This is a genomic window from Microtetraspora niveoalba, assembly GCF_001570405.1.
GTDB lineage: Bacteria > Actinomycetota > Actinomycetes > Streptosporangiales > Streptosporangiaceae > Microtetraspora > Microtetraspora niveoalba.
This window is the reverse complement of sequence record NZ_BBYM01000015.1, coordinates 42,274-157,616: the sequence shown is the minus strand read 5'-3', so window position 1 is coordinate 157,616 and position 115,343 is coordinate 42,274. Positions and strand designations below refer to the sequence as shown.

The window sequence follows — 115,343 nt, the reverse complement described above, 5'->3', positions numbered from 1 at the left end:
TTCCCGACCGGGTCCTCCTCGCGCGGCGGCGCCACGATGGGCAACCACTCCTCCAGCGTGCGGGTGGCGACCTTGCGCAGCACGGCGTTGGCGTACCGGGCGGGGCCGCTCCCGACGCGGAGCCGCACCAGGTCGATGGTCGCGCTCACCGCGGCGTGCGGAGGGATGCGGGTCCGCAGGAGCTGGTGGACGCCGAGCCGGATCGCGTCCAGCAGCGGCGGGTCCACCTCCTCCGGCGGGCGGTCGCTGCACATCGCGATGACCTCGTCGTACGTGCCGAGGCCGCGCAGCGTGCCGTACGCCAGCTCGGTGGCGAGCGCGGCGTCCCTTCCGGTGAGCCTCCGCTGCCGCAGCAGCGTCGGCATCAGCAGGTTGGCGTACGCGTCGCGCTCGTCGACGGCGCGCATCAGGTCGTAGGCGGCGTTGCGCGCCTCGTCCCTGACCGGCCTGGCCGGGCCGCGCCGCCCGCCCCGGTCTCCACGGCCCCGGTCCGCGCCGCGCTGTCCCGGGCGCTGCGGTCCGCCGCGTCCCTGGTCGCCGCCGCCCTGTCCGGTACGGCGCTGCTCGGAGGGCCCCTGCCCGGCGCCGCCCTGCCCGCGGTTCTGCCCGGCCCGGTCGTGTCCCGTGGGCTTCTGTCCGGCGTGGTCGCGGCGGCCGCGGTTGTCCTTGTTCACGATCGCTCAGCCCAGCCGATCTTCGCCGGTCACGCGGACGCCGCGCGCCCACTCCGCCGCCGTCATCTGGCGCTTGCCCTGCGGCTGCACCTCGCCCAGCTCGACCGGGTGGCTCGCGGTGCCGACCAGGACGCTGCTCTTGGTCGCCCTGATCTCTCCGGGGCCGAGCCGGTCCGCGTCGGGCGCGGGCCGCACCGGGCCGACCTTGAGCCGCTGGCCGCGGAACTCGCTCCACGCGCCGGGGGCGGGCGTGCACGCGCGGATCAGGCGATCGACGCGCATGGCGGTGGCCGTCCAGTCCACCCGGGCGTCGCCCATGTCGATCTTGGGGGCGAGGCTGACGCCGTCGTGCGGTTGCTCGCGGGCCTCCAGCGTGCCGTCCTCGATGCCGTCCAGGGTGGCGAGGAGCAGCTCGGCGCCCGACTCGGCGAGGCGGCCGAGCAGGTCGCCGCTGGTGTCGTCCGGCCGCACCGGCTCGGTCACCACGCCGAAGACGGGGCCGGCGTCGAGCTCCTTGACGATGCGGAAGGTCGCGGCGCCGGTGATCTCGTCGCCGTGCAGCACCGCGTGCTGGACCGGGGCCGCGCCGCGCCAGGCGGGCAGCAGCGAGAAGTGCAGGTTGACCCACCCGTGCCGGGGGATGTCCAGCGCCGCCTGCGGCAGCAGCGCGCCGTACGCGACGACCGGGCAGCAGTCCGGGCCGATCTCGCGCAGCCGGTCGAGGAAGCCGGGGTCCCCGGCCTTCGCCGGTCTGAGCACCTCGATGCCCGCCTCGTCGGCGAGCTGGGCCACGGGGCTCGGGTGGACCTTGCGCCCCCGGCCGGACTGCGCGTCCGGGCGGGTGACGACGGCGACCACCTCGTGCCGGGGCGAGTCCAGCAGCGCGCGGAGCGAGGGCAGCGCGGTGTCCGGTGTGCCGGCGAAGACGAGGCGCACTACAGGGCCCTCCCCCGCGTCGCGTGGGGGGAGAACTTCACGGTCGGGGAGGACAGCCCGCTCCACTCGGCCTCGCGGATCGCCCGCATCGCCTGCTTGCGCTGCTTGGCGTCCATGCGGTCGATGAAGAGCACGCCGTCGAGATGGTCGGTCTCGTGCTGGAAGCAGCGCGCCATCAGGTCGGTGCCCTCCAGCACGACGGGCTCGCCGTGCATGTTGAAACCCTTGGCCACGGCCCTGATGGAGCGGGGCGTCGGGAAGGACAGGCCGGGGAAGGACAGGCAGCCCTCCTCGCCCTCCTCGTCGAGCTCGGAGGACAGGTCGAGGTCGGGATTGATCAGGTGGCCGAGCTGGTCGTCCACGTAGTAGGTGAACACGCGCAGCCCGACACCGATCTGCGGCGCGGCGAGCCCGGCGCCCGGCGCGTCCATCATCGTGTCGGTGAGGTCCTTGACGAGCCGGCGCAGCTCCTTGTCGAAATCCACCACCGGCTCCGCCGGGGTGCGCAGCACCGGGTCGCCGAACAGGCGGATCGGCTGAATGGCCAACAGACGGCTCCGTTCACATCGGGGTACGTCAAGTTCCAGGGATCAGCCCAGTTTACGGTCCTCCGGCACCGATCCCGAATGACGAGCGCGGCCGCGCGAGGCCGGCGGAGGTCCCGATATCGGGCGAACTGATCGCCGTCAAGGTCGACAGCAACCGCAGCCGCGCCACGACCGCGCTGCTGGGCTCGCCGCGGTCTCGCGTCAGGTCACGGCCGCGCCCCCTTAGCGGCGCCAGCGGCCCGGCTGGACGAGGCCGGACTCGTAGGCGCAGATGACCGCCTGAATACGATCGCGCAAGCCGAGCTTGGACAGCACGTTACTGACGTGGGTCTTCACGGTGTGCTCGCTCACCACCAGGGCCACCGCCATCTCGGGATTGGACAACCCCTGGCCGAGCAGGGCGAGAATCTCGCGCTCCCTGGTGGTCAGGGTGTCCATCCCCGGTATCACGATCGGCGGGCGGGCCTCGCGGCGGACCAGGTCGTCGATGAGCTTCCTGGTCACGACGGGCGCCAGCAGCGATTGCCCGGCCATCACGACCCGGACGGCGTGTACGAGGTCGTCGCGCCGCACGTCCTTGAGCAGGAAGCCACTGGCACCGGCGTGCAGTGCCTCGTATACGTACTCGTCCTGGTCGAAGACGGTCAGGATGACGACCTTGGTGCCGGTCTCGGCGCAGATCGTCCGGGCGGCCTGGATGCCGTCCATGACGGGCATGTGGATGTCGAGCAGGGCGATGTCGGGTGCGTGCGCGCGGACCGCCGCGACGGCCTGCTCGCCGTCGCCGACCTCGGCCACGACCGTGATGTCCGGCTGGGTGTCCAAGATCAGGGCGAAGCCGCTGCGCACGAGCTCATGGTCGTCGGCGACCACGACGCGGATCGTCACAAGGCGGCTCCCGTCAGGTGCACCGTGACGGTGAAGCCGCGCCCGTCCGGCCCGGGGCCGAAGGACGCCGACCCGCCACAGGCCGCCGCCCGCTCGCGGATGCCGATCAGCCCGTGGCCCGAGCCGCCCGTGTGCCCGCGGCCGTCGTCGGTGACGGCGATCACGAGCGGGTCGTGCCTCCAGTCCAGTTCGACGGCGACCGCAGTCGCCCGGGCGTGCTTGACCGCGTTGGTGAGCGCCTCCTGCACGATCCGGTAGGCGGCGGCATCCGCGTCGGCGGGCAGCGGGCGCGGTGTGCCGTGGACGGTCAGCGTGGTGCGTTGCCCGGCCCGGTCCACGCTGTGCACCAGCGCCTCGATCCGGGCCGCGGTCGGCGGAGCGCCGGGAGCGGACGTGCCGAGCATGCCGAGCAGGCGGCGCAGCTGCTCCATCGCCTCGCGCCCGCTCGCGGCGATGGCGTCGAAGGCGGCCTCGGCCCGCCCCGGGTCCGGGCGTACGGTCAGCGGTCCGGCCTCCGCCTGCACCACCATGAGGCTGATGGCGTGCCCGAGGACGTCGTGCATGTCCCGGGCGATCGCCGCGCGCTCCCGCTCGACGGCCCGCTCCGCCTCCCGTCGCTTGTCGCGTTCGAGCTGGCGGGCGTAGGTGTGCCGGTTGGCCGTGGCCCGGCCCATGGCCCAGGCCGCGACGTACATCACCAGCGCCCGCACCGTGGTGTCCGCGCTGGGCGTGTTCAGGACGAGCCCGGCGAGCTGGGTTCCTGCACTCGCGACGAGCAGGGCCAGCGCCCAGGCCCGGGTCCGGCGTGAGCCGTACGCGGCCACGGTGTAGATCGCGATCAGCAGCGCGTAGGGGATCGGCTGCGGGGCGGTGTCGGGGTCGTTGAGCAGGTACGCGCCCGCTGCGGCCGTCACCGCCGCCAGAACCGCCAGCGGTGCGCGCCGCCGCCAGATCAGCGGCAGCGCCAGGCCGAGCACGGGCAGGTACTGCCCGAGCGTGTAGCCCGTCACAGGGTCGGCCTCCCGGACGGTCAGGATGAAGGGCGCCGACTGCGCGGCGAGCACCACCACGGCGATCGCAAGGTCCACGGCCAGATGGGGAATCCAGCGGATTGATCGGACGATAGCTGACATATCGGGAACGAAATCCTACTCAGGTGTACGGCGGGCCGACGAAGTTGTACAAGATCGCCACTACGGCGAACGCGACGACGCCCGTCGTGACCATCGTGTAGCCGACCCTGGCCCACGTCCGCCACCAGCGCCGCCACCAGGCGAGCACCGCACCGGCGAGCAGGGCGACGGCCAGTGCCACGGTCAGCGTCGCCAGCACCAGCAGCCCGATCAGCACCGGCGCCCCCTGCAGCACCAGCGGCAACGCCCGGCCTTCGTCAGCGAGCAACGAGCCGAACCCGGTCACGAACACCACCACCGCGACGCCGCCGAGCCAGGCCGCCAGCCGCCAGGCCCACGGCCCGCGCACCACCCGCCCGCGCACCCTGCGTACGGCCAGCGCCACGGGATACCCCACCACGGCGATCGCCGACACCGCCACCGCCCACGCCAGCAGGCCGAGGTGCAGCCACGGATGCTCCAGCGAGCCGATCCGGTCGAACACGACCGTCTGGCCGCCGAGCACGAGCTGACCAGGCTCGGGGAAGGCGACACGGCTCCATCCGCCCTGCTGCTGGAAGACGCCGGGTTCGAACTGGATCCAGCGCTGCTCCCGGCCGCCGAGCCCGGTGGTGACGACGCTGCCGTCGGCGGCGGCACTGACGTGCACGGGTGTGTCCGTCAACGCCTGCACCTTGAGCAGGCTGCCGCGGCTGACGCCGCTGCTTCGGTACCAGCCTTCGTAGGCGCGGGAGGACGCGCCCGCCAGCGCCGTGACCTTCGGCGGCGCCGCTTCCGGCAGGTACCGGTCGATGATCTTCTGCACCAGCGCGAACCCGTCCAGCCCGTGCCGGCTGGTGCCGTCGCCGTTGGACATCAGGTGGACGCCGATGCCCTGCTCGGGCAGCAGGAACATGTAGGTGTGCATGCCGGGCATGTCGCCGCCCTTGAACAGCAGCCGATGCCCCTTGTACGGCCGCTCCTCCCACATGAACCCCATCCCCGCCAGACCGGGATGCTCGCTGTACTGCCGGCGCTGCATCTCGGCCGCGATCCCGGCCCCGAGCCGCGCGTCCCGCGACAACTGCGCCTGCAGGTAGACGGCCATGTCGGCGGCGGTCGAGGCCGGCCCGGCGCCGGAGGCGGCGAAGTCCGCGCAGTCGACCGGCGTCGGCGTCCCGTCCACCAGGTAGGCCTTGGTGCCGCGCAGCCCGCCGCAGGCGATGACCGAGTCGTTCATGCCGAGCGGCTCGAACACCCGCCGCTTCACGTACTCCTCGAACGGCGTCCCCGACACGGTCTGCACCAGATATCCGGCCAGCGCCACCCCGTAGTTGCTGTAGGACACCCCGGTGCCGGGTGGGCGCACCCGCGCCGGCTGGTGCGCGGCGAGCGCCTCGCCCAGCGGCAGAATGTCCGAGGCGCTGCCCACGACGTAGCCCTCGTCGAACCCGGCCGTGTGGGTGAGAAGGTGCCGCAACGTGACCGGGCGGCCCGGGTAGGCGTCGTCGACCTGGAAGGACTTCAGGTAGGTGTTCACGTCCGCGTCCAGGTCCAGCTTGCCCGCGCGGACGAGCTGCAGGGCGGCCTGGGCGGTGAACAACTTGGTCTCCGAGCCGATGAGGAACCGGGTGCGCTCGGGATCCACCGGCACCCGCCGCTCCGCGTCGGCCCAGCCGTACCCCTTGTGCACCACCCGCTCGCCGCCCGCCACCACGGTCACCGCCACGCCCGGGATCTTCTCCTCGGCCATCGTCGTGGTGACGTGCTCGTCGACCAACGCGCCGAGCTCCTGCGGTGCGGGTGGCCCGACCGCCCGCGCCGGGGCGGTCATCAGCACCAAAGCGGTCATGAATTTCAGCAACATGACGTCAAGGGTCCTGCGCACACCCCTGCGGGCACATCGCCGACGCCACCCATCCGTCCCTCCGCCGCCCGGGGGAGACAGATCAGCTCCTTCTCCACTCGCCACTCGGCACGGGCGTTGATCCGGTGGATCGACCCGATCAGCGACTCCACCGGCCCGTCGACAAGCTCGGCCTGCCGCGTCCGGCCGCGAACGCCTCCTCGAAACGACGGCACACCGAATCGACCATCTGTTCTCCCCGGCCACTGGTCGGCGGTTCGATGCTCGTGCTCCGGTACCGCGGCCGCGCGCCCCGAACGCCCTGATCGTACGAGTGCCCCGGGCGACGGCGGGCACGACCTGGGCGGTGTTCACAAACGGGAACGCGGATCAGGCGTGCCGGGAGCGGACCTTCATGGCGGTCTTGCGCGCCGACTTGGCGATGACCACGTCGGGGTGGTGCCGGCCCAGCATCTCCAGGACGGCCAGGGCGTCGGGATGGTCGGTGCGGCCCATCTCGGGGACCAGCGTGCGCAGGTCCTCGCCCAGCATGTCGATCTGGCCGACCGACTCGCCCCCGGAGCCGATGTAGAGCAGGGCGGCGAGCGTGTCCACGGCCACCCAGGCGCCGTCGCCCTCGCCCAGCGCGGGCGCCTCCAGGTCGCGGACGCCCAGCCACGCCGCGGCGTACCGCCACATCATCGGCTCGGCCAGCGCCTCGCGGACGGCCGGCTCGGCCTCGGGGCCCAGCTCCTCCAGGATGGTGCCCGCGGTGCCCCGCTGCGCGGCGTTGCCGGACGCGGCGATCTTGACCAGCTCGCGGGCCGCGTCCTCGGGGATCCGCCGCTCCAGCCACAGCGTGGCGACGCTCGACGACGCCCTGCCCGCGAGCATCGCCTCGATCAGCTCGGCCGCGCCCAGCTCGGCGAACCCCGCCACCTCGTGCAGCGAGGGCGCGTCGTGGCCCTCCCTCAGCAGGTCGCGCCGCACCGCCCACACGCCGAGCGGCGTCAGCCGTACGAGCTCGGCGGCGGGCTCGATCAGGCCGCAGTACTCCAGCAGGGCCAGCGCGTCGGCGAGCTCGGCCGGCAGCGTCATCCGCAGGCGCCGCAGCTCCCCCGGACGGGCCTGGCAGCCGACCTCGTGCGCCTGCACGATGCCCGAGGCCAGGGCGGCGACCGGCATCCCCGACCGGACCGAGTAGATGGTCGCGAGGATCTCGGTCAGGTGCTCGTCGATCACGCCGGAGCCGGTGAGCCCCTCGTCGGTGCGGTCCAGCACGTCCATGACCACGCCGTCCCAGAACTCCAGCAGGTCGTGGGCGGCGGCCGGGCCCGGCCGGGCGCCGGCTTTCGTGATCTCGATGAGGCGGCCGTTCACCGCGACGATCCACAGCAGGCGGAGCCAGCGCGCCTCGAGACCGAGCTCGCGGACCGCCGTCGCCGCGTCGTCGTCGGTCAGCAGCCCGCCCTCGGTGACCTCGCGCACCCCGGTCCACCGCGCGAGCCGTACGGCGTCGCGCACGAGCGGCACCATGGGCACGGCCCGCACCAGCTCCTCGTCGGGGGCGAGGTCGACCGGCGGGAAAGTGAGCGCGTCGGTGTCGGCCATTACAGCAACTTACTCCACACCGGGCGAAACCCGTGCCGTCCGCCGCTTCCTCCTCAGCCGCCCCGGAGATCCACCTGGACCCCGCCCGCCGGTCAGCGGATGCCGCGCGAGCGGGCCTTGAAGGCGGCCTTTCTGGCCGCCTTGGCGGTGGCCTTGTCAGGAAGCGTGTTGCCGAGCAGTTCGAGCACCTCGACCACGTCGGGGTGCTCGACCCGCCACATGTCCTCGATCAGATGCGGCGGCGGGCCGGACGCCGCCATGTTCTCGGCGAAGCCCTCGGGGTCGATCTGGGCGGCGGGCAGCGCGAGGGCCAGCATGTCCACGCTGACCCAGAGCAGCTCGTCCTGCGTCAGCGCGGGCGCGGGCAGGCCCCGGGACGCCAGCCAGTGGATGGCGTGCGGCCGCAGCTCGGGATCGTCGAGGCAGCGGGTCAACGCGGCCGCGGCCTCGGCGGGGAGCCGGTCCACGATCGTGACGGCGATGCCGCGCATCTCGGCGGGAGCGCCCGCGACCGCGCCGAGCAGCTCCTCCGCCGCCTGCTCGGGGGTGCGTACGGCCAGCCATCGCTCGATGTCGCCCTCGGCCACCTCGGCGGGCAGTCCGCTGGTGATGAGCCCGGAGATGAGCCCGCTCGCGTCGCCCTCGGCGAGGTCCGCCGCGATGGGCGGCTCCAGCCCGATCTCCAGGTACAGCTCCCGCAGCCCCCACAACCCGTGCGGCGTGAGCGCGACGCCGCCGCCGAGGGTGTGGACCGTCCCGGTGTAGACGAGGCGGTCCAGCGCCTCGTCGATCCCGTCCACCCGCTCGCCCGCGGCCAGCTCGCGGAGGTATTCGGCGACGCCGTCCGGCGGCACCGGCACCTGGAGCCGGTAGAGCAGGTCGTGGACCGCGTAGATCGACTCGTCGACCGCCTCGTTGCCGGTGATCTCGACGGGCGCCTCGATGAGGAACTCCACCGTCGCCGCCCACAGGTCGAGCAGGTCCTCCTCGTCGCGGGACTCCAGGGGGACGAACCCCTCCTCCAGGAGCACCGCCGTGCCCTCCAGACGGGCCAGGCCGAGGTCGAGCGCCAGCCGCCAGGCCAGCGCGGGCCGTCCCACGCCGCACTCCTCCGCGACCCGGCGCGCGTCCTTGACCCGGAGCGCCTTCCTGACCGTGGTGGTCCTGCCGCCCTCGGCCATCCACACCACCAGCCGGTGCGCGTCCCGCAGCAGCGGCACCTCGCGTACGGCGCCGGCGATCTCGGACGGCGAGGCGAGCCGCACCGCCGGGAGCGGCGCGCAGCCCGGGCAGTCGCAGGCGTCCTCGTCGAGGCCGTCGAGCTCCTCCACCGCCCGCTGCACGGCGAAGGGGTCGGACAGGTCGAGCGAGTCGGCGTCGATGGCGCTGAAGATGCTCTTGGCCATGCCGAACTTGCTCGTGTCGGCGAGCGCGGCGGGCATCTCGGGCTCGATCTCGTCGAGCACCGCCCGCATCCGCTCCGCCGCCCGCGCGCCGATCTCGCCCATGTCGACGAGGAAGTCGACGAGGGTGCGCGCGGCCGCGACGGTCTCGTCCGCGCTCTCGGGCGGCGCGATGACCTTGCGCGGGTAGATCTCCAGCAGCAGCTCTTCGAACGTTCCCGGCCGGAAGTCGCCGAGCTCGTTCACCTCCAGGTAGTCACTGGCGTAGTCGCACAGCAGCCGCACCTCGTCGACGTCGACCTCGACGCCCTTTTCACGCCCCCACGCGCGCAGGCCGTCGACAGCGCGGTTCACCCATTCGATCGACACAGGGAGACGCTAACGGGTTACTGACAGCATCGCGAATCGGCGACGAAAGCGCAGGAAACCGCAGGTCCCGGGGCACTCCACCCCTCCCGCCGGCCGCTGCCGCCACCTCAGCACCGGCCGTCACACCGGGTCGAGCGGGTCGACGCGGACCCGCACCAGATCGGCCGCCTTGCGCGCCGAGCGCACCCCGCTCGCTCCCTTGAGCGCCCGCGCCAGTGCCGCGCCCTGGTCACGGGGCACCCGGATCATGGCGCGCTCCACCTCCCCCTCGCGGCCGCCGCCCGCGCGCGGGCCCTCGACGGGTACGGGACCGAGGACCTGGGCCGCGGCGGGGAGCTCGGCCGAGGCGAGCATCTCCCTGACCGCCGAGGGCGGCCCGGTCAGCGTCGCGACGCGGGTGACCGGGGGGAACGCGAGCTGCGCGCGCTCCCCGAGCTCGCGTTCGGCGTGGGTGACCGGGTCCCAGCGCACCAGCGCCTGGACCGCGGGGACCGACGAGTCGGCGAGCACGACCACCTCGGCCCCCGGCCGCAGCAGCGCCGCCGCGTTCATCCAGCGGCGCAGGGCCTCCTCGGCGGCCCGCAGCTCGGGACGGCCCAGCAGGGCCCAGCCGTCCAGCAGCACGGCGGCGGCGTACCCGCCGTCCGGGACGGGCTCGGCCCCGGGCGTGGCGACGACCAGGGCGGGCGCCGCGCCGACCGTGGCGAGGACCTCGTCCCGTCCGGACGTCCGCACCGTGACCGAGGGGAACGCCCGGCCGAGCTCCTCGGCGGTGCGCCGCGAACCGGTGACGACGGCCCGCACCCGGCGGCCGCCGCAGGAGCCGCAGCGCCAGTCGCCCGCGATGCGCCCGCACCAGCGGCAGTACGGCGCGGCGTGGCCGGAGCGCAGGGCCAGCGGCCCGGAGCAGCCGGAGTGCCCGCAGCGGGCGAGCGCGCGGCAGTGCCCGCAGGCGAGGACGGGGAGGTACCCCCTGCGCGGCACCTGGACCAGCACGGGGCCGTGGTCCAGCCCCCGCCTCAGCGCCCGCCAGGCGAGGCTCGGCAGCCGGGCCGCGCGCGCCGCCTCGTCCCTGCCCATCTCGGCGTCGTCGCCCGCCGGGCGCACCCGGGGGGCCCGCCGCCTGACCTCCTCGCGCCGGGCCACCAGCGGCCCGGCCCATCCCGACGCGACCAGCCGGGTGGCCTCCACCGTGCGCGCGTACCCGCCGATCAGCATGGCCGCGCCGGCGCGGTGGGCGCGCAGCGCGAGCACCTCCCGGGCGTGCGGATAGGGCGCGAGCTGCTCGTCGTGCAGATCGTCCCCGTCGTCCCAGATGACGGCGAGGCCGAGGTCCGCCACGGGGGCGAAGGCCGCGGCCTTGGTGCCGACGGCGACCGGCACCTCCCCGCGCAGCACCTTGAGCCAGCGACGGTAGCGTTCCGCGGGACCGAGATCGGCGGTGATCGCGACGTGCGGCGTGGCGCCGAGCGCGAGATCGGCCCGCGCCACGTCCTTGCCGTCCGGCAGCACGACGACCGCCCCGCGCCCGCTCGCCAGGGTCGCCCGTACGGCGGCGGCGACGGCGTCCGGCCAGGAGGGCCCGCCGGGGCCGGTGCCGGGCAGGGCGGACCAGACGGCCCGGGGCGAGCGCCCGTCGGCGAGGGCGGCGAGGAAGGACTCCCCGGTGGGATAGGCCTGCCAGCACCGGGCGTCCGGGCTCGCCGCGTCCCACGCCGCCTCACGGACACCGGGCCCGCCCCTGCCGGGGCCCTGGACGCCGGGCTCACCCTCTCCGGCGAGGTCGGGGGTCGATCCCCCGGCGCTCGTGCTCCCGGCCTCCGATCCCCCGGTGCCCGCCTCCGGCTTCCGGGGCTCGGCCTCGACCTTCGCGTGGCGGGGCGGCACGGCCAGGCGGAGGACGTCGGACATCGTGCCCGCGTAACGGTCCGCGACGGCGCGGGCGAGACCGGCGATCTCCGCCGTCAGCACGGGCTCGGGCGAGACCACCCGCTCCAGGTACGCCAGCCTGCCCTCGTGGTCGGTGTGCTCGGCCCGCTCGAGCAGGAAGCCGTCCGTGAGCTTCCCGGCGAAGCGCACCCGCACCCGGCAGCCGGGTACGGCGTCGGCGTCCATGGACGCCGGGACCAGGTAGTCGAACGGCCGGTCCAGGTGGGGCAGCGGCGTGTCGACCAGGACCCGCGCGACCGGAGCCGCCCCGGCGGGCTCGGCGGCTCCCTTGGCCGGGGCCGCCTTCCTCCCCGCCGTCCCGCGCGGCCTCCCGCGCTCCGGCATCGCGAGCAGCGCCTCCTGGCCCTCGGGCGATGTCGGAACGGTCACTTTCTTGTCCTACCAGATGCCGCCGGCCCCGCCGCCCGGGGCCGTACGTGGGGTGGAGCCGCCTGTGCGGGGCGGGACGCGGCGCGGGCGGAACAACGAAGCGGCACCCGCCGGAGACGACGGGTGCCGCTTGCTGGACGTGTCAGAGGCCGACGGCCTCGCGCAGCGCGTCGGCGCGGTCGGTGGACTCCCAGGAGAAGCCCTCGCGGCCGAAGTGCCCGTACGCGGCGGTCTCGGAATAGATCGGGCGCAGCAGGTCGAGGTCGCGGATGATGGCGGCCGGGCGCAGGTCGAACACCTTGAGCACGGCCTCCTGGATCTGGGCGACCGGGACCTTCTCGGTGCCGAAGGTCTCGACGAACACACCCACCGGCTGGGCCTTGCCGATCGCGTACGCCACCTGGACCTCGGCGCGGTCGGCGAGGCCGGCCGCGACGATGTTCTTGGCGACCCAGCGCATGGCGTAGGCGGCCGAACGGTCCACCTTCGACGGGTCCTTGCCGGAGAAGGCGCCGCCGCCGTGGCGGGCCATGCCGCCGTAGGTGTCCACGATGATCTTGCGGCCGGTCAGGCCGGCGTCGCCCATCGGGCCGCCGATCTCGAAGCGGCCGGTCGGGTTGACCAGCAGCCGGTAGCCCTCGACCTCGATGTCGAGGTCCGCCAGCAGCGGCTCGACGACGTGCTCGCGGATGTCCGGGGTGAGCATCTCGCGGAGGTCGATCTCCGGAGCGTGCTGGGTCGACACGACGACGGTGTCGAGCCGGACCGGGCGGTCGCCGTCGTACTCGATGGTGACCTGGGTCTTGCCGTCCGGACGCAGGTAGGGGATGGTGCCGTTCTTGCGGACCTCGGCCAGGCGGCGCGACATCCGGTGCGCGAGCGTGATCGGCAGCGGCATCAGCTCGGGGGTCTCCCGGCAGGCGTAGCCGAACATGAGGCCCTGGTCGCCGGCGCCCTGGCGGTCGAGGTCGTCCGCGCCCTCGCCCTCGCGGTGCTCGTAGGCGTCGTCGACGCCCTGCGCGATGTCGGGCGACTGCGCCCCGATCGACACCGAGACGCCGCAGGAGGCGCCGTCGAAGCCCTTGTGGGAGGCGTCGTAGCCGATCTCCAGGATCTTCTCCCGGATCAGGGCGGGGATGTCGACGTAGGTCTCCGTCGTCACCTCGCCGGCGACGTGGACCTGGCCCGTGGTGATCAGCGTCTCGACGGCGACCCGGCTCCTGGGGTCGTCCTTGAGCATGGCGTCGAGAATCGCGTCACTGATCTGGTCGGCGATCTTGTCCGGGTGGCCTTCGGTAACCGACTCGGAGGTGAACAGGCGACGGGACAACTCAGTGGCTCCTCATGCAGCGGCTGCTGACGTCTACAATGCTCCGCTGAGTGTAGCCGCACCGCGTGCGGCACCGCGAAGCCCCGCCGTCCGGAAGATCCGGCGGCCCCGCCGCACGGCCCCCGTCGCGGGAAACGCGCCGGTCAGGCGAGTCGCGGGGCGACCAGGTCCCACACCACGTCGGCGAGGTCCTCCTTGGGACCCCTCGGGATCTCGACGGGGTCGCCGCCCGCGACGAGGACGACGGCGGCGTTGTCGAGGGTGCCGAACGCGAGGTTCTCCCCCACCTGGTTGACCACGAGCAGGTCGCAGCCCTTGCGTTCGAGCTTGGCCCGGCCGTTGGCGAGCACGTCGTCGGTCTCGGCCGCGAAGCCCACGATGACCCGGGGGGACGGCGCGCGCCCCTCGCGGCGGATCTCGCCCAGCTCGGCCAGCACGTCCGGATTCTTCACCAGGTGGATGGGGTCCGGCTCGGCGGCGGACTTCTTGATCTTGGTGTCGCTCTGCCGCGTCGGGCGGAAGTCGGCGACGGCGGCGGCCATGACCACGGCGTCGGCGCTCGCGGCCGCCGAGACGACCGCCTCGCGCAGTTCGGTGGCCGACTCGACCCGCACCACCTTGGCCCCGGCCGGGTCGGGCAGCGCGACGTTGGCCGAGACCAGCGTCACCTCCGCCCCGCGGGCCACGGCCGTACGGGCGAGGGCGTAGCCCTGCAGGCCCGAGGAGCGGTTGCCGATGAAGCGGACCGGGTCGATCGCCTCGCGGGTGCCTCCGGCGGAGATCACGACGTGGCGGCCGGCGAGGTCGGCGGCGCGCCCGGCGAGGACGCGGCGGCAGACTTCGAAGATCTCGGCGGGGTCGGGCAGCCGCCCGGGGCCGCTGTCCGCTCCGGTGAGCCGGCCCACGGCCGGGTCGACGACGATCGCGCCGCGCTCGCGCAGCGTCGCCACGTTGGCGCGGGTGGCGGGGTGCTCCCACATCTCGGTGTGCATCGCGGGCGCGAACACCACCGGGCAGCGGGCGGTCAGCAGCGTGTTGGTGAGCAGGTCGTTCGCCAGGCCGTGCGCCGCCCTGGCGAGCACGTCGGCGGTGGCGGGCGCGACGACGACGAGGTCGGCGTGCTGCCCGATGCGGACGTGCGGCACCTCGTGGACGGAGTCCCAGACCTCGGTGGTCACCGGATTGCCCGACAGCGCGGCCCAGGTGGGCTCGCCGACGAAACGCAGCGCGTCACGGGTCGGGACGACCCGCACGTCGTGGCCGGACTCGGTGAACAGACGGAGCAGCTCGCACGCCTTGTAGACGGCGATGCCGGCGCTGACCCCAAGGACCACCGATCTCACGAGTGAAACCTCCCGCGCGCCTCCCGCGCGAGCGGGGCGGGCGCCTCGAGCGCCGTCAGCCCTCGATGGGCTCGGAGGTGAGCAGGCCGTCGCTGACCTCGCGGAGCGCGATGGACAGCGGCTTCTCCTGGGCGTGGGTCTCCACGAGGGGCCCGACGTACTCCAGCAGGCCCTCGCCGAGCTGGGAGTAGTAGGCGTTGATCTGGCGCGCCCGCTTCGCGCCCATGATGACCAGGCTGTACTTGCTGTCGACGATGTCGAGCAGCGAGTCGATCGACGGGTTGGTGATGCCTTCCGCGTAGGCGGAGCTGGTTGCCACGTTGATGCTTCCCCTAGCTAGGTGGACGTCCGGTCGTCTCGGAAGCGCTAAACCTCCGGGGTACCGGCCAACAAGGCTATCAGGCGACGGCATACGTCCTGGACGGACGTGTTGACAAGGGTGAGGTCGAATTCCTTCTCGGCGGCCATCTCCACGCGCCCGGCGTCCAGGCGGCGTTCGATGACGTCCGGCGGCTCGGTGCCGCGGCCGCGCAGCCGCCGCTCCAGTTCCTCCCAGCTCGGCGGGGCCAGGAAGACGAGCAGCGCCTCGGGCATGCTCTCACGCACCTGCCGCGCGCCCTGGAGGTCGATCTCCAGCAGCGTCGGCACCCCGGCGGCCAGCCGCTCGAGGACCGGTGTGCGGGGCGTCCCGTACCGGTTGCCGGCGAACTCGGCCCACTCGAGGAGCTCTCCCGAGGCGACCATGCGGTCGAACTCGGCGTCGTCGGCGAAGTAGTACTCCACGCCGTGGGTCTCGCCCGGGCGGGGTTTCCTGGTTGTCACCGAGACCGACAGCCACACCTCTGGGTGCGACCGCCGGAGCTCGGCGACGACCGTGGACTTCCCGACGCCCGACGGACCGGAGAGGACCGTCAGGCGGCGGTTCGGAGGCATGGAGTCACCGGCACATGTCCCGGACCCGCTGGAAGCGGCTGCCTGGCGGGCCCGATCCTCGCCGGGCCAGGACGTATCGGTCACTCGATATCCCCCGTAAATCTTGCAGCGAAGCCGAGATCAGCTCTCGGCACCGCCGAACTCCCGCTCCAGGGAGGCGCGCTGGTTGGCACCGAGACCCCGCACGCGGCGGGACTCGGCGATACCAAGGCGCTCCATGAGCTGCTTGGCGCGGACCTTGCCCACGCCAGGGAGCGACTCCAGCAGAGCCGAGACCTTCATCTTGCCGATGACGTCATCGGTCTGCCCATCCTTCAGCACCTCAGCCAGAGAAACCGCGCCGTGCTTGAGCCGGTTCTTGACCTCGGCACGCTCCTTGCGAGCCTTGGCAGCCTTCTCAAGTGCCGCCGCGCGCTGCTCGGGAGTCAGGGGAGGAAGAGCCACGCCGGGTCACCTCGAATTTCTGTCGATGTACTCGGACGGGAGGGGAAACTAGCTGGTCTATGCCCCCTCCGGCAACGTCAAGCCAGGTTTCTCTCACCACAAAATTGAATCTATTACTTTGCGCACCCGGAAAATCACGCTCTGTCGATGAAAACCGCCTCATCAGCCACGGAAGAGAGCCCTCCCCCGGACCGCCTCCGAGGGGCCCGCGAGAGGCCCTCGGAGGCGCCCGCCGGCCGTACGGCGGGGCGCTCCGGGACCGGCCCGAGGTGGCCGGGAAACGGCGCCGGACCGGGCCCCGAGCGACCCGGAGCCGGGGTCCGCGGGCGGCTCGGCGGCGTCCGGACGGGGCCCCGGAAACGTCCGAGCGCGTGATCCGCGAGCGCCTCCGAGGCGGCCGCGACGGGGCCCTGGCGCGAGTGGGGGAAGAATCTGGGATGATCTTTGCCACACGACCGCGGCGCCGGCCCTCCGGACGCCGCCGGGCGCCGTTCAGCGTGCGTGCGAGATCTCGCCCGCCGAACGGGACACGTCCACCTTGCGGAGCGCCGCGGCGATCGTCGCGGCGGCGGCCCCCGGGTCGGACGAGCCCGTGATGGGCCGGCCGATCACCAGAAGATCGGCCCCGTCGATGAGCGCGGCCTCCGGGGTCGCTACTCTGGCCTGATCCTGGGTGTCGGCGCCGGCGGGCCGCACGCCCGGGGTGATCAGCGTGATGCCGGGCCCGACCTCGGCGCGCACCGCGGCGACCTCGCGGGGCGAGCAGACGAGGGCCTGGGCTCCCGCGCCGACGGCGAGAGCCGCCAGACGGCGCACGGAGTCGTCGGGGCGTCCCTCGAAGCCGATCGCGGCGAGATCGGCTTCCGAGAGCGACGTGAGAACCGTCACGGCCGCGATCTGGGTCTGCGGGCCCGCCGCGTCCACGGCGGCCCGGATCATCGCGGGCCCTCCCGACGCGTGGACGGTGAGGATGGACGGCTTGAGCCGCGCCACGGCGCGGGCCGCCCCGGCCACCGTGTTGGGGATGTCGTGCAGCTTGAGGTCGAGGAAGACCCGCACGCCGCTCGCCCCGCGCACGGACGCGATCACGTCGGGGCCGTAGCGGAGGTAGAGTTCCAGCCCGACCTTCACCGTCGAGACGTGGGGCGTCACCAGACTCGCCCATCGGGCCGCGGTCTCCAGGTCGGGCGCGTCGAGGGCGACGGCGATGGGAGCGGGGGTCACAGGGAACTCTCCTCCAGTTCGATGCGGTTCCGGGGACCTGCCCCGGCGGGTCGGTGCGCCAGCCCGACGGCGTCGGCCAGGCGGTCGAAGCCACGCGCCTGCAGGAGCTCCTCCAGCTCCCTCAGGATGCGCTGGCAGGCGAACGGATCGTGGAACAGCGCCGTGCCCACGGCGACGGCGCAGGCGCCGGCCAGGACCAGCTCCAGGGCGTCCCTGCCGGTCATCACGCCGCCCATGCCGACGATCGGCACTCCCGGCAGGGCCGCGTGGACCTGCCAGACGCAGCGCACGGCGAGCGGCCTGATCGCCGGGCCGGACAGGCCGCCGGTCCCGGCGGCGAGCGACGGGCGCATGGTGTCGACGTCCACGCTCATGCCGAGCGGCATGTTGATCATGGACAGGGCGTCCGCTCCCCCGTCCACGCACAGGCGCGCGAGCGAGACGACGTCGGCCACGTCGGGCGCGAGCTTCGCGATCACCGGGACGTCGTAGCGCGTCGCCGCCCGCACGGACGCGACGACCTCCGCCGCGGCCGAGCCGTCCCGGGCGAAGACCCGGCCGCGGTCCTCGACGTTCGGGCAGGACAGGTTCACCTCGACGGCGGTGACCCCGGGAGCGTCGGCCAGCCTCCGGGCCAGGGCGGTGTACTCCGCCACGCTGCCGCCGCCGATGGAGACGATCGTGCGCGCGCCCCGCTCGGCCAGCCACGGCAGCTCACGCTGCGCGAACACCTCCACGCCGGGCCCCTGGAGGCCCACGGCGCTCAACATGCCCGAGGGCGTCTCCGCCATCCTCGGCGTCGGACGGCCGGCCCTCGGGGCCATCGTGATCGACCGGGTCGTGAACGCGCCGATCCGCGTCACGTCGAAGAACTGCGCCAGCTCCCGGCCGGTGCCGCCGCAGCCGGAGGCCGTGAAGACCGGATTCGGCAGCTCCACGTGGCCCAGGTAGCTCCTGAGATCAACGGCCATGCCGCCCCCTGCCCCGGCCCGGGGTCGCGGCGCGTGAACCCGTCACGCCCGCGCCCGGCGCCGCCTCCGGGAGAGACACCGCCGCGTCCACGCCCCGCGCCGCCTCGGGCCCGCGGGCGCCGCACGCCACGAGGCCGGGGACACCCTCACGCCTATCCATGCCGCCCTCCAGGGGCTCCCAGAGCGTCGAACGGGATCGTCCCGACATCGTCGAAGCGGACCCGCTCGCCCAGGAACACCGGCCCCTCCGTGCAGGCCCGGACCATCCGCGTCACGCCGTCCTCGTCGATCACCGGGACGACGCACGTCATGCAGATGCCGACGCCGCACGCCATGGACTGCTCCACCGACACCTGCGCCGGGATCCCGAACTCGACGCACACCGCCGTGACGCCGCGCAACATCGCCATCGGCCCGCACGCGTACACCACGTCCGCCCGGGCGTCCGCGATCACGCCCGCCAGCACGTCGGTCACCTCCCCGCGCATGCCCAGCGAACCGTCCTCCGTCGTCAGCGTCGTCGTCTCGCCCATACGGCGCGCCCGCAACGCCCCGAACACGCGGTCCGCGCTGGAGGCCCCCAGCACGAAATCGACCCGGCACCCCCGCCGCTGCAGGACATCCGCCAGCACGAAGAGCGACGCCGAGCCGTACTCGCCGCCGACCAGCACGCACGTGCACGGATCGCGCGGCAGCGGGAACGGGCGCCCGAGCGGGCCCACCAGATCCAGCGTGTCCCGCGCCCTGCGGTCCGCGAGCCACGCCGTCCCCGGGCCACGCACCCGGAACACGAACTCCACCGTGCCGCCGTAGTCCGGCTTCACGTCGTGGATCGCGAACGCCCGCCGCGTCAGCATCGACGTGTACGGCCCGCCGACGCCGACGGTGACGAAGTGGCCGGGCCGGAACCGGTCGGCGACGGCGGGCGCCACGACGGTCAGCGCGTGGTAGGCCTCCACCCGCCGCGTCGTCAGCACCGTTCCCGTCACCTGCACCGGGGAACCGGCCACTCCCTCACCTCCGCCGTGGCACGGGCCCGCCGTCCCGCGACACTCAGTCCCTCAGCCACATGCCGGCGGCCGGCCACACTCCACGGACCACGCGGCGTGCCGCAGGCGCGCCGTCGGCACAACCCGCGCGGGCCGCTCCGTTCGCTCAGTCCCTCAGCCTCGCACTCATGGTCGGCCTCGCTCCCTCGCTCACTCCACGGACCACGCGGCGTGCCGCAGGCGCGCCGTCGGCTCAACCCGCGCGGGCCGCTCCGTTCGCTCAGTCCCTCAGCCTCCGGGCATGCTCCTGGAGCGACCGTACGCCCACATCACCGCGGACGATGTGCTGGATGCCCTGAACGGCCGCCGCGAGTCCCTGCACCGTGGTGATGCAGGCGATGCCGCGCAGGACGGCGGCGGTCCGGATCTCGTACCCGTCCAGGCGCGGCCCGGACTGCCCGGGGCTCCCGTACGGAGTGTTCACGATGAGATCCACCTCCCCGTCCAGAATGCGCCGCACGATCGTCGGCTCGCCGTCGGGACCGGTCCCGTCGCTCTGCTTGCGCACGATCTTGGCACGGACGCCGTTGCGGCGCAGCACCTCGGCGGTCCCCTCGGTCGCCAGGATCTCGAACCCGAGATCCGCCAGCGCCTTCACCGGGAAGATCACCGAGCGCTTGTCCTTGTTCGCGACCGACACGAACGCCCGTCCCTTGGCCGGCAGGTCCCCGTACGCCGCCGCCTGGGACTTGGCGTAGGCGGTGCCGAAGAACTCGTCGATGCCCATGACCTCGCCGGTCGAGCGCATCTCCGGGCCGAGGACCGTGTCCACCCCGCGGAAGCGGTTGAACGGCAGCACCGCCTCCTTGACCGCGATCGGCGCGTCCAGCGGCAGCGTCCCGCCGTCCCCGGACGGCGGCAGCATCCCCTCGGCGCGCAGCTCGGCGACGGTCGCGCCGAGCATGACCCGTGCGGCGGCCTTGGCCAGCGGCACCGCGGTCGCCTTGGACACGAACGGCACGGTACGGCTGGCGCGCGGGTTGGCCTCCAGCACGTACAGCACCCCGGCCGCCATCGCGTACTGCACGTTGAGCAGCCCGCGCACGCCGACGCCGCGCGCGATCGCCTCGGTGGCGGCGCGGATGCGCTTGATGTCGAAGCCGCCGAGCGTGATGGGCGGCAGCGCGCAGGCGGAGTCGCCCGAGTGGATGCCGGCCTCCTCGATGTGCTCCATCACGCCGCCGAGGTACAGCTCCTCGCCGTCGAACAGGGCGTCGACGTCGATCTCGATCGCGTCGTCGAGGAACTTGTCGATCAGGACCGGGTTGTCGGACGCCCGCACCGCGCTGGCCATGTAGGAGGCCAGCGTTTCGTCGTCGTACACGATCGCCATGCCGGCCCCGCCGAGCACGTACGACGGCCGGACCAGGACGGGGTAGCCGATCTCCTCGGCGATCGTCTTGGCCTGCTCGACGCTGCGGGCGGTGCCGTGCTTGGGCGCGGGCAGGCCGGCGTCGGCGAGCACCTGCCCGAACGCGCCGCGCTCCTCGGCCAGGTGGATGGACTCCGGCGACGTGCCGACGACCGGCACCCCGGCGTCCTTGAGCGCCTGGGCCAGGCCGAGCGGCGTCTGCCCGCCGAGCTGCACGATCACGCCGGCGACCGGGCCGGTGGCCTGCTCGGCGTGCACGACCTCCAGCACGTCCTCCAGGGTGAGCGGCTCGAAGTAGAGCCGGTCGGAGGTGTCGTAGTCGGTCGAGACGGTCTCGGGGTTGCAGTTGACCATCACGGTCTCGAACCCGGCCTTGGCCAGCTCGAACGAGGCGTGCACGCAGGCGTAGTCGAACTCGATGCCCTGGCCGATCCGGTTGGGCCCGCTGCCCAGGATGATCACCTTGGGCCGGTCGCCGCCGGGGACCTCGTTCTCCTCGTCGTACGTGGAGTACAGGTACGGCGTGGCCGCGGCGAACTCGGCGGCGCAGGTGTCCACCGTGTTGTAGACCGGCCGCACGCCCAGCTCGTGCCGGGTCCGGCGCACCTCCGCCTCGGGCAGTCCGAGGATCTCGCCGATCTGCGCGTCGCTGAACCCGTACCGCTTGGCCCGGGCCAGCGTCCGCGCGTCCGCGCTCGCGATGGAGCGGGCGGCCTCGTCGATCGCGTAGAGCTGGTCGAGGAACCACGGGTCCACCCGCGTGGCCTCGTACAGCTCCTCGGGGGTGGCACCGGCGCGGATGGCCTGCTGCATGGTGCGCAGCCGCCCGTCGTGCGGGGTGCGGCAGGCCGCGAGCAGCGCCTCCCGCTCACCCGGCTCGCCCGCCCAGGAGAAGGAGGAGCCCTTCTTCTCCAGCGAGCGCAGCGCCTTCTGCAGCGCCTCCGGGAAGGACCGGCCGATCGCCATCGCCTCGCCCACGGACTTCATGTGGGTGGTGAGGGTCTGGTCGGCGCCGGCGAACTTCTCGAACGCGAACCTCGGCACCTTGACCACGACGTAGTCCAGGGACGGCTCGAACGACGCCGGCGTCTCCTTGGTGATGTCGTTGGGGATCTCGTCCAGCGTGTAGCCGATCGCCAGCTTGGCCGCGATCTTGGCGATCGGGAAGCCGGTGGCCTTGGACGCCAGCGCCGACGACCGCGACACGCGCGGGTTCATCTCGATGACGATCATCCGGCCGGTGTCGGGGTCGACGGCGAACTGGATGTTGCAGCCGCCGGTGTCCACGCCGACCTCGCGGATCACCGCGATCGCGACGTCGCGCATGTTCTGGTACTCGCGGTCGGTCAGCGTCATCGCCGGGGCGACGGTGACGCTGTCACCGGTGTGCACGCCCATCGGGTCGATGTTCTCGATCGAGCAGACGATCACCACGTTGTCCGCGCGGTCGCGCATGACCTCCAGCTCGTACTCCTTCCAGCCGAGGATCGACTCCTCCAGGAGCACCTCGGTGGTCGGGGACGCGTCCAGACCGGCGCCGGCGATGCGGCGCAGGTCCTCCTCGTCGTACGCGAAGCCGGAGCCGGCGCCGCCCATCGTGAACGAGGGCCGCACCACCAGCGGGTAGCCCAGCTCGCCCGCGGCGGCCAGGCAGTCGTCCATCGAGTGGCAGATCACGCTGCGGGCGGACTCGGCGTTCAGGCCGCGCTCGGCCGCGACCTTGGCGACGATCTCCTTGAACTTCTCCCGGTTCTCGCCGGCCTGGATGGCGTCGAAGTTCGCGCCGATCAGCTCCACGCCGTAGCGCTCGAGCACCCCGGCCTCGTGCAGGGCGACCGCGGTGTTGAGCGCGGTCTGCCCGCCCAGGGTCGGCAGCAGCGCGTCGGGCCGCTCCTTGGCGATGATCTTCTCGACGATGCCGGGAGTGATCGGCTCGACGTAGGTCGCGTCGGCGAACTCGGGGTCCGTCATGATCGTGGCCGGGTTGCTGTTGACCAGGATGACCCGGAACCCCTCCGCGCGCAGGACGCGGCATGCCTGGGTGCCGGAGTAGTCGAACTCGCACGCCTGCCCGATCACGATCGGCCCGGAGCCGATCACCATGATCGATGTGATGTCCGTGCGCTTAGGCACCCTTCTCCCCCGTTTCGCTCGTCGTCTCCGGCCGGTCGCCGCCCGCCCGCTCCATCAGCTCGCAGAACTCGTCGAAGAGGTACGCGGCGTCGTGCGGTCCGGCGGCGGCCTCCGGGTGGTACTGCACGCTGAAGCCCGGGTAGTCGAGCAGCCGCAGCCCCTCCACGCAGCCGTCGTTCAGGTTCACGTGGCTCACCTCGGCCCGGCCGTACGGCGTGTCGAACGGCCCGTCGAGCGGGGCCCGTACGGCGAAGCCGTGGTTGTGCGCCGAGATCTCCACCTTGCCGGTCCTGCGGTCCTGGACCGGCTGGTTGACACCCCGGTGGCCGTACCGGAGCTTGTAGGTGCCGAGGCCCAGCGCGCGGCCGAGGATCTGGTTGCCGAAGCAGATGCCGAAGAACGGCGTCCCCGACGCGAGCACGCCGCGCAGCGCCTCGACCGCGAAGTCGGCGGTGGCGGGGTCGCCGGGGCCGTTGGAGAAGAACACGCCGTCCGGCTCGATCGCGAGGATGTCCTCGGCGGTCGCGGTCGCGGGCAGCACGTGCACGTCGCAGCCGCGCTCGGCCATCCGCTCCGGCGTCATCGCCTTGATGCCCAGGTCGACCGCGGCCACGGTGAACCGCCTGTCGCCGACGGCCTTGACCACGTACGGCTCGGCCGTGGAGACCTCGCGGGCCAGGTCCGCACCCTCCATCGCGGGCGAGCGCCGCACCCGCTCCACCAGCTCCTCGATGTCGACTCGCGCCGGGTCGGCGCCCGTGCCGGCCAGCGCCGCGCCGGAGAACACCCCGGCCCGCATCGCGCCGCGCTCGCGCAGATGGCGGGTCAGCGCCCGCGTGCCCGGCATCGCGATGCCCACCACGCCCTGCTCGCGCAGGTAGTCGTCCAGGCTCTTGGTGGACCGCCAGTTCGACCGGACCCGCGACGGCTCGCGCACCACGTAGCCCGCCACCCACACGCGGCCGGACTCCGGGTCCTCCTCGTTCACGCCGGTGTTGCCGATGTGCGGCGCGGTCATCGCGACGATCTGCCGGTGGTACGACGGGTCGGTCAGCGTCTCCTGGTAGCCGGTCATCCCGGTGTTGAAGACCATCTCGCCGAAGGTCTCGCCGACGGCCCCGAAGGCCGTCCCCTCGAAGACCCTTCCGTCCTCCAGCACGAGCAACGCCGTGTCCACGGTCCCGCTCTCCTCGCTCAGTTCCTTGCTCAACGTCACACCAGCTTCCCTTCGAGAACGGTCGGGCGGCCGCGCAGCAACGTGGCCACGACCCGGCCAGGAAGCGTCATGCCCTCGTACGGCGTGTTGCGGCTCTTGGAGACCATCGCCGCCGGGTTCACCTCGGTGCGGACCGAGGGGTCGTAAAGCGTGATGTTCGCGGCGGCGCCCGCCTCCAGGGGGCTGCCGTGGCCGCTCAGCCTGCCGATCCTGGCCGGCCGGTACGACATGCGGTCGGCGACACCGGCCCAGTCGAGCAGGCCGGTGTCGACCATGGCCTCCTGCACCACGGAGAGGGCCGTCTCCAGCCCGATCATCCCCATGGCGGCCGCGGCCCACTCGGTCTCCTTGTCCTCGACCGGGTGCGGGGCGTGGTCGGTGGCGACGCAGTCGATCGTCCCGTCCGCGAGCGCCTCGCGCAGCGCGAGGACGTCCTCGTTCGTGCGCAGCGGCGGGTTCACCTTGTAGATCGGGTTGTACGGCCCGGCCGGCGAGCGCTCCACGCACGCGTCGGTGAGCAGCAGGTGGTGCGGGGTCACCTCGGCGGTGACGTCCCAGCCCTTCGACTTGGCCCAGCGGATGATCTCGACGGACCCGGCGGTGGAGACGTGGCACACGTGCAGCCGGGAGCCGACGTGCGCGGCCAGCAGGCAGTCGCGCGCGATGATCGCCTCCTCGGCGACCGCCGGCCATCCGGTGAGGCCGAGCCTGCCGGAGACCTCGCCCTCGTTGACCTGGGCGCCCTCGGTCAGGCGCGGCTCCTGGGCGTGCTGCGCGACGACGCCGTCGAACGCCTTGACGTACTCCAGGGCGCGGCGCATCAGGACGGCGTCCGAGACGCACTTGCCGTCGTCGGAGAAGACCCGGACCCTTGCCGCGGAGTCGGCCATGGCGCCGAGCTCGGCGAGCTGCCTGCCCTCCAGGCCCGAGGTCACGGCGCCGACCGGCTGGACGTCGCAGTGGCCGTACTCCTGGCCGAGCCGCCAGACCTGCTCGACGACGCCGGCGGTGTCGGCGACCGGCGAGGTGTTGGCCATGGCGTGGACGGCGGTGTACCCGCCGCGCGCGGCGGCCTGGGTGCCCGTCTCGACCGTCTCGGCGTCCTCGCGGCCGGGCTCGCGCAGGTGGGTGTGCAGGTCGACCAGGCCGGGCAGCGCGATCAGGCCGGTCGCGTCGATCGTCTCGGCCGCGCCCGCCTTGCCGGCCGCCGGGCCGACCTCGGCGATGACGCCGTCCCTGACGAGGATGTCGGCCGGCTCCCCGCCGAGAACGCGGGCGCTCTTGATCAGAATGGTGCTCACAGGTCTCCCCCGATCGCGGGCTCCGACCCGCTCAGCAGCAGATAGAGAACGGCCATGCGGACGGTCACGCCGTTGGCCACCTGCTCGACGATCGTCGAGCGGGGCGAGTCGGCGACCTCGGCGGAGATCTCCATGCCGCGGTTCATCGGGCCCGGGTGCATGACGATCGCGTCGTCGTGCAGGCGGCCGAAGCGCTCGCGGTCCAGGCCGTAGCGGCGGCTGTACTCGCGCGCGGACGGGAAGTAGGCGTCGTTCATCCGCTCGAGCTGCACGCGGAGCATCATCACGACGTCCGACTTGGGCAGCACCGCGTCCAGGTCGTACGACACCTGGCAGGGCCAGGAGTCGACGGCCACCGGCAGCAGGGTCGGCGGGGCGACCAGGGTCACCTCGGCGCCGAGCGCGTGCAGCAGCAGCACGTTCGACCGGGCGACCCGGCTGTGCAGGACGTCGCCCACGATGGCGACCTTGAGCCCCTCGATCCTGCCCATCCTGCGCCGCATGCTGAACGCGTCGAGCAGCGCCTGGGTGGGGTGCTCGTGGGTGCCGTCACCGGCGTTCACCACGCTGCCGCGCACCCAGGTGGCGAGGCGGTGCGGGGCACCGGAGGCGGCGTGCCTGATGACGACCGCGTCGGCGCCCATGGCCTCCAGCGTCAGCGCGGTGTCCTTGAGCGACTCGCCCTTGGACACGCTCGACCCTTTGGCCGAGAAGTTGATGACGTCGGCGGACAGCCGCTTGGCCGCGGCCTCGAACGAGATGCGGGTGCGGGTGGAGTCCTCGTAGAAGAGGTTGACCACGGTGCGGCCGCGCAGCGTCGGCAGCTTCTTGATGGAACGCTCCGACACCCGGGCCAGCTCCTCGGCGGTGTCGAGGACGAGCAGGGCGTCGTCGCGGGTCAGGTCGCCCGCGGAGATCAGGTGCCGCTTCATCGTGCTCACCGCTCCCCGTTCGTCTCGCCGGCGGCGGGCCGGTCGTCTCCCTTGATGAGCAGTACGGCGTCGCGCCCGTCGATCTCCTGGAGGTAGACCTTCACCTTCTCGCTCTTGGAGGTCGGCAGGTTCTTGCCCACGTAGTCGGCCCGGATGGGCAGCTCCCGGTGGCCGCGGTCGACCAGGGTGGCGAGCTGGACGGCGCGCGGGCGTCCCACGTCGTTGAGCGCGTCGAGCGCCGCGCGGACGGTCCTGCCGGAGAAGAGCACGTCGTCGACGAGAACCACGGTCCTGCCGTCCACACCCTCGGCGGGAAGGTCCGTACGGCCGAGGGGACGGGCCGGGCGCAGCCGGAGGTCGTCGCGGTACATCGTGATGTCGATGGTGCCGACGGGCACCTTCACGCCCTCGAACTGGGAGATGCGCTCCGCGATCCGGGACGCCAGCGTGGCGCCGCGGGTGGGGATGCCGAGCAGCACGACCTTCTCGGCGCCTTTGGTCCGTTCGAGGATCTCGTGCGCGATCCGGGTCAGCGCCCGGTGGATGTCGGGGCCCTCAAGAACCGCTCGGGCCTGATTTCGGGCATCGGACATGGAGATATCACCACCTTTCCCGCCTCACGGGACGGGTCTTAAAAGGGTGTCTGGCCGCCCCACACTACCAGGGCGCCTTCGGCGCGCCCGACGGGGTCACCCCCTTCTGCCAGCGGCGATGCGCTGCGGAGGGGGCTCGTTCGCTGTGGGCGTCACGACCGGAAAACCCGAGGCAGGCTCGGATGGGGGGATTGAGGGGAGAACACTGTTTGGCGCTCTTTTTTCCAATCAGCTTGACCTTTGCCAGTGGCGGCTTTACCGTCACTGTGCGTAACCACAACACGCGACCTTCCTGGGTAAAACCCGACGCAGCGGTCACCGAAGGTGCCTGGCCCAGGCGCCAGCCCCCGGTGTTCCGTGCATACGGGACAAGGAAGCAGAATCAAGTGAGAACAGACATAGAGAGCCGGGGGCCAAACGATGCCGTCTGACTACGCCAAGTCGCTCGGCGCGCGACTGCGCGCGATCCGCACCCAGCAGGGGCTCTCCCTGCACGGGGTAGAAGAGAAGTCCCGTGGCCGGTGGAAGGCCGTCGTGGTCGGTTCTTATGAGCGCGGCGACCGCGCGGTGACCGTGCAGAAGCTGGCCGAGCTTGCCGAGTTCTACGGTGTTCCGGTGTCTGAGCTGCTTCCCGGTGGTGCCGCTCCGAGCCCGCTGGCGCCCGCGCCGAAGCTTGTCATCGACCTGGAGCGGTTGTCGCAGCTTCCCAAGGACAAGGCGGGCCCGCTCGCCCGGTACGCCGCGACGATCCAGAGCCAGCGTGGTGACTACAACGGCAAGGTGCTGTCGATCCGCCAGGAGGACCTGCGTTCGCTTGCCGTCATCTATGACAAGTCGCCTGTCGAGCTGACCGAGGAGTTCATCAGTTGGGGCGTGCTCGACGCGGAGGCCCGCCGGGCCGTGGAGTCCTTCTGACCCGCCGAGCCGCCCGGGTCCTCCGGACCCGCCACGCCGTCGTTCCGTTCTGAACACGCGATCGTTTCGGGGCTCCGAGCCGCCCGGCCCGGCCGCCCGGGGCCTCGAAACGCCGACCTCACACCCGCTCGGCCCCGCCGCCCGAGGGGCACGGCTCATCCCGCCATGGGGAGGGCCGACTGGCCCGGCACGCCGAGAAGGGCCTCGACCTCGCCGACGAACCTGTCCGCCTCGGCGATGAGCTCATCGGCGTCCCGCTGACCGACCGCGCGGGTCATCCCGGCCTCCGCCGCCGCGCGCTTGGTGGCGCTCACCGCGAAGAAGGCCGCCCAGTCCGCCAGCCCCGGCGCGGCCTCGGGCAGCAACTCCCACGCGCTGCGCAGCCGTCGCCGCCGGCCGTCCATCGGACGCGGGCGGGCGGCGAGCACGGCCGCCGCCGCCTTGAGCGCCGCGAGATGGGCCGACACGTACCTGTCCGCCGGGGTGGAGGCGCCCAGGGCGTCCGCCAGGCACGCACGGGCGTCCGCGAGATGCGCCAGAGCCGCCTGCGGGACCTTGGGCCCGTTCCCGCGGCCATCGACCTGTCCAGTCATGCCCGCCTCCTCGAGTCGTGGCTTCCGGCGGTGCTCGCCGGTGAGATCACCTTTGCAGACCGCACCGACAATTCGTCACGGCGGCCGGACGAGGAGCTTCCCCTCTCCCCGTCCGGCCCACGCCGTGGACCGCACCGCGCTCGTCTCCGCCGACGACGAAGGCACGGCATCCAACGGGGTGGGCGTGAGCCGCGAGTCTCACACCCACCGCCTCGAACATAAATTCGACCAGGGGCGCTGTCAAGCATCATGGCGAACACGGGTTCGATCGATCATGCGGCGGCGACACGGCCGATGACCTCTGGAAACGCGGAAAGCCCTACGGGACAGGGGTTCCCGGCACGCGCGGGGCCCGGCTTCACCGGACGGTCCCGGGGACGGCGAAGGCCCGGGGCAGGACGCCCCGGGCCCGGATGAGCCGCGCCGAGCGAGCGGCGCTCGGCGTGCGGTCAGCGGGCGAACCTGCCGCGCACGTGGACGGGGACGCCGGTCCCGAGCATGCCGGGCAGCATCTCGGCCACGTTCATCGGCAGGCGCACGCAGCCGTGAGACGCGGGATAGAGCGGCACCGACAGCGCGCCGTGCAGGGCGATGCCGCCGTTGAAGAAGATCGGGTTGTAAAGCTGCCCCAGGTAGGACCGGTGCCAACCGCTCCGCCGCCAGGTCGTCTTGTAGTCGCCCGTCGGCGTCCTGGCGCTGCCCGTGAACTTCGTCCGCTTGCCGTTCCACGTCGCGTACTCGGTGTACGGGATCCCGCTTCCGGAGGAGATGTGCGAGATGAGCTTCACCTCGCCCCCGGAGTACAGCACCATGACCTGCTGGGTGAGGTTGACCTCGACCCGGTCCGGCCTGCCGCGCGGCACCAGGACCTTGGGCGCCCTGGGGTTCTCCAGCGCACGCCAGGTGCGGCTCGCCACCGTGCTCGTCGGCTTGATGCCCTGGACCTTCTGGAACGCCCAGAGCGCGGCCTGGGTGGTGCCGCCGTACTTCCCGTCGAGCGGGCCGGGCACGTAGCCGAGCTCCTTCAGCCGCGACTGCAGCGCCTTGACCTCGGCCCCCTTCGAGCCGGGCTTGAGCGTCCGGCCCGGGGCGGTGAACGGCGTGGACCCGGCGGAGGCCGCACGCGCACCCGAGGCGCCCGCGGCCGCCGGCGTCACGAGCGTGGGCGCCATGGCGATCGGCGCCGAGACCGGCGCGGTGGCGGCGACCGGCCGGAGCGCCGCGATGTCCGAACCCGCCTGTCCTGTCCCAGCCGCGCCGCAGCCCGCGAGCGTCACGGCCCCCACCGTGACCAGCGCCGCGGCGGCAGCCCACCGTCGAGCCCCCATTCGGATCAACCCTTTCAGTTATCCCAGTTTTGGATCAAAGGACATTAACGCACGGAACGATGATCCCCGGTACTTCCCATGGGGCTCTAATGCGTGGCTCATGTCCTGTCAACCTGATTAGAGTTGCCTGATGCTGGAAAAGTTGCATCCGAACGTCGCCCGTGTGACAGAGGTCCTCCGTTCTCATGACGTCGAGGGCGATGTGGTGGTTCTTCCCGAATCCGTGCCGACGGCCGCGGCCGCCGCCGAACGGCTCGGCTGCGAGGTGGGGGCGATCGCCAACAGCCTGATCTTCGACGCGGACGGCGAGCCGCTCCTCGTGCTCACCAGCGGCGCCCACCGGGTCGACACGGAGCTGATCGCGAGACTCGTCGGCGCCGCGAAGGTACGGCGGGCCACGCCGGAGTTCGTACGGCGGCACACCGGACAGGCGATCGGCGGCGTGGCGCCGGTGGGACATCCGGCGCCGGTGCGCACCCTGGTGGACACGTGGCTGGCCAAGCACGACGTCGTCTGGGCCGCGGCGGGTCATCCGCACACGGTCTTCCCGACCTCGTTCGACGAGCTGATCGGGATGACCGGCGGCACCGCGGTCGACGTCGAGTGACCACCGGTCCCGCCCCTGTCCACGTGACGTCACAGCCCGCCCCGCCCGGTTTTCGAGCAGAAAGCAGACCCGCATTGGCCATCGCGGAACCCCCGGCGCCCATCGGGCCGGGCCGGCACGACGGCCCGGGCGTCCACTCCGTACGGAGGGACGGGGCCTTCGCCCCGGATGCCCGATGACCGAGACGACAGAGCTGCGGCGGATCGGTCCCGACGAGTTCGTCGAGGTGCTCGACACGGTCCTCGCCATCTATACGGCCGCCATGCGCCCGCCTCCCGACCAGCTCTCCGGCCGTCTCGGCATCATGCGCAATCACGCCACATATCCGCATTTCGTCTGCGTTCTCGCCGAAAGTCCGGAAATCATCGGCTTCGCGTACGGGTTCCACGGGATGCCGGGGCAGTGGTGGCACGACATCGTGGCGAGATCCCTGACGGACCGGTCGGGACCGGCCGTCACCGAGGAGTGGTTCGGCGACGCGCTGGAGATCGCCGAGATCCACGTCCTGCCCGGCCACCAGGGCAGGGGCATCGGCCGCCGGTTGATCCACACGATCTGCGAGGGCCGCCCCGAGCACACGGCGGTGCTCTCGACGCACGACGCTCCGACCGTGGCGCGGCGGCTCTACCGCGACGTCGGTTTCACCGATCTCATGACGGAGTTCGAGTTCCCCGGCGGCCGCGAGATCTACGCGATCGCCGGGACGAAGCTCCCCCTCGCCTCAGGAGACCGCACCGGGCGGACCTACGCCTGACCCCGTTCAGGGACGAACCCCGCCCCCTTGTCCGTAGATCTGCCGGCCGTACGGCGGCGGATCTCACCTCGCCCGGCCGCCGCATGCGCCCGGGCCGGGGAGAGGGTCAGGCGGTGAGCGCGGTGGCGGGGCGCGGGGCCAGCGCCTGGAACACCTCGCGGGTCGCGCTCGACCTGTTGAAGGTGATGAAGTGGATGCCCGGCGCGCCCTCGTCGAGCAGCGTCTGGCACATCTCGGCCGCGTGCTCGACGCCCAGCCGGCGCACCGCGGCCGGATCGTGCGCGACCGCTTCGAAGCGGGCCGCCACCTCCGGCGGGAACGGAGCGCCCGAGAGCTGCTCGGACCGGGCGATCGTGCTCATCTGGGTCACCGGCATGACACCCGGGATGATCGGCGTGTCGCAGCCCATGGCGGCCACCCGGTCCCGCAGGCGGAGGTAGTCCTCGGCGCGGAAGAACATCTGGGTGATCGCGTAATCGGCTCCAGCCCGGCACTTGCGTACGAAGTACTCGGTGTCCGACTCGATCGTCGCGGACCTCGGGTGCTTGTACGGGAAGGCGGCCACGCCCACGCAGAAGTCGCCCGACTGGCGGATCAGCCGCACCAGGTCCTCGGCGTACTGGACGCCCTCGGGGTGCTTGACCCACTCGTCGAGCGGGTTGCCGCCGCGCGGGTCTCCGCGCACGGCCAGGATGTTGCGCACGCCCGCGTCGGCGAACCGGCCGATCAGGTGGCGCAGCTCCTTGATGGAGTGGTCGACGGCGGTGAAGTGCGCGACCGGGGTGAGCGTCGTCTCGTGCGCGAGCCGCTCGACGATGTCGACGGTGCGGTCACGCGTGCTGCCGCCCGCGCCGTACGTCACCGAGACGAAGGTGGGCCGCAGCGCCTCCAGCTCGCGGATCGCCCGCCACAGCTGGCGCTCCCCTTCGTCGGTCTTCGGAGGGAAGAACTCGAACGAGAACGACCGCTCGCCCGCCGCGAGCATCTCGCGGACCGTGGGAACGCGGTCGGGAAGTCGTGACGGGAGACCCAAAGCCATGGTGACAAGGCTACCGTCCCACCCTCCGGCGGTGGCCGGGGCTCTCAGTATGCGGACGGAGGCCGAAATAGTATGCGGACGAAACCCGGTCGCTTCATCACCTCCTGCCACTTATGTCTCCCCAGGTCTCCTCTGCTCGATCTATGCCGGTTACGCTCGGAGACATGACCACTTCCGCCACCTCGCTCGACCTCGTACGTCTCGAAGTGGATCGTTCTCTGCGAAGGTTCCTCGACGACCAGCGACCGTTCTTCGACGACCCCCAGTTCGCCGTGCTGCTGTCCGCCGTGGACGACTTCATCGCCGGTGGGAAGAGGCTGCGCCCCGCCTTCTGTCACTGGGGGTGGCGCGCGGCGGGCGGCGGTGACGAACCGGCGGTCTACACGGCGGCGGCCTCGCTCGAACTCCTGCAGGCCAGCGCCCTCATCCACGACGACGTCATGGACGCGAGCGACCTGCGGCGGGGCATGCCGGCGGCGCACCGCCGCTTCGAGCGGCTGCACGCCGAGTCGGGGTGGCACGGATCGGCGGAGCAGTTCGGCGAGGGGGCGGCGGTGCTGCTCGGCAACCTGCTCCTCATCTGGGCGGGGCAGATGTGGCGGACCAGCGGCGTGCCCGACGACGCCCTCGCCGCCGCGCAGCCGGTCTACGACCACATGCGCACCGAGCTGATGTTCGGCCAGTACCTCGACCTGCTGGAGCAGGCCAAGGGCGAGAGCACCTTCGAGAGCGCGCTGCGCGTCGCGCTGTACAAGAGCGGCAAGTACTCGGTCGAGCAGCCGCTGCGGCTCGGGCTCGTCCTGGCCGCGCGCGGCGTGACCCCCTGGATCGACCGGCTCTGCGTCGAGTACGGCCAGAAGGTCGGCATCGCGTTCCAGCTCCGCGACGACGTCCTCGGGGTCTTCGGCGACCCCGCCGAGACGGGCAAGCCCGCGGGCGACGACCTGCGGGAGGGCAAGCGCACGATGCTGATCGCGCGGACGCTCGCCGGCGCCTCCGCCTCCCAGGCCGAGGTCGTACGCACGCTCCTGGGCGACCCGAAGCTGGACGAGGAGGGTGTCGAGCGACTCCGCCTCGTCATCGAGGAGACCGGGGCGCTGGTCCAGTGCGAGGAGATGATCAAGCGCTATCTCGACGACGCGCTCCGCTCGCTCGAACACGCGCCGATCCGGGCCGAGGCACGCGACGCGCTCGGCGCGCTGGCCGTCGCCGCCACCACGCGGCGCACCTGACCCCGCCCCGGACCGGCCCGCCGGCCACGTCCGCCAGTCCTGCCCCGAGCGCGGTGACCGTCCAGACAGGGTGACCGCGCCGGGCGCGGCCTCCCGTCCAGATGGCACACCGCTTCCGGATGGATGACCTCGACCGGCTCGGCCTTCACCCGCGAGCCGGCGACGGATCAGAGGGGGACGGCGTCGAGGCGGGCCCGCAGCGCGGCCGTCGCCGCCGCCGGATCCTCCGCATCGGTGATCGCCCGTACGACGACGATCCGGCGCACGCCGTGGGACAGGACCTCGTCGAGGTTGCCGAGGTCGATGCCGCCGATGCCGAACCACGGCCGGTCCGTGTCCAGGCGAGAGGCGTGCTCCAGCAGCGCGACCCCCGGCGCCGGGCGGCCGGGCTTCGTCGGCGTCGGCCAGATCGGCCCGCAGCAGAAGTAGTCCACTCCGGCCTCGGACGCCGCCGCCGTCGCCTCGTCCGCCGAGTGGGTGGACCTGCCGATCAGCACGTCGGGCCCGAGGATCTCACGGGCGACGGACACCGGCAGGTCGTCCTGGCCGAGGTGCAGGATGTCGGGGCCAGCCGCGCGGGCGACGTCGGCGCGGTCGTTCACGGCGAGCAGGGCGCCGTGCCGGTCGCAGGCGTCGCGGAAAACCTCGAGGAGCCCGAGCTCCTCGCGCGCCTCCAGCCCCTTTTCACGGAGCTGGACGATGTCCACACCGGCGGCCAGCACGGCGTCGAGGAACTCGGGGAGATCGCCGCGGTCGCGCCGACCGTCGGTGCAAAGGTAGAGCCGGGCATCGGCCAGCCGCTGTCGCAGAGTCACACGACTACGATGCCATGCCCGGCGAATCGGTCAGAATCCGTGAAAACCGGTCAGAACCCGAGCGCCTGCGCCCTGCGCTTGACCTCGGTGTGCCGTCCGGCTCCGATCGCGTCGATCGGCGCCCCCGGTAGCGAGTCGTCGGGCGTGAAGAGCCAGCGGATCGACTCCACCTCGTCGTATCCGGCGTCCGCCAGCACGGTGAGCGTGCCGGACAGACCCTTGAGCACGTCCGTCTGCCCCAGGAACCTCGCTGGAATCTGCGGCCCTCCGGCGCCCCGGCGGGCACCGACGAGCTTCTTGTCCTTCAGTAGCTGCTTGGCGCGGCCGATGGTGAGTCCGAGCCTCTTCGCGACCTCAGAGAGGGGGAGCCACTCCCCTACGAGCTGGTCGGTCTCTCTGTCGATCTGCGCAACAGTAAGCGTCACAAATCCACGATTACCACAGGTGGCCGCCGCAAAACACCTCGATTGCGGAGCGCCCGGTAAAGCCGCTGCCGGTCGGCGGCCGTTCCGGCGTTCCCGGCCGGGCCGCGGCGGCGGACGACGCTAGGGCAGGACGCAGTCGCGCACAGGTGCGGCGGGGTCGGTGATCCTGGCCACGTCCACCCGTCGCCCGGCCTCGATCAGGCGCCGTCCCTGCACGAGGTCGCGGGGGCGGTCGACGGTCAGCACGGCGGCCAGCCGGTCGCCCTCGCCGAGCCAGCACGCCGCCCACTTCCGGTCCTCGCCGGGCCTGCCTCTCAGGACGAGGCGGGCGCCCTCGCGGTATCCGGCGAACTGCACCATCCTGCCGAACTGCTCGGACCAGAAGTACGGGACGGGGTCGTACACGGCGTCCTCGCCGAGCAGGGTGGCGGCGGCGGTGTCCGGGGCGCCGAGCGCGGTGTCCCAGTGCTCGACCCGCATCCTCCTGCCGAACCTGCGCGACCACCAGTTGGCGCAGTCGCCGACGGCGACGACGCCGGGGACCGACGTGCGCAGGTGCTCGTCGACGACGACGCCGTTGTCGAGCTCCACCGGCGAGCCCTTCAGCCACTCGACGGCGGGGCGGACGCCGACACCGGTCACGACGACGTCGGCCGGGATGCGCGCGCCGGACATGAGGGTGATGCCGTCGGGGTCGACCGAGCCGACCATGGCGCCGAGCCTGAGCTCGATGCCCGCCTCGGCGTACCAGCCGGTGGTGTAGCCGCCGACGGTGGTGCCGAGGGCGGCGGCGAGCGGCGTCTCGGCCGCCTCGACGACCGTGACGGAGCATCCGGCCCTCGCCGCGGCGGTGGCGACCTCGGCGCCGATCCAGCCGGCGCCTATGACGGCGACCCGGGTGCCGGGCACGAGCCGGGAGCGCAGCTCGATGGCGTCGTCGATGGTGCGCAGGACGTACTGCCTGCCGTCGCCGCGCAGCCGGATGGGCGTGGCGCCCGTGGCGATGACGAGCCCGTCGTACGCGAGCTCTCCCTCGGTGGTTTCCAGTACGCCGGCCCCGAGCCCCTTGGCGGCGGTTCCGAGGAGCAGCCGCACGTCGAGGGCGTCGAGGTCGGAGTCGACCACGGTGGAGTCGGTCTCTCCGAGCAGCACCGCCTTGGAGAGGGGCGGCCTGTCATAGGGGCGATGACGTTCCTCGCCGATCAGCGTGATCCGGCCGGCGAACCCGTGGGCTCGCAGGGCCTCGATGCTCCGTATCCCGGCCAGGCCGGCGCCTACCACCACGACGTGATCCACGCCCCGACCCTAGATCGGCGACCGGGGCACCCGCCAATGGAGATTTGGTAACGAGTTGGGCAAGTAGCCCGCACGAGGCGGCTTGACCGTGTTGTGCATGACACTCCCGATCAAGACTAGTCTTGAGGCGTAAGACGCGCGGGAGCCCGGTGAGCCGGGCTGAGAGGAGAGCGTACGGAGCGGCGAGGACCGTAGTGAGCGGAGTGGTGGGCGAGGAACGAGCCCCCCGCGAAGCGAACGAGGATCCGAGCGCGACCGTGAACGGAGAGCGGCGAGGACCGTAGTGAGCGGAGTGGTGGGCGAGGAACGAGCCCCCCGCGAAGCGAACGAGGATCCGAGCGCGACCGTGAACGGAGAGCGGCGAGGACCGTAGTGAGCGGAGTGGTGGGCGAGGAACGAGCCCCCGCGAAGCGAACGAGGATCCGAGCGCGACCGTGGATGAGGCTCTCGACCGCCAGAACACCTGATCCGGGTAATGCCGGCGAAGGGAGCGCACTGGTGCGTGGCTGCGACGTGGTCGTCGTGGGTGGTGGCGTGGTGGGCCTGTCGGCCGCGTGGCGCGCCGCCCGGCAGGGCCTTTCCGTGGCGGTGGTGGATCCGGATCCGGGCGCGGGCGCTTCGCACGCGGCGGCGGGGATGCTGGCCCCGGTCAGCGAGGTGACGTACACCGAGGAGCCGTTGTTGCGGCTGGGGCTGGCCTCGTTGGAGAGGTGGCCGGCTTTCCGTGACGCGCTCCAGGAGGAGAGCGGCGTCGACGTCGACTACCGGGCCGAGGGCACACTCGAGGTGGCGTACGGCCCGGACGACATGGCGTACCTGGAGGATCTCGCGGCGTTCGAGGAGACGCTGGGCCTTCCGGTGGAGCGGTTGACGGGGCGGGAGTGCCGCAGGCTGGAGCCGATGTTGTCGCCGTCGGTGCGCGGCGGGCTGCTGGCGGCGGGCGACGCGTGGGTGAATCCGCGCCGGGTGGTGCGGGCGCTGATGGTCGCGTTCGAGCGGGCGGGCGGCGCGCTGGTGCGTGAGCGGGTGACGGAGCTCCTCATCGAGGATGGCGAGGCCCCCGGGGTGCGGCTGGCGTCGGGTGAGGTGCGGCGGGCGGCGCGGGTGGTGCTCGCGGCCGGTTCCTGGTCCGCGGCGCTCGCGCCCGGCCTGCCGGTGCGGCCGGTGAAGGGCCAGATCCTGCGGTTGCGCGGCCCGAAAGGTTTTCTGACGCGGTGTGTGCGGGGGATGGTGCACGGGTCGCCCGCGTACCTGGTGCCCCGGGGCGACGGCGAGATCACGCTCGGCGCGACGGTCGAGGAGCTGGGGTTCGACGGCCGGGTGACGGCGGGCGGCGTCTACGAGCTGCTGCGCGACGCGCGTGAGCTGGTGCCGGGCATCACGGAGCTGGAGCTGGCCGAGACGACGGTCGGCTTCCGGCCCGGTACGCCCGACAACCTGCCGCTGATCGGTCCGGCGGTCGCGCCGGGCGTGATCGCGGCCACCGGGCATCACCGCGGCGGTGTGCTGCTGGCGCCGGTCACCGCGGACGCGGTCACGGCGTTCTTGACGGGCGGCGACGTGCCGGACGCCGTCCGGTCCTGCGATCCGGAAAGGGACCTGCGATGAAGGTGACGATCAATGGAGACGCCGGCGAGCTGCCCGAGGGCGCGACGGTGGCGCACGCCGTGCAGTCGCTCACGGCGATGACGAGCGGTGTCGCGGTGGCGGTCAACGACGTGGTGGTGAGCAGGGGCGCGTGGGAGTCGACCTCGCTGTCCGAGAACGACCGGGTCGAGGTGCTGACGGCGGTGCAGGGAGGATGACGGTGAACGACACGGACGACGCGCTGGTCCTGGGCGGGGAGAAGTTCGCCTCGCGTCTGATCATGGGCACCGGGGGCGCGCCATCGCTGGACGTGCTCGACCGCGCGCTCGGGGCGTCCGGCACCGAGCTGACCACGGTCGCCATGCGCAGGCTCGACCCGGCGGTCCAGGGGTCGGTGCTGGACGTGCTGCGCCGGCGCGGCATCAAGGTCCTGCCGAACACGGCGGGCTGCTACACGGCGGGCGAGGCGGTGCTGACCGCGCGGCTGGCCAGGGAGGCCCTGGAGACGAACTGGGTGAAGCTGGAGGTCATCGCCGACGAGCGGACCCTGCTGCCCGACCCGATCGAGACGTTCGACGCGGCCGAGCGGCTGGTGGCGGACGGTTTCGTCGTGCTGCCGTACATCGGTGACGACCCGGCGCTCGCCCGCAGGCTGGAGCAGGCGGGGTGCGCGGCGGTGATGCCGCTGGGGGCGCCGATCGGGTCCGGTCTGGGCATCCGCAACCCGCACAGCATCGAGCTGATCGTGGAGGCGGCCTCGGTCCCGGTGATCCTCGACGCGGGCCTCGGCACCGCGAGCGACGCCGCGCTGGCGATGGAGCTGGGCTGCGACGCCGTGCTGCTGGCGACGGCGGTGACGCGGGCCCAGCGGCCGGAGCTGATGGCGGCCGCGATGCGCTCGGCGGTCGAGGCGGGGCGGTCGGCGCGACTGGCGGGCCGTATCCCCCGGCGCCGGTACGCCGAGGCGTCCTCACCTTCGTTGCCGAGGTTCGCATAACGTTCAGAAACGGTCTCGTTTTGGGTCCGGAAAGCCCTACCCATCGCAAAGGAGCCGTAAACTCAGGCGGGTGGACACGACGCTGACAGACCCGTTGGTGGGGCGACTGCTCGACGGGCGTTATCGCGTCGAGTCCCGGATCGCCCGGGGCGGAATGGCCTCTGTCTATCTGGCTCTGGACGTCCGGCTCGACCGCACGGTGGCACTCAAGGTGATGCACCGCTCCCTCGCGGAGGACCCGCAGTTCGTCAGGCGGTTCATCGGCGAGGCGAAGTCGGTCGCGAGCCTGTCGCACCCCAACGTGGTGCAGGTCTTCGACCAGGGCACGGACGGGGCCATCGTCTACCTGTCCATGGAGTACGTGCCGGGCAAGACCCTGCGCGACGTGCTGCGCGACCGCGGGCCGCTGCCCGCGCGCGAGGCGCTGGAACTCCTGATCCCGGTCCTCGCCGCCCTCGGCGCGGCCCACCAGGCGGGCATGGTCCACCGGGACGTCAAGCCGGAGAACGTGCTGCTCGCCGACGACGGCCGGGTGAAGGTCGTGGACTTCGGCCTGGCCCGCGCCGTCGAGGCGAGCAACCAGACCAAGACCGGCATGATGATCGGCACGATCGGCTACATGTCGCCCGAGCAGGTGACCTCCGGGGTCGCGGACGCCCGCAGCGACGTCTACGCGGCCGGGGTGATGCTGTTCGAGCTGATCACGGGGCGTCCGCCGTACGAGGGCGAGACGCCGATGTCCGTCGCCTACCGGCACGTGCACGACAGCGTCCCGGCGCCGTCCTCGGTCGTCGCCGGCGTCCCCCCGCAGGTCGACGCCCTGGTGAGCGCGGCGACCGACAGGGACCCGGCCCGCCGCCCCGGCGACGCGACCGCGATGCTGGTGGCCGCCGTCGAGGCGCACCGTACGCTGCCGCGCGGGCACACCGGTCAGCACTCCGTGCCGCACGCCCCGGTCGCCGGGGGGCCGGGGACTCCCAGCGGTCCCGTCCTGCCGGGGCTCTCCGGCGGCGGCACCGCGAGCACGCCCGGCACCACGTACGCCACCGGGGCGAACACGTCGGACATGGCCGGCCACACGATGATCCAGCCGAAGCCCGACCTGGTGACGGCGTCGGCCGCGCAGCCGTCCCGGTCTCGGCGGCGGGGGCGGTCGACCTGGTTCATCGTCGGGCTCGCGCTGGTGATGGTCGCGGCCATCGCGTTCACCGCCTTCTGGTTCTCCCGCGCGAGCTACACGAACGTGCCCGGGAACCTGATCGGGCAGAACATCCTGGCGGCCAGGCAGCAACTGGAGAACGCCGGCTTCCAGGTCAAGATCGGCGAGGCCAGGTTCGACGAGAAGGTCGGGAAGGACCGCGTCCTGGAGGTCACCCCCGCCCAGGGCGCCGAGGTGGAGAAGGGCGCGCTGCTGACCCTGGTGGCGTCGGCGGGCCCGGAGACCGTCCCGGTGCCGAACCTCGAGAAGCTGAGCGAGGGAGACGCCAAGGTCAAGATCGCCGAGGCCGGTCTGACGGTCGGCCGGGTGAGCAAGATGGCGAGCGACACCATCGCGCGCGATCTCGTCGTACGCACGAAGCCGCCGGTCGGCGAGCGGGTGCGCAAGGGCGCGACCATCGACCTGGTGGTCAGCGCGGGCCTGCTGATGCCGGACGTCTCGCAGATGACGAAGGACCAGGCGGTGCAGTTCCTTCAGGAGAAGGGCTTCAACGTCCAGGTCGACGAGACGGCCGACAGCACCGCGCCGGGCACCGTGATCGCCCAGGAGCCGGCCGCGGGCGCCGAGGTCACGGCCGGGGCCGCGGTGCGGCTGACCGTCTCGAAGGGACCGGACACCGGCTGGCACTGGCCGTGGGAGACCGACGACTCGCTGGCGCAGCCCGACTTCGTGAACGTCCCCGACGTGCGGCTCAAGGCCGTCCAGGACGGCAAACGCGAGCTCGAGGCGGCCGGGTTCAAGGTCAAGCTGCGCAAGCTGATGGGCGGGCAGCGCATCGTGGGCGAGAACCCGCTCGGGCAGCAGCCGATGGGCTCCGAGATCACCCTCTGGTACTGACCGGCGGGCCGGGCGCGATCAGGGCCCGGGGCGGCGGGGGGCCGGGTCGCCGAGCAGCGAGCCGAGCAGCCGCAGCCGGGCCATCCCGCCGTCGGGGAAGATGTCGAGCCGGGCGTGGGTCAGCGGGCGGGCGTCGTCGAGGCGGAACCGGTGCCGGGTGTCGGGCTGGAGCCGGGTCTTCGGCAGCAGGGTGAACCAGGCGTCCTCGTCGTCGAGCGCCGCCGACCGGGCGTCCACGCCCCGGAGCGTCGCCGCGCCCGGCGCGTTGAACACCAGGTTCGCCGTGTCCAGCTCGGCCACGGCGACGGTTCCCGCGCCGGCCAGGGCGACGACCAGCCAGTCGTTGCCGCCGTCGCGCCGTCGCGCGGTCTCCCAGCCGTCGGCCTGGTTCGCGGCGAGCCCCGGGGCGAGGACGTTGCCGGGCGACGAGTAGAACTCGTCCGAGCAGGCGACGACGACCGCCCCGTTCTCCAGCGCGGCGAGATCGACGGTCAGGCCGGACAGAAACCGCGGATCGGGCACCACTTCGCCGTGCACCCGCAGCCGGGCCACGCCGCCGTCGGGGAAGATGTTCAACCGTACGTGCGTGAACCGGCGCGGGTCGGCGACCCCGAACTCGTGGGCGGTGTCGCCCTTGAGCGGGACGCGCGGCACGATCTCCACCCATCCGGTCAGCTCGTCCGGGGCCGGATAGCCGTCCGCCGCGCACGCCTCGACCGACGCGAAGGGCGGATAGTTGCCCTTGAACCAGGCGGTGTCGATCACGACCGCGCTGATCACGCCGGGCAGGCCGAGCCGCACCACGGCCCAGTCGTGGCCGGGCTCGCGCCGCCGCCGGGTCTCCCACCCGTCGTAGACCTGGCCCTTCGCCCCGAACGTACGCGGCCGGAACTCGGCCGGGCCCGGCCTGATCAGGGCCTCCTTCTCCGCGAACGACTCGTCGCTCGCGGCCACCACTGAGCCGCCGTACGAGCGGAGCGCGAGGTCGGGGAGCCTGCCGAGATCCGTCATCCGCTCCCCTCCCGGGCGAGGAGCCTGCCGCGCGGGGTGACGAGGTCGGCCGGACGGCCGCCCAGCCAGGTGCGGACGACCACGCCCGTCAGCGTCCTGCCGTCGTAGGGGGACACGGGGTGCCTGTGGTGCAGCGCCGCCGCGTCGACGGTGAACCGCCCCTCCGGGTCGAAGGCGACCAGGTCCGCGTCCGCCCCTGGCCGGATCACCCCCTTGTACGGCAGGCCCACCAGCGCCGCCGGCCCCTCCGCCATCCACCGCACGACGTCGCTCAGGCCGTGGCCGCGTTCGCTCGCCGACGTCCAGACGACGGGGAGGCCGAGTTGCAGCGAGGAGATCCCTCCCCAGGCGGCGGCGAAGTCGGGCACCTTGAGATCGGGTGTGGAGGGCGAGTGGTCGGAGACGACGCCCATCAGCACACCGTCGGCGAGCCCCTGCCAGAGGGCGTCGCGGTTGGCGGCCTCCCTGATCGGGGGACAGCACTTGTAGGCGGGCCCGCCGACCTCCTCGGCGGTCAGGGTGAGGTAGTGCGGGCACGTCTCCGCGCTGACCCGCACGCCGTCCCGCCGGGCCGCCCGCAGCGGGTCGAGGCAGGAGGCGGACGAGACGTGCACGATGTGGGCGCGGGCCCCGGTCTCGGCGGCCAGTTCGATGACCTGCTCGACCGCTCTCCGCTCGGCCTCCGCAGTACGAGATGCCAAGAAGTCCTGATATGTCGGGCCGAGCGGGTCGGTGAGGACGGCGGGATCCTCGGCATGGACGATCATCAGCCCGTCGAACGACGCGAGGGTCCGCAGGGCCTCCCGCAGCCCGGCACGGTCCAGGGCCGGGAACTCGTCCACCCCGGACGGCGAGAGGAAACACTTGACGCCGAAGACCCCCGCCCGGTGCATGGGCTCCAGCTCGGCCGTGTTGCCGGGGACGGCCCCGCCCCAGAACCCGACGTTCACGTGGCACCGCCCTTCGGCGGCCCGCCGCTTGATCTCCAGCGCGGCCACGCTCACGGTGGGCGGCAGCGTGTTGAGCGGCATGTCCACGATGGTGGTGACGCCCCCGGCGGCCGCCGCCCGGGTCGCCGAGGCGAACCCCTCCCAATGCGTCCGGCCGGGCTCGTTGACGTGGACGTGGGTGTCGACCAGGCCGGGCAGCAGCGCCACGTCCCCCAGGTCCACCGTCTCCCGCGCCACCCGGGGCACCCGCGAACCGGCTCCCCGGGACGGGTCGTCCGCCGAATCCGTCGTGGACGCGCCGGCCCCGCCGCTCACCCGCGAAGCCGCCTCCCCCGCCGTCCCGCCGCCGCGCGCCCCCGGCGGTCCGCCGGAGTGCGGCGGCGAATCGTACGGGAGCAGGGCGGCGATCTTCCCGTCCCGTACGGCCACCGCGAGCGGCCGCACCCCTTCCGGGGTGACCACCCGGCGAGACCGCACGACCAGGTCGAACTCGGGAGGCTCGGCCGTGCCGGGCGGGCGGAACGTCATCGTGCCGGCGGCGGGGGGCTGCGCCCGCCCGGGGACCGGAGGCTCAACCATGGCGGACTCGCGGGCAGGGGCGGATCATGCGGGACCTCCCTGGGTGTCCTCGTGCTCGCCCCGCCGGGCGGAGGGAGACACGCGGCCTGGAGAAGGACGGCCGGGCGTGGCAGCACCCCCGGACGGGGAAAGGTGGTCGGAGGCGATGAGCGCGGCCAGCCGCTCCAGCAGCGGCCCCGGCTCCGCCATGCACTTCTCGACGTCGGGTTCGAGATCCGTCAGCGCGTACGCGGCCGCGATGCCCGCCGCGCGCAGGTCCTCGTCGGAGATCGACCGGCGGCCGCAGACCGCGACGACCGGCACCCCGTGCTTGGCCGCCGCCGATGCCACGCCCAGCGGCGCCTTGCCGCGCAGGGACTGCTCGTCGAGCGAGCCCTCGCCGGTGATCACCAGCCGGGCCCCCTCGACGTGCCGGTCGAACCCCAGCAGGTCGAGGAGGTACTCGATGCCGGGACCGACCTCGGCGTGCAGGAAGGCCAGCGCCGCGAAGCCGACGCCTCCGGCCGCTCCGGCTCCGGGCCGTCCGGCGACGCCCATCGCGCGTACGACGCCGTCGTGCTCGACGGCTCCCACGACTCCGTGCGTGTGCGCGGCGACGGCGGCGAGCCGGGCCAGGCCCGTTTCCAGCACCGCCACGTCCTCGGGTCCGGCCCCCTTCTGCGGGCCGTACACGGCCGCTGCGCCCTGCGGCCCGAGGAGGGGGTTGTCCACGTCACCGGCGACCACGAACTCGACGTCGGCGAGATCGCGCCCGGAATGGCCGTGGCCGTGACCGTGCCCGTGCGCCCCCGGGACCTCGTGCGCGGGGCGTGCCTCCCCCTTCCCCTGCTCGGAAGCGCGGCCGGAGCCGAAGTCCGACTGCTCGGAACTGCGGCCGGAGCCGTAGGCCGACTGCCCGGAAGCGCGGCCGGAGCCGAAGGCCGACAGGTCGATCTTCGCGAGGTTCCGGAGGGCGGCTCCGCCGAGGGGCAGCTCCTCTCCGTCCTCGTCGAGCAGCCGGGCGCCGAGCGCCTGGAGCATGCCCGCGCCTCCGTCCGTGCACGCGCTGCCACCGAGGCCGAGCACGACCTTGCGCGCGCCGTGCCGTACGGCGTGAGCGATCAGCTCGCCGGTGCCGTAGCTCGTGGCCGTGAGCGGGGCGGGCTCACCGGACAGCAGCCGCAGGCCGGACGCCTCGGCCAGCTCGATCACGGCGAGGCCGTCCCGCGTGGCGTAGGAAGCGCGGACGCGGTCACCGGCGGGGCCGGTCACCTCGACCTCGACCCGGGTGAAACCGCAGGCCACGACCGCGTCCACCGTGCCGTCGCCGCCGTCGGCCACCGGGATCGCCACGGAGGGCACGTCGCCCAGTCCCGTGGCGAGCCGCGCGGCCACGTCGGCGGCGCTCAACGACCCCCTGAACTTGTCCGGCGCGATGACGACGTGGTCCCTCATTTGCTGCTCTCCTGGATCGGGCCGACGATGACGATCCATCATCGCCGAACGGCGGGACACCGGTGCGACGGGCGGGCGGGCGTCATGTGAGGGCCGCCGTCAGGCGCCGATGCGCCGCCGCCCCCGCCCTGGCGGCCTCCGCCCCGGAGACCGTGCGGAGCTCGCCGTCCTCGACCACGGTCCGCCCGCCCACCATCAGCCGGGCCAGCGGCGGCGTGGCGCCGTACGCGAGGGCGACCACGGGGTCGTCGATCGCGGCGAAGAAGCCGTCCAGCCGCCAGAGGGCGATGTCGGCCAGCTTGCCCGGCTCCAGCGTCCCGATCTCCGCCTCGCGGCCCAGGCAGCGCGCCCCGCCGAGGGTGGCGAGCTCCAGCGCCTGCCGCGCGGTCAGGGCGTCCGGGCCGTGGAGGGCACGCTGGGTCAGCATGGCGGTTCTGATCTCCCCGGCCAGCGTGGTCATCTCGCTCGACGCGGTGCCGTCGACGCCGAGGCCCACGGGCGCTCCCGCGCGCAGCAGGTCGCGGACCCGGGCGACGCCCGAGCCGAGACGGCCGTTCGACGACGGGCAGTGCGCGGTGCCCGTGCCGGTCTCGGCGAACCTCCGGATGTCCTTGTCGGTCAGGTGGACGCAGTGGGCCAGCCAGACGTCGGGTCCGAGCCAGCCGAGCCGGTCGAGGTACTCGACCGGCAGGACGCCGAACCGCTCCAGACAGTGCTCGTCCTCGTCCCTGCTCTCGGCGATGTGCGTGTGCAGCCGTACGCCGTGGGAGCGCGCCAGCTCGGCGGACCGGACCATCAGCGCGCCGCTCACGGAGAAGGGCGAGCAGGGGGCGACGGCGACCCGGAGCATCGACCCGAACGACGGATCGTGATATTTCCCGATCGCGTCCTCGGTGGCGGCGAGGATCTCGTCGATGTCCTCCACGATCTCGTCCGGCGGCAGGCCCCCGTGGGATCGGCCGCGGTCCATCGATCCCCTGCACGGGTGGAACCGCAGGCCGACCTCGCGGGCCGCCTCGATCTCCGCGTCGAACAGGTCGCCGCGTCCCTTCGGAAAGATGTAGTGGTGGTCGGTCGTGGTGGTGCAGCCCGACGCGGCCAGCCAGGCGAGCCCCGCCGTGGCCGCGCCGTTCACCACCTCGGCGTCCATCCGGGCCCACAGCGGATAGCTCGCGACCAGCCATTCGAACAGGGTCCCGTCGGGGGCGAGCCCCTGCGTCGCCCACTGGTAGAGATGGTGGTGGGCGTTGACCAGGCCGGGCGTCGCCAGGCACCCGCTCCCGTCCACGCGTACGGCCTCGGCCGGCGCGGCCGGCGCCGGGCCCGGGCCGACCGCGGTGATGCGATCGCCTTCGACCAGGATGTGCCCGGCGGGGATCTCGGGGCCGGCCACGGGGACGATGTACGCGTTCTCGATGACCACACGGGGAAGCGCTCGGTCGGTCATCGGCCCCTCCCGGCGGGCGCCCCGCCGTCCCCGGCGCCGCGGTCGGCGAGGGCGCGGGCCGCGGCGAGCCGTACGGCGTCGAGGATCTTCTCGTATCCCGTGCACCGGCACAGGTTGCCGGCCAGGGCCTCGCGGATCTCGGCGTCCTCCGGCACGCGGGACGCGCCCGCGATCAGCGAGTGGGCCTGCACGACGAGTCCCGGCGTGCAGAACCCGCACTGTACGGCTCCCGCCTCGACGAAGCAGCGCTGCACCTCGTCCAGCTCGTCCGCACCCGGGCCCGGCCGGGCGTCCGGGCGTTTCCGCTCGGGGCCGCCCCGGCGCCGCGCGCCTCCCCCGGAGGAGAGGCCCTCCACGGTCACGACCTCGCGTCCCTCGGCCTGCCCCGCCGCCACCAGGCACGCGCACACGGTGACCCCGTCGAGGTAGACGGTGCAGGAGCCGCACTCGCCCTGCTCGCAGGCGTTCTTCGCGCCGGGCAGGCCGAGCCGCTCGCGCAGGACGTACAGCAGGCTCTCGCCCTCCCAGACGTCGTCGGCGGTCATCGGCTCGCCGTTGACGGACACGTTCACCCGCATCGGACCTCCCCCGGAAGGCTCATCGGGGACTTGACGTTCATCCGGCTCACCCGGTCTCCTCGTTCCGTCGCTCGGTCCCCGGCCCGGCACCGCCGGGCGAGGCGATGTGGTCGGCCCACGCCCAGCCGAGGGCGCGGCGCGCCATCACGGCCAGCGCGTGCCGCCGGTAGTCCGCCCGCCCGCGCACGTCGTCGATCGGCGACGCCGCCGCCGCGACCCGCTCGCCGAACTCGCCGGCGAGCGCGGGGTCGAGCGCTCCCCCGCCGTCCCAGTCGAGCTCGGACGCGAGGAGCTCCTCCGCCGCGTACGCCCGGCGAGGGGTGGGGGCGGCGGAGCCGATGCCGGTCCCGGCACGCCGCGCCCGCACGTCCAGGGCGACGGCGAAGGAGCACACGGCGATCACCATCGCGTTCCTGGTGCCGACCTTGCAGAAGTGCTGCGGGCCGGCGGCCGGGGGGACGCGGACCGCGCGGATCAGCTCGTCGGCCTCCAGCGCGTTGCGCTTCACACCCGTGTAGAACTCGGCGATCGGGATGAGCCGTGTCCCGCGCACCGACTCCGCCTCGACCAGCGCTCCGGACGCGAGCAGCGGCGGATGGCCGTCCCCGGCGGGCGAGGCGGCCCCCAGGTTGCCCGCGAGCGTGCCCCTGTTCCTGATCTGGGGCGAGCCGACGGTACGCGACGCCTGCGCGAGCCCCGGCAGCCACCCGCCCAGCTCCGCGATCAGCCGCGCGTACGTCACGGCGGCGCCCACGCGGAGCATCGGCGCGGGGCCGGCCGTCCAGGACCATCGGGCGAGCTCGGCGACGGGGTTCAGGTCGAGGAGGGCCGCCGGGCGTCCCTTGTCGAGGTTGATCTCGACCATCACGTCCGTGCCGCCCTGGATCGGCGTGGCGTCCGGCCTGGCGGCCTTCATCGCCAGGGCCTCCTCCCATGTGGCGGGGCGCAGGAAGTCCATCGCCGTCAGTCCCACGCCGGTCCGGCGCCGGGGGCGTCGTCGCGCAGGACCGCCCCCTCGATCAGTCCGTACGGCCGGTCGGCGGCGAGGTAGACCTCGTCGGGGTTGTCCAGCCCGAAGGGCGCCAGGTCGACCAGGAAGTGGTGCCTGTTCGGCAGCGACAGCCGTACCTCGCAGATCTCGGGGCAGTCGGCGAGCACGCGGGCGCCCATGGCGTAGAGCGTCTGCTGGAGGGAGCGGCTGTAGGTGCCGGCGAAGGCCGCGAGCAGCGCCTGGCGGACGCTCTCGTACGACTTGTCCCAGTCGGTCGCGGCTCCGCGTCCGCCGTCCGGCGCGGGGTCGCCTGAGGGAACGGCGCCGTGCCTCCATGACGCGTTCACGGCGGTGGCGAGGACGCGGTCGCCGGTCTCCGCGAGGGTCGTGTACGGGTCCTTGGCGAACCCCCGGAACTCGGAGTTCGTCGTGTTGAGCACGACGAGGTCGCGCAGGCCGCTCACCATCCAGGTGCCGGACCCGTCGTGGTGGGCGACGCAGGTGCGCACCTCGGTCCCCGACCGCACGAAGGAGTGCCCGGAGCCGGCGTTGCGCTCCCAGCCGTACTCCTCGACCGCCACCCGCGCCCTGTGCACGGACGGCTGGGAGTCCACGAAGTGCCTGGCCAGCAGCAGGGCGAAGTCCTCGATCGCGCCGACGCCGTGTCTCCTGGCGAACGCGTACACGGTGTTCTTCTGGGCGTCGGTGGTGAGCACGGCGGAGTTGTCGCCGGTCAGGTGCACGTCGTCCATCGCTCCGGACAGCGACGTGCTGACATTGAGATCCTTGAGGCGGTGGGCGTCGCCGTGCCGGGTGACCCTGACCACCCTGGTCTCGGCCTTGCCGTACCGGTTGGGACCCAGGATGATCACGTCAGCTCCCGCGGTAGGTCGAATAGGCGTACGGGCTGAGCAGCAGCGGCACGTGGCAGTGCCGGTCGTGCTCCGTGACGGTGAAGACGACGCTGACCTCGGGGAAGAACGCGCCGTCCCCCAGGTACTCCCCCGTGTGGAAGACCAGCCGGTAGGTGCCCGGACGCGGGTCCACCCCCTCGACCCACTCCGCGCTGACCGGCGACCACTCCCGGATCCGGCCGTCCTCGTCCGTACGGCCCTCGGCGGCGGCCAGGAAGCCGTGCACGGTCATGCGCGAGAGCCGGACGAGCACGCCCTCCGCGGGCAGCCCCTTGGCGGTGTCGAGGACGTGCGTGGAGAGGCTCACCCGCCGGTCACCGCCTTCTGCAGGCGCAACCGGACGATCTCGGCGAGCTCGGCGCGGACGATCGTGCGCTCGGACTCCTCGTCGTTCGCGAGCCGGGCGAGCAGCAGGCCGAGCATCTCCTCGGCGCTCCTGCCGGTGGCCCGGACGAGATAGACGTGGCCGAACCGCTCCTCGTAGACGGCGTTGCCCTTGGCGATGGCGTCGAGCACGGCCGGGGACGCGCCCGCCGTCCCGGACTGCTCGCTCCTGGACCAGGCCGCCTCACGCCGGAGACCCGCCGAACCGGCTCCGGCACCCGCCCCCTCGTGCCCGGCGCCCGCGGGGTCCGCCCGTCCTCGCGCCTCGTGCCCCGTGCCCGCGGGGTCCGCCCGTCCTCGCGCCGCCTCGTGCCCCGTGCCCGCGGGGTCCGCCGTCTCGTGCCCGGCGCCCGCCGGGCCCGCGCGCTCGCCGATGCGGGGATGCGCCGCGAGCGCCTCCTTTATGTCGGCCCAGTCCAGCGCCGCGAGCGCCGCCTCTCCTGCCGCCACCAGCGCGGCGAGGTCGGCGTACGGCTGCCGCGCCGCGACGGCGGCCATCCAGGTCGTGGACGCGCAGCAGGACCGCAGCTCGTCCTGGCTGAGTTCTCGCATGCCAGCAGTCAACATCGCGGCGAAGGGCGGGTCTAGCAGCGCGAACGCACAACCGCTCCGTCATGTCCCGGTCCTGGTTTGTACGTTGCCACAAAGCCCCGTAGCCGCCTGGGCGCCGTGGTCGGCGACACCCTCACGGTCCGTCGCCGTCCCCACCCGCGAATGCCAGCCGCGGGCTCCGCCACGGTTCTCCTCCGCCTCGCGATGCACCCCGGACAACACCGCTTCCGGGCGGACCTCGCCGGTCGGGCCACTAGGCTGGAACCATCATGACCCCGAGAAACGCGATCGGCGGGCACGTCTTCGTCGCGGGCGGCCTCGCCACCGGCGGGCTGCGCTACGCGGCCGAGATCGGCGCCGAGATGGTCCAGGTCTTCGTGACCAATCCCCGGAGCTGGGCGCTCAGCGACGGCGACCCCTCAGAGGACGCGAAGCTGGCCGAGTCCGGGATGCCGGTGTTCGCGCACGCCCCCTACCTGGTGAACTTCGGCTCGCCGACCCAGACGACCCTGGACAACTCGGTGGCGGTGATCAGGCACGCCCTCCGGCGGGGCGCCCAGATCGGCGCCCTCGGAGTGGTGGTGCACACCGGTTCCGCCGTCAGCCAGTCCCGGGACGACGCCATGCGGCAGATCCACGAGCATCTCCTCCCGCTGCTGGACGAGATCCCGGAGGGCGGCCCCGACCTGCTGCTCGAACCGATGGCCGGTCAGGGGCAGATGTTGTGCGCCACCGTGCAGGATCTCGGGCCCTATCTGGAGGCGCTGGACCACCACCCCAAGGTGGGCGTCTGCCTGGACACCTGCCATGCCTTCTCCGCGGGGCACGACCTGGCCGCTCCGGGCGGGGTCGCGGAGACGCTCGACGCGCTGCACGCGACCGCGCCGGGACGGCTGAAGCTGATCCACGCGAACGACTCGAAGGACGCGTGCGGCTCCAAGAAGGACCGCCACGAGAACATCGGCGCCGGGCACATCGGCGAGCATGCGTTCGGCGAGATCATGCGGCATCCGGTCGCGGCCGGGGTCCCGATGTGCATCGAGACCCCGGGCAAGGGCGACCGGCACCGCGAGGACATCGAGCTGCTCAAGAAGCTGCGCGGCTGACCCGCCCGGCCGCCGCCGGGCCGTGGCGGGCCCTCAGTCCTCCACCGCGAACCGCTGGTCCGGGACGGTGTGCGTCATGGTGAGCCCGGTGACGTCGCGAGGGCCGTTGCGGCCCAGGCCGGCCAGCCGGGCGCGGTCCTCCTCGGTGAGGATCTGCCCCGGCAGCGGCTCGAGTCCGGCGACGTCCTCCGGCCTGATGCCGAGCCCCTCGCCCACGCGCAGGCCCAGCTCGTCCTCGACGAGGAGGAGGTGCCAGACCATGCGCTGGCGGATCGGGACGTCGCACAGCAGCAGCGTGCCGATCAGGTTCTTGACCAGGTCGTCGCGCTCCCACTCCTCCATGAGGCGGAAGCGCTGGCCCGCCTGCATGTAGTCGTTGGCGCGCGGGATCGCGTGGCGGGTGAGCTGCCCGGTGATCTGGGGACCCACCTCGTCCGGGGTGGGCGCCGCGGCCTCGCGCAGCCCGCCGAGGGCCGAGGGCACGTAGTTGACGTGCGGGTTCCCGCCGCCGGGGTCCTGGTGGACCAGCGACTGCCCGTCCCGCTGGTTCGTGCGCACCGGCGCGTTCTTCGGCTGGTTGACCGGAATCTGCTGGTAGTTGGGCCCGAGCCGGTAGCGCTGCGTGTCCCCGTACGCGAACGTGCGTCCGAGGAGCATCTTGTCCTCCGACAGTTCGAGCCCGTCGACGATTACTCCGGCGCCGAACGCGATCTGCTCGCTCTCCATGAAGTAGTCGCCGATGTTGCGGTCGAGCACCAGCCGGCCGACGGGCTTGGGCGGGAAGTCCTGCTCGGGCCAGGTCTTCGTGCAGTCCAGCGGGTCGAAGTCCAGCTCGGGGTGCTCGTCGTCGCTCATGATCTGGACGAGCAGCTCCCATTCGGGGAGGTCGCCCTGGTCGATCGCCTCGCGCAGGTCCCTGCTCGCGTGGCTGAGGTCGCGAGACTGGATCTTGGCGGCGTCCTCCGCCGTCATGCTGCGGACCCCGTCCTTCGGCATCCAGGTGTACTTGACCAGGAACGTCTCGCCCTGCGCGTTCACCCACTTGTACGTGTTGACGCCGAAGCCCTGCATGTGGCGGAAGTCCGACGGGATGCCGCGCGGGCTGAACAGGTTGACCAGCAGGTGCATGCTCTCGGGCGTCTGCGAGAGGAAGTCGAAGGCCCGGTTCGGGTCCTGCAGGAAGGTGACGGGGTCCGGCTTGAACGCGTGGACCACGTCGGGGAACTTGACCGGGTCGCGGATGAAGAACACCCCGAGGTTGTTGCCGACCAGGTCCCAGTTGCCGTCCTCGGTGTAGAACTTGACCGCGAAGCCGCGGGGGTCGCGAGCCGTCTCGGCCGACTCCCGTCCGCCGATCACGGTGGACAGCCGTACGGCCACGTCGGTCCGCTTGCCCCGCTCCTGGAACAGCGCGGCCCGGGTGTAGCGCGAGATCGGCTCGTCCCCCCAGGTGCCGTACGCCTCGAAGTAGCCAAAGGCGGTGACCCCGTGGGCGTGTACGACCCGCTCGGGTATGCGCTCGCGGTCGAAGTGGCTGAGCCGTTCGATATAGCTGTAGTTCTCCAGTGTCACCGGTCCCCGCGGACCTACGGTGCGCAGGTTCCGGTTGTCGGTGATGGGGTGCCCCTGCCGGTCGGTCAGCTCCGGCCGTTCGTCGCGGGTGCGGGCTCTCTGGTCGGCCACGTCCGTCATGACGAGTCTCCTCGACCATCAGGTGTCCACTTTGTGGCTTTGGTCGCGATTACCCGGGTCCGGTCTCTACACACCTGTCCGGCGTAAAACCCACGCCTGCGACCTGGGCGGATCGGGAGACGGCGAGCGGGAGGAGGTCCGCTCGCGGTCCGGCGCCCCCGATGGCCGGACCGCTTCCACGGACACCCGCACTGGTCCTATCCCACAAAACACGCCTTATCCTGGCGCGCCCCTTTTTGTCGGATATTTCCGATTGACCTTGCCCCCCGGTCAAGGTCTGCCCGGCATCCGCGCGGCATGGTCACGAACTCATGTCAGCTACGCGGCGTGGCCTTGCGATGACGGAGAGACTATGGCGCGGGGTGACGCGCGCGACCGGACTTCCGGCGAGCGGTCGAGGTTTCGCGACGCGCGGGAGGAGACGGGGGGACGGGCGGCGGGCGAGGCGCGACGAGCGGTCATCCGGGCCGCCTCACCCTCCCGCACCGCGCCGAGCGTTCCGCCGCGCCTCCGGAGCCATGCCACCCGACTCCGGGACCACCTCCTCCGGCGGACCGTCCCGCCCGGCTCCCGGGACCGTCCCGCCCGGCTCCCGGGACCGTCCCGCGCTCCTGGAGCCCGCCGACGGGGGCGGCGGGAACGAGACGCGGTCAGGACGGCGCGGCGACGGCGAGACGGAAGCGGCGGACGAGCTGGTCCCGCACCTCCCGGGCGTGCCGCCTGCTGACCGGCACCGCCTCCGGCCCCACCTGGAGCACCATGCGTCCGCCGTCGAACCGCAGCTCGCTGACGTGCCGGGCGTTGACGAGGGTGCTGCGGTGCGCGCGGAGGAACCCCGAGCCGCTCCAGCGGCGTTCCAGTGCGGCCAGCGGCATGCGCACCAGGAACGCGCCGTCCACCGTGTGCAGCCGCACGTAGTCCCCGTGCGCCTGCGCGTACCGGACGGCCTGGCGGGCGACGAACCTGGTCCGGCCGCCCAGCTCGACCGGGATGACGTCGGTCTCGCCGTCTCCGGCCCGCACGGCTCCCCCGGCGCCTCCGGGGGCCGCCGCGGCGGCCGAGCAGAGCCGGCGTACGGCTTCCGCGACCCGCTCGGCGCGTATCGGCTTGAGGAGATAGTCGACCGCTCCCAGCTCGAACGCGCGGACCGCCCGGTCGTACGCGCTGACGAAGACGAGGCGGGGCGGCGACGGGAATCCGCCGATCATCCTGGCCAGTTCGAGGCCGTCGAGACCCGGCAGCCGGGTGTCCAGGAAGGCCGCGTCGAGGCGCTCCCCCGCCCCCCTCATGGCGATCACGGTCTGCAGCGCGGAAAGCCCGTCCCGGGCGGTGGTGACGTGCTCGATCCGCTCGTCCTGGCGCAGGAGGTGCGCGAGCTCCGACAGCGCGGTCGCCTCGTCGTCGATGGCCATGACACGCAACATGAGGCCACGGTGCCCCCTCTCCCGCCCGCCCGCAAGGGATTCGGCGACGAAGAGTGGGCGATCGGCTACGAACCGAAATCCCCGGCCGCGCTCACGGTGTGGGACGGGCGAGATTCAGAGCGGGCCGGACCAGGTGGGATCCGGGCAGCGGGACCGGGCGGGCCGAGCAGGACGGGCGCGCCGGGCAGGATCGGGCTGGAGCCGGGCATGAGGTCCGGGCGGGACCGGCGTGGATCCTGGCGACGGGGCCGGGCGGGACCGGCGTGGATCCTGGCGACGGGTCCGGGCGGGATCAGGGCGGTCCTTCGCCGGGCTCCTCCTGATAGGAGTACCGCTGCTCCTTCCACGGGTCGGCGACGTTGTGGTAGCCCCGCTCCTCCCAGAAACCGCGCCTGTCCTCCGTCAGGTACTCGACCCCGCGCACCCACTTCACGCTCTTCCAGGCGTACAGGTGCGGCACCACGATGCGTACGGGGAACCCGCGCTCGGGGGTGAGCGGCTTGTCGTCCAGCTCGGTGGCGAACAGCGTGGTCTCGCGGTCGAAGTCGCTCATGCGGATGTTGGCGCTGTAGCCGTACTCGGCCCAGATCATGACGTGCCGTACGCCTGGGGCCGGGGGGACGTGCTCCATCAGCGTCCTCGCCGCGACGCCCGCCCACTCGTTACCCATGATCGAGAACTTGGTGACGCAGTGGAAGTCGGCGATGATCGCGGTCCTGGGCAGCGCGGCGAACTCGTCCCACCCGAGCATGTGCGCGTCACCCGACGCCGTCGCGCCGAAGACCTGGAACCGCCAGCTCTGGGGACGGAAGGCCGGAACCCGGCCATAGTGGATGACGGGCCGGCCACGTGGGATGTACTGCCCGGGGGGCAGACGGTTCTCCTCTTCGGGAATCTCCGGCACGTCGCCATACTGCCACCAGCCGTTCCGCTCACCGGCACCGCCCCCCGTCACCGGTCCGGCGACCGGGGCCGGCGAGGACGGTGACGTCGGCATCGCCGGACATGCGCTATATTGCCTGGCATGCGTACCGCTGAGTTTTGGTATGGCGACGGACCCGCAGGGACCGCTCGCCCCTTAGCGCTGCGCTGACAGCCAAGGCGAACGAAAGGCCCCGGGTCCACAGGACCCGGGGCCTTTCGCGTTTCGCGAGGAAAACGACAGCACCAACTAGGAGTGACCATGGTCATCGTCATGGGATCCGAGGCGAGCCAGGACGACATCGAGTCCATCGTCGGGCTCGTCGCCACTGCCGGCGGCGAGGCGTTCGTCAGCCGCGGCGTGAGCCGGACGATCATCGGGCTGGTCGGCGACGTCGAACGGTTCGCGGCGCTGAACCTGCGCGGCAAGTCCGGCGTCGCGGACGTCATGCGCGTGTCCGTGCCGTACAAGCTGGTCAGCAGGGAGAACCATCCCGAGCGGTCCACTGTCAGGGTCGGCGGGGTGCCGATCGGTCCCGACACCGTGACGCTCATCGCGGGCCCGTGCGCGGTCGAGACGCCGCAGCAGACCCTGGAGGCGGCCGAGATGGCCAAGGCCGCGGGCGCGACCCTGCTGCGCGGCGGCGCCTTCAAGCCGCGCACCTCGCCGTACGCCTTCCAGGGGCTGGGCGAGGAGGGCCTGCGCATCCTCGCCGACGTACGCGAGAAGACCGGCCTGCCGATCGTCACCGAGGTGGTGGACGCCCACGACGTCGAGCTGGTCGCGTCCTACGCCGACATGCTGCAGATCGGCACCCGCAACACGCAGAACTTCGCGCTGCTCCAGGCGGTCGGCAAGGCGGGCAAGCCGGTCATGCTCAAGCGCGGGATGAGCGGCACGATCGAGGAGTGGCTGATGTCGGCCGAGTACATCGCCCAGCGCGGCAACCTCGACATCGTGCTGTGCGAGCGCGGCATCCGCACGTTCGAGACCGCCACCCGCAACACCCTGGACGTCTCCGCGGTCCCGGTCGCGCAGCGGCTCTCCCACCTCCCCGTGATCGTCGACCCGTCCCACTCGGGCGGGCGCCGCGACCTCGTCCTGCCGCTCACCCGCGCGGCGGTCGCGGTCGGCGCCGACGGCGTGATCATCGACGTCCACCCGCACCCCGAGCAGGCCCTCTGCGACGGCCCCCAGGCACTGGTCAACGGCGACCTGCGCGAGCTCGCGCGGGTGATGCGCCAGTTCCCCCCGCTGCTCGGCCGTACGCTCACCGACGTCACGCACGCCGCCCCGGTGCCCGCGTGACCTTCCTTCCGCCTACGGGCGCGGCCCGCCACCGCGTGACCCCGCGCCCGTGACCTTCCGGCCGTCCGGCCGCAGACGACCGGGTACGGCTTGCGCCACGAGCGGCGAGCCGTACCGACGGGCGGGGCTCATTCGTCGCGGAATCCACGTATGACGGCGAGCCGGACGGGTTTCCTGGAACTTTCCTGGAACGCCGACGGGCGGGCGAGCGGGGACGACACGCTGCCCCGCATGCCGCCCGGGCCTGACGACGTCATCGACCGCGACGGGGAACGGAGGGTCCTCGACCGGTTCGCGGACCAGGTCAGGCGTCCTCGAGCTTGTACTCCTGGAGCGAGTCGGCGAGCTGGACGGCCAGCTCCTCGGCGTCGAGCCGCTTCTCGATCACCTTCAGGTCCTCGATCTTGGCCCGGGTCTCCGCCGTACGCGGGGCGAGGAGGGTGCAGCAGTCCTCGTCCGGCAGCTCGGAGATCTCCAGCGTGCCGATCCGCCGCGCCTCGGCCATGATCTCGGTCTTGTCCAGCCCGATCAGCGGCCGCAGGATGGGCATGTCCACCGCGTTGTCCTGCGCGGTGATGTTGGTCAGCGTCTGGGACGAGACCTGGCCGAGCGAGTCACCGGTGACCAGCGCCTCCGCGTGGATGCGGTGCGCGACCTCCTCCGCCGTCTTCAGCATCAGCCGCCGCTGCGCGATCACCGCGAGCCGGTCCTGCCCGGACGCCCTGATCGACTGCTGGGCCTTGCCGAACGGCACCACCCACAGGCGCGACTTCCCCTGGAACCGGTCGAGCCGGCGGACCAGCGCGTACGCCTTGTAGATGGACTCGGACGTGGTGAACGGGATGCCGGAGAAGTGCAGGAAGTCCACCCGGAGCCCGCGCCGCATCATCCGGTAGGCGGCGACCGGCGAGTCGATGCCGCCGGACATCAGGACCAGCGCCCGGCCGCTGGAGCCGACCGGAAGGCCGCCCTGACCGGGCAGCCCGTCGGTGAAGACGAAGACCTCGTCCCTGTCCACCTCGATGTAGACGGTCAGCTCGGGGTTGCGCAGGTCGACCGGCAGGCCGTACGTGTCGTTGATGGTGCCGCCGACGAGCCGGTCCAGCTCGTTCGAGCGCAGCGGGAAGCGCTTGTCCCTGCGCCGGGAGCGCACGGCGAACCGCGCCTTGCGGGCGACCTCGTCCCTGTCCCTGATCAGCTCGACGGCGGCCTCGGTCACGGCCTCGGGGGTCTTGGCGACCCGCCAGGCGAGGTTGACCCGCACCAGGCCGGGCACCTCGGACACGCGTCGCGCGACCGCCTCGGCGACGTCCACGGACGTGCCCTCGGGGAGGAACAGCGCGATCACGCCGTGCCGCTGCCGGATGTCGACCGTGAACTCCTTGAGCGCGGCCTTGATGTTGGAGCGCAGCCGGCTCTCGAAGAGCTCGCGGTTCCTGCCCTTGAGGACGACCTCGCCCAGCTTGAGCAGCACGCAGGGCTCACCCAGGGCCGACATGGCCGTCACGGACATCGTGTTACCTCCGGCGAAGCGGTCGGGGACAGTACGGCTACCGCAAGTGTGGCGGCTGCGGGCGGCCGCGGCGAACCGGAAGGAAACCGGCCCGGCAAGGGACAACGCCGCGATCCCGCTACTTTAGTCCGCGCGCGCGCCTCGTCCGCCCTCGCTGTGGAGACCGGTCCCCCTCCGGCCCCTCCCCCCCGCTGTGGAACCGCCCGCTCAGCCCTTCTCCCGCCGGGAATCGGGGGCGTTCGGCCGCGCCGTCCCCGAATCTCCGTCCCGGCCGGCATTCCGCTCGCCCGGATCCGGGGCGGTCGAATCGCGGCCGTCGTCGGCGAACTCGGATCCCCCGAACGCGAGAGAATTTCGCGCTCCTGGAAGCGATCACGACGCGAGCCACGATCACGACCACGGGAAACATGAACCGAACCTCACTCGGAGTGCACCTTTCCGTACGGGTGAGGAATTAGCACTCCCCCAGGAAGAAAAGCCTTTTCCCGCGACCTTCACCGTCGTCGACGTCAAACTGAAAAATGCTGCCGTGTTGCCATACTCCCGACATCTCGATTTAGTCGGAAAGGCGAATCGTGGCGCACATAAACCACTTCTCGTACGGCCTGCTCACCCCGTTGCTCGCCTACGTGATGTCCAGCATCGGTTCGATGCTCGGGCTGATGCTGACGGCACGCGCCCGTTTCGTGGCGGGCGGCGAGCGGGTGCGCTGGCTGGTCGGCGGTGCGGTGTCGATCGGCGGCACCGGCATCTGGGTCATGCACTTCATCGCGATGATGGGGTTCGACGTCGGGAACATCCCGATCCGCTATGACATCCCGCTCACCGTCGCCTCCGCGCTCATCGCGGTGGCGGTGGTGGGCGCCGGGCTGTTCATCGTCGCGTACGGCGGCGCCCGGCCGGCTCCGCTGCTCGCGGGCGGGGCCCTCACCGGAGGCGGTGTCGCGTGCATGCACTACGTCGGGATGGCCGCCATGAACATGCCGGGGCACGTCAGCTACGACCCCGCCGTCGTCACCGGCTCGGTCCTGATCGCGGTCGTCGCGGCGACGGCGGCGCTGTGGTTCACGTTGCGCGTGCGGGGGGCGCTCCCGACCACCGGCGCGGCGCTGATCATGGGTGTCGCGGTGAGCGGGATGCACTACACCGGGATGTTCGCGATGAGCGTGCGGCTCGACCCGGATCCCGGGACGGTCCCCGGCGCCCAGGCGCTCGACTTCCTGGTGCCGCTGCTGGTCCTCATCAGCATGTTCACCCTCGTCATGCTGCTCTCGGTCATCCTCGCCCCCTCCGAGCACGAGCTGCGCGCGGAGGCGGAGCTTGAGGAGTGGCTGGCCGAGCGACGGGAGGGATCGACGGCCCCCCTCCCCGCCGGGCGGCACCACCACCGCCGGCGCGACTGACGGCGCCGGCCGTCTCCCACAGGCGAAGGGCCGCCCCCGAACCCGGGGCGGCCCTTCTCGGTCCTCGTGACGGAACTCCCGGCTCCCGTCAGCCGAAGAAGACCTCGGCCTCCTCGTACCGCGAGACGGGGACGGTCTTGAGCTCGGCGGTCGCCGCGTCGAGGCCGACCCGCACGATATCGGTGCCGTTCAGGGCGATCATCTTGCCGTAGTCACCCTCGTGGACGGCGTCGATGGCGCCGAGCCCGAAGCGGGTGGCCAGGACCCGGTCGTAGGCGGTCGGCGTGCCGCCGCGCTGGATGTGGCCGAGGACCGTGGTGCGGGCCTCCTTGCCGGTGCGCTTCTCGATCTCCTGCGCGAGGAGCTCGCCGATGCCGCCGAGACGGACGTGCCCGAACGCGTCGAGCTCGCCGGTCTGGAGCGCCATCTGGCCCTCCATGGGGTGCGCGCCCTCCGCGACGACGATTATCGGCGAGTAGCGGGTCTTGAAGCGGGACTCCACGTAGGAGCAGACGCGGTCGATGTCGAACGGCTTCTCCGGGATCAGGATGACGTTCGCGCCCGCCGCCATGCCGGCGTGCAGGGCGATCCAGCCCGCGTGACGGCCCATCACCTCGCAGATGAGCGCGCGGTGGTGGGACTCGGCGGTGGTGTGGAGGCGGTCGATGGCCTCCATCGCGATGTTCACCGCGGTGTCGAAGCCGAAGGTGTAGTCGGTGGCGTTGAGGTCGTTGTCGATCGTCTTCGGCACGCCGACGACCCGCACGCCCCGGTCGTAGAGCTGCTTGGCGACCCCGAGGGTGTCCTCTCCGCCGATCGCGATCAGGGCGTCGACGCCGGACGCGGCGAGATTCTCCTTGATCCGCTCGACACCGCCCTCGATCTTGATCGGGTTCGTACGGGAGGAGCCGAGGATCGTGCCGCCGCGCGGAAGGATGCCGCGCACGGCCGGGATGCCCAGCTTCATGGTCTCGCCCTCGAGCGGGCCGCGCCAGCCGTCACGGAAGCCGACGAACTCGTATCCGTAGACGCCGATGCCCTTGCGGACGACGGCGCGGATCACGGCGTTCAGCCCGGGACAGTCGCCGCCGCCGGTCAGCACTCCGATACGCATGACGGGTTCCTCCATATGGATACACGGCCAGACCATGCCGGCACTCCAGCACGTCAACGCAAGGCATTCTGCCCGAGGCGGCAGTATTGGTCTAGACCAAACTGCGGTTGAGTGATCAAGCCTAACGAGCGGGCCCGCCTCGCGCCGGGATTCCGGCGAGCGGCCGCGTGCCTTCGCTCTCCTATCAGCCTCCCCCGGAGCATCGGCTTTCGCTGACCGGCGCCTTTTCGCTGACCGGTGTCCTTTTCCCGGCCCGGCGCGGCTCGCGACCCGGCGGGTTACCATCCGCCCAACAGCCACAGTAACCAACGTGCCGGTGAAGGAGGCGCGGTGAGCGTCCTGGCGATCGACGCGGGAACGACCGGGGTCATGGCCCTGGTGGTGTCCGAGGACGGCCGGATCGAGTCACGGGGATACGAGGAGTTCGCGCAGCACTTCCCCCGGCCCGGCTGGGTCGAGCACGCCCCCGAGGAGATCTGGCAGGCGACGCTGGCCGCGTGCCGTACGGCACTGGACGGCGCCTCGGCGACGCCGCGGTGCGTGGGCATCACGAACCAGCGGGAGACCGCGGTCCTGTGGGACCGCACCACGCTCGCCGCCCCGCGCCGCGCGATCGTCTGGCAGGACCGCCGCTCGTCGGACGTCTGCGAGCGGCTGCGTGAGCACGAGCCCCGGGTGTCGGAGCTCACGGGCCTGCGGCTCGACCCCTATTTCACCGGCACCAAGCTGGCCTGGCTCGCCGAGAACGACCCCCGCGCCTGGAACGCGGGCAACATCGCGATCGGCACGGTCGACTCCTATCTCATCGCGAGGCTCACGAACGGCGCGCGGCACGTCACCGATCCGTCCAACGCGTCCAGGACCCTGCTGTACGACATCACGCGCGGCGCGTGGTCGCCCGAGCTCTGCGAGCTGTTCGGGGTGCCGCGGGACGCGCTGCCGGAGCTCGTCCCCAATTACGGGGAGATCGGCCGCACGTCCCCCGAGGCGTTCCTCGGGCTCGACCTTCCGATCAGCGGCATGGCCGGGGACCAGCAGGCGGCCCTGTTCGGCCAGACCTGCTTCGCGCCCGGCGACGTGAAGTGCACCTACGGAACCGGCTCGTTCATCCTGGTCAACACCGGGGACGAGATCGTCCGCTCGGCGGCCGGACTGCTCACCACGGTGGCCTGGCAGGCCCCTTCGGGCGCCATGACGTACGCGCTGGAGGGCGCGGTGTTCGTCACCGGCGCCGCCGTCCAATGGCTGCGCGACGGGCTGGGCGTGATCCGGAGCGCCGACGAGACCGAGGCCGTCGCCCGGACCGTACCCGACTCGGGCGGTGTGGTCTTCGTCCCCGCCCTGACCGGCCTCGGCGCGCCGTACTGGGATCCCGAGGCGCGCGGCACGATCCTCGGCATCACCCGCGGCACCACGCGGGCCCATCTCGTACGGGCGACGCTGGAGGCGATCGCCTTCGAGGTGCGCGACATCGTGGAGACGATGGACCTGCCGGCGCCGGTGCTGAAGGCCGACGGCGGGGCGAGCGCGAACGACCTCCTGATGCAGATGCAGGCGGACCAGATCGGCACGCCGGTCGAGCGGCCGGTGATCCAGGAGACGACGGCTCTGGGGGCGGCGTTCCTCGCCGGACTCGGCGCGGGGGTCTGGTCCTCGCAGGAGGAGCTGCGCGAGACCTGGCGGCTCGACCGCCGCTTCGAGCCCGGGCCGGACGACGGCAGCGCGTACGCCACCTGGAAGAAGGCGGTCGATCGGGCACGCGGCTGGGCGTCCTGACGGGTCTCCGCCGCGGCCGGCCGGCGCTCGGTGGGTTCGGGCTGCGGGGCCGGCCGCTCAGCCGCGGAAGGGACCGGTGATCTCGTAGGTGACGCCCGCCGTCGGCTCCCCCTCAGCGTCGCGACGCGAGGAGAAGTAGAGCCTGCCGCCGTCGGGTGAGAAGGCCGGACCGGTGATCCCGGCGCCGCCGAGGCCCACGACACGCAGGAACGGCGCCGGTGTGCCGTCCTCCGTGAGGATCGTCATCTCCGCGTCCCCGTCGCGATCGGCGGCGAAGAGCCCCCCGGCGAGCCCCGCCATCGCCGCCTCGGCGTCGTGGCCGAGTCCGGCGCGCGCACCGCCGGGTGAGCCCTGGCCCAGGCTGTCGTCCGCGCCGCCGTGGCCGTCATCCGGCCGGAGACCGCGCTCGGGCGGGGGCGGCGGCGCGGCGTAGAGGACGGTGATCCACTCGTTCTCCGCGTCGTACGCCCAGACGCGCCCGTCCCCCGCCGTGGTGAAGTAGCAGAAGCCTCCGGAGTAGTGGCAACCTCCGCCCCCGTCGAACCGCCGGGCGCCCTCGACCTGGTCGCGCGTCGGCTCGTGGGCCGCCGCCGGGTGCGGGACCCGCAGCCAGGTGACCGGCCCCGGCCCCGGGCCGCCCGCCATGACCTCCAGGACGCCGGTCGTCAGGTCGCCCCACTCCTCCGGCCGGAAGCGGTAGAAGCAGCCGTCCGGCTCTCCCTCGGTCAGGTAGACCGCCGTCCTCGCCGGATCGAACGCGGCGCCCCCGTGCCGGAACAGGCCCATCGCGAGCCTCGGCACGGCGGCCCTCTCCCCGTACGGGTCGCACTCGAAGATCCGGCCGCGGCTCGTCTCCTCGCAGGACAGCCAGGTGTCCCAGGGGGTCGCCCCGCCCGCACTGTTGCGGTCCGTCCCGGACAGGATGCGGTATCCGCTCCTGATGGTCCCGTCCGGGCCGAACCGGATCGCCGATACGCCGCCGAGCAGCGGCACCTCGGAGTTGGACACGTAGATCCATCCGTCGCCGTCGGGGAAACACGCCCCTCCACCGGGCGCGTCGTGCCAGGTCACCCCGCCCACCCGGCTGCCGGAGCGCCCGACGACCCTGCTGGTGAACCCGTGCGCCAGGGCGATCCCGTTGCGGTCCGGCGCCTCCAGGTCCCCGTACGGGCTCGTGTCGCGGCTCCCGTACGGCCTCGGGTCAGGGGCGCCGGGGAGCGCGGGCGGGTCGCCGCTCCTCCTCCGGAGCCGCTCCGCCGCACAGGCGGAACGCCACAACGGGCCGGTCAGCACGGGGGCCGTCTCCGGCCGCACGGACGTACGACGCGACATGATCGTCTCCTTTGGCCTGCTCGTGGCGCACGGGCCCGGGCGAGCCCCGGACCCGTTTCCCGCCTCCCGCCACCGGGCCGTGTCCGCTGCGTCTCGTTGGCGCGCTACGCACGGTCGGTCCGGACAGCCGATCAAAACGTTATGAACGCCCGGGGAATCCCCACGCTTCGTCCGCGCAAACTTTGCGCGAGAAGTACGTAATCGACGCCGCCCGTCGCGATCATCTCGGACTCGCCCAGGTCTACATTGAGGCCCCCACCAGCCCTCCGACGAACCACGGTGATCGCTCCCATGAGGCACGGCACGGTAGACGTCCAGGTTCCCGGCGCCCGCCCCGCCGTCGAGCCGACGGACGGTCCGGTCCCCGCGCGCAAGGCACTGGTGTTCCTCGACCCCGAAGATCCGGAGGATCCCGGCCGCGCGGATAGCGCCGGTTCCGGCCTGCCGGCGCGCAGGCTCGTCGGCGCGCTGGCGGCCAACGGGTACGCGGTGGAGTCCGTGCCCGGCGGGAGCTCACAAGACCATCACCACCTGGCCCGCTTCCTGGACGCGGCGGAGCAGGGCGACCTCCTCGTCGTACGGTGGCCGACCGGCCAGGGCTGGACCTCGCGCGACTTCGCCGCCCTGATCAGCGGATTCGCCCGCCGCGCGGGTGACTGCGCCGCGGACGCCCTCGTGATGATCGTCGACTTCGGCTGGGTCGTGGACAGCGCGCCCGGCGACGCGGACGCGGAGGGCCCGGCGCGCGGCGTCAGCGCACTTCCCGTACGCGGCGAGCCTTCGATCACGGCGGCGGCGCTGACGACCGGCCTGGCGGTGGGCGAGCGCCCGCCGCTCCGCGGCTTCTCGCTCACCGGTCTGATCGCCGACGGCCTCCTCACCGGAGCGGCGGACACCGACGGCGACGGCGTGGTCACCGTCGCCGATCTGCACCGGTTCGCCGTGGACGCGTGCGCGGACGGCGGCCTGCGTCCCATCCTCAGCGTGTACGGCGACGCGGCCGCCGTTCCGCTCGCGCGTACGGGCCGGGCGGCGGCAGGAGCGGTGCCGGGCGAGCTGCTCGCCGCGGCCGACGAGCTCCGCAGGCGCGGCGAGGCCGCCGTCCCGTCCACCGCCCGGGGGATCGTGGCCCGGGTCTACGACGTGTATCTCGGACCGGCCGCCCAGGATCTGCTGCGGCTGGCCTCGCTGCTGGAGGACGGCGAGCCGCTGACCTCCGAACTCGCGGCGCTGCTGCTCGCGGACCACGGGCACGCGGACCACGGGCACGCGGACCACGGGCACGCGGACCACGGGCACGCGGACCATGGGCACGCGGCCGACGGCCCCGGCGCGGACGCCTCCAGAGGGAGCGGCCCCCGGGGCGACGCGGGCGGCCTCGGGGTGAAGGCTCTGGCCGAACTGGGCACGCCGTGGGAGCTCGTGGACGCCGGCGGCCTTCCCGCCCACTCCGCGGTACGGGATCTCGGGCGGGCGCGGCTGACGCGCGAGGAGCACGCCCGCGCCTCCGCGACGCTGCGGCGGTGGCGGGCCGGCGGACGCGCCGTACGGCCCCGGGCGCGGCTCACCCCCGACCGCTGGACCGTGGACGACCAGCTCGGGCACGGGATCTACGCGGAGGCCGTCGCGGCCTTCATCCGCCATCCCGAGTCGCTGCCGCCGCTGACGATCGGCGTCAAGGGTCCCTGGGGCACCGGAAAGACGTCGCTGATGCGCATGGTCCAGGACCTGCTCGACCCGGGGGCGGCGAACGGGAGCCCCGCCGAGATCCACCTCGCCCGGCCCGCTTCCCCGGCGGAACGCGCCGGACGCCGCCGCCGATCAGCCCGCCTCCGGACGGGACGGGGCGCTCCCGGGTCTCCCCGCGTGACCAACGCCGAGGTGCTCTCGCGCGCCCGGCGGCGCGGAGGCGAGCGGGCCCGCGAGGACCCCGGACTCTCCGCGCCGGTATGGGCGTCTCTGCGCGCCTCCGACTGGCGTCCGACGGTCTGGTTCAACCCGTGGATGTACCAGAACGGCGAGCAGGTCTGGGCGGGGCTCGCGCACGAGATCATCACGCAGGTCACCGGCCGGTTGCCGCGCGTGGAACGCGAACGCTTCTGGCTGGAGCTCAACCTCGCCAGGGTCGACCGCGAGGCCGTACGGCGGCGGGCCTACCGGATGGCGATCACCCGGCTCACGCCCGTCGTGCTCGGGCTCGCCGCCACACTCGTGCTCACCTGCGCCTCGCTCGCCGCCGCCGTCCTGGTGCCCGCTCTCGGCCCGGCCCTGCGCGCGGGCGCGGCCGCGCTCGGCGCGTGCGGCTCGATGGGCGTGCTCGCGGCGGGAGCCGTACGGATGGCCCGGTTCCTGACCGAGTCGGCGGACACGGCGTTCGGCGGGCTGATCCGGCCGCCGGACCTGCTCGGGCCGGCTCCCGGACTGGCGGGCGACCTCGTCGGCGACCCCGGCTACGGGGCGAAGACGGGATTCCTGCACCTCGTCCAGACCGACATGCGACGGGTGCTGCGGCTGGTGGCCACCGAGGAGCGTCCTCTCGTGGTCTTCGTCGACGACCTGGACCGGTGCGGCTCCGGGACCGTCGCCCAGGTGATCGAGGCGATCAACCTCTTCCTCGCCGGGGAGTTCCCGAACTGCGTCTTCGTCCTGGCGATGGAGCCGGACGTGGTGGCGGCCCACGTCGAGGTCGCGTACCAGGATCTCGCGGAGGCCATGCCGCCGGACCTGCGTTCCGGGCTCGGGTGGCGTTTCCTGGAGAAGATCGTCCAGCTTCCGCTCAGCCTGCCGGTGCTGGACGACGCCCACCGCCTGCCCGGATACGTCGGCGCGCTGCTCGGCGTGGACCGGCCCCGTACGCCAAGGCGGCCGCGTTCGGACGGCCCGGACGCCTCCCCGGAGGCATGGACCGCCACTTCTGAGACCCCGGGCACGGACGGACCGGCGTGGACCGGCTCATTCGAGACGTACGGCACGGACGGGCCGCCCAGGGACCCGGAACGGGGCGCTCCAGGACCTCGACGCTCCCGGACGGGCCGGGGGCGGACCGCCCCGTCCCGGGCCGGGTGGCCGGAGTACGGCGCTGGGGACCGCGGCCCCCTGGGGATCGCCCGTCCGGCCGACGCGCGATTCTGGGGGTGGACCGGGCCGGACTCCGGCGACACGACCGGTCGCCCGGCGGGAACCGCCGACGAGCCGGGTGCCGGGGCGGGAGGACGGCGAGAGCGCGCGCCCCGCTCCCCCGGACGGCGTTCCCCGGACCCGGAGCTCGTCGGGCTCCTCGAGGCGGCCATCCGCGCCGCCGCGCCGGCCGCCGACTCGCTGGACGCGGCGGCCCGCGAAGCCCAGGAGGCGCTCGCCGCCGACCCGGCGCACGAGACGGCGGTCTCCGGCGGCCCGCCGCCCGAAAGCGCATCCGGAGCCGTCCGGCGGCCGCCGGACGGCCGGGCCGTACCTGATCTGTGGCCGGAGACGCGGCTCGCGGCCGACCGCGTGTACGACGATCTCTACAGCGACGAGAACGCCTACCGGGCGATCGAGGCCGCGCTTCCCGCCCTGTCCCCGGCGAACCCACGGCAGCTCAAGCGCTATGTGAACGTCTTCAGGTTCTACTCTTTCGTGACATACCGGCAGAGCCTGGCCGGCGCCGAACGCGCCGGTGACGCCGCTGTGGCGAAGGTCGCGGCGCTGACCGTCCGCTGGCCGCATCTGCTGTCCACCCTGGCGAAGGAGAACGGCTCCGGCGAGACGGCTCTGGAGGTGCTGGAACGGGCCGCGTCCGCGGACGGCACACGGGTGTGGACGGACGCGCTCGCCCGCTGCGGTCTCGTGCCCTACGCGCCGCTTCCGGCGCCGTACACGACCGGGCCGGGGCCAGGGAACACAAGGCCAGGGGACGCGACGGCGCGGGACGCACGCTCGCCGGGCGCGACACCGAAGGACGCGAGGGCGGGTGAAACGCACGAAGGCGCCCCGGAATGGGACGCCCTGCGCGAGTTGCTGGCGAGCCTGCCGTCCGTCGCCGGTCTCGCCCGCAGGCTCCTGTGAGGCTTCCGCCCGCGCTTCAAGGAGGCCGCCGGGTCCGGCGGGGTCTTCCCTCGTGCTCCCTAGCGACACCGGGACGGTCGGCCGGCCTTTCGTAGCGGCTCCTGAAGCGCCGGGAGGAATCGGCCGCGGCTTTCGCCGGAGAACCGGCGAAAGCCGCGTCGATCACCGCTGAGCCTGCATCATCCAGTGGTGCTTCTCCAGGTCACGGGTGATCCCGATGAGAAGGTCCTGCGTGACAGGGTCGGGCTTCTCGGTCGCTTCGATACGCTCCCGCATCCGGCGGATGATCGACTCGAGCACATCGGTGAAGATCGCGATGACCTTGCCGTCCTCGACGTAGCCGCTGTCGACCCGCGTCACGTGACTGTCTCGCGCCACGGTGCCGGGGCGGCCGTCCGGGTTGCCTCCGAGCGCCACCGAACGCTCCGCGACGAGGTCCGCGCTCTCGCGAGCGAGGTCGACGATCTCGTCGAGGTGCAGGTGGATCGAACGGAAGTGGCGTCCGATGACGTTCCAGTGGGCCTGCTTGCCTTCCAGGGACAGATCGATCAGATCGACCAGCGCGCCCTGCAGGCAATCCGTGGCGATCTTCTTGTTATCGGGCGAGAGCGGACTGCTTATCGAGGTCATGAAGGTACCTCCCCCTCGATCGGAGTCTTCCTCAGTACAACGGACTAGCAGGTCTACCCCTTCCACACCCGCTAAACATTGACACTGTCACGATGACAGTGTCATGATGCGGGCATGGACGAGACGTGGACCATCGGAGAGTTGGCCGAGCAGGCGGCGGCGCTGCTCGGTGCCGAGCCGCGGCGCAACGGGCGGGTCCGCGAGGTTCCGAACGCGCGGCTCATCCGGTGGTACACGACGATCGGCCTGCTGGACCCCCCGCTGGCCCGGCGCGGCCGGGTCGCCCTCTACAGCCGGCGCCATCTGCTCCAACTCGTCGCGATCAAACGCCGACAGGCCGAGGGCCTGTCGATCGCGGCCATCCAGACCGAGTTGACCGGCGCGACCGACGGCATGCTGGAACGCGTCGCCGGGTTGTCGGGGGCCCCAGGCACGCCGCCGATGAGCGCGCCGGAAGCGGTTCCGGGCATCGCCGCGCCCGTCGGCACCGCCGGTCCGCCGGGGCGCGGCAACGATCCGCCCGACACCCTCGCGGCACCGCCTGCAACGAGCGCGGGACGGGCAGCACAGGCGGGGCGGGCCGAGCGTTTCTGGACGCGCCGCTCCTCCGCTCCCGTCCCAGCAGGCCCGGCGGAGCCGGTGGACGTCTCCCATGCTCCGCCGGTCTCCGAGAACGCCCCACCGATGTCGTACGACTCGGTGGACAGGCTCTCGACGCCCCTCCACGCCGCGGACGCCCGGTGGGCCGACGGTTCCCCTCGTGCTCCCGTCCTCGCCGATCCGCGGGCCGGGCACACGGCCGACCCGATCCAGCCGCGTTCGGTCGGCCCGGACCTCGTCTACGGCCTGCGACTGGCCCCCGGAGTGACCGTGATGCTGGACGGCGTGACGCGCCCGCCCACCGACCGTGATCTGGCCGCGCTCCGTGAGGCGGCCGCCCCCCTCATCGCCGACCTCGTCGCCAGAGGACTGGCCGCCCGGCCGGAATCCTCCATCGAAGGGAGCTGACCGATGTCTGTCCCGATCACGACACTGCCGCCCGAGCAGTGTCATCCCCTGCCGGACGCCGGGTTCGGCGCGCTGGAAACGGCGAAGGGCAACCTTCCGCTGGAGAGCGTCGACATCACCGCGCGCGTCGCGGGTCTCGTGGCCGGCGTCGAGATGGCGCAGGGGTTCCGCAACCCCTTCGACGTCACCCTGGAAGCGACCTATGTCTTCCCGCTGCCGCCGCGCGCCGCCGTGACGGCCTTCCGGATGGTCGCCGACAACCGGGTGATCGACGGCGTGCTGAAGGAGCGCGGGCAGGCCAGGGCCGACTACGACCGGGCGCTCGCCGCCGGGCGTCGGGCGGCGATGGCGGAGGAGGACCGCCCCGACGTGTTCACCGTCCGCGTCGGCAACGTCCTGGCCGGTGAGCGGGTACGGGTACACCTCACGCTCAGCCAGCCCCTCCCCTTCGAGGACGGGGCGGCCGAGTTCCGCTTCCCGCTCGTGGTGGCGCCGCGCTACGTTCCCGGCACGCCACTGGACGGCGGCCGAGCGGGAGACGGCACCGCGCCGGACACGGACGCGGTGCCCGACGCCTCCCGGGTGACGCCGCCGGTGCTCCTGCCCGGATTTCCCAACCCGGTGCGGCTCTCGCTCGTGACGACGATCGATCCGGCCGGACTGCGGCTGGACGCGATCCGATCCAGCCTGCACGAGGTCGCCCGCGAGGGGAACAGCATCAGCCTGGTGCCGGGAGAGCGCCTGGATCGCGACTTCATCCTGCGATTCGCCTTCGCCCCGTCCACGTCCCTGGCCCTCGTCCCCGACTCCGCCGCCCGGCCCCCTGCCGTCGCGGTGCCGCCCGCGGGCCGGCCGTCGGAGCCGCCGCCCACCGGGACTCCGGCCGGCTCCATCGGGACCCCTGCCGGCTCGGAAGACGCGCACGCGTCCGACCAGGGCATCGCGACCGAACCCGGCACCGCGGGAACGCCGGACGCAGGCGTGGCGATCGAGCCGTCACCCGGTGAGGGCACGTTCACGCTGACCGTCGTCCCGCCCGCGGACCCGCCGGCCGAGACCGCTCCGCGGGACGTCGTCCTCCTGCTCGACCGTTCGGGCAGCATGGCCGGCTGGAAGATGGTCGCCGCCCGGCGCGCCGCGGCGCGCATCGTGGACACACTGACCGCCCGGGACAGATTCGCCGTGCTCGCGTTCGACTCGACGATCGAGCGGGCCTTCTCCGGCGGGCTCACACCGGCCACCGACCGCAACCGCTATCGCGCGATCGAGCATCTGTGCCGGGTGGAAGCGCGGGGCGGCACCGAGATCCTCGCCCCGCTGGAGGAGGCGCTGCGTCTGCTGGACGGCTCGGCTCCCCCACCGCCCGACCGGCCGGATCTCCAGCATTCGCCGTTCGGCCGTCCGGTGTCCGGCCGTTCCCCTGACCACTTCCCCGGCCAGGGGCCGGAATCCGCGTCGCCGCCGGAGCATCACGCCCCGGACGAGAACGGTCACGGCGAGGCCGTCGATCAGATCGATGCGGCCCTGCCCGGCGAGGCGGCCGGCGGTGGTCCGCACGGGCGCACCTCCGCGCCCGCCGGGTCACGCGATCGGGTGCTCGTGCTGGTCACCGATGGTCAGGTCGGCAACGAGGACCAGATCCTGGAGCGGACCGGCGCGCGACTGAGCGGCGTCCGGGTCCACGCCGTCGGGATCGACCGGGCGGTGAACGCCGGGTTCCTCGGCAGATTGGCGCTCCTCGGCTCCGGACGGTGCGAGCTGGTCGAGTCGGAGGACCGCCTGGACGAGGCGATGGAGCACATCCACCGCCGGATCGGCTCACCTCTGGTGACCGGCCTCTCGGTCCGGGCCGACGGGTTCGACCTGATCCCGGGCACGGTGACGCACGCCGGCTCGCTCTACCCCGGCGTTCCGCTGGTGGTCTCCGGGCGTTATCGCGCCTGCGCGCCCGCCGAAGAGCCCCGGCGGGTCCCCCGGTCCGGCACAGGTGACGCGGCTGAGGGTTCCGCCTCCCCTGGCGGCACGGCGGGAGACCGGACCTCGTCCGGACAGCTCGTGGACGATCGGCAGGCGTTGACCGTACAGGGCCTGACCTCGGACGGACGCCCGTGGGAGACGCGGGTGCCCGCCGTCGCCGTGACGGGCGCCGCCGAGGGAGGCGCCGTGCGCGCAGTGTGGGCACGGGCCCACGTACGCGCCCTCGAGGACCGGTACGCCGTGGGCGACCGGTCGCTGGAGCACGACATCGTCGAGACGTCACTGCGTTTCGGCGTGCTCTGCCGGTTCACCGCGTTCGTCGCGGTGGACACCCGCGTGGTCGCCGGTGGCGAGCCGGAGCATCATGTGATCCAGCCGGTCGAACTGCCCAGCGGCTGGGAGCCGCCCCAGCCCGTCATGACGTCCGCCATGACGACCATGGCCTTCTTGTCCGCGCCTCCTTCCGCACCGGCTGGTCCCCCGGACGCCCCCCTGGCCTGGGCGGACAACGGGATCAGCCCGCCGCCGGCGGCGCCCTCCCCCGCGCCGGCGCCGCCGTCGACGCCGGGAGCGATGCCCGCAGGGCCGGCCGTACCGGGATCCGGGCCGGCTCCCCGGGAACGTCGCCGCGCCTCCGGGCCGGTCTCGGGGGGAGGGCCCGCCGCCGCCCCGTCGTCACGGCCGCCTCGGCCGGGCAGAGGGTTCACGGGCGGCGCCCCGGGGTGGTCGCCCGGCGGCGCAACCGCGCCGACGACGACCCTCGACGGCATCAGGCCGCAACTGGCCGAGGAGTTGCGGCGGCTGCGGGACATGGAGACGTCCCCGGAGCCGGCTCGCCGGCGGTACCTGGCGGATCTCGCCAGCCGCCTGCGCGTGCTCGATCACATGATCGGCGGCCATGCCGAGCTGGCCGCCCTGGCGGAGGCGCTCGATCGGGCCGAGCGGGCCGACGTCGGCCTCGCCGACCTGTGGCGGCGGGCCGTCGAGCTCCTGGCGCGGCTTTCCGGTGCCTCGCCGGCAGAGGTGCCCGGCTCCCCGTTCTCCGACAGCCCGGCCGCGGAAGCACAGGCCGCTGGGGAGCAAGGCGCCGCCGGGGAAGCAGGCACCGCCGGGAGCCGGGGCACCGCCGCGGAAGCACAGGCCGCCGGGGAGCCGGACGGTGCCGCTCAGGAGCCGCCCAGTGGAAAGGGGCGACGCTCCGAACGCCGCCCCTTCTGGAAAGGCCGGTGAGCCGCTCGTCGGGGAACTCGGAGTCGGATCAGCGGGGCTCGTCGAGGCGGATGACGTCGGACGGCGGGCGGGGCGCGGGGCGTCGAGGTTCCCTCACCCCACCCGTATCGGGCCGATCGTCCCGCCCCCCTGCGGGGACGGGAGAACGGCGGCGCAGCACACGGAGAATGAGCCGTTTAAGCCTCATATGTCACGAACGCATAGGGTTGTCAGGTGAGTTCCACACTGATCCTCGACGGCGGCCTCGCCACGCATCTTGAGGCCCTTGGCTGCGACCTTTCCGACGACCTTTGGTCGGCCAAACTGCTGATCGAGGATCCGGGTGTGATCCGCCAGGCTCACCTCGACTACTTCGCCGCGGGCGCCGACGTCGCGACGACGGCGAGCTACCAGGCCAGCATCCCCGGGTTCGTACGGCGCGGCCTGACAACACGAGAGGCGGCCGATCTCATCCGCCTCTCGGTCGAGCTCGCCGTACAGGCCCGGGACGCCGCGGGGCACGGCCTCGTGGCCGCGAGTGTCGGGCCGTACGGCGCCTATCTGGCCGACGGGTCGGAGTACACGGGCGACTACGACCTCGACGAGGCGGGACTGCTCGCATGGCACCGGGACCGCCTGGAGATCCTGGCGAGTGCCGGAGCGGACCTGCTGGCGTGCGAGACGATCCCGTCGCTTCCGGAGGCTCGGGCGCTGGCCACCCTGCTCGGCGAGCTGCCGTCGGCGCGGGCCTGGGTCAGCTTCTCCTGCCGGGACGACGAGCACATCAACGACGGCACGCCGCTGCGCGAGTGCGCCGCGTTGTTCGCCGAGTTGCCCCAGGTCGTCGCGGTGGGCGTCAACTGCACGGCGCCCCGGCACATCCCCGGCCTGATCGGCCGGCTCGACCGCAAACCCGTCGTCGTCTATCCGAACTCGGGCGAGACCTGGGACGCCGAGAACCACCGCTGGCTCGGCCTCACCGATCCCGTCGAGTACGGCGAGGCCGCCGCCGGGTGGCACGCCCTAGGCGCGGCCTATGTCGGCGGCTGCTGCCGCACCACCCCTGAGCACATCCGCCAGATCCGCGCCCGGATCTGACCGGAAACGCGCCCGGATCGGGCCGGAGACACAGAGCCGATCCCACGAACCTCAGGGCACGGCGGGCAGGGGAAGCGGGGGGCGGTTCGCCCTTCTCGGCGCGGCCGCCCGCCTCCCCGTGCGGAACAGCGTCCGCGCCGAACCGTGCGCGGTTGTGTCCCGTGAACGCGACGACCTCCGCCGGTCAGGACTTGGAGGAGGCCGCCCGGGCGGCGCGAACCATCTCGACCTTGGCGCTGGCGGCGTACTTGTCCACGTACTCCTGGCCGGACAGCTCCATCAGCGCGTACATGATCTCGTCGGTGACGGCGCGGAGCACCAGGCGGTCGCCCTCCATGCCGTAGTAGCGGGAGAAGTCGAGCGGCTTGCCGTACCTGACGCCGGGGCGGATGCCGAACTTGGGGATGGGGTGCCCCGGGGGCATCATCTCGAACGTGTTGACCATCGCCCAGGGGATGACCGGAGCGCGGGACTCCAGGGCGAGCCGGGCGACGCCGGTCTTGCCCTTGTACAGCCGTCCGTCGGGAGAGCGCGTGCCCTCGGGATAGATGCCGAGGACCTGGTTGTCGCGGAGGATCCGCAGGCCGGTGCGGAGCGCCGCCTCACTGGCCTTGCCTCCGGAGCGGTCGATGGGCACGGTGCCGACGCCCGAGAAGAAGGCCCGGCTGAACATGCCCTTGATGCCGCGGCCGGTGAAGTATTCGGCCTTGCCGAGGGAGATGACCTTGCGCGGCAGGAACCCCGCCCCGAAGAAGTGGTCGGCGAACGACAGATGGTTGCCTGCCAGGATCACCGGACCTTCGGCCGGCACGTTCTCCATCCCCTGTGCCCAGGGCCGGAAAATGAGCCGGAGCAATGGCCAGATGGTGTACTTCACCACCCAATACAACACCGCGGGCGCTCCTTCGGTCGGACGTGCCAGTCATCTTCCCATGCCTTAAGGTGCTCGCACTAACCATGGCCAACGTGCGACTATCGGGCGAATCAGGAGGAGCACCCGACACGGAGGTTCTCTCATGCCGTTGCTTCCCGGCGCCGAGCCGTACCAGCACGACGGGGGCGAGATCGGCGTCCTGCTGTGCCACGGTTTCACCGGATCGCCCCAGTCGTTGCGCCCGTGGGCCGAGCATCTCGCGGGGGCGGGGCTGACCGTCTCACTCCCCCGGCTTCCCGGCCACGGCACGACCTGGCAGGAGATGAGCCGTACGCGCTGGGAGGACTGGTACGCCGAGCTGGACAAGTCGTTCGCCGACCTGCGCGGGCAGTGCGCCGAGGTGTTCGTGATGGGCCTGTCGATGGGCGGGTGCATGGCGCTCCGGCTCGCGGAGGTGCACGGCGAGGCGGTTCGCGGGCTGGTCGTGGTCAACCCCTCCGTGGTGAACGACGTGCCGCTCCTGCGGATGGCTCCGGCGCTGAAGTGGTTCCTGCGGTCGGTTCCCGGTGTGGCGGGCGACATCAAGAAGGAGGGGGTCTGCGAGCTCGGCTACGCACGGACCCCGGTCAGGGCCGCCGCGACGTTGCCGCGCCTGTGGAGGCTCGTCCAGCGGGATCTGGAGCGGATCACCCAGCCGGTGCTGATATACCGGAGCCCCCAGGATCATGTGGTGAAACCGGCGAGCGTGGAGTTCCTTCGGGAACGAATGGGGAACAATCTGGAAATCAGAGAACTGCCCGATAGCTACCATGTCGCCACGTTGGACAACGATGCTCCCACCATCTTCGCGGGGAGCCTCGACTTCATCCGCACTCATGCCTCGGTACCCTTGACGAAGGACTCCTGACCCGGGATCGAAGTGACGCCGCAGAGTGACGAGGACGAGGTCTGGCGTCAGATCGTCGCCTCCTTCAACGAAAAGGCCGAGGACACCTCGGCAGGTCAGCCATGGCCCGACCGGGAGAACATCCCGGACGAGCCGGCCGTGGACGAGAAGGAGGACACCGAGCCCGTTCAGGCGCCCGTCCAGGATCCTGTCGACGACGAGGACCACTACGTCCCGCCGCCTCCTCCGCCGCTGCCGCACGCGGACGGCGTCACCAAGGTGGCGTGGGCGGCGCTCTTCGGCGGCCCCGCGTACCTGCTGCTCGCGGCCCTGCTGGGCTGGCCGATGGACGGCTGGATCGTCTTCACCGCCGTGGCGGCGTTCATCGGCGGGTTCGTGGCGCTCGTCGTGCGGATGGGCGACGGCCCGCCCGCCGACTCCGGCTGGGACGACGGCGCCGTCATCTGACGGCTTCCCGGCCGGCTGGTGCGGCGGCCCCTACTTGGCGGCCGGTTGGTGCGGCGGCCCCTACTTGGCGGGGGCGCCGAATGTCTCGATCACGTCGCGATAGCGGTCGCCCTCGTCGAGCGTGTGCCCGACGGCCATGGTGGTCTCACCGACCCGGGTCACCGCCTGCAGCCGGACCGTGCGGTCCGGCAGGGAGTCGCCGTGCTCGGTCTTCCACTTCGAGCCCGTGTAGTGGAGCAGGAACGCCGTCCCGGGCCGTTCGGGGTCGTATCCGGACACCCAGAACGCGCCGTCGCCGTCGCCCGTCACGCCGTACAGCTCGGCCTGGCGGATCGGGAGCCGCTCCCGGGTCCAGCTCTCGCCGTCCCATGACAGCACGAGGGGCGTGATCTTGCCGGAGTGCTGGTAGACGCCGCCGACCGCGACCGCCCGCTTGCGGCTCTGGACGTACACGTCGCGGAGGAAGCCGCCCTTCACCACCGGAACGTGGGACACCTTCCAGCCGGAGGAGGTGAGCCGGAGGATCAGCGGCCGGGAGCCGGAGTCGCCGACCGCCCACCCCTCCCCCTTGGCCGTGAGGCCGACGCCGTACAGGGCGCCGGACGGCCCCTGGACGGTCTCCCAGCCCGACCAGGAGGGGCCCTTCGCCGTGGCCGCGAACGTCCTGCCGTCCCGGCTGCCGACGAGCACCACCCGGCCGGTCGTCGCGGCGACCCCGCCGAGCCAGTCGCCGCCGCGCAGTTGCACGATGGCGAGCCGGTCGAACCCGTCGCGGTTCCCCCTCGCGACGTACGGCAGGCCGTCGTGGCCGTCCCCGATGGCCCACACGTCGCTCTTGGAGGCGGCGGCGACCGAGCGCAGGTGTCCCGCGCCGGTGGTGTCGTTGCGGACGTCCACCTCGGTCCAGGAACTGCCGTTCCAGTGGGTGATGACTCCCTGGTTCTGCCAGAAGTCCCAGACGTCCTGCTGGCCGACGGCCCAGACGTCCTTCTCGGAGAGGCCGGCGACGTCGGAGAGCGAGCCGTCCGCCTGGAGCTTGGCGGTGGAGGTCCGGCTTCGGGCGGCCTGCTTGCCCGACTCCGGGCTTCCGGGCTCGGCGTGGGCGGGCGCCACCGAGGTGGCGCACAGGAGGGAACCGGCCACGAGACCGGCGAGGAGCACACCAAGCGGTGCCGCGCGCCGTCTGTGGCGGCGGGTCATGAACAAATCGTACGGGGACAGGAGTGGCTCATGTGCGCGAGGTCACCATTCCGGTCCCGAATGTGACCTATCAGACGATCTCCCTCCCACTATTCCGGGACGGCGGGCTCCCCGGCTCACGCGGCCACCGGAACCTGCCCCCGGTCACCCCGCGGCCCCGGAATCACCCGCGGGGCGGCCCGCCGTACAGGTCCGCGACCACGGGGCGGTGGTCGCTGGCCGCGGCGAGGTCGGCCGGGGCGGCGTCGGCCGCGCCGCAGCACACCACCGCGAGCCCGGGAGCGGCGAAGATCCCGTCGATCCGCTTCGCCGGCCGCCTGGCCGTGAAGGTCCCGCCCTCCCCCTTCGGCGAGTCGGCGTAGCAGTCGGTGAAGCGGCCGGCGAGGTGGCGCCACGCGGCCCCGCCGGGCTCCTCGTTGACGTCCCCGCACAGGACGGCGTGCGCCCCGAAGATCCGGGCCAGCCGGTCCGTGATCGGCACGATCTCGGCTGCGTGCCGCAGCCGCGCTCCGTGGTGCAGGTCGAGGTGGAAGGAGCAGACCGCCAGCCGCAGGCCGTCCTTCTCGACGACGGCGAGGGCGACGGCCCGCGGTTCCAGCCCGGGGAACCAGCGCAGCCGGTGCTCCTCGGCGTGCAGGAGCCGTACGGCGGGGCCGGTGAGCACCGCCACCCCGGCCAGGCGCGCCCCGGAGAGACGCCCTCCCGCCGAGATCGCCATGCCGGTCTCCCGCGCGAGGCGGCGGCGCCTGCCGGGGAGCGGGGGCGCCTCCTGGACGCACAGCACGTCGGGCCGGACGGCCGTGACGACCCGCACGAGCGCGCGCCGGTCGTCACGTCCCGCCCGCACGTTGTAGGTGGCGATCCTGATGCCTGGCAGCGCTCGCTCCCGAGTCCCGTCCGTACGCCCGGCGCGTGCCGTGCCGCTCAGCGGAGCCGGGCGAGGTCGGCGGCCCCGACCATGCCGGCGGCGGGGCCCAGCTCGGCGGCGCGGATGCCGGCGAGGGGACGGTGCCCGCGTCCGGTGAGGCGGGCCGCGTAGTCGTCGCGTACCCGGTCGAGGAACAGGTCCGCCGCGCCGGAGACGCCTCCGCCGATGATGAAGCATCCGGGGTCGAGGACCGCGGCCAGATCGGCCAGCCCCTGGGCGAGCCATCCGGCGACGAACTCGAACGCGGCGAGCGCCGCGGCGTCCCCCTCCCGGGCGGCCGCGGTGACGTGCTGCCCGACGATGCCGTCCGGAGCGCCGCCGGCCAGGTCGAGCAGGCGGGCCGCGGCGGACGGGTCGGCGGCGGCGTTGATCCGCGCCTGGCGCACGAGGGCGTTCCCGCTGGCGTACTGCTCCCAGCAGCCGTGGTTGCCGCAGCCGCACGGCAGCCCCTCGGGCACCACCTGCATGTGGCCCAGCTCGGCCCCCATGCCCCAGCGGCCCCGGTAGAGGTCGCCGCCGAGGACGATGCCGCCGCCGATGCCGGTGCCGAGCGCGACGCACACGACGTGGCTCTCGCCCCGGCCCGCGCCGAAGCGGTACTCGCCCCAGGCGGTGGCGTTGGCGTCGTTCTCCACGACCACGGGGAGGCCGACCAGCTCGGTGACCTTCTTGCGGAGCGGCTCCTCGCGCCAGGCCAGGTTGGGCGCGAACCGGACGTTCGACCGGGTCTCGTCCACGAACCCGGCGGCCCCCAGGCCGACGGCCTCCACGGCGTGCCGCGCGGCGAGCTCGGCGACCGCGTCGGCGATGGCGTCCGCCACCAGCTCGGGACTGTCGGCCGGGGTCGGCCGCAGCGCGCGGTCGAGGATCCGCCCGTCCTCCGCGACGACCCCCGAAGCGATCTTCGTGCCGCCGATGTCCACGCCGATGGTCAAGGCCATGTGCTCGAACTCTCCGTCAGCCCAGGTCGATGTGCTCTACGCGCGAGTCTTCCGGCCGCTTGGGCGGGGCCGTGCGCTGCTGCAGGGCGTCCACCGCCTGGCGCAGCGCCGCGACCAGCTCGCCGCCCGCCGCGATCAGGTGGTCGGTGACGTCGCCTCCGGACTCCTTGCCCGCGGCGATGACCCGGCAGACCGGGCAGGCCCGGCAGACGTACTCGTCGTGGTCGTGCGCGGCGACGGCCTCGCCCCACACGTCGTCGGTGCGTCCGCCGCCGAAGGCACCGCCGAGGGTGCCGCCGAGCCCGCTCACGCCGCCCTTCACGAAGCCCTTGCCCAGCTCGCGGCCGACCCGTCGCTGCAGGGCGTCGAAGAGCTTCATGGCCTCCTCCGCCGCGGACGCGAGCGGGTCCTGGCGCGCGGAGCCGTTGGTGTCCTTGGTGGCGCCGGTGTCCTTGGTGGCGCTGTCGTCGGTCGTGCTGGTGTCGTTGTTTTCCGTCATTTCGCCCCTCCTGTCTCGAACCGTACCCGGAGGTGCCCGTCGCGGAGCACCGCGGAGGCGATGCCTCTGCGGGCCAGGGCGGCGGGAAGGGCGATCACCCGCCGGTAGGGGCCCGCCGTCACGATCAGGTCCTCTCCCTTGCGACCGAGGTCCACCGCCTCCTTGTCGGCCAGCGGGAGGGCCAGCACCAGCTCGTCGCCGCCGACGCGCATCGGGGGCTCGCCGCTCGGAGGGGCGAACGGGTCGGCGTCGCCGTACATCTCGGCGGCGACCTCGGAGAGGGCGCGCGGGCCGATCGGCTCGGCCGGCAGGTAGGGGACGGTGTGGACCGGCAGCGGGGCGAACGAGTGGTGGATCTCCTCCAGTTGCCTGGCCTGCGCCTCGACCCAGCCGCGCCGCCAGTCGTCGGCGTCCTCGGCGGGGAAGACGCGGTTGGCGACGACCCCGTCCACGCGGTAGCCGTACAGGCTGAGCGAGGTGAGGGTGCGCCGGGCCTCGGCGACGACCACGGCCTCGGGGGTGAGCACGAGCCGGACCGACGTGTCGTCGCCGGTGAGCAGCTCGCGGACCTCCATCAGGCCGCGGTGCAGCCGCTCTCCCGCGGACAGGACGGCGCCCTCCGGGGCGCTCACCTTGGCGACGTTCCTGATCACCGGGGAGACCAGGCGCAGCACCCGCCGCACGCCGGGGAGCAGCCGGCTGACGTGCCAGTCGAGGGCCTCGGGCAGGGCGAGCAGCCGCAGTGTCTCGGCGGTGGGGGCGCAGTCGACCACGATCACGTCCCAGTGGCCGCTGCGGGCCTGCTCGCGCAGTTCGAGGAGCGCGATGATCTCCTCGGCGCCGGGCAGGACGGTGATCTCCTCGGAGGTGATCTCGTCCAGGCCGAGCTCGCGCAGCACGTTTCTCGCGTACTCCCGCAGCTCGCCCCAGTGGCGTTCGAGCGCCTTCTGCGTGTCGACCTGCTGCAGGTAGAGCCCCGGCGCCGCCTGGACCGGCTCCCGTGACGGGGGCACGGCCAGCGCGTCGGCGAGGGAGTGGGCGGTGTCCGTGGACACGACCAGGGTCTTCAGCCCGCGCTCGGCGGCGAGTGTGGCCGTCGCCGCCGCCGCGGTGGTCTTGCCGACGCCGCCCTTCCCCGTGAAGAGGAGGACCCTCATCGGCCTTCGACGCGCTTCTTGAGCCCCTTGAGAGCGGTGTCGACGATGACCTTCTCGGCCTTCCGCTTGATCATGCCGATCATCGGGACCTTGAGGTCGACGGCCAGCTCGTACGTCACCTCGGTGCCGCCGCCGGTCTCGGCGAGGCGGTAGCTGCCGTCCAGGCCGGAGACCATCTTGCCGGGCTCGACGATGTGCCAGGCGACGGCGGTGTCGCCGGACCAGTCGTAGCCGAGGACGTAGTCGTCGCTGATCACTCCGGCGTCGAGCACGAACCTGACCCGGGCGGGCCGGCCGCCCTCGCCCGTCTCCAGGACGCTCGCGGACTTCACCTGGCCGGCCCACTCGGGATAGGCGGGGAAGTCGGCGATCACGGCCATGATCGACGCCGGGTCGGCGGCGATCGTGATGCTCGACGTGGTTCGATCAGCCATGGGCTAACCGTACTTCACCATTCCAGGGCGAAAGGCGTGCCGCGCCCGCGGAAATGACCGACGTTGACGCATTCGGTGCGGCCCACCCGGGTCCTGCTCACCAGGGGCTGGTGCACGTGGCCGAACAGGGCGTACCGCGGCTGGGTCCGCCTGATCGCCTCCAGGGCGGCCTCGCTGCCGCGTTCCAGCCGGCGGGCGACCACGTCGTACAGCAGCTCGGGGATCGCGGGCGGGATGTGGCAGCACAGCACGTCCACCTCGCCCACCGCCTCGATCTTGCGGGCGTACTCCTCGTCGTCGATCTCGTACGGCGTGCGGTACCGGGTGCGCAGGCCCCCGCCGACGAACCCGAACGTGAGGCCGCCGATCTCGGCGGTGGCGCCGTCGAGGACGGCGTGGCCGGGGCGGACGAACTCGGACCACAGGCGCGGGATGTCCACGTTGCCGTACGTCAGGTAGGCGGGCGTCGGCATCGCCCGGAAGATCTCGGCGTACTGGCGGCGGACCGCGGCCTCGATGTGGTCGCGGGGGTCGCCGTCGAGGGTGGCCCACAGGCCGGCGGACATGGCACGCGCCTCGTCGAACCGGCCGGCGGTGCGCAGCCCGATGAACTCGGCGGCCTTCTCCCGGCCGAACAGGTCGGCGAAGATCCCGCGCGAGTGGTCGGCGTAGTCGACGAAGAGGATGAGGTCGCCCAGGCACACGAGGGCGTCGGCGCCGTCGCCCGCCCGCGCCAGGGCGTCGGCCCGGCCGTGGACGTCGCTGACGACATGGACCCGCATGCCGGACATGGTAATACCGGCTCTCGGATCGGCCCCGATCGCGTGTTCGACCCCGGCGGCGGAGGTTCCCGGGCCGCGCGCGGCCACAGGTCCGACGGTAAGGAGCGGGTCCGGTCTCCTCCACGGAACGTTCGGCCCGGCGACCTGCCACGAGCGCCCTGATAACGTGCGAATGCCCAGATAACGCCTGGGTGACGGATCTACCCACGCGTAACTTCGCGCGGTAGCGTCCGGTGAGGCCGATGTCCGCTCCAGCTCGGCCGAGGAGACGGCAGGAGCGCGCCCGAAGGAGTGACCGTGCGCGAGTACAGCGTTCCCGTGCTGGTGGACGTCCCGTTGTCCGCGAACTGCACAGATACGGTGTTCCAGCGCGGTGTCGACGAGCCGGACACCGTGGTGATCCGCCGCAAGGAGGGCGACGCCTGGGTCCCGGTGACCGCGCGCGAGTTCCGCGACGCGGTCGCGGGCGCGGCCAAGGGCCTGATCGCCGCTGGCGTCGAGCCGGGCGACCGAGTGGCGCTCATGTCCCGTACGCGTTACGAGTGGACGGTCGCCGACTACGCGATCTGGGCCGCGGGCGGGGTCGGGGTGCCGATCTACGAGACCTCCTCCGCGGAGCAGGTGAAGTGGATCATCTCCGACAGCGGGGCCCGGTGCGCGTTCGTCGAGCAGGAGCCCCACGAGGAGACGGTCAGGGAGGCCGCCCCCGACCTGGCGTCGATCTGGCGCATCGAGGACGGCGGCCTGGAGGAGCTGACCCGGCTCGGCGCCGACGTCTCCAACGACACACTGGCCGAGCGGCGGGCCGCGCGGGGCGGTCACGACCTCGCGACGATCATCTACACGTCCGGCACGACCGGCCGGCCCAAGGGCTGCATGCTCAGCCACGACAACCTGCTGTTCACCGCCCGGAACGTGGCGCACGGCCCGCTTGAGCTGCTGTTCGACGTCCAGGACCGGGCCGCGCTGCTGTTCCTGCCGCTCGCGCACAGCTTCGCGCGGATCATCCAGGTCGTCCTCATCGAGACGTCCACCGTGATCGGGCACACGCCCAACATGAAGAACGTCGCCCCGGACCTGCAGACGTTCAAGCCGACCTTCCTGCTCGGCGTGCCCCGGGTGTTCGAGAAGGTCTACAACGCCGCCGAGCTCAAGGCCACCTCCGAGGGCAAGGGGAAGATCTTCCACACCGCCGTCGGCGTCGCGGTCGAGTGGAGCACCGCGGAGAGCACCGGCGGGGCCTCCCTCGGCCTGCGCCTCAAGCACGCCCTCTTCGACAAGCTCGTGTACGGCAAGCTGCGGGCGGCGACCGGCGGCGCGCTGAGCGCGGCCGTCTCCGGCGGGTCCGCCCTCGGTGAGCGGCTCGGCCACTTCTTCCGCGGTGTCGGCATCGAGGTGTTCGAGGGGTGGGGCCTCACCGAGACGAGCGCCCCCTCGACGGTGAACATCCCCGGCGCGAACAAGGTCGGCACCGTCGGCAAGCCGTTCCCCGGCGTCACGATCGGCATCGCCGACGACGGCGAGATCCTGGTCAAGGGCCGCCACGTCTTCGGCGGCTACTGGAACAACGAGCGGGCCACCAAGGAGGCGATCGACCCGCAGGGCTGGTTCCACACCGGCGACGTGGGCGAGCTCGACAAGGACGGCTACCTGCGGATCACCGGCAGGAAGAAGGAGATCATCGTCACCGCCGGCGGCAAGAACGTGGCCCCCGGCCCGCTGGAGGACAGCATCCGGGCGCACCGGCTGGTCAGCCAGGTGATGGTGGTCGGCGACGACCGGCCGTTCGTCGCGGCGCTGGTCACCCTCGACGCCGAGGCCATGGAGCAGTGGAAGGAGGCCAACGGCCGCGCCGGCGCGTCCATGGCCGAGCTCTGCTCCGACCCGGCCGTCGTGGCCGAGGTGCAGCGGGCCGTGGACAACGCCAACCGGTCCGTCTCCAAGGCCGAGCAGATCAAGAAGTTCGCCATCCTCGACATCGACCTGAGCGAGGAGAGCGGCCACGTCACGCCGAAGCAGTCGATCAAGCGGCACGTCGTGGCCCGCGACTTCGCCAAGCAGATCGACGAGCTGTACGGGTGACGCGGATCGGCCCCGGCGCTACTGCCGGGGCCGATCCGGCCCACCGCCCGGGACCGCCCGGGGCGGGACTCCCGGGCCCTCCTCCGCCGGACCGCCGGGCGTGAGCAGCGCGGCGAACCGGGCGGCCACCAGATCCCAGCGCCACTCCTCCTCGATCCACGCCCGGCCGCGCTCGCCCATCGCGCGTGCGCGTACGGGATCGGCCAGCAGCTCGACGAGCGCGGCCGCCACCTCCTCGTGCGACGTCCCGTCCACCACCAGGCCGGTCTCGCCGTGCCGTACGGCGTCGGGGGCGCCGCCGGACGCGCCCGCCACGACCGGCAGGCCGGTCGCCGACGCCTCCAGGTAGACGATGCCGAGCCCCTCGACGTCCAGCCCGCCCAGGCGGGTGCGGCACGGCATCGCGAAGACGTCCCCGGCGTCGTAGTACGACGGCAGGTCGGCCCAGGGGACGGAGCCGGTGAGCACGACGGAGTCCCCGAGCCCGGCGCGCTCCGCCAGCCGCCGCAGCGCCCCGCGCGAGGGGCCGCCCCCGACCAGCAGCAGCACCGCGTCCGGGATCCGGGCGCGGACCAGCGGCCAGGCCCGGACCAGCGTGTCCTGCCCCTTGCGCGGCACCAGCCGGGAGACGCACACGACCACGGGCCGCTCGCCCAGGCCCAGCGACACCCTGACCCGGGCGCCGCCGGCGCCGGGGTGGAAGACGGACGTGTCCACTCCCGGCGCGAGCCGTACGAGCTTGGTGTCGGGGATCTGCGGCGCGAGGCGGCGGCGCGTGTATCCGCCGAGGTAGGTGACCACGTCCGCCGCGTCGCCGATGCGGCGCAGGACGTCGCGGGCGACGGGCAGCAGGGCCCAGGACGCCTCGTGGCCGTGCGTCAGCATCACCACGCGCCGGACCCCTTCGTCGCGCAGCGCCGGGGCGAGCAGCCCGAGCGGCGCGGCGGCGCCGAAGACGACGGTGCGGCAGCCGCGGGCCAGCTCGGCCGCCCGGCGCGCCACCGACGGCGTCGGCAGCATCAGCGACGTCGGGTGCCGCACCACCTCGTACGGCTGCCGCGCGTCGAACGCCTCGCACCCCTTCCACTTCGGGGCGTAGACCACGACCGAGGCCGGGGCGAGGCGGGAGGCGAGCCCGTGGACGAACGCCTGGATGCCGCCGGGCCGCGGCGGGAAGTCGTTGGTGACGAACAGTGTCCTGTCCACGGGCTCTCCTCCGGGCCCGCCGCCTGTCACGGCCGTTCCGTCACGGCCGGGGGACGCCGTTGAGGCGCGCCCAGGACCGGGCCATCGCGATGCGCTCGGCGGTCGAGGGATGCGAGGCGTACATGATGTATTCGAAGGGGTTCGGCGACAGGTCCGAGATGTTGCGCAGCGCGAGGCTCTTCTGCATCGTGACGAACGTGGCGGGGTCGCGGGTGAGGTCGAGCGCGTGCACGTCGGCGCGGGCTTCGATCTGCCTGCTCACCACGTTCTGCGCGGGGCCGGACAACACGCTTCCGAGGGAGATCAGTCCGACGAGCAGCGCGACGGCCCGTGGGTCGCCCGCCGACGGGACGCCCGCTCGGCGGCGCAGCGCCTGGAAGGCGACGAACAGCAGGCAGGTGCCCGCTGCCGCGCCCAGGGCGCCCACCAGCGTGCCGTACAGGACGTCGTCGTTCTTGGCGTGGCCCAGCTCGTGCGACACGACCAGCTCGACCTCCTTCGCCGGCTGGCGGACCAGCGTGTCGTACACGACGATCCGGCGGGTGGCCCCGAACCCGGAGACGTACGCGTTGAGCGCCGTGGTGCGGCGGGAGGCGTCGGCGACCAGCACGTCCTCGACGGGGACCCCGTCCCGGTCGGCCATCGCGAGCAGGTCGGTGCGGAGCTGTCCGGCGGGCAGCGGCGTGAAGGTGTTGAACATCGGCTCGACCACGACCGGGTAGGCGAAGGACACCACGACGGTCAGCGCGAAGGCGCCCAGCGACGCCGGGATCCACCAGGTGCGCGGCCATTTCCGGGCGAGGGCCACGATCACCAGCACGGCGACGCCGGAGAGCACGATCTGGAGGGCGAAGTTCTTCAGCCGGTCGGCGGTCCAGGAGCCCCAGGTCTGCGTGGACAGGCCGTAGTCCCGCAGCAGGCTCTCCATCCACATGCCGAGCGGCCAGCGCAGCACGAGCGTCACGACGTAGACGCCCAGCACGCCGGCGGCCGCCCTGAGCCACCACGGCCCCCGCAGCCGCCCGATCAGCCGGGAGCCGACCGGCGTGAGGACGAGCACGCCCGCGATGACCAGGGTCAGCGCGAGCGACAGGTAGCCGGGAGCCGACGTGGCCGCGTCGAACGCGTCGGCGCGGTCGAGCTGGGCGCGGGTGAAGTCCAGCGCGGGCTCGGCCCGCACGTCGGGCGCCTCGGGGCCGAGGGGACGCCACGGGGTCGTGACGGCGACGACCGCCACCAGGGCCGCGCCCAGGACCAGCAGCGCGATGCCCGCCGCCCGGATCCCGGGATCCCGTCCGGCGCCCGACCTGCCGACGCGGTCGGCGACGTCGCTGCGTGACATCCCCATCACCCCTTCACAGTCCCCCGGCGGTCCCGACGGCGGGCGGCGCGGTCAGGCGAGTTCGCTCCGCAGGTACCCTCGCCAGGCCGCGGTGAGCTCCGCCAGGTCGGTGCCTAACGTTTCTACCAGCGCGGTGGCGATGTCGTGGTCGCGCGCCGCACGATAGAGGGCCACGAGGGCGTGCTCGCCGTACCGTCCGGCGATGTACCGGCAGGCCAGCCAGGCCTCCTCGTACGCCTGCGGAAGCCGCGGCGAGCCGGGACGGAACGCCTCGCGCCCCGGCAGCGCCGCGGGCGGCGTTCCCGCGCGGACCTCGGCGGCCAGCTCCGCCGCGATCGCCCGTACGGGCAGGCCGCTGCCGAGATGGCCGACATAGTCGGCGAAGCCCTCCACCAGCCAGGCCGGCATGTCGCCGGCGAGCGCGGCTCCGGCGGCGACGTGCGTCAGCTCGTGCGCGAGCACGACGCGGCGGCCTGTCGGGGAGAGCCGGCCGAACCCGGACGGCACGACGATCACGTGATCGACGTCGGCCAGGGCGGCGAGGCCCTCCACCCCGGCGGGCGACGCGAGCGCCGCCGCCTGCTCGTCGGTCGCCGGGACGAGGACGACCGCGTCCACCGGCCCCCACACCCGGGCGACCGTACGGCGGGCGGTGTCGGCCGTGGCGGCCAGCCCCGCGACGGCCCCGGCCCCGGTCCCGCCCGGGTGAGGGGCCTCGGGCGCGGATATCGACGATCGGGGCGCCACGCCGGCGGCCGCCCGTCCCGTGACGACGACGGCGTGCTCGCCTCTGGAGACGGAGGCCCCGGCCCAGATCCCGGGGTGCTCCCGCATGACGGCACGCGCCGTGGCGAGCGCCCGGTCGTGCGGCGCGTCGGCGGCCAGGCCGGACAACACCGGCGCCGCGACCAGCACGGCCGCCGAGAGGCGGGCCACAGCACGCATGCGGAAATCGTACGAGCGGCCGGACGCGCCGCGGCCCCGCCCCTCGGGAAGGAGGGACGGGGCCGCGAAACGGGCCCGGTGAGGACCCCACCCCGGCCGGGGGCGTCCCGGGCGCGCCCGGGATGGGGTCCCGCGCCGGGCGATCCGGCCGGCTCGGGCGGGGGGAACGCCCTGAGCCCGGCCGATGCGGGCGGGGGGAAACGCCCTGGGGGGCGCCGGGCCGGTGCGGGGCGGGGGGAACGTCCCACCGGACCTCGGGAGGTCCGGCTGAGCGCCGGCCGCGGCGGCGGGCCTCTAGGCGCCGGGACGTACGGCGCCGACGAAGCTGTTCTTGCGGTACGCGTCGAGCTTGTCGATGCGGACCCGGGCGCCGGTGTGCGGTGAGTGGATCATCTTGCCGCCGCCGACGTACATGCCGACGTGGCCGCCGCCGCTGGTGAAGATGAGATCACCCGGCTTGAGGTGGTCCCAGGAGACCTTCTTCTTGACGCCGCTGAGCTGGGACCAGGTCGTGCGCGGGATGTCCACGCCCGCCTTGCGCCAGGCGAACTGGACGAGGCCCGAGCAGTCGAAGGCGCCGGGGCCGGTCGCTCCCCAGCGGTAGGGGTCGCCGATCTGCTTCTTGGCCACGTCGATGGCCTTGCGGGCCAGTCGCTTCTGGCGGGCCGCCTTGGCCTGCCGGAGGGTGGTCTTCGAGACGATGGCGGCGGTCGCGGTGGCCTCCGCGGAGGCCTCCGTCGTGGTCGTCGTGCCGGTGGTGGTGACCTTCTCCACGGTGAGGCCGTCCGTCGCGGGGTCGGCCGAGGCCGGCGGGGCCGCGACGGCTCCCATGGAGACGGTGATCGCGGCGCCGCCCAGCGTGAAGCGGGCAAGGCGGGACAGGCGTGCAGGGGTGCTGGACAGGATCGCTCCTATGGTCTTCCGCTTGCGCCTACCGGGTTAGCTGACGGGTTCGGGCGGGGAAGTCGCCCTACGGCGCGAAACGCGCCGATTCACCCCGGACCTTCGGTGAAGGTCGATGGGTCCCCGGCTCCGTGCCTCCTGACTGCACGGACTCGGCAGGTCGCCGCCCCTGGGGTCGGAAATCGTGACGGCGACGGATGGTGCGCGAACCCGGCACCGGGCCGGTGTCCGCGGCGGTGGCCGACCGGCTCACCGCGGGGCAGAAGTTACCGATTCGTGCCACAAGTCGGCAAAGGCCCGGCCAAGAAATAGAGATCGAATAAACGGCCCGGCAAAGCGAAAGTGCCTGCATACCCGATACATTCGACACCCAATTGTGACGCTGCTCACATTTGCCACAACACGCCACAAATCAGCCACATCAACCACAAAAGCCACAGCAGTGGTAGATCGATTTTGGTGATTTCTTTACCGAAGAAGATCGGCCGTCCAGGTCTGTCGAAGCGATGAAAATGTGAAAGTCATCACATTTCGCTCCGGGCGGCAGGGGCGCCCATTCTTCCGATGGCGAGCCGGACTCGCGATCGCGGGCGCCGAGTCCGGTGAGCAGGGTGCCAGGGACTGATGCGCGGGTGCGCGGCCGGCCTCTCAGGCAGGCCGCCGGCGGCTCGGATCCCCGCGCGAAGCGAGAACCGGGGCCGCGAACACGAGAGCGGGGCACCGGCTGACCGGTGCCCCGCTCTCGTGTTCGGGGAAGCCGTCGCCGCCGGCGACGGAGATCAGGGACGCGAGGTCAGGGACGCACCGCCCCGATCGCGTGGTACTCGGCGAGCGTGACGACCTTCACCACGTCACCGGTCTGGGGGGCGTGGACGACCTTGCCGTCCCCGGCGTAGATGCCCACGTGCCCGTACCCGGCGTGCCAGAGCAGATCGCCGGCCTGCAACTCGCTGAGCGAGACCCTGCGGCTCGCCCCCCACGCCCACTGCTCGTAGCTCGTACGCGGCAGCGACACCCCGCCGGCCGACCAGGCGGCCTGGACGAGCCCCGAGCAGTCCCATCCGCTCGGCCCGGTCCCGCCGTAACGGTACGGCTTGCCGATCTGCCGGTAGGCGAACTGGAGCGCCGCGAGCGCGTTGCCCGAGGCGGGGCCGGAATAGGCGACGCCCGCGCTGTTGGGATTACCCGCGTTGAACGCCCCGAGGCGGCGCAGCAGCTCGGTCTGCTCCTTGACCAGTTTGTCGGCCTTCTTCTTCTCCTTGAGAAGGTCGCTTTTGACCTTGGCCGCCTCGTCGAAGACGCTCTTCTTCTGGTCGCGCTGCCGCTTGAGATCGGCGATCGCGCCCTGGTACTCCTCAAGCCGTTTGGCCCGCCCCTGGGAGAGCTGGTCGAGCGCGGCGAGACCGCTGAGCATCGAGTCGGGATCCGCGCTGTAGAACAGGCCCATGCTGATCACGTCGCCGGTCTGGTACGCGCTGGAGGCGACCGTCACCAGGGTCGTACGCAGCACGTCGACCCGCTCCGCCTTCTCGGCGTAGCTGGCGTTGATCTCGGCGTACTGCTTCTTGGCCTTCTTCCACTTCTCGTTGGCCGCGTTGTACTGGTCCACGACCCTGTCGGCCTGCTCGTTCAGCTTCTTCAGCTTGGCCTTGGCCTGCGCGACCGTGGGCTTGGGGTCGGCCTGCGCGCCAGTCATGGGCAGCAGCAGCGCCACCGCCGCCAAGCCGACGGCCACCGGTACACGCCCTCGCACTCAGGCCCCCTTCGATATAGACAAATCTGGGGCGCGACTTTACTCAGGCGATCATGGCGATTCAACCTATTCGCAGGTATTCGACCTGGTCATCACCTATGGCGATCAATGCGGAACGCTGGGTGATCAGGCGCGGCCGAGACGGCGGAGCAACAGCAGCGACGGCACCGGCCGGGCCCCCATCCGGCGTACGGAATCGGCCACCTCGCGATCGGAGGAGACGACGGCGATGGCACGGCCCATCGGCTCCGCCTTGACCAGTTGCCGGATGAGGTCGTCGGCGATCTGGCCGGGGGCGCTGAACATCACCCGGACCCCGCGCGGGGCCGAGACCTGGACCGGCCCGTTGAGCTCCGCCCCGTCGAAGACGCAGGTCACCTCCACGCGAGCCTGTACGGCGAGGCCGCCCAGCCCGGTGAGGAGCCGCGCCCGCTGGTCCGCCAGCGTGAGCGTCGGATAGCCCGTCTTGGTGACGTTGTAGCCGTCGATGATGACGTGCAGGTTCGGGATGGCCAGCAACTGGTCGAAGAGCTGGGGGTCGTCGTCGGCGAGCGCCCTCGCGGGCACCGCCCGCACGCTCGGCGCGCCCGGGACCACCGCCGACACGTAGTCGGCCGGCTTGCTGATCATCGTGGGCAGCGCCAGCTCCTTGCGCAGCCCGGCGGCGGCGTCCTGCAACGCGTCCATGAGCACCCGGATGCGGGCGTCCTCCACGCTGCGCCCCTCCCGGGCGGCCCGCCGGCTCGCCTCCAGGTGGCGCTCCGCGTCCGCGAGACGCTCCTTGAGCCTGCGCACCTCGGTCTCGGCCGCGCCGCTGGCGTTCGCCACCCTGGCCCTGGCCTCGGCGGTCTCGGCCTCCAGCTCGACCGCCCGGAGCTCGGCCGCCTTGGCCCGCTCCCGCGCGTCGTGCAGCTTGCGCCGCAGATCGGCGTTCTCCGCGCGGGCGACCCTGAGCTGCTCGCGGAAACGCTCGGCCTCCTCCTTGGCGGCCGTACGCTGAGCGGCGAGCTGCTCGCGGAGCCGCGACTCCACCTGGTCCCGCCCCGCCTCGGCGGACGAGCTCTGCTCCAGGTCCTCGCGGGCCCGCTCGACCAGATCGGGCCAGCCCGCGGGGCGGGTGAGATAGGCAGCGGCCGCGACGAGCACCGGCTCGGCGGCCGCCGGGACCACACCTTCGGCGAGACCGGCGACCAGGTCGGGCCAGGCGGTCCTCAGCGTCTCCGCGACCGTCTCGCGGAACTCCTTGTCGGATTCCAGCAGGGCGGCGATCGGCGCGCCGCCGAGGCGGGCGCGTTTGCGCGGGTCGAACTTGGCGATGCCGCGCAACTGAGGCGGGATCGCGGCGGCCGGCATGGATCCCAGCACCTGAGCCGCGAGCTCCACCACGTGTAAGCGCACCTGCTCCGGCAGCGGACGAGACAGGCCCTCTCCGGCTGAACTCATCCGCTTGCTCCTCATCCTTGTCCTTTTTAAAGGGTACGGCTGTCGCGCCCCTGGCCAGGTCGGGCCCTCTGCCGCCCGCGCGGCCGCCCCTCGGCGCCCTCTCCCGGCATCGCCGGGCAGCCCGTACGATGCCGAACTGCGAGGTTAACGGACTTCAGCCAACCGCTTGGTTGCGATACGGACTCAGGACGGCCCACTCCGGGCGGCGCGCACGCCCCCTTCACACGGCCGTCCGTCCCCTCACCGGACGTCCCGCCAGCCCTCCGGAACCTCCCCCGCCAGACAAACCGTGTTGCCCGCGATCCACACCTGACCTCTTTCGGGAAACGCGTATATCCCGAGTTCGAACAGTTCTCCCGCCAATGTGACGCTCGGGTGTATCGATCTACCGGAACTGTCGTCTACCACCCGAACGCCCCGTGCGGTCCAGTAGGCGAGGGCCCTTTTCACCACCGCCTCAGGGTTCGTCGAATCAACGTCGTAACTGTAGGAAACGGCATGATGTCCCTCTAGATCACAGGGCCAGGGGCGCCTTTCTCCCCTGCGGCCGCCTTGCACATCACTTGTTCGCAGAGTCTCGTCCACAGCGCGCGTGAGCTGAAGGATCGCCTCGGCGATTGTGGGATCGTGCTTCTCATCACTCACCGTTCCGCACCCCCCGACACCTGTCGCAATGGTCAGAAGCGCAACCAACAACGGACGCTTCATCACCTGTTCCTCGTTTTCCTTAAGCCGATCGAAGGCGGATCCCCGACGATGACGCGTGCGATGTTCTCGGTGGCCACACGGCTTCTTCCCGTGGTCGTGAAGTAGTCGCCGTGGGCGTCGACGTCGAAGCCGAGTTGTACGAGATCGCGGTCGGTGCCGGTGGCCAGCCGGGTGACGCCGTCGAGGAGGACGGGGTCCTGCCCGTGGCCCGTCCACGGCGTGGCCAGCAGGCCGAGCAGCCCCGTCTTGGACATCAGCGACAGCACGGGGGCCACGCCGATCACGTCGTGGGGGTGACGCAGGGCGTACAGGCGGGTGCCGGGGGCGTGCAGGCCGTCGGCCGAGTAGACCCCCCATCCCGGGCTCGCCACGGCGACGAGGTTCCGGGGCCGCAGACCGGCGGTGACGGCGTGCCCGGTCACCGTGCTGCCGTACGAATGGCCCACGAGGGTGGTGTGGACGTCGTCCCGGAGACGCAGGCCGGCCACGAAGTCGCGCAGCATCGGCCCGCCGGCCTCGGCGTACGACGTCCACGCCGCCTGCGGGAGCGTCTGCGGCAGGTCGCACCCCATCCAGGCGATCGTCGCCGTACGTCCCGCCGAGAAGCGTTCGGCGAAGTCGTGCAGGGCGAGCGCGTTCGTGCCCGGGCCGTCGCTGTAGGTCGTGAGGTTGTTCCCGGTGCCGGGCACGGTGACGGCGACGGAGGTCGCGGAGGCGAGGTCGCCGAACACCTCGGCGACGCGGCCGTTCCCTCTCGGGTCGAACAGCAGGAACTGCCTGGGCGCCGGCCGCACGACGACCTTCCCGTCGCGGGTGAACGGCACCGCGCGCGGCTCCAGCAGCCGGGCGAGCAGGGCGGCCCGGTCGGTGAGCCACAGGGCGGCCGCCTCTGCGCGGGCCTGGCGGATGAGCAGCCGGTTCGCCGCGTAGCGCAGCTCGTACGGCGCGCCGCCGAGCGGGCCGACCAGGGCGGCGCCTGCGAGGGCGACCGCGAACGCGGCGTCCGGCGGGAGGGCGGCGAAGAACGCGGCCACCGCCTCGTCGCGCCCGGGCCCCGCCTCCCGTCCCTCGACCAGGAGCCGGAGCTCGGACAGGGCGGCGTCGCCCGCGCCGGACGCGGCGGCGACCAGCCCGGTCCGTACGGCGGGCGGCTCGACGGGGTCGAGGGCCACCGCCTCGGCCTGCTCGGCGATCGCGGCCCTGCGCCGCAGGTCGGCGGACGCCTCCTCGCACCAGCGCCGCAGCGCCCGCAGCCGGTCGGCGTGCTGTGCCAGCTCCGGGTGGCGTGCCATCTGGCCGGGGCCGAACACGGGCGACAGGACTCCGCCGGCGTGCGGGGCGAGGTGGCCCGACACATCGTCCAGGCGGGCGGCGAGCGCGCGCAGGGACGGCGCGTCGGCCAACCACAGCATGGTCACCTTGCGGATCGTAGGCCATCGGTCACGCTCTGTTCCCGCTTCTGCCAGGCTGGGCGTGTGACGTTCGAGAGCGACGCGATGCGCAGGGCCGCGCCCTGGTTCGACGACCTGCTCGATCCGGTGGCGGCGCTGCGGCGGTCCCCCCGCTGGACCGGCCCGGCGGCCGAGCGGTTCGACCGGGAGCTGTACGGCTGGCGCGTGACGCTGCACCTGGTCGCCGAGGACCTGCGCGGCGTCGCGGCACGGCTGGATCGGGAGGCGCGCGGGCCCGCCGGTCCGGCAATAGGATGATCCGGTGCTGAACCCGTCCTATCCCATCGAAACCCCCCGACTCCTGCTCCGCCCCTTCACGATGGACGACCTCGACGAGCTGCACTCCTTCCACTCGCGTCCCGACGTGGCCCGCTACCTCTACTGGGAGGCGCGCACGCGGGACGAGACCAGGACGGCCCTGGAGGCGAAGACGAGGCAGGCCGCACTGAGCGAGGAGAACGACACCCTCAGCATCGCCGTGGAGCTGCGCGAGACGGGAGCGCTGATCGGCGACCTCTACCTGTTCTGGCGCAGCCGAGAACACCGGCAGGGCGAGATCGGCTTCGCCTTCCACCCGGCCCACCACGGCCGGGGGTACGCCACGGAGGCGTCCGGGGAGTTGCTGCGGCTCGGGTTCGCGGACCTCGGCCTGCACCGGATCTACGCGCGCTGCGACAGCCGAAACACGGCCTCCTCCCGGGTCATGGAGCGTCTCGGCATGCGCCGCGAGGCCCATCTGGTGGAGAACGAGATCTTCAAGGGCGAGTGGAGCGACGAGCTCGTCTACGGGATGCTCCGGCGGGAGTGGACCGCCACGGCGTAGCCGTACCGGCGGGGAATGTCGGTGGCCGTCTCTAAGGTCGGGCGCGTGGAAGCGGTACAGGGCACTCTGGACGAGCTGGGCACTCCCCTGCGCGATGTGACGTTCGTGGTCTTCGACCTGGAGACGACGGGCGGGGCCGCGGCCGAGCACGCCATCACGGAGATCGGGGCGGTCAAGGTGCGCGGCGGCGAGGTCGTCGGCGAGTTCGCCACGCTGGTCGATCCCGGCGGCCCGATCCCGCCGTTCATCTCGGTCCTGACCGGCATCACCGACGCCATGGTCGTGGCCGCGCCCAAGATGCCCGAGGTGCTGCCCGGCTTCCTGGAGTTCATCACCGGCGCCGCGCTGGTCGCGCACAACGCGCCGTTCGACATGGCGTTCATCAAGGCGGCGTGCGCCGCCGGCGGTTATCCGCCGCCGGCCAATCCCGTGGTCGACACCGCGGACCTGGCCCGGCGGGTGCTCACCAGGGACGAGACGCCCAACTGCAAGCTGGGCACCCTCGCCCGGCTGTTCCGCAGCTCCACCGAGCCCTGCCACCGGGCGCTCGCCGACGCGAGGGCCACGGTGGACGTGCTGCACGGCCTGATCGGCCGGGCCGGGTCGTTCGGCGTGCACACCCTGGAGGACCTGCGCGGCTTCGTCCGCGCCCCCACGCCCGAGCAGCAGCGCAAGCGGCATCTGGCGCAGTCGGTGCCCGGCGCCCCGGGTGTGTACGTCTTCGAGGACGCGAAGGGCGAGGCGCTCTACATCGGCAAGAGCTCCAACCTGCGCAACCGGGTCAGGAGCTACTTCACGGCGAGCGAGACCCGGCCGCGCGTCCGCGAGATGGTCGGCATCGCCGAGAGTGTCCGCACGATCGTGTGCGCGACCGCGCTGGAGGCGGAGGTCCGCGAGCTGCGCATGATCGGGGCGGCGAAGCCGCGCTACAACAAGCGGTCCCGCTTCCCCGAGCGGGTGGTCTGGCTCAAGCTGACCGACGAGCCGTTCCCCCGGCTCAGCGTCGTCCGCGAGCTGCGGGACGACGGCTGCACCTATCTCGGGCCGTTCTCCGGCAGCCGGGTGGCCGACGACGCCCGGGCGGCCCTGCACGAGGCGCTCCCGCTGCGGCAGTGCACGCAGCGGCTGTCCCCACGGGTCCGCCGCGCCGCCTGCACGCTGGCGGAGCTCGGCCGGTGCGGCGCGCCCTGCGAGGGGCGCGAGAGCGAGGACGACTACGCGCGGCACGTCGAGAGCGCCCGGCACGCGATGGAGCGCGACCCCGAGGTGGTCGTGTCCGCGATCGAGACGCGGATGCGCCGCCTGTCGGCGGAGCAGCGCTACGAGGAGGCGGCGGTCGACCGCGACCGGCTCGCCGCCTACGTCCGGACCGCCGCGCGCATGCAGCGGCTGCGCTCGCTCACCGCGATCCCGCAGATGGTGGCGGCCGCCCCCGCGTTCGACGGGGGCTGGGACATCCACGTGGTGCGCCACGGGCGGCTCGCCGCCGCCGGGGTGATGCCGCGCGGCGCCCACCCCGTGCCCTACGTCGACGCCCTGGTCGCCACGGCCGAGACCGTGTCGCCCGGCCCCGGCCCGATCCCGGCCGCCAGCGCGGAGGAGACCGAGTGCGTGCTGCGCTGGCTCGAGTCGCCCGGCGTGCGGCTGGTCCGCGTCGACGGCACGTGGAGCCTCCCCGCGTACGGCGCGGGCCGGCTCAGGGCACGGATGGAGCGCGCCTACCAGGGACTCCCCGGGCACCAGCCGCGCGAGGGGAAGCCCCTACGATGAAGCACGATCCCGCCTCCCGCGCAATGGGGCGCGGGCCGGGCGCGACGACGAACCCCGACTGGAAAACAGGAGAACGCGAATGGTCACCGCGATCGTGCACATCAAGGCTGATGTCGACCGGATCCCCGAGGTCGCGCAGACGGTCGCCGAGCTCGACGGGGTGAGCGAGGTCTACTCGATCACCGGTGAGTACGACCTGCTCGCCATGATCCGCGTCAGGCGGTACGAGGAGATCGCCGAGGTCGTGCCGGGCCGGATCAACAAGGTGCCCGGGGTGCTGCAGACCGAGACCCACATCGCCTTCCGCACCTACTCCCGCCACGACCTGGACGCGGCCTTCTCGATCGGCCTGACCGAGGCGGACTGACCGGCGAGCAGCCGGACCCGCACCTCGAAGCCGCCGGGCAGCGCGCGCGCCGAAACGGAGCCGCCGAACAGCGACGCCCGCTCCCAAGTGCTGCACAGCCGCTCCCGTGGCGCGCCGTCGTCCCGGACGGTCAGGTCGAGCACGCTCTGGGTCCAGCGGAGCGTGACCGCCGCCGTCCGCGCCGCGCCGGGACGTACGGCGTTGCCGAGGGCCTCCTCGACGATCCGGTACGCCGACAACTCCAGCGCGGGGGCGGCCTGCCGTACGCCCTCCTCGGTGAGGGTGACCTCCAGTCCCGCGGCGGTGAACGCGTCCAGCAGGGCGGGCAGCTCGGCGAGGCGGGGCTGCGGGACGCGCGGGACATCGTCCACGCGCAGCAGCGCCATCACGCGTTGCAGGTCGGACAGCGCCCGGCGGCCCGACTCCTCCGCGGCACGGAGCGTCTGGACCGCCCGCGCGGGATCCCTGTCCATGAACACGCGCCCGGCGCCCACGGCCAGTGTCATCACGCTCAGGTCGTGGGCGACGACGTCGTGCAGCTCGGACGCGATGCGGAGCCGTTCCCCGACGCGCAGGATGTCGAGCCGATCCCCGGCGGGCGGGAACCGCGGGCGCCCCCCGGGCGCGGACGCACGGCCGCGCCGGATGCCGGGGAGCGCGGGCAGGCGTTCGCGGGCGAGGCGAGCGAGGCGGACGAGGAGGAGGCGCGTCATGCGGGAAACGTAGGGCTCCCGCCCGGCCGCACGCGTCATCTCGGAGGCGGACCTGGAGTCCCTCCTCCGACGGATCCCGGCCCCGCGCCCCTCAGCAGCCGCGAGCGTCTGGAGGCCGCGCCACGAAGGCGCCCACGCCACACCGCTCGACAAGCCGGGAAAGACGGCAAGCCGCGCCGCCCAGGAGGCGGCGCGGCTCACTCAGGAGGACGTACGGCTCAGGAGGCGAGGGAGCGGCTGACCTCGACCCAGCGCTCCAGCGTGGCGGTCGCCCGGCCGGAGTCGACCGCCTCGGCGGCCCGCACGTAGGCGGCGCCGAGGTCGGCGACCAGGTCGTCGCCGGGGCCGTCGAAGGCGACCAGGGCCGCGGCGGCGTTCAGCAGGACGGCGTCACGCACCGGACCGGTCTTGCCCGCAAGCGTGTCGTGGACGGCGGCCGCGTTGAAGACGACGTCGCCGCCGCGCAGGTCGTCCGGCTGGGAGCGGGCCACGCCGATGTCCGCGGGGTCGAACATCAGGTCGTGGGTCTCCCCGTCGCGCACGATGAAGATCCGCGAGGGACCGGCGGTGGAGAGCTCGTCGAGCCCGTCCTCGCCGCGGAAGACCAGCGCCGAGACGCCGCGCTCGGCGAAGACGCCCGCGACCACGGGCAGCATGCGGGCGTCGAACACGCCGATCGCCTGGGCGGTCGGGCGCGCCGGGTTGGTGAGCGGGCCGAGGAAGTTGAAGACGGTGGGGATGCCGATCTCCCTGCGCGGCGGCCCGGCGAACCGGTACCCCGGGTGGTAGACGGGCGCGAAGCAGAAGGCGATCCCGGCTTCGTCCGCGAGCCGCGCGGTGGCCGCCGGCGACAGGTCGAGGACGACGCCGAGGTGCTCCAGGACGTCGGCCGCCCCGCACAGGGAGGACGCCGCGCGGTTGCCGTGCTTCACCACCCGGGCGCCGGCCGCGGCGACGACGACCGCCGCCATGGTGGAGACGTTGACGGTGTGCGCCCGGTCCCCTCCGGTGCCGACGATGTCGACGACGGGCCCCTCGATGGACAGCGGGACCGCCCGGTCGAGCATGGTCCGGGCCAGCCCGGACGTCTCGGCGACCGTCTCGCCCTTGGCGCGCAGCGCGACGGCGAACGCGCCGATCTGGGCGGGCGTGGCGTCGCCGGACATGATCTCGCCCATGGCCCACGCGGTCTCGTCGGCGCTCAGGTGCTCGCCGGCGAGCAAGGCGTTCAGCAGGGACGGCCAGGTGGTACGCGAGTCCATATGGAGAGGCTCCGTTACGAGACGGGCTGGGCTGGGCGGGACGATCCGGTCAGGCTGAGCCGGCCGCGCATGAGGTCGGCGACGGCCTCGGCGACGGCCATGGGGTCGAGCGGCTGGGCGACGACAGCGTCGGCGCGGGACCAGTTGGCGAGCCAGCGGTCGTCCTTGCGGGCGATGATGAGCAGGATCGGCGGGCAGTTGTGCACCTCGTCCTTGGCCTGCCGGCTCACGCCCATGCCTCCGGCCGGGGCGGCCTCACCGTCGAGGACGGCGACGTCGATGTCTCCGGAGTCGAGGTACTTGAGCACCGCGGGCTGCGTGGCGCACTCGACGATCTCGACGAGGGGCACGTCCGCCGCGGGGCGCCGTCCGATGGCAAGCCGCACCTTCTCACGGGTGCCTGCGTCGTCGCTGTAGACGAGAACCCTCATGTCACGCTCACAGGGTCGAATCGCTGGGTATGGTCATCGTGATGCTACCGGCGACCCCGCCGAACGCGTAGCCCAGGGTTCTTGCCAAGATTCTTCGGTTCTAAACCCCAGCAAACCGCCTCTAACGGGGGGCCGTGCGGCGACCCGACCAGGGGAGCCGCAATAATGCTGCCCGTGGCGACAGCATCCGCAATTACAACGACGACGACGCCCTACGGGTCCCGCCGGCCGAACCTGGTTCAGGTCGGGACCATCGTGTGGCTGTCCTCTGAGCTCATGTTCTTCGCGGCGCTGTTCGCGATGTACTTCACCATCCGGTCGGTCAGCCTCGGCCAGGGCAAACCCTGGCCGGACGCCCATCTCGACATCCCGTACGCCACGGCGAACACGATCATCCTGGTCCTGTCCAGCGTGACGTGCCAGTTCGGTGTATGGGCCGCGGAAAAGGGCCAGGTCAAGAAGCTCAGGTTCTGGTACATCTTCAGCTTCATCTTGGGCGCGATCTTCGTCGCGGGCCAGCTGAACGAGTACCGCGTCCTGGTGGAGGAGGGCGTGACCCTCGCCTCCAGCGCCTACGGCTCGGTGTTCTACCTGACCACAGGCTTCCACGGTCTGCACGTGACGGGTGGACTGATCGCGTTCCTGTTCATCCTGGGACGCACGTACGCCGCGAAGCGCTTCACGCATGAGCAGGCCACCAGCGCGATCGTCGTGTCCTACTACTGGCACTTCGTGGACGTGGTCTGGATCGGCCTTTTCGCGACCATCTACATCATCAAATGATCGGAACGGGGAGATCGGTGAAATCCATCACCGCGCGACGGCGGCATCCCCTCGCGCGTTTTGCCGTTGTGGCACTCGCGTTGGGCCTCCTCGGCGGGGGATACGCGCTCGCCGCGCCGAACGGCGGCACCGCGGACGCGGCGGTCGCGTCCGGGAAGGCCGACGACGTGGCGAAGGGCAAGGACCTCTTCGTCGCCCACTGCGCCAGCTGTCACGGGCTGAACGCTGAGGGCACCAAGTCCGGTCCCACCCTCGTGGGCGTGGGCGCGGCTGCCGTGGACTTCCAGGTGAGCAGCGGGCGCATGCCCGCGTCCGACCCGGGGGCCCAGGCTCCGCGCAAGCCCCTCGACGAGTGGGTGACCCCCGAGGCCATCGACCAGCTCTCGGCGTACGTCCAGTCGCTGGGCGGCGGCCCGACCCGGCCGTCGGCCGAGCAGGTCGACCCGGCCAAGGGCGACCCGGCGAAGGGTGGCGAGCTGTTCCGCGCGAACTGCATCCAGTGCCACAACTTCGTCGGCGCCGGCGGCGCGCTGACCTACGGCAAGTACGCCCCGCCGCTGCACGAGTCGTCGCCGACGCAGATCTACGAGGCGATGGCCACCGGGCCGCAGGCGATGCCCGTCTTCAACGACTCAGTGATCACTCCCGAGCAGAAGCGGGACATGATCGCCTACATCACCAGCGTCCGCGGCCAGGCGGACCCGGGCGGTGCCAGCCTCGGCAGGATCGGTCCGGTGACCGAGGGCCTGGTGGCCTGGATCGTCGGCATCAGCCTGCTGGTCCTCGCCGCCATCTGGATCACCGCGAAGAAGCGACAGGCGCACTCATGACAGAAAACACCATCGACCAGCCCGAGGATCGCGTGCCGAAGCGCGTCATCGGCACGCCGCCTCCCACCGAGGCCATCCTGAAGGACGAGCGGGCCCACGAGCCCGAGGCCCTGCCGGGGGTGCAGTACCAGGACCCGGTCAGTGCCCGCAAGGCCGAGAAGGCGGTCGCGCTTCTGTTCGCGATCGCCTTCCTCGCGGGCATCGGCTTCATCGCCTCGTACGTCATCTTCCAGGTCGGGACGATCGAGAAGACGTCGACGTCCAACTTCGCGCTCGGCGGCACGCTGACGCTGGCGCTGCTCGCACTGGCGGCCGGCATCACGACCTGGGTGCGCAAGATCATGCCGAAGTACAGCATGATCCAGGAGCGTCACCCGATGGTGTCCGACTCCGACACCCGCGAGTACGTCAAGGAGACGTTCCTGGCGGGCGCGAACGAGAGCGGCTTCGTCAAGCACAAGCTGCTCCGCCGCACGCTGCTGCTGGCGGCGGCGCCGCTGGGCCTGGCTCCGCTCGTCCTGCTGAAGGACCTCGGCCCGCTGCCGGGCAACAAGCTCCGGCACACGGTCTGGGGCGAGGCCACGAAGAACGGCAAGCCGCGCCGCCTCATCACCGAGGGCACCGGCCAGCCGATCCGCGCCGCGGACTTCAACTCCCCCGGCGGCATCCTCTCGGTGGTCCCCGAGGGCTACGAACACGATCTCAACGCCCTGGCCAAGGCCACGCTGATCCTGCTCAAGTTCCGTCCGGAGGAGCTCAAGTCCGGCACGAACCTGAACTGGACGCACGACGGCATCGTCGCCTACTCGAAGATCTGCACCCACGTGGGGTGCCCCGCGGCGCTGTACGAGCAGACGACCCATCACATCCTCTGCCCGTGCCACCAGTCGACCTTCGACGCCTCCGACGGCGCCAAGGTCGTCTTCGGCCCGGCGGCCCGGCCGCTCCCGCAGCTTCCGATCGGGATCGACGAAGAGGGCTTCCTCGTCGCCAAGGCCGACTTCAACGTGCCCGTCGGTCCCAGCTTCTGGGAGCGCGGGGACGCGGAGCACGAAGCCAGGGAGAAGGCGGAGAAGGCGTAATGGACACTCCTCCCAAGGCAATCGCCGGCGTCTCGACCTTCCTCGACGACCGCCTGGGCGCGGGAAGCTTCCTCAAGCGCAACCTGCGGAAGATGTTCCCCGACCACTGGTCGTTCCTGCTGGGCGAGATCGCGCTCTACTCGTTCGTCGTGCTGCTGCTGACCGGTACGTTCCTGACGTTCTGGTTCAAGCCCAGCATGGGCCACGTGATGTACGAGGGCTCGTACGAGCCGCTCAAGGGCATCATGATGTCGGAGGCGTACGCCTCGGCGCTGAACATCTCGTTCGACGTCCGCGGCGGTCTGCTCATCCGGCAGATCCACCACTGGGCGGCCCTGCTGTTCGTCGCCGGCATGATGGTGCACATGCTCCGCGTGTTCTTCACGGGGGCGTACCGCAAGCCGCGCGAGCTGAACTGGCTGATCGGCATCGGCCTGCTGACCCTGGCCCTGTTCGAGGGTCTGACGGGTTACTCGCTGCCGGACGACCTGCTCTCGGGCGCCGGTCTGCGGATCACCCAGGGCGTCATCCTGTCGATCCCGCTGATCGGCACGTACATCCAGTTCTTCCTGTTCGGCGGCGAGTACCCGGGTGAGGACATCATCTCCCGGTTCTTCACGCTGCACATCCTGCTCATCCCGGGCATCCTGCTGGCGCTGATCACCGCTCACATGATCCTCATGTGGGTGCAGAAGCACACGCAGATGCCGGGCAAGGGCCGCACCGAGAAGAACGTGGTGGGTGCGCCGTTCTACCCGGCCTTCATGGCCAAGGCGGGCGCGTACTTCCTGTTCACGTTCGGTGTGCTGGCGCTGCTGGGCACGTTCGCGCAGATCAACCCGATCTGGTTGTTCGGGCCTTACACGCCGGCGGACATCTCGGCGGGCTCCCAGCCCGACTGGTACATGGGCTTCCTCGAAGGCTCACTGCGTCTGATGGTCCCGTGGGAGATCAACCTCTTCGGCACGTCCGGAGGCACGATCCCGCTGAGCGTGCTGATCCCGGCGCTGGTGCCGCTGGGGATCATCATGACGGGCCTCGCGCTGTACCCGTTCCTGGAGCAGTGGGTGACCGGCGACCGGCGCGAGCACCACATCGCCGACCGGCCGCGCAACAACCCGCACCGCACCTCCATCGGCTTCGCGGCGATCACGTTCTACGGCATCCTGTGGCTGCTGGGCGCCAACGACGAGATCTCGGCCAACTTCCACATCGGCCTCTACGAGACGACGATGTTCGGCCGGGTGGCCATCTTCGTCGGCCCGGTGATCGCCTACTTCGTCACCTACCGGATCTGCCTCGGCCTGCAGCGCAAGGACGCCGAGATCGTGTCCCACGGTGTCGAGTCGGGCGTCATCAAGCGGATGCCGAACGGCGAGTACATCGAGGTCCACACGCCGCCCGCGGACGACATCCTGGCGCACCTCCGCGGCAAGAAGGAGATCCCGATCATCGAGGGCGGCGCCGACCGCGAGGGGATCCCGCCGAAGGGCGCCCGCTCGCTGATCGGCCGGCTCCGCGCCAAGATGAGCCGGGCGTACGGCACCGACCGGATCCCTCTTGAGGAGGGGCACGGCGAGGAGCACGTCGCCGTCGGCGCCGGGGAGCGCAAGGAAGTTCACTGAGGCTCGATGAGCCGCACATGAGCGGCCCGGGTGGGGTTTCCCACCCGGGCCGCTTCTCTTTTGTCCCACAGCCGTCCCGCGCCGTCCCGAGAGCGGGCTCGGGGGGACGGCGCCGATGCCGGACCGCGAGTCGCGGCGGCCCGCCCTCAGGGCTCCCCCGACCTCGGTCGAAGGCTCGTCCCTCCCCGGACCCTCCGGAGGCCGCGCCGCCCGCGCGGCCCTCATTCGGCCGCAGGCGCGAACGGCCCGCGTCCCCTGCGATGGGGATGCGGGCCGTCGTGGAGGCCGTCAGAACGGCTCTGGGAGAGCTCTCAGGGCGACGTCGCGCCCGCCCTGAGAGGGGCGCTCACGGCGGTGCTCACAGCGGCTCGGTGCTGGCGCCGCGCAGCCGGCTCCACTTGAGCCACTGCTTCCAGGGCTCCTGCCAGTGCCCCCAGCCGTTGGTGGGGTCGAGCGGGCGCGGCGATCCGGTGATGACGATCGGGTCGCCGATCAGCGTGTTGGTCATGAACCACTTCGCGTTCGCCGGGCTGACGTTGACGCAGCCGTGGCTCACGTTCGAGTTCCCCTGGTCCCCCACCGACCACGGGGCGCCGTGCACGTACTCGCCGGTGTCGGAGATCCGCACGGTGTCGTAGACGGTGGTCTGGTAGTAGCCGGGGCTGCCGGGGCCGATGCCAGGCGAGGTCATGACCGTGACGAGCTCCCGGTCCATGGCGAGGTGGATGCCAGAAGTCGTGTAGTACTTCATCTCGCCGCCCTTGCCGGCGCTAATCGGCATGTTCCGGATGGTCTTCCCGTCCCGCTTCACCTTCATGTAGTGCGTGCCGGTGTCCGCGTAGCTGATCTGGGAGCGGCCGATGGTGAAATCGCGGACGTAGTCCTTCGCGCCGTACATGCCGTCGGCGCCGCGCACGCCCGCGAGCCGGGCGACGAGCCGCACCTTGGTGTGGGCCGGCCAGTACTCCTTCGGACGGAACGACACACGGCGGTTGTCGAACCAGTGCCAGGCGCCCTGCACCGGCTTGGACGCGTGGACCTGCAGGTTCTTCTCCACCGAGACACGGTCGGTGACGTCGTGGTCAAAAGTGATCATGATCGGCATCCCGACGCCCACGGTCAGGCCGGTGATCTCCTTGTTGGGGAGGATCGTCTGGACGTCGAAGGCCTTGACCGCCTTGCGGGTCGAGAAGACGCTCCTGGTCTCGGTCGTCTTGCCCGCGGCGTTGACCGCGACGGCGGTCACGCTGTAGTCGGTGCCCGGTGTCATGGGTCGCGCGCTGCGCCATCTGGTCCGGTCGGCGCTGTACATCCCGGCCACCGGCCGGCCCTTCGCCTCTACCGTGACGCCCTTGAGCGTCCCCCCGGCGGACGCGATCATGATGGGCAGCTCGGGGGCGAGATCCCGCGCCCCGTTCTCCGGCGTGACGCCCACCGCCGCCGGCGGCACGACCGCGGCTTCCTTCTCGCGATCCGCCGCGGCGGCGGAACACCCGGTCGCCATGAGTAGGGCAAGCAGCCCAGCACCAGCTCGCACGTCGGCCTCCCCCCGCCACGTACCACTTGCATGGGGTAAGTACCCGATTACGTTGGGTCCGCCCTCAGTTCAGGGATGGCAGCTGGCAAAGAAAAGCGTCGCGGCCGGCCAACTGATCGTTGGCCGGCCGCGACGAGGCCTGGGAGACGCGCTCCTCCGGGTCAGTGCGAGAAGTTGCCCCGGTAGTACTGGAACACGAATCCGATCATGCTCATGACGGTGGCGAAGACACCGATCAGGAACAGCCACATCCCGATGGCGAAGCCGAAGAACGTCAGCGCCGCGGAGAGGCAGACGAACAGCGGCCACCAGCTGTGCGGGCTGAAGAAGCCCAGCTCGCCGGCGCCGTCGCTGATGTCGGCCTCCTTGCTGTCCTCCGGCTGGTCACCGATGCGGCGAGCCGTGAAGAGCAGGTAGTAGCCGATCATGAGGGCGAGGCCGACGGAGATGGCCAGGACCGCGGTGCCGGTCGGCTCCTTGGACCAGAACCAGTAGACCACGTCCACTGCGGCGAAGAAGAGGCCGCAGAGCACGAACATCCATCCCTGGATCTTCATCGACCTTCCTCCAGTGCGGGCTTCGCGGAAAGGTGCGGGTACTTGATGTCGAACGCGGGACGCTCAGACCGGATGCGCGGCAGCGACGTGAAGTTGTGTCGCGGCGGCGGGCAGGAGGTCGCCCATTCGAGCGCGCCACCGTAGCCCCACGGGTCGTCGACGGTGACCTTCGGCGCCTTCTTCCACGTGATCCACACGTTGTAGATGAACGGCAGCAGCGAGGCGCCGAGGAGGAACGCGCCCACCGACGAGATCATGTTCAGGTCGGTGAAACCGTCCACCGCGGAGTAGTCGGCGTAGCGCCGGGGGAAGCCGATGACGCCCAGCCAGTGCTGCACCAGGAACGTCAGGTGGAAGCCGAAGAACGTGATCCAGAAGTGGACCTTGCCGAGCCGGTCGTTCAGCATCCGCCCGGTGAACTTGGGCCACCAGAAGTAGAAGCCCGAGAACATCGCGAACACCACGGTGCCGAAGATCACGTAGTGGAAGTGGGCCACGACGAAGTAGGTGTCGCTGACCTGGAAGTCCAGCGGCGGCGACGCCAGGATGACGCCGGTGAGACCGCCGAAGAGGAACGTCACCAGGAAGCCGATCGCGAAGAGCATCGGCGACTCGAACGTCAGATGGCCGCGCCACATCGTGCCGATCCAGTTGAAGAACTTCACACCGGTCGGGACCGCGATGAGGAACGTCATGAACGAGAAGAACGGCAGGAGCACCTGGCCGGTCACGAACATGTGGTGCGCCCACACGGTGATCGACAGGCCCGCGATCGCGATCGTCGCGCCGACCAGGCCGATGTAGCCGAAGACCGGCTTGCGGCTGAACACCGGGATGACCTCGGTGATGATGCCGAAGAACGGCAGCGCGATGATGTAGACCTCGGGGTGGCCGAAGAACCAGAACAGGTGCTGCCACAACATCGCGCCGCCGGTGGCGGAGTCGAAGATGTGGGCGCCGAGCTTGCGGTCGGCCTCCAGGGCCAGCAGCGCGGCCGCGAGGACCGGGAAGGCCAGCAGCACCAGGATGCTGGTGAGCAGGATGTTCCAGGTGAACATCGGCATCCGGAACATCGTCATGCCGGGCGCGCGCATCGTGATGATCGTGGTGATGAAGTTCACCGCGCCGAGAATCGTGCCGAGTCCGGACAGCGCCAGACCCATGATCCACATGTCACCGCCGATGCCGGGCGAGGTCACCGCGTTGGACAGCGGCGCGTAGGCCGTCCATCCGAAGGCGGCGGCGCCACCCGGGGTGATGAAGCCGGCCACCGCGATGGTGCTGCCGAACAGGTAGAGCCAGTAGCTCACCATGTTCAGCCGGGGGAAGGCCACGTCCGGCGCGCCGATCTGCAGCGGCATGATCGCGTTGGCGAAGCCCGCGAACAGCGGCGTCGCGAACATCAGCAGCATGATCGTGCCGTGCATCGTGAACAGCTGGTTGAACTGCTCGTTCGACACGAACTGCAGGCCCGGGGCGGCCAGCTCGGCGCGCATGACCAGCGCCATGACGCCGCCGATCAGGAAGAACACGAACGACGTGATCAGGTACAGGTGCCCGATCACCTTGTGGTCGGTGGTGGAAAGCCACTTGGCCACGACCGAGCCCTTGGTGTACGGCCGGGCGGCGATGGCGGAGGGTTGGTGGTGGATGGCGGTCACTGGGCACTCCCCGCCTGGCTCTGGATGTACTGGTCGAACTCCGCCTGCGGCACGAGCTTCACGGAGAACAGCATCTTGCTGTGGTCGACGCCGCAGAGCTCGGCGCAGCGTCCGACGAAGACGCCCGGGCGGTTCAGCGTCTTGATCTGGAACTTGTTGCGCACGTTACCGGGGAACACGTCCTGCTTGAACAGGAAGGCCGGCACCCAGAAGGAGTGGATGACGTCGGGCGAGTGGAGCTCGAACTCGACCTCGGCGCCCGTCGGCAGCACGAGCTGCGGGCCCTCGGGGTTCTCCACGCTCTGCTTGGCGAGGTCGACCGGGACGCCCTCGACCCTGGCGCTCTTGCCCTGGTACTCGGTGGTGAAGCCCCAGCTCCACATGCGGCCCTCGACCTTGACCTTCACCGGGGCGTTGCCGGTGACCTTCATGATCTCGGTCTCGTCACGGGCGGTGAAGTAGAAGAAGACCGAGACCATGATGATCGGCACCACGGTGTACAGGATCTCGATCGGCAGGTTGTACCGCACCTGAGGCGGCAGCTGGTCCGGCGAGTTCTTCTTCTTGCGGTGGAACGCGCACGCCCAGAGGATCAGGCCCCACACGACGATGCCGGTGGCGAGTGCCGCGATCCAGGCCCCGTTCCAGAGCGTCTGGGTAAGGTGCGCCTGCTCGGTGGCGCCTTCGGGCATGCCGCCACGGGACCACTGCTCAGTCGTCTGGGCGCTACACGCCGTCGCGGCCGCCACGAGCACCGCCAGAGCGGCGACGCGTGGCAACCGGCGGCGGGCCAACGGTCGCCGTGTCGTACGGCGGGTCGGACTCACGGATTGCCTACCCCACAGGTGAAGCCCAAGAGTCCCTCTCCTGGGCGGATCTTCCAAGTTGCACGATCAGAAGGGACCGGGGCCGTCTCGGACCGGTCACCCCTTTACTTGATTGAGTTCACGCTGGGGGACACATTAGCGCGGACCGGCACCGCCCCTCTGACCAGCCCCCGTTAATGTCCTATCTGTGGTCTATCTGGACGCTGCTTCGACCGAGCCCCTTCACCCCGCGGCGCGGGACGCGCTGCTGGCCGCGCTCGACTCCGGCTGGGCCGACCCGGCCCGCCTGTACGGCGCGGCGCGGCGCGCGCAGATGCTCCTCGAACAGGCCCGCGCCGACGTCGCCGACGTGCTCGGCGCCCGCCCGGACGAGGTGGTGTTCACCGCGTCCGGCACCCAGGCGGTCCATCTCGGCGTCCTGGGCGCGCTGAACGGGCGCAGGCGGATCGGCCGCCACCTGGTGATCGGCGCGGTCGAGCACTCCAGTGTGCTGCACGCGGCCGAGGAGCACGAGCACGGGGGTGGCACCGTCGAGGTTGTCGGCGTGAGCCGTACGGGCGAGGTGGACGCGGAGGCGTTCGCGGAGGCGGTGTCCCGGCCCGGCACGGCGCTGGCCTGCCTGCAGACGGGTAACCACGAGGTGGGGACGCTCCAGCCCGTCGAGGAGGCCGCCGCCGCCTGCCGCGCGGCGGGCGTGCCGCTGCTGGTCGACGCCGCGCAGTCGGCGGGCCGGCTGCCGCTCCCCCGCGACTGGTCGGTGCTGACGGCGAGCGCGCACAAGTGGGGCGGGCCGGCGGGTGTGGGGGTCCTGGCCGTGCGCAAGGGGACCCGCTGGCGCTCGCCGTACCCGCAGGACGAGCGGGAGCGGCGGCGGGCGCCCGGGTTCGAGAACGTCCCGGCGATCGTCGCCGCGGCGGCGGCGCTGCGGGCGAGGACCGGGGACGCGGCGGCGCAGGCCGCGGAGAACGCGCGGCTGTCGGCCCTGGTCGAGCGGGTCCGGACGGAGGTCCCGCGCCTGGTGCCCGACGTGGAGGTGGTCGGCGACCCGGTACGGCGGCTGCCGCACATCGTCACCTTTTCGTGTCTTTACGTCGAGGGCGAGGCGCTGCTGACCGAGCTGGACCGGGCCGGGTTCGCGGTCTCGTCCGGGAGCTCCTGCACCGCGAGTACGCTTCGTCCATCGCACGTGCTGGAGGCGATGGGGGTGCTTACGCACGGGAACGTCCGGGTATCGCTGCCCCAGGGCGTGTCCGAGGGCGACGTCGACCGGTTCCTCGCCGCACTACCGGACATCGTGCGACGCATCCGAGCGAGTTTGGGAGTGCACTGATGTGGCGGAGGCGTTCGGGGGCCGGCCGGAGCGAGACCGAGGAGCCGCGGGCGGAGGCGCGGGCCGAGACTCAGGCCGTGACGCGTGAGCCCGCCGCCCTGACGATCGACGCGCTGGGCCGCAAGTGTCCCATCCCGATCATCATGCTGGCCGACCAGATCAACCAGGTGCCCATGGGGGCGGTCGTCGAGGTACTCGCCGACGACCCGGCCGCGTACACCGACATCCCGGCGTGGTGCCGGCTGAAGTCCCACGCGCACGTGGACAGCGCCGAGATCCCCCAGGGCGGCTGGGCGATCCGGGTGCGGCGCAACTACTGACCGCCCTCCCCCTGGGTAGGGGGTCCCTGGAAACGCACATCGATCTGTTTTCGGGGGATTCCATGACCACGGCACGCAACGTCATGCACTTCGGCGTGCAGTGCATCGGCGAGAACGAGGACCTGCTCACCGCATCGCGGATGATGCGCGACCTCGGCGTCGGCTCGCTGCCCGTGTGCGGCGAGGACGACCGGCTCAAGGGGATCATCACCGACCGCGACATCGTCATCAAGTGCGTCGCGGCCGGTAAGGACTGCGCCGACGTCAGGGCGCGGGACCTCGCGCAGGGCACGCTCGTCTGGGTCGACGCCGACGCGGATCTGGACGAGGCCCTCCACACCATGGAGGAGCACCAGATCCGGCGGCTGCCCGTGCTGGAGAACCACCGCCTCGTCGGGGTGATCAGCGAGGCCGACCTGGCCGCCCACCTGTCCGAGCATCAGCTCGCCGAGGCGGTCACCAGGATCTACGCGGAGAGCACGCCGCGCCTCTGACAGGAGTCGGCTACGCGTAGTGGCACTTCACGTGCTCGGCGACCTCGTCCGCGGCGTCCCGGCCGTAGACCGCGCCGAAGCGGTCGAGGAACACGCGCTGGCCCAGCTCGTACTCCTGGCAGCCGACCTGCTCCAGGACGTGCGTCGCGGTGAGGTTGCCGACCTGCGCGCAGCGCTCCAGCGAGAGGTCCCAGGAGAGGGCGGAGAGGAAGCCGGCCCGGAAGGCGTCGCCGACGCCGGTCGGGTCGGCCTTGCCCAGCTCGGGGGCCGGGGGGACGTGCAGGCTCGGCTCGCCTGCGCGGTCGATCCTGGCGCCCTTCGGCCCGAGCGTGGTGACGCGTACGCCGACCTTGCCCAGGATCTCCTCGTCCGACCAGCCGGTCTTCTGCTCGATGAGGCCCTTCTCGTAGTCGTTGCCGAACAGGTACGCCGCGCCGTCGACGAGCTGGCGGATGTCCTCGCCGTCCATCCGGGCGAGCTGCTGTGAGGGGTCGGCCGCGAAGGGGATGTCCCGCCCGCGCGCCTCGTCGGTGTGCCTCAGCATGGCGTCCGGGTCGTTCGGGCTGACCAGGACCAGGTCCAGGCCGCCGACCCGGTCGATGATCGGGCCCAGCTCGATCTCCCTGGCCTCGGCCATCGCGCCGGTGTAGAACGAGGCGATCTGGTTGTGCTCCTCGTCGGTGGTGCAGAGGAAGCGTGCCGTGTGGTGCAGCTCGGAGATGTACACCGACTGGCAGTCGACCCCGTGCCGCTCCAGCCACGACCGGTAATCCGTGAAGTCCGTGCCGACGGCGCCGACGAGGATGGGCCGCAGGCCCAGGCATCCCATGCCGAAGGAGATGTTCGCCGCGCACCCCCCGCGACGGATCTGCAGTTCGTCGACCAGGAAGGACAGGGAGACCCGGTCGAGCTGCTCGGCGACGAGCTGGTCCCCGAACCTGCCGGGGAAGGTCATCAGGTGGTCGGTCGCGATGGAGCCGGTGACGGCGATGCGCACGGGGTCGTTCTCCTCGTTGTCAGCATCATCTGGATGAACTGGGTGAGCCGAAAGAGCCGGATGGACGCCTCGGCGAACGTCTGCGCACACGTCTTCGCGGACGTACTCGATGAACGTTCCGGCAAACCCCGCAAGGATACGCGACCAGGGTGCGGTGGGGATCTCTCCCCGCGCCGGGGCACGCCGACGCCCCGCACGGCTCGGCCGTACGGGGCGTGCGTGTCGCGGTGCGCGGGCCCGCCGGGGGCGTGGCCCGCCGGGGCCGCTAGTTGAACGAGTCGCCGCAGGCGCAGGAGCCCGTGGCGTTCGGGTTGTCGATCGTGAAGCCCTGCTTCTCGATCGTGTCGACGAAGTCGATCGTGGCGCCGGTCAGGTACGGCGCGCTCATCCGGTCGGTCACGACGCTGACGCCGCCGAAGTCCGAAACGACGTCGCCGTCCATGGAGCGGTCGTCGAAGAAGAGCTGGTAACGCAGGCCGGAACAGCCGCCCGGCTGCACGGCGACACGCAGCTGCAGCCCTTCCTCGCCCTGCTGCTCCAGCAGGCTCTTCACCTTGGCGGCGGCCGCATCAGTCAGGGTCAGGCCCTGCTGCGTGGTCTCGCTGCTCTCAACCGTCATGTGCTGACTCCCGCGTCTGCGTCAACCGCCCACCGGGAGCGGTCGATGGATTCTGACGTCTCAGGGTGGACTCAAAGGGATGTTTCCACCTTCGTCGAAGGTCACTCCCCGGAGCTCTCCCCAGATAGACGCTACCAACACCGGTCCGGCCCCACACATTCCCGCGTCCCCTCCCGGTACGGCCCCGGGCCGCTGGCGTGAAACGGACGAAGGGTGTGTAATTATTAGTCGTCAGTTCGACGATAAGTCCCCGAAGGGGGTGTGGTCGTGACGACCACCGACACCGGGATCCCGCTCTTCATCCTCGGTCAGGGCGCCGACCCGCACAGCGAACGCGGAGTGGACTGTCCGGGCGAGCTGCCCCTCGCCTCCGATCCCGCGCTGGTCGAGCGCGCCCGCAAGGCCAGGGAACGGCTCGGCGACCGGCTCTTCGTGCTCGGCCACCACTACCAGCGCGACGAGGTCATCCAGTTCGCCGACGTGACCGGCGACTCGTTCAAGCTGGCCCGCGAGGCCGCCGCGCGCCCCGAGGCCGAGTACATCGTCTTCTGCGGCGTCCACTTCATGGCGGAGTCGGCCGACATCCTCACCTCCGACGCGCAGAAGGTCGTCCTGCCCGACCTCGCGGCCGGCTGCTCGATGGCCGACATGGCGACCTTCGACCAGGTCGAGGAGTGCTGGGACGCCCTGGAGGACGCGGGGCTCGCCGACCGCGTGGTCCCGATCACGTACATGAACTCCAGCGCCGACATCAAGGCGTTCTGCGGCAGGAACGGCGGCGCCGTCTGCACCTCCTCCAACGCCCGCAAGGCGCTGGAATGGGCGTTCCAGCAGGGAGAGAAGGTCCTCTTCCTCCCCGACCAGCACCTGGGACGCAACACCGCCGTGCTGGAGATGGGCCTCTCCCTCGACGACTGCGTCGTCTACAACCCGCACCGCCCCAACGGCGGCCTCACGCGGGAGCAGCTGGAGAACGCCCGGATGATCCTGTGGAAGGGCCACTGCTCGGTCCACGGCCGGTTCACGGCCGGGTGCGTCGACGACGTGCGCGCCCGCATCCCGGGCGTGAACGTGCTGGTGCACCCGGAGTGCCGCCACGAGGTCGTGACCAAGGCCGACCACGTCGGCTCCACGGAGTACATCATCCGCACGCTCCAGGAGGCCCCCGCCGGCTCCTCGTGGGCGGTCGGCACCGAGCTGAACCTGGTCAAGCGGCTCGCGGGCATGTTCCCGGACAAGGACGTGACCTTCCTCGACCGGACCGTCTGCTACTGCTCCACGATGAACCGCATCGACCTGCCGCACCTGGTGTGGGCGCTGGAGTCGCTCGCCGACGGCGAGGTCGTCAACCAGATCACGGTCGACCCCGACACGACGCACTGGGCGAAGGTCGCCCTCGACCGGATGCTCGCGCTCCCCTGACCGGCCACGCCGGCGTGGCGGCCCTTCCGAGGCCGCCACCCGGCGGGCTCACAGGCCGGGGGCGCCCCAGACCGGGAACCAGCGGGCGAGGTCGGGCTCGATCTTGAGCTCGCCCGCGAGCACGCCGCGTACCTGCAGCTCCAGGGCGTTGTCCCGGTGGGTGCCGCCGGTGGGCGCGAACGGGTAGAAGGTGCCCTGCTTGTAGAGGTAGACGACGGCGAGCCGGCGGCCGCGCGGGTCGGCGAAGGTCACCAGCGAGCACAGCAGGGACGGCCCGAAGCCGTTCGCCTCCAGCGTCGAGTTGACCGCGTGCAGGTCCGTGACCAGCGAGGCCACGTCCTCGGCGGGGCGGCGGACCACCAGCCAGGTGTAGCCGTAGGAGTCGGGCGTCAGCTCGGTGCCCGTGCCCAGCAGGGCCTGGATCTCCTGTTCGAGCTGGATGAACGCGGCGCCCTCCGCGGCACGGAAGCACACCGACCCGACGCCGGCAGGCGTGAACCCGGTCGCCGCTTGCAGGGTGACCGCCGCGGACGGCAGCGCGAACAGCGCGTCGAGGTCCGGTCTGGCCGGTTTCGACCTGCCGAGAAGCGCGTCGAACCAGCCCATCAGCGCCCCAGCTCGGCCGAGATCCTGGACAGCTGCGCCAGGCGCCGGTCCAGCGACGGGTGGGTGGAGAACAGCGACGCGACGCTCTGCCCCGAGAGGGCGGGCGCGAAGTAGAACGCGTTGAACGGCTGCGCCTCGCGCAGATCCTGCGTGGGAATCCGCGCGATCTCGCCGCTCACCTTGGTCAGCGCGCTGGCCAGGGCGGACGGCTGCTGGGTCAGCAGGGCGCCCGCGCGGTCCGCGGCCAGCTCGCGGTAGCGGGACAGGGCCCGTGTCAGCAGGAAGCTCACCGCGTAGACGAGGCCGGACACCAGCAGGATGATCAGCCCGACGGGCGGGCCGTTGTTGTTGTCCCTGCGCCCTCCCGCGAGGCCGCTGTAGAGCGCGAACCGGGTCATCAGCCCGGCCACGACCCCGAGGAACGAGGCGATCGTCATGACCGCCACGTCGCGGTGCGCGACGTGGGACATCTCATGGGCGAGGACGCCTTCCAGCTCCCGCGCGTCGAGCCTGCGCAGGATCCCGGTCGTCACGCAGACGACCGCGTTCTTCTGGTTGCGCCCGGTGGCGAACGCGTTCGGTACGTCCGAGTCGGCGATCGCCACCCTGGGTTTCGGCATGTCCGCCATCGCGCTCAGCCGGTCGATGATGCCGTGCAGCTCAGGGGCTTCCTGAGGGGAGACCTCCCGGCCGTGCATCGCGAACAACGCGATCTTGTCGGACAGGAAGTACTGCACCAGCAGGAAGCCTCCGGCGATCACCAGCACCACGACGGCGCGCACTCCGACCGCGATCAGGATGGCCACGAACGCGACGTAGAGCAGGCCGAGCAAGAACATGGTCGTGACCATCCGGGTGGTCAGACCACGATCAGGGGCGAACCTGGTCCGGGACATCAGCCCGGGATGAGCCCGGTGTCGCCGAGCATCTCCCGCACTTCCTCTATCGAGGCGTCGGCGGGCGGCAGGATCAGCTCGGACGGCTCCAGCGAGTCGTCCGGCAGCGCCTTGCCCACCTGGCGGACCTTGTCCAGAAGGGCGTGCAGCTTGACCCGGAAGACCGTCTCGTCGTCGGACTCGATGGCGGTCTCAAGCTCATCGTCCAAGGCGTTCAGGACGTCGAGGTCGGCGTCCTCGATCTGGATCTGGCCCTCTCCCATGATTCGGACGATCACAGGCCCTCCCCCGGCTGGCGGATCTGCTGAGTCTGCGGCGACTGCTGGTGCGCCTGGCCGGGCTGCCCGGCCTCGATGGCGCTCTTGGGAGCCGGCCCCTGCCCCAGCTCCGCCTTCATCCTGGCGAGCTCCAGCTCGACGTCCGTGCCGCCGCCCATGCGGTCGAGCTCGGCCTGGATGTCGTCGCGCTGGCCGGTGAAGTCGTCGAGCGCGCCGCTGGCGAGCAGCTCGTCGATCGCGCCGGCGCGGGCCTGCATCTGCGCCGTCTTGTCCTCGGCGCGCTGTATCGCGAGGCCGACGTCGCCCATCTCCTCGGAGATGCCGGAGAACGCCTCGTTGATCCGGGTCTGCGCCTCGGCCGCGGTGTAGGTGGCCTTGATCGTCTCCTTCTTCGTACGGAAGGAGTCCACCTTGGCCTGGAGCCGCTGGCTGGCGAGGGTGAGCTTCTCCTCCTCGCCGTGCAGGTTGTTGTACTGGATCCGCAGGTCGGCGATCTGGGCGTTCAGGCCGTTGCGGCGGGTGAGCGCCTCACGGGCGAGGTCCTCCCGCCCGACGGACAGCGCCTGCCGGCCCTGGTCCTCCAGCTTCTTGGCCTGGCTTTCCAGCTGGTTGATCTGCAGTTCGACCCGCTTGCGGCTGGTGGCGACGTCGGCCACGCCCCGGCGCACCTTCTGCAGCAGCTCCAGCTGGCGCTGGTAGGAGTAGTCCAGCGTCTCCCGCGGATCCTCCATCTTGTCCAGTGCCCTGTTGGCCTTCGACTTGAAGATCATGGAAAGTCTTTTCATCACGCTCATGCGCGTCGGCCGTCCCCTTCTCAAGGTTGCGTGGGTAGCCCCAGCCGTATTAGTCGCCCAAAAGCGGCAGAGCCGCCTGGGTTCACCCTACGCATAACGCGTGAGGGCGTCACTAAGTTGCACGCCCGGTAGGCTGGGCGACGTGTTCGGACGTCGTAACCAGGCCGCTACGGACGAGGCCCCCGTCCCCGCCGAAGATCTTAAGCCCCAGGGGACTCCGGGTAAGGGTCGTCCCACCCCCAAGCGGAGCGAGGCGCAGGGGCGCCGCCGCTCGCCCGTGACCGCGCCGGCCAACCGCAAGGAAGCCTACCGGCAGCAGCGCGATCGGGACCGGGCCATGCGGGCCCGCCAGCGCGAGGGCATGCTCCGCGGCGAGGAGAAGTACCTCCTCCCCCGTGACAAGGGCCCCGTGCGGAGGTTCGCCCGTGACTGGGTCGACTCCCGGCGTCTCCCAGGTCAGTACTTCCTGCCCGCGGTGCTGGTCATCATGCTGCTGTCGATGGTCCCGTTCCCGCTGCAGATCCGCAGCGTCGTCCTCACGGTGTACACGCTGGCCCTGCCGATCGTGATGATCGCGGTCCTCGGCAACTCGTTCTACGTCGGATACCGCGTGAAGAAGGAGGCCGCGGCGAAGTTCCCCGACGAGAACCTCAAGGGCATCGCCTTCTACGCGGCGATGCGGTCCTCGCAGATCCGCCGCCTGCGCTTCCCCAAGCCGACGGTGCTGCCC

The 115,343-nt window shown here is 72.1% G+C and carries 105 protein-coding genes and 1 riboswitch (1 of these 106 running past the window's edge); of the genes, 32 read left to right on the top strand and 73 right to left on the bottom strand.

The window, feature by feature from the left end:
• The 22 genes from AWQ70_RS15655 to pyrR form a co-directional block, all read right to left on the bottom strand.
• Positions 1-674, bottom strand: the beginning of a protein-coding gene (locus tag AWQ70_RS15655) for an RsmB/NOP family class I SAM-dependent RNA methyltransferase (protein WP_084517127.1). 883 nt of this gene lie to the left of the window's left edge; 674 of the gene's 1,557 nt are visible here — the first part of the coding sequence; the start codon lies at positions 672-674; its stop codon lies off the left edge, out of view.
• Positions 675-680: 6 nt separating this feature from the next.
• A complete protein-coding gene (gene fmt, locus AWQ70_RS15650; protein WP_067176311.1) occupies positions 681-1,610 on the bottom strand; it encodes a methionyl-tRNA formyltransferase in 930 nt (309 codons plus the stop codon).
• On the bottom strand, positions 1,610-2,158 hold the full coding sequence (gene def, locus AWQ70_RS15645) for a peptide deformylase (protein WP_067176308.1): 549 nt from the start codon (positions 2,156-2,158) through the stop codon (positions 1,610-1,612). Before def ends, fmt begins: the two co-directional genes overlap by 1 nt.
• Positions 2,159-2,380: 222 nt before the next feature.
• Entirely contained in the window at positions 2,381-3,046 is a 666-nt protein-coding gene (locus AWQ70_RS15640; protein WP_067176305.1) for a response regulator, read from the bottom strand.
• A complete protein-coding gene (locus AWQ70_RS15635; protein WP_245646977.1) occupies positions 3,043-4,134 on the bottom strand; it encodes a sensor histidine kinase in 1,092 nt (363 codons plus the stop codon). The genes AWQ70_RS15640 and AWQ70_RS15635 overlap by 4 nt, the downstream gene beginning before the upstream one ends.
• Before the next feature lie 64 nt (positions 4,135-4,198).
• Positions 4,199-6,025 (bottom strand): serine hydrolase domain-containing protein, encoded by a 1,827-nt coding sequence (locus AWQ70_RS15630; RefSeq protein WP_067176298.1) that lies wholly within the window; start codon positions 6,023-6,025, stop codon positions 4,199-4,201.
• Between the two features lie 369 nt (positions 6,026-6,394).
• The gene (locus tag AWQ70_RS15625) at positions 6,395-7,615 is read right to left on the bottom strand and encodes a hypothetical protein (protein WP_067176294.1); all 1,221 of its coding nucleotides are present in this window, start codon (positions 7,613-7,615) and stop codon (positions 6,395-6,397) included.
• A gap of 92 nt (positions 7,616-7,707) precedes the next feature.
• Positions 7,708-9,387: a hypothetical protein gene (locus AWQ70_RS15620; protein WP_067176289.1), complete on the bottom strand. Its 1,680-nt coding sequence runs from the start codon at positions 9,385-9,387 to the stop codon at positions 7,708-7,710.
• 120 nt (positions 9,388-9,507) lie between these two features.
• Entirely contained in the window at positions 9,508-11,706 is a 2,199-nt protein-coding gene (locus AWQ70_RS15615) for a primosomal protein N' (protein ID WP_084517125.1), read from the bottom strand.
• 142 nt (positions 11,707-11,848) lie between these two features.
• Positions 11,849-13,036: a methionine adenosyltransferase gene (gene metK, locus AWQ70_RS15610; RefSeq protein WP_067176286.1), complete on the bottom strand. Its 1,188-nt coding sequence runs from the start codon at positions 13,034-13,036 to the stop codon at positions 11,849-11,851.
• Positions 13,037-13,179: 143 nt separating this feature from the next.
• Entirely contained in the window at positions 13,180-14,379 is a 1,200-nt protein-coding gene (gene coaBC, locus AWQ70_RS15605; protein WP_067176283.1) for a bifunctional phosphopantothenoylcysteine decarboxylase/phosphopantothenate--cysteine ligase CoaBC, read from the bottom strand.
• 55 nt (positions 14,380-14,434) lie between these two features.
• On the bottom strand, positions 14,435-14,698 hold the full coding sequence (gene rpoZ / locus AWQ70_RS15600; protein WP_067176278.1) for a DNA-directed RNA polymerase subunit omega: 264 nt from the start codon (positions 14,696-14,698) through the stop codon (positions 14,435-14,437).
• Between the two features lie 47 nt (positions 14,699-14,745).
• Positions 14,746-15,312 carry a guanylate kinase gene (gmk, locus tag AWQ70_RS15595; protein ID WP_067176275.1) on the bottom strand — a complete coding sequence of 189 codons (567 nt, stop codon included), beginning with the start codon at positions 15,310-15,312 and terminating at the stop codon, positions 14,746-14,748.
• 120 nt (positions 15,313-15,432) lie between these two features.
• On the bottom strand, positions 15,433-15,756 hold the full coding sequence (gene mihF / locus AWQ70_RS15590) for an integration host factor, actinobacterial type (protein ID WP_030450375.1): 324 nt from the start codon (positions 15,754-15,756) through the stop codon (positions 15,433-15,435).
• Positions 15,757-16,248: 492 nt separating this feature from the next.
• Entirely contained in the window at positions 16,249-16,980 is a 732-nt protein-coding gene (gene pyrF, locus AWQ70_RS15585) for an orotidine-5'-phosphate decarboxylase (RefSeq protein ID WP_067176272.1), read from the bottom strand.
• On the bottom strand, positions 16,977-17,951 hold the full coding sequence (locus AWQ70_RS15580; RefSeq protein ID WP_067176268.1) for a dihydroorotate dehydrogenase: 975 nt from the start codon (positions 17,949-17,951) through the stop codon (positions 16,977-16,979). Before AWQ70_RS15580 ends, pyrF begins: the two co-directional genes overlap by 4 nt.
• A 152-nt stretch (positions 17,952-18,103) precedes the next feature.
• The gene (locus AWQ70_RS15575) at positions 18,104-18,961 is read right to left on the bottom strand and encodes a dihydroorotate dehydrogenase electron transfer subunit (protein WP_067176265.1); all 858 of its coding nucleotides are present in this window, start codon (positions 18,959-18,961) and stop codon (positions 18,104-18,106) included.
• Between the two features lie 259 nt (positions 18,962-19,220).
• Entirely contained in the window at positions 19,221-22,505 is a 3,285-nt protein-coding gene (carB, locus tag AWQ70_RS15570; RefSeq protein WP_067176262.1) for a carbamoyl-phosphate synthase large subunit, read from the bottom strand.
• On the bottom strand, positions 22,498-23,721 hold the full coding sequence (gene carA, locus AWQ70_RS15565) for a glutamine-hydrolyzing carbamoyl-phosphate synthase small subunit (RefSeq protein WP_067176260.1): 1,224 nt from the start codon (positions 23,719-23,721) through the stop codon (positions 22,498-22,500). Before carA ends, carB begins: the two co-directional genes overlap by 8 nt.
• Positions 23,718-25,022 carry a dihydroorotase gene (locus AWQ70_RS15560; RefSeq protein ID WP_067176257.1) on the bottom strand — a complete coding sequence of 435 codons (1,305 nt, stop codon included), beginning with the start codon at positions 25,020-25,022 and terminating at the stop codon, positions 23,718-23,720. The genes carA and AWQ70_RS15560 overlap by 4 nt, the downstream gene beginning before the upstream one ends.
• Positions 25,019-25,954 carry an aspartate carbamoyltransferase catalytic subunit gene (locus AWQ70_RS15555; RefSeq protein ID WP_067176428.1) on the bottom strand — a complete coding sequence of 312 codons (936 nt, stop codon included), beginning with the start codon at positions 25,952-25,954 and terminating at the stop codon, positions 25,019-25,021. The genes AWQ70_RS15560 and AWQ70_RS15555 overlap by 4 nt, the downstream gene beginning before the upstream one ends.
• A gap of 5 nt (positions 25,955-25,959) precedes the next feature.
• On the bottom strand, positions 25,960-26,547 hold the full coding sequence (gene pyrR, locus AWQ70_RS15550) for a bifunctional pyr operon transcriptional regulator/uracil phosphoribosyltransferase PyrR (protein ID WP_067176254.1): 588 nt from the start codon (positions 26,545-26,547) through the stop codon (positions 25,960-25,962).
• A gap of 420 nt (positions 26,548-26,967) precedes the next feature.
• Here pyrR and bldD point away from each other — a divergent pair, with 420 nt between their 5' ends.
• Positions 26,968-27,462 (top strand): transcriptional regulator BldD, encoded by a 495-nt coding sequence (bldD, locus tag AWQ70_RS15545; protein WP_061256674.1) that lies wholly within the window; start codon positions 26,968-26,970, stop codon positions 27,460-27,462.
• 155 nt (positions 27,463-27,617) lie between these two features.
• Here bldD and AWQ70_RS15540 read toward each other — a convergent pair whose 3' ends face one another.
• A complete protein-coding gene (locus AWQ70_RS15540) occupies positions 27,618-28,055 on the bottom strand; it encodes an SAV_6107 family HEPN domain-containing protein (protein ID WP_067176252.1) in 438 nt (145 codons plus the stop codon).
• A 449-nt stretch (positions 28,056-28,504) separates the two neighbouring features.
• The gene (locus tag AWQ70_RS15535; protein WP_084517123.1) at positions 28,505-29,383 is read right to left on the bottom strand and encodes a L,D-transpeptidase family protein; all 879 of its coding nucleotides are present in this window, start codon (positions 29,381-29,383) and stop codon (positions 28,505-28,507) included.
• 130 nt (positions 29,384-29,513) lie between these two features.
• On the opposite strand from AWQ70_RS15535, the gene AWQ70_RS15530 reads away from it, so the two are divergent.
• Both AWQ70_RS15530 and AWQ70_RS15525 read left to right on the top strand, forming a co-directional pair.
• Positions 29,514-29,990 carry a YbaK/EbsC family protein gene (locus AWQ70_RS15530; RefSeq protein ID WP_067176249.1) on the top strand — a complete coding sequence of 159 codons (477 nt, stop codon included), beginning with the start codon at positions 29,514-29,516 and terminating at the stop codon, positions 29,988-29,990.
• A gap of 175 nt (positions 29,991-30,165) precedes the next feature.
• On the top strand, positions 30,166-30,744 hold the full coding sequence (locus AWQ70_RS15525; RefSeq protein ID WP_067176246.1) for a GNAT family N-acetyltransferase: 579 nt from the start codon (positions 30,166-30,168) through the stop codon (positions 30,742-30,744).
• 106 nt (positions 30,745-30,850) lie between these two features.
• Here the strand turns inward: AWQ70_RS15525 and metF are convergent, their stop codons facing one another.
• A complete protein-coding gene (gene metF / locus AWQ70_RS15520; RefSeq protein ID WP_067176242.1) occupies positions 30,851-31,783 on the bottom strand; it encodes a methylenetetrahydrofolate reductase [NAD(P)H] in 933 nt (310 codons plus the stop codon).
• Positions 31,784-31,947: 164 nt separating this feature from the next.
• Here metF and AWQ70_RS15515 point away from each other — a divergent pair, with 164 nt between their 5' ends.
• On the top strand, positions 31,948-33,015 hold the full coding sequence (locus tag AWQ70_RS15515) for a polyprenyl synthetase family protein (protein WP_067176239.1): 1,068 nt from the start codon (positions 31,948-31,950) through the stop codon (positions 33,013-33,015).
• A gap of 167 nt (positions 33,016-33,182) precedes the next feature.
• On the opposite strand, the gene thiE is transcribed toward AWQ70_RS15515, so the two are convergent.
• The 3 genes from thiE to AWQ70_RS15500 form a co-directional block, all read right to left on the bottom strand.
• On the bottom strand, positions 33,183-33,824 hold the full coding sequence (thiE, locus tag AWQ70_RS15510) for a thiamine phosphate synthase (RefSeq protein WP_218004539.1): 642 nt from the start codon (positions 33,822-33,824) through the stop codon (positions 33,183-33,185).
• Positions 33,825-33,880: 56 nt separating this feature from the next.
• Entirely contained in the window at positions 33,881-34,255 is a 375-nt protein-coding gene (locus tag AWQ70_RS15505; RefSeq protein ID WP_067176232.1) for an Rv2175c family DNA-binding protein, read from the bottom strand.
• A 120-nt stretch (positions 34,256-34,375) separates the two neighbouring features.
• The gene (locus tag AWQ70_RS15500; protein WP_067176229.1) at positions 34,376-35,551 is read right to left on the bottom strand and encodes an NAD(P)/FAD-dependent oxidoreductase; all 1,176 of its coding nucleotides are present in this window, start codon (positions 35,549-35,551) and stop codon (positions 34,376-34,378) included.
• 498 nt (positions 35,552-36,049) lie between these two features.
• Here AWQ70_RS15500 and thiO point away from each other — a divergent pair, with 498 nt between their 5' ends.
• The 4 genes from thiO to pknB all read left to right on the top strand — a co-directional run bounded on the left by thiO (position 36,050) and on the right by pknB (position 40,191).
• Complete coding sequence (thiO, locus tag AWQ70_RS15495) at positions 36,050-37,159, top strand: glycine oxidase ThiO (protein ID WP_245646976.1); 1,110 nt, start codon at positions 36,050-36,052, stop codon at positions 37,157-37,159.
• A complete protein-coding gene (thiS, locus tag AWQ70_RS15490) occupies positions 37,156-37,356 on the top strand; it encodes a sulfur carrier protein ThiS (RefSeq protein WP_067176226.1) in 201 nt (66 codons plus the stop codon). The genes thiO and thiS overlap by 4 nt, the downstream gene beginning before the upstream one ends.
• Positions 37,353-38,135, top strand: a complete 783-nt coding sequence (locus AWQ70_RS15485; RefSeq protein WP_067176222.1) for a thiazole synthase — start codon at positions 37,353-37,355, stop codon at positions 38,133-38,135. Before thiS ends, AWQ70_RS15485 begins: the two co-directional genes overlap by 4 nt.
• A gap of 70 nt (positions 38,136-38,205) precedes the next feature.
• Positions 38,206-40,191, top strand: a complete 1,986-nt coding sequence (gene pknB, locus AWQ70_RS15480) for a Stk1 family PASTA domain-containing Ser/Thr kinase (protein WP_067176219.1) — start codon at positions 38,206-38,208, stop codon at positions 40,189-40,191.
• Between the two features lie 18 nt (positions 40,192-40,209).
• On the opposite strand, the gene alc is transcribed toward pknB, so the two are convergent.
• The 9 genes from alc to AWQ70_RS40530 form a co-directional block, all read right to left on the bottom strand.
• Positions 40,210-41,202 (bottom strand): allantoicase, encoded by a 993-nt coding sequence (alc, locus tag AWQ70_RS15475; protein WP_067176216.1) that lies wholly within the window; start codon positions 41,200-41,202, stop codon positions 40,210-40,212.
• Positions 41,199-42,731, bottom strand: a complete 1,533-nt coding sequence (allB, locus tag AWQ70_RS15470) for an allantoinase AllB (protein ID WP_245646975.1) — start codon at positions 42,729-42,731, stop codon at positions 41,199-41,201. Before allB ends, alc begins: the two co-directional genes overlap by 4 nt.
• A 24-nt stretch (positions 42,732-42,755) precedes the next feature.
• Positions 42,756-44,165: a glycerate kinase gene (locus AWQ70_RS37625; RefSeq protein WP_084517119.1), complete on the bottom strand. Its 1,410-nt coding sequence runs from the start codon at positions 44,163-44,165 to the stop codon at positions 42,756-42,758.
• Positions 44,166-44,247: 82 nt separating this feature from the next.
• The gene (locus AWQ70_RS15460; protein ID WP_067176213.1) at positions 44,248-45,612 is read right to left on the bottom strand and encodes an 8-oxoguanine deaminase; all 1,365 of its coding nucleotides are present in this window, start codon (positions 45,610-45,612) and stop codon (positions 44,248-44,250) included.
• Positions 45,609-46,190 carry a (2Fe-2S)-binding protein gene (locus tag AWQ70_RS15455; RefSeq protein ID WP_067176211.1) on the bottom strand — a complete coding sequence of 194 codons (582 nt, stop codon included), beginning with the start codon at positions 46,188-46,190 and terminating at the stop codon, positions 45,609-45,611. Before AWQ70_RS15455 ends, AWQ70_RS15460 begins: the two co-directional genes overlap by 4 nt.
• 46 nt (positions 46,191-46,236) lie before the next feature.
• Entirely contained in the window at positions 46,237-47,148 is a 912-nt protein-coding gene (locus AWQ70_RS15450; protein WP_067176419.1) for an FAD binding domain-containing protein, read from the bottom strand.
• A 5-nt stretch (positions 47,149-47,153) separates the two neighbouring features.
• Complete coding sequence (gene pucL, locus AWQ70_RS15445; protein ID WP_067176206.1) at positions 47,154-48,053, bottom strand: factor-independent urate hydroxylase; 900 nt, start codon at positions 48,051-48,053, stop codon at positions 47,154-47,156.
• A 1-nt stretch (position 48,054) separates the two neighbouring features.
• The gene (gene uraH / locus AWQ70_RS15440; protein ID WP_067176203.1) at positions 48,055-48,402 is read right to left on the bottom strand and encodes a hydroxyisourate hydrolase; all 348 of its coding nucleotides are present in this window, start codon (positions 48,400-48,402) and stop codon (positions 48,055-48,057) included.
• Positions 48,399-49,031 (bottom strand): 2-oxo-4-hydroxy-4-carboxy-5-ureidoimidazoline decarboxylase, encoded by a 633-nt coding sequence (locus AWQ70_RS40530; protein ID WP_067176200.1) that lies wholly within the window; start codon positions 49,029-49,031, stop codon positions 48,399-48,401. The genes uraH and AWQ70_RS40530 overlap by 4 nt, the downstream gene beginning before the upstream one ends.
• A 269-nt stretch (positions 49,032-49,300) precedes the next feature.
• Here AWQ70_RS40530 and AWQ70_RS15430 point away from each other — a divergent pair, with 269 nt between their 5' ends.
• Positions 49,301-50,137: a deoxyribonuclease IV gene (locus AWQ70_RS15430; protein WP_067176196.1), complete on the top strand. Its 837-nt coding sequence runs from the start codon at positions 49,301-49,303 to the stop codon at positions 50,135-50,137.
• A 33-nt stretch (positions 50,138-50,170) separates the two neighbouring features.
• Here the strand turns inward: AWQ70_RS15430 and AWQ70_RS15425 are convergent, their stop codons facing one another.
• From AWQ70_RS15425 to AWQ70_RS15415, 3 genes are all read right to left on the bottom strand, one after another.
• On the bottom strand, positions 50,171-51,829 hold the full coding sequence (locus tag AWQ70_RS15425; protein WP_067176193.1) for a catalase: 1,659 nt from the start codon (positions 51,827-51,829) through the stop codon (positions 50,171-50,173).
• A gap of 650 nt (positions 51,830-52,479) precedes the next feature.
• Positions 52,480-53,253: a LytR/AlgR family response regulator transcription factor gene (locus tag AWQ70_RS15420; RefSeq protein WP_067176190.1), complete on the bottom strand. Its 774-nt coding sequence runs from the start codon at positions 53,251-53,253 to the stop codon at positions 52,480-52,482.
• Positions 53,254-53,545: 292 nt separating this feature from the next.
• Positions 53,546-54,157 (bottom strand): sulfite oxidase-like oxidoreductase, encoded by a 612-nt coding sequence (locus tag AWQ70_RS15415; protein ID WP_067176188.1) that lies wholly within the window; start codon positions 54,155-54,157, stop codon positions 53,546-53,548.
• A gap of 279 nt (positions 54,158-54,436) precedes the next feature.
• Between AWQ70_RS15415 and aroF the strand changes: the two genes are divergently transcribed.
• A complete protein-coding gene (aroF, locus tag AWQ70_RS15410; RefSeq protein ID WP_067176185.1) occupies positions 54,437-55,483 on the top strand; it encodes a 3-deoxy-7-phosphoheptulonate synthase in 1,047 nt (348 codons plus the stop codon).
• Between the two features lie 304 nt (positions 55,484-55,787).
• Here the strand turns inward: aroF and thiI are convergent, their stop codons facing one another.
• Positions 55,788-56,996 (bottom strand): tRNA uracil 4-sulfurtransferase ThiI, encoded by a 1,209-nt coding sequence (gene thiI, locus AWQ70_RS15405; RefSeq protein ID WP_067176183.1) that lies wholly within the window; start codon positions 56,994-56,996, stop codon positions 55,788-55,790.
• A 575-nt stretch (positions 56,997-57,571) separates the two neighbouring features.
• On the opposite strand from thiI, the gene AWQ70_RS15400 reads away from it, so the two are divergent.
• Positions 57,572-58,399: an MHYT domain-containing protein gene (locus AWQ70_RS15400; protein WP_067176180.1), complete on the top strand. Its 828-nt coding sequence runs from the start codon at positions 57,572-57,574 to the stop codon at positions 58,397-58,399.
• Between the two features lie 88 nt (positions 58,400-58,487).
• On the opposite strand, the gene AWQ70_RS15395 is transcribed toward AWQ70_RS15400, so the two are convergent.
• Entirely contained in the window at positions 58,488-59,513 is a 1,026-nt protein-coding gene (locus AWQ70_RS15395; protein WP_067176417.1) for a 6-phosphofructokinase, read from the bottom strand.
• Positions 59,514-59,843: 330 nt separating this feature from the next.
• Here AWQ70_RS15395 and glpK point away from each other — a divergent pair, with 330 nt between their 5' ends.
• Positions 59,844-61,289 (top strand): glycerol kinase GlpK, encoded by a 1,446-nt coding sequence (gene glpK, locus AWQ70_RS15390; RefSeq protein WP_067176178.1) that lies wholly within the window; start codon positions 59,844-59,846, stop codon positions 61,287-61,289.
• Between the two features lie 57 nt (positions 61,290-61,346).
• On the opposite strand, the gene AWQ70_RS15385 is transcribed toward glpK, so the two are convergent.
• Positions 61,347-62,621 (bottom strand): alkaline phosphatase PhoX, encoded by a 1,275-nt coding sequence (locus AWQ70_RS15385; protein WP_067176175.1) that lies wholly within the window; start codon positions 62,619-62,621, stop codon positions 61,347-61,349.
• Positions 62,622-62,912: 291 nt separating this feature from the next.
• On the opposite strand from AWQ70_RS15385, the gene AWQ70_RS15380 reads away from it, so the two are divergent.
• Positions 62,913-66,665 (top strand): P-loop NTPase fold protein, encoded by a 3,753-nt coding sequence (locus AWQ70_RS15380; protein WP_067176172.1) that lies wholly within the window; start codon positions 62,913-62,915, stop codon positions 66,663-66,665.
• A 162-nt stretch (positions 66,666-66,827) separates the two neighbouring features.
• On the opposite strand, the gene AWQ70_RS15375 is transcribed toward AWQ70_RS15380, so the two are convergent.
• Positions 66,828-67,295, bottom strand: coding sequence for a Dps family protein (locus AWQ70_RS15375; protein WP_067176169.1), 468 nt, complete (start codon positions 67,293-67,295; stop codon positions 66,828-66,830).
• 114 nt (positions 67,296-67,409) lie between these two features.
• On the opposite strand from AWQ70_RS15375, the gene AWQ70_RS38890 reads away from it, so the two are divergent.
• The 3 genes from AWQ70_RS38890 to mmuM all read left to right on the top strand — a co-directional run bounded on the left by AWQ70_RS38890 (position 67,410) and on the right by mmuM (position 72,587).
• Positions 67,410-68,303, top strand: coding sequence for a helix-turn-helix domain-containing protein (locus AWQ70_RS38890; RefSeq protein ID WP_157530089.1), 894 nt, complete (start codon positions 67,410-67,412; stop codon positions 68,301-68,303).
• A 3-nt stretch (positions 68,304-68,306) separates the two neighbouring features.
• Positions 68,307-71,510 carry a VIT domain-containing protein gene (locus AWQ70_RS41215; RefSeq protein WP_067176166.1) on the top strand — a complete coding sequence of 1,068 codons (3,204 nt, stop codon included), beginning with the start codon at positions 68,307-68,309 and terminating at the stop codon, positions 71,508-71,510.
• A 213-nt stretch (positions 71,511-71,723) separates the two neighbouring features.
• On the top strand, positions 71,724-72,587 hold the full coding sequence (gene mmuM / locus AWQ70_RS15360) for a homocysteine S-methyltransferase (RefSeq protein ID WP_067176163.1): 864 nt from the start codon (positions 71,724-71,726) through the stop codon (positions 72,585-72,587).
• 184 nt (positions 72,588-72,771) lie between these two features.
• Here the strand turns inward: mmuM and AWQ70_RS15355 are convergent, their stop codons facing one another.
• Positions 72,772-73,479 (bottom strand): lysophospholipid acyltransferase family protein, encoded by a 708-nt coding sequence (locus AWQ70_RS15355; protein WP_067176160.1) that lies wholly within the window; start codon positions 73,477-73,479, stop codon positions 72,772-72,774.
• A gap of 124 nt (positions 73,480-73,603) precedes the next feature.
• Between AWQ70_RS15355 and AWQ70_RS15350 the strand changes: the two genes are divergently transcribed.
• Both AWQ70_RS15350 and AWQ70_RS15345 read left to right on the top strand, forming a co-directional pair.
• Entirely contained in the window at positions 73,604-74,368 is a 765-nt protein-coding gene (locus AWQ70_RS15350; protein ID WP_067176157.1) for an alpha/beta hydrolase, read from the top strand.
• A gap of 12 nt (positions 74,369-74,380) precedes the next feature.
• On the top strand, positions 74,381-74,815 hold the full coding sequence (locus AWQ70_RS15345) for a hypothetical protein (protein WP_067176153.1): 435 nt from the start codon (positions 74,381-74,383) through the stop codon (positions 74,813-74,815).
• 60 nt (positions 74,816-74,875) lie between these two features.
• On the opposite strand, the gene AWQ70_RS15340 is transcribed toward AWQ70_RS15345, so the two are convergent.
• From AWQ70_RS15340 to AWQ70_RS15310, 7 genes are all read right to left on the bottom strand, one after another.
• On the bottom strand, positions 74,876-76,015 hold the full coding sequence (locus AWQ70_RS15340) for a hypothetical protein (protein WP_067176414.1): 1,140 nt from the start codon (positions 76,013-76,015) through the stop codon (positions 74,876-74,878).
• A 163-nt stretch (positions 76,016-76,178) separates the two neighbouring features.
• Positions 76,179-76,862 carry an endonuclease/exonuclease/phosphatase family protein gene (locus AWQ70_RS15335; protein WP_245646974.1) on the bottom strand — a complete coding sequence of 228 codons (684 nt, stop codon included), beginning with the start codon at positions 76,860-76,862 and terminating at the stop codon, positions 76,179-76,181.
• A gap of 77 nt (positions 76,863-76,939) precedes the next feature.
• Positions 76,940-77,884 carry an ROK family glucokinase gene (locus AWQ70_RS15330; protein WP_067176150.1) on the bottom strand — a complete coding sequence of 315 codons (945 nt, stop codon included), beginning with the start codon at positions 77,882-77,884 and terminating at the stop codon, positions 76,940-76,942.
• A gap of 16 nt (positions 77,885-77,900) precedes the next feature.
• Positions 77,901-78,383 (bottom strand): hypothetical protein, encoded by a 483-nt coding sequence (locus tag AWQ70_RS15325; protein WP_067176147.1) that lies wholly within the window; start codon positions 78,381-78,383, stop codon positions 77,901-77,903.
• Complete coding sequence (locus tag AWQ70_RS15320) at positions 78,380-79,540, bottom strand: ArsA family ATPase (RefSeq protein WP_067176143.1); 1,161 nt, start codon at positions 79,538-79,540, stop codon at positions 78,380-78,382. Before AWQ70_RS15320 ends, AWQ70_RS15325 begins: the two co-directional genes overlap by 4 nt.
• Entirely contained in the window at positions 79,537-79,974 is a 438-nt protein-coding gene (locus AWQ70_RS15315) for an SRPBCC family protein (protein WP_067176140.1), read from the bottom strand. The genes AWQ70_RS15320 and AWQ70_RS15315 overlap by 4 nt, the downstream gene beginning before the upstream one ends.
• Before the next feature lie 14 nt (positions 79,975-79,988).
• A complete protein-coding gene (locus tag AWQ70_RS15310; protein ID WP_084517157.1) occupies positions 79,989-80,756 on the bottom strand; it encodes a metallophosphoesterase family protein in 768 nt (255 codons plus the stop codon).
• Between the two features lie 297 nt (positions 80,757-81,053).
• Between AWQ70_RS15310 and AWQ70_RS15305 the strand changes: the two genes are divergently transcribed.
• Positions 81,054-82,838, top strand: coding sequence for an AMP-dependent synthetase/ligase (locus AWQ70_RS15305; protein WP_067176408.1), 1,785 nt, complete (start codon positions 81,054-81,056; stop codon positions 82,836-82,838).
• A gap of 18 nt (positions 82,839-82,856) precedes the next feature.
• On the opposite strand, the gene AWQ70_RS15300 is transcribed toward AWQ70_RS15305, so the two are convergent.
• The 8 genes from AWQ70_RS15300 to AWQ70_RS15270 all read right to left on the bottom strand — a co-directional run bounded on the left by AWQ70_RS15300 (position 82,857) and on the right by AWQ70_RS15270 (position 92,550).
• Positions 82,857-84,044 carry a glycosyltransferase family 4 protein gene (locus tag AWQ70_RS15300; protein WP_084517115.1) on the bottom strand — a complete coding sequence of 396 codons (1,188 nt, stop codon included), beginning with the start codon at positions 84,042-84,044 and terminating at the stop codon, positions 82,857-82,859.
• Positions 84,045-84,084: 40 nt separating this feature from the next.
• Positions 84,085-85,386, bottom strand: a complete 1,302-nt coding sequence (locus tag AWQ70_RS15295; protein ID WP_084517155.1) for a M48 family metallopeptidase — start codon at positions 85,384-85,386, stop codon at positions 84,085-84,087.
• A gap of 51 nt (positions 85,387-85,437) precedes the next feature.
• On the bottom strand, positions 85,438-86,331 hold the full coding sequence (locus AWQ70_RS15290; protein WP_157530088.1) for a gluzincin family metallopeptidase: 894 nt from the start codon (positions 86,329-86,331) through the stop codon (positions 85,438-85,440).
• Between the two features lie 294 nt (positions 86,332-86,625).
• Positions 86,626-87,162 (bottom strand): C40 family peptidase, encoded by a 537-nt coding sequence (locus AWQ70_RS15285; RefSeq protein ID WP_084517113.1) that lies wholly within the window; start codon positions 87,160-87,162, stop codon positions 86,626-86,628.
• Between the two features lie 82 nt (positions 87,163-87,244).
• A riboswitch (cyclic di-AMP (ydaO/yuaA leader) is annotated at positions 87,245-87,402 on the bottom strand.
• 625 nt (positions 87,403-88,027) lie between these two features.
• Positions 88,028-88,987, bottom strand: coding sequence for a C40 family peptidase (locus tag AWQ70_RS15280; protein WP_084517111.1), 960 nt, complete (start codon positions 88,985-88,987; stop codon positions 88,028-88,030).
• 126 nt (positions 88,988-89,113) lie between these two features.
• Positions 89,114-90,430: an NYN domain-containing protein gene (locus AWQ70_RS15275; protein ID WP_067176133.1), complete on the bottom strand. Its 1,317-nt coding sequence runs from the start codon at positions 90,428-90,430 to the stop codon at positions 89,114-89,116.
• Positions 90,431-90,670: 240 nt separating this feature from the next.
• A complete protein-coding gene (locus tag AWQ70_RS38875; protein WP_157530087.1) occupies positions 90,671-91,138 on the bottom strand; it encodes a hypothetical protein in 468 nt (155 codons plus the stop codon).
• Entirely contained in the window at positions 91,138-92,550 is a 1,413-nt protein-coding gene (locus AWQ70_RS15270) for an alpha/beta hydrolase (RefSeq protein WP_245646982.1), read from the bottom strand. Before AWQ70_RS15270 ends, AWQ70_RS38875 begins: the two co-directional genes overlap by 1 nt.
• Positions 92,551-92,613: 63 nt before the next feature.
• Here AWQ70_RS15270 and AWQ70_RS15265 point away from each other — a divergent pair, with 63 nt between their 5' ends.
• The 4 genes from AWQ70_RS15265 to AWQ70_RS15250 all read left to right on the top strand — a co-directional run bounded on the left by AWQ70_RS15265 (position 92,614) and on the right by AWQ70_RS15250 (position 95,549).
• A complete protein-coding gene (locus AWQ70_RS15265; RefSeq protein ID WP_067176126.1) occupies positions 92,614-92,847 on the top strand; it encodes a hypothetical protein in 234 nt (77 codons plus the stop codon).
• A gap of 4 nt (positions 92,848-92,851) precedes the next feature.
• Entirely contained in the window at positions 92,852-93,412 is a 561-nt protein-coding gene (locus AWQ70_RS15260; protein ID WP_067176122.1) for a GNAT family N-acetyltransferase, read from the top strand.
• Positions 93,413-93,427: 15 nt separating this feature from the next.
• Positions 93,428-95,182 carry a DEDD exonuclease domain-containing protein gene (locus AWQ70_RS15255; RefSeq protein WP_067176119.1) on the top strand — a complete coding sequence of 585 codons (1,755 nt, stop codon included), beginning with the start codon at positions 93,428-93,430 and terminating at the stop codon, positions 95,180-95,182.
• 79 nt (positions 95,183-95,261) lie between these two features.
• A complete protein-coding gene (locus AWQ70_RS15250) occupies positions 95,262-95,549 on the top strand; it encodes an Lrp/AsnC family transcriptional regulator (protein ID WP_067176116.1) in 288 nt (95 codons plus the stop codon).
• Here AWQ70_RS15250 and AWQ70_RS15245 read toward each other — a convergent pair.
• From AWQ70_RS15245 to AWQ70_RS15235, 3 genes are all read right to left on the bottom strand, one after another.
• A complete protein-coding gene (locus AWQ70_RS15245) occupies positions 95,492-96,262 on the bottom strand; it encodes a sensor histidine kinase (RefSeq protein ID WP_067176113.1) in 771 nt (256 codons plus the stop codon). The two genes, AWQ70_RS15250 and AWQ70_RS15245, sit on opposite strands and share 58 nt — an antisense overlap.
• Before the next feature lie 218 nt (positions 96,263-96,480).
• A complete protein-coding gene (trpD, locus tag AWQ70_RS15240) occupies positions 96,481-97,524 on the bottom strand; it encodes an anthranilate phosphoribosyltransferase (RefSeq protein WP_067176110.1) in 1,044 nt (347 codons plus the stop codon).
• A 14-nt stretch (positions 97,525-97,538) separates the two neighbouring features.
• Positions 97,539-97,955 carry a hypothetical protein gene (locus tag AWQ70_RS15235; protein WP_067176107.1) on the bottom strand — a complete coding sequence of 139 codons (417 nt, stop codon included), beginning with the start codon at positions 97,953-97,955 and terminating at the stop codon, positions 97,539-97,541.
• Positions 97,956-98,120: 165 nt separating this feature from the next.
• Between AWQ70_RS15235 and ctaE the strand changes: the two genes are divergently transcribed.
• The 4 genes from ctaE (at position 98,121) to qcrB (ending at position 102,275) form a co-directional block, all read left to right on the top strand.
• On the top strand, positions 98,121-98,738 hold the full coding sequence (ctaE, locus tag AWQ70_RS15230; RefSeq protein ID WP_067176104.1) for an aa3-type cytochrome oxidase subunit III: 618 nt from the start codon (positions 98,121-98,123) through the stop codon (positions 98,736-98,738).
• 68 nt (positions 98,739-98,806) lie between these two features.
• On the top strand, positions 98,807-99,568 hold the full coding sequence (gene qcrC / locus AWQ70_RS15225; protein ID WP_444543118.1) for a cytochrome bc1 complex diheme cytochrome c subunit: 762 nt from the start codon (positions 98,807-98,809) through the stop codon (positions 99,566-99,568).
• Positions 99,565-100,650 (top strand): cytochrome bc1 complex Rieske iron-sulfur subunit, encoded by a 1,086-nt coding sequence (qcrA, locus tag AWQ70_RS15220; RefSeq protein ID WP_067176097.1) that lies wholly within the window; start codon positions 99,565-99,567, stop codon positions 100,648-100,650. Before qcrC ends, qcrA begins: the two co-directional genes overlap by 4 nt.
• Positions 100,650-102,275, top strand: a complete 1,626-nt coding sequence (gene qcrB, locus AWQ70_RS15215) for a cytochrome bc1 complex cytochrome b subunit (RefSeq protein ID WP_067176094.1) — start codon at positions 100,650-100,652, stop codon at positions 102,273-102,275. Before qcrA ends, qcrB begins: the two co-directional genes overlap by 1 nt.
• 358 nt (positions 102,276-102,633) lie before the next feature.
• On the opposite strand, the gene AWQ70_RS15210 is transcribed toward qcrB, so the two are convergent.
• The 4 genes from AWQ70_RS15210 to ctaC form a co-directional block, all read right to left on the bottom strand.
• The gene (locus AWQ70_RS15210; RefSeq protein WP_245646972.1) at positions 102,634-103,812 is read right to left on the bottom strand and encodes a L,D-transpeptidase; all 1,179 of its coding nucleotides are present in this window, start codon (positions 103,810-103,812) and stop codon (positions 102,634-102,636) included.
• 161 nt (positions 103,813-103,973) lie between these two features.
• Complete coding sequence (locus AWQ70_RS15205) at positions 103,974-104,369, bottom strand: cytochrome c oxidase subunit 4 (RefSeq protein WP_067176088.1); 396 nt, start codon at positions 104,367-104,369, stop codon at positions 103,974-103,976.
• Positions 104,366-106,021 (bottom strand): aa3-type cytochrome oxidase subunit I, encoded by a 1,656-nt coding sequence (gene ctaD, locus AWQ70_RS15200; RefSeq protein ID WP_373282328.1) that lies wholly within the window; start codon positions 106,019-106,021, stop codon positions 104,366-104,368. Before ctaD ends, AWQ70_RS15205 begins: the two co-directional genes overlap by 4 nt.
• Positions 106,022-106,026: 5 nt before the next feature.
• Complete coding sequence (ctaC, locus tag AWQ70_RS15195; RefSeq protein ID WP_067176081.1) at positions 106,027-106,857, bottom strand: aa3-type cytochrome oxidase subunit II; 831 nt, start codon at positions 106,855-106,857, stop codon at positions 106,027-106,029.
• Positions 106,858-107,044: 187 nt separating this feature from the next.
• Here ctaC and AWQ70_RS15190 point away from each other — a divergent pair, with 187 nt between their 5' ends.
• The 3 genes from AWQ70_RS15190 (at position 107,045) to AWQ70_RS15180 (ending at position 109,001) form a co-directional block, all read left to right on the top strand.
• On the top strand, positions 107,045-108,187 hold the full coding sequence (locus AWQ70_RS15190) for a cysteine desulfurase family protein (protein ID WP_067176078.1): 1,143 nt from the start codon (positions 107,045-107,047) through the stop codon (positions 108,185-108,187).
• Positions 108,188-108,264: 77 nt separating this feature from the next.
• On the top strand, positions 108,265-108,507 hold the full coding sequence (locus AWQ70_RS41210; protein ID WP_067176398.1) for a sulfurtransferase TusA family protein: 243 nt from the start codon (positions 108,265-108,267) through the stop codon (positions 108,505-108,507).
• Positions 108,508-108,569: 62 nt separating this feature from the next.
• Positions 108,570-109,001 (top strand): CBS domain-containing protein, encoded by a 432-nt coding sequence (locus tag AWQ70_RS15180; protein WP_067176073.1) that lies wholly within the window; start codon positions 108,570-108,572, stop codon positions 108,999-109,001.
• A gap of 10 nt (positions 109,002-109,011) precedes the next feature.
• Here AWQ70_RS15180 and AWQ70_RS15175 read toward each other — a convergent pair whose 3' ends face one another.
• Both AWQ70_RS15175 and erpA read right to left on the bottom strand, forming a co-directional pair.
• Entirely contained in the window at positions 109,012-109,998 is a 987-nt protein-coding gene (locus tag AWQ70_RS15175) for a carbohydrate kinase family protein (RefSeq protein WP_067176070.1), read from the bottom strand.
• 265 nt (positions 109,999-110,263) lie between these two features.
• Complete coding sequence (gene erpA / locus AWQ70_RS15170) at positions 110,264-110,617, bottom strand: iron-sulfur cluster insertion protein ErpA (RefSeq protein WP_067176067.1); 354 nt, start codon at positions 110,615-110,617, stop codon at positions 110,264-110,266.
• A 267-nt stretch (positions 110,618-110,884) separates the two neighbouring features.
• Here erpA and nadA point away from each other — a divergent pair, with 267 nt between their 5' ends.
• Complete coding sequence (gene nadA, locus AWQ70_RS15165) at positions 110,885-112,039, top strand: quinolinate synthase NadA (RefSeq protein WP_067176395.1); 1,155 nt, start codon at positions 110,885-110,887, stop codon at positions 112,037-112,039.
• A 48-nt stretch (positions 112,040-112,087) separates the two neighbouring features.
• Here nadA and pspAB read toward each other — a convergent pair whose 3' ends face one another.
• The 4 genes from pspAB to AWQ70_RS15145 are packed head-to-tail and all read right to left on the bottom strand — an operon-like array spanning position 112,088 to position 114,613.
• Positions 112,088-112,645, bottom strand: a complete 558-nt coding sequence (gene pspAB, locus AWQ70_RS15160) for a PspA-associated protein PspAB (RefSeq protein WP_067176063.1) — start codon at positions 112,643-112,645, stop codon at positions 112,088-112,090.
• Entirely contained in the window at positions 112,645-113,541 is an 897-nt protein-coding gene (gene htpX / locus AWQ70_RS15155) for a zinc metalloprotease HtpX (RefSeq protein WP_067176060.1), read from the bottom strand. The genes pspAB and htpX overlap by 1 nt, the downstream gene beginning before the upstream one ends.
• Entirely contained in the window at positions 113,541-113,819 is a 279-nt protein-coding gene (gene pspAA, locus AWQ70_RS15150; RefSeq protein ID WP_067176057.1) for a PspA-associated protein PspAA, read from the bottom strand. Before pspAA ends, htpX begins: the two co-directional genes overlap by 1 nt.
• A complete protein-coding gene (locus AWQ70_RS15145) occupies positions 113,816-114,613 on the bottom strand; it encodes a PspA/IM30 family protein (RefSeq protein WP_218004537.1) in 798 nt (265 codons plus the stop codon). The genes pspAA and AWQ70_RS15145 overlap by 4 nt, the downstream gene beginning before the upstream one ends.
• 142 nt (positions 114,614-114,755) lie before the next feature.
• On the opposite strand from AWQ70_RS15145, the gene AWQ70_RS15140 reads away from it, so the two are divergent.
• On the top strand, positions 114,756-115,343 hold a 588-nt coding region (locus AWQ70_RS15140; RefSeq protein ID WP_084517105.1), incomplete at its 3' end, for a DUF3043 domain-containing protein.

Coding starts and splice junctions, on each gene's coding strand:
- AWQ70_RS15630 (WP_067176298.1), bottom strand. CDS start 6,025: ATGTTGCTGAAATTCATGACCGCTTTGGTGCTGATGACCGCCCCGGCG.
- AWQ70_RS15625 (WP_067176294.1), bottom strand. CDS start 7,615: ATGGCCGACACCGACGCGCTCACTTTCCCGCCGGTCGACCTCGCCCCC.
- gmk (WP_067176275.1), bottom strand. CDS start 15,312: ATGCCTCCGAACCGCCGCCTGACGGTCCTCTCCGGTCCGTCGGGCGTC.
- AWQ70_RS15580 (WP_067176268.1), bottom strand. CDS start 17,951: ATGGCCGTTGATCTCAGGAGCTACCTGGGCCACGTGGAGCTGCCGAAT.
- AWQ70_RS15555 (WP_067176428.1), bottom strand. CDS start 25,954: ATGAAGCGGCACCTGATCTCCGCGGGCGACCTGACCCGCGACGACGCC.
- pyrR (WP_067176254.1), bottom strand. CDS start 26,547: ATGTCCGATGCCCGAAATCAGGCCCGAGCGGTTCTTGAGGGCCCCGAC.
- bldD (WP_061256674.1), top strand. CDS start 26,968: ATGCCGTCTGACTACGCCAAGTCGCTCGGCGCGCGACTGCGCGCGATC.
- AWQ70_RS15540 (WP_067176252.1), bottom strand. CDS start 28,055: ATGACTGGACAGGTCGATGGCCGCGGGAACGGGCCCAAGGTCCCGCAG.
- AWQ70_RS15535 (WP_084517123.1), bottom strand. CDS start 29,383: ATGGGGGCTCGACGGTGGGCTGCCGCCGCGGCGCTGGTCACGGTGGGG.
- AWQ70_RS15530 (WP_067176249.1), top strand. CDS start 29,514: ATGCTGGAAAAGTTGCATCCGAACGTCGCCCGTGTGACAGAGGTCCTC.
- AWQ70_RS15525 (WP_067176246.1), top strand. CDS start 30,166: ATGACCGAGACGACAGAGCTGCGGCGGATCGGTCCCGACGAGTTCGTC.
- metF (WP_067176242.1), bottom strand. CDS start 31,783: ATGGCTTTGGGTCTCCCGTCACGACTTCCCGACCGCGTTCCCACGGTC.
- AWQ70_RS15515 (WP_067176239.1), top strand. CDS start 31,948: ATGACCACTTCCGCCACCTCGCTCGACCTCGTACGTCTCGAAGTGGAT.
- thiS (WP_067176226.1), top strand. CDS start 37,156: ATGAAGGTGACGATCAATGGAGACGCCGGCGAGCTGCCCGAGGGCGCG.
- AWQ70_RS15485 (WP_067176222.1), top strand. CDS start 37,353: ATGACGGTGAACGACACGGACGACGCGCTGGTCCTGGGCGGGGAGAAG.
- alc (WP_067176216.1), bottom strand. CDS start 41,202: ATGACGGATCTCGGCAGGCTCCCCGACCTCGCGCTCCGCTCGTACGGC.
- allB (WP_245646975.1), bottom strand. CDS start 42,731: ATGGTTGAGCCTCCGGTCCCCGGGCGGGCGCAGCCCCCCGCCGCCGGC.
- AWQ70_RS37625 (WP_084517119.1), bottom strand. CDS start 44,165: ATGAGGGACCACGTCGTCATCGCGCCGGACAAGTTCAGGGGGTCGTTG.
- AWQ70_RS15460 (WP_067176213.1), bottom strand. CDS start 45,612: ATGACCGACCGAGCGCTTCCCCGTGTGGTCATCGAGAACGCGTACATC.
- AWQ70_RS15455 (WP_067176211.1), bottom strand. CDS start 46,190: ATGCGGGTGAACGTGTCCGTCAACGGCGAGCCGATGACCGCCGACGAC.
- AWQ70_RS15450 (WP_067176419.1), bottom strand. CDS start 47,148: ATGGACTTCCTGCGCCCCGCCACATGGGAGGAGGCCCTGGCGATGAAG.
- AWQ70_RS40530 (WP_067176200.1), bottom strand. CDS start 49,031: ATGCGAGAACTCAGCCAGGACGAGCTGCGGTCCTGCTGCGCGTCCACG.
- AWQ70_RS15430 (WP_067176196.1), top strand. CDS start 49,301: ATGACCCCGAGAAACGCGATCGGCGGGCACGTCTTCGTCGCGGGCGGC.
- AWQ70_RS15425 (WP_067176193.1), bottom strand. CDS start 51,829: ATGACGGACGTGGCCGACCAGAGAGCCCGCACCCGCGACGAACGGCCG.
- AWQ70_RS15420 (WP_067176190.1), bottom strand. CDS start 53,253: ATGTTGCGTGTCATGGCCATCGACGACGAGGCGACCGCGCTGTCGGAG.
- aroF (WP_067176185.1), top strand. CDS start 54,437: ATGGTCATCGTCATGGGATCCGAGGCGAGCCAGGACGACATCGAGTCC.
- thiI (WP_067176183.1), bottom strand. CDS start 56,996: ATGTCCGTGACGGCCATGTCGGCCCTGGGTGAGCCCTGCGTGCTGCTC.
- AWQ70_RS15395 (WP_067176417.1), bottom strand. CDS start 59,513: ATGCGTATCGGAGTGCTGACCGGCGGCGGCGACTGTCCCGGGCTGAAC.
- AWQ70_RS15385 (WP_067176175.1), bottom strand. CDS start 62,621: ATGTCGCGTCGTACGTCCGTGCGGCCGGAGACGGCCCCCGTGCTGACC.
- AWQ70_RS15380 (WP_067176172.1), top strand. CDS start 62,913: ATGAGGCACGGCACGGTAGACGTCCAGGTTCCCGGCGCCCGCCCCGCC.
- AWQ70_RS15375 (WP_067176169.1), bottom strand. CDS start 67,295: ATGACCTCGATAAGCAGTCCGCTCTCGCCCGATAACAAGAAGATCGCC.
- AWQ70_RS38890 (WP_157530089.1), top strand. CDS start 67,410: ATGGACGAGACGTGGACCATCGGAGAGTTGGCCGAGCAGGCGGCGGCG.
- AWQ70_RS41215 (WP_067176166.1), top strand. CDS start 68,307: ATGTCTGTCCCGATCACGACACTGCCGCCCGAGCAGTGTCATCCCCTG.
- AWQ70_RS15350 (WP_067176157.1), top strand. CDS start 73,604: ATGCCGTTGCTTCCCGGCGCCGAGCCGTACCAGCACGACGGGGGCGAG.
- AWQ70_RS15340 (WP_067176414.1), bottom strand. CDS start 76,015: ATGACCCGCCGCCACAGACGGCGCGCGGCACCGCTTGGTGTGCTCCTC.
- AWQ70_RS15330 (WP_067176150.1), bottom strand. CDS start 77,884: ATGGCCTTGACCATCGGCGTGGACATCGGCGGCACGAAGATCGCTTCG.
- AWQ70_RS15325 (WP_067176147.1), bottom strand. CDS start 78,383: ATGACGGAAAACAACGACACCAGCACGACCGACGACAGCGCCACCAAG.
- AWQ70_RS15320 (WP_067176143.1), bottom strand. CDS start 79,540: ATGAGGGTCCTCCTCTTCACGGGGAAGGGCGGCGTCGGCAAGACCACC.
- AWQ70_RS15315 (WP_067176140.1), bottom strand. CDS start 79,974: ATGGCTGATCGAACCACGTCGAGCATCACGATCGCCGCCGACCCGGCG.
- AWQ70_RS15310 (WP_084517157.1), bottom strand. CDS start 80,756: ATGCGGGTCCATGTCGTCAGCGACGTCCACGGCCGGGCCGACGCCCTG.
- AWQ70_RS15295 (WP_084517155.1), bottom strand. CDS start 85,386: ATGTCACGCAGCGACGTCGCCGACCGCGTCGGCAGGTCGGGCGCCGGA.
- AWQ70_RS15290 (WP_157530088.1), bottom strand. CDS start 86,331: ATGCGTGCTGTGGCCCGCCTCTCGGCGGCCGTGCTGGTCGCGGCGCCG.
- AWQ70_RS15285 (WP_084517113.1), bottom strand. CDS start 87,162: ATGGGAGCCGTCGCGGCCCCGCCGGCCTCGGCCGACCCCGCGACGGAC.
- AWQ70_RS15275 (WP_067176133.1), bottom strand. CDS start 90,430: ATGAGTTCAGCCGGAGAGGGCCTGTCTCGTCCGCTGCCGGAGCAGGTG.
- AWQ70_RS38875 (WP_157530087.1), bottom strand. CDS start 91,138: ATGAAGCGTCCGTTGTTGGTTGCGCTTCTGACCATTGCGACAGGTGTC.
- AWQ70_RS15270 (WP_245646982.1), bottom strand. CDS start 92,550: ATGCTGTGGTTGGCCGACGCGCCGTCCCTGCGCGCGCTCGCCGCCCGC.
- AWQ70_RS15255 (WP_067176119.1), top strand. CDS start 93,428: ATGTCGGTGGCCGTCTCTAAGGTCGGGCGCGTGGAAGCGGTACAGGGC.
- AWQ70_RS15250 (WP_067176116.1), top strand. CDS start 95,262: ATGGTCACCGCGATCGTGCACATCAAGGCTGATGTCGACCGGATCCCC.
- AWQ70_RS15245 (WP_067176113.1), bottom strand. CDS start 96,262: ATGACGCGCCTCCTCCTCGTCCGCCTCGCTCGCCTCGCCCGCGAACGC.
- trpD (WP_067176110.1), bottom strand. CDS start 97,524: ATGGACTCGCGTACCACCTGGCCGTCCCTGCTGAACGCCTTGCTCGCC.
- AWQ70_RS15235 (WP_067176107.1), bottom strand. CDS start 97,955: ATGAGGGTTCTCGTCTACAGCGACGACGCAGGCACCCGTGAGAAGGTG.
- ctaE (WP_067176104.1), top strand. CDS start 98,121: ATGCTGCCCGTGGCGACAGCATCCGCAATTACAACGACGACGACGCCC.
- qcrA (WP_067176097.1), top strand. CDS start 99,565: ATGACAGAAAACACCATCGACCAGCCCGAGGATCGCGTGCCGAAGCGC.
- qcrB (WP_067176094.1), top strand. CDS start 100,650: ATGGACACTCCTCCCAAGGCAATCGCCGGCGTCTCGACCTTCCTCGAC.
- AWQ70_RS15205 (WP_067176088.1), bottom strand. CDS start 104,369: ATGAAGATCCAGGGATGGATGTTCGTGCTCTGCGGCCTCTTCTTCGCC.
- AWQ70_RS15180 (WP_067176073.1), top strand. CDS start 108,570: ATGACCACGGCACGCAACGTCATGCACTTCGGCGTGCAGTGCATCGGC.
- erpA (WP_067176067.1), bottom strand. CDS start 110,617: ATGACGGTTGAGAGCAGCGAGACCACGCAGCAGGGCCTGACCCTGACT.
- pspAB (WP_067176063.1), bottom strand. CDS start 112,645: ATGGGCTGGTTCGACGCGCTTCTCGGCAGGTCGAAACCGGCCAGACCG.
- htpX (WP_067176060.1), bottom strand. CDS start 113,541: ATGTCCCGGACCAGGTTCGCCCCTGATCGTGGTCTGACCACCCGGATG.
- AWQ70_RS15145 (WP_218004537.1), bottom strand. CDS start 114,613: ATGAGCGTGATGAAAAGACTTTCCATGATCTTCAAGTCGAAGGCCAAC.